Below are 115,343 nucleotides of genomic sequence, written 5' to 3'. Positions count from 1 at the left end.
GTGTGCGCGGACGTGGTCGGCGGCGGTGCCGGTGTCCTTCCAGTCGAGGATCGCGACCCGCCCCGCGGCGGCGAGGGCGGCGAACGTCGCCGTGTCCCAGGCGGGATCGGCGTCGACCTTGAGCTCGACGTCGCCCTCGCGGCGTGCGGCGGCGGCGGGATCGGGCGTGCGTGCGAAGGAGACGACGTAGCGCACCGAGGCGGCGTCGCACCCGGCCAGGGCGCGCAGGCTCGTGGCGTTCTGGTGGAGGGCGAGATCGATGGCCGCCGCTTCGAGCGCGGCGCGGTCGTACGGGTCGGCGACCCGCTCGCGCAGGACGCGGGCCCACGCCCCGACCGCCCAGCGGCCGTGCGGCGCCGCCCGCACGCCGTCCTCGGCGAAGGCGGCGTGTGCGGCGGTCGTCCAGCCGACGTGCTCCCCGCGGCCGGCGGCGCCGTCGCCGGCGAGCGTGACGATCGTGCTCGGCCGCGCGTCGCCGTACGACGGCACCGCGACGGCCGCGAACGCCGCCGTCGCGGAGTCGACCGTGAGCGGCAGCGCGAGCAGCGCCGCGCGCAGGCGTTCAGGCGTCGACGGCACAGCGGAACCCCGCGAAGATCTGCCGGCGCTGCGGCAGGTCCCAGTTGCGGAAGGTGTTGCGCGCCACGATCGGCTGCGTGGCCCACGAGCCGCCGCGCAGGACGCGGTAGCCGCGGCTGAAGTGCGCCTCGGTGTACTCGCGGTAGGGGAAGGGGCGGAAGCCGGGGTAGGGCAGCAACTCGCTCGCCGTCCACTCCCACACGTCGCCGAGCATCTGATGGCAGCCGAAGAAGCTGACGCCGCGCGGGTGGGCGCCGATCGCCGCGGGACCGAAGGTGCGCTGATCGAGGTTGGCCAGCTCGGGGCTCGGGGGAGCGTCACCCCACGGGTGGCGGCGGGCGGTGCCGCGCTCGAGGTCCCAGGCGGCGGCCTTCTCCCATTCGGCCTCCGTGGGCAGCCGCTTTCTGGCCCAGCGCGCGAATGCGGAGGCCTCGTACCACGAGACGTGGACGACGGGCTGGTCGAGCGCGAGCGGGACGCGGCGCCCGAACGCCAGCTCGCACCAGCCGCCGTCGTCCTGCCGGCGCCATTGCGCCGGGTGGGCGACGCCGGCGTCGCGCAGCCAGCGCCAGCCGGCGTCGCACCAGAGCTCGCGCCGCGCGTAGCCGCCGTCGTCGATGAAGGCGAGGAAGCGCGCGTTCGTCACCGGGCAGACGTCCATGCGGAACGCATCGACCCGGACCTCGTGCGCGGGCCGCTCGTTGTCGTACGCATGGACGCGGTCGTCGGTCCCCATGATGAAGGGGCCCGCGGGGATCAGCACCTGGCGCTCGGCGCCGACGACCGCGAGCGCGCCGCCGGCCTGCTCGCGGCGCGGCGGCTCGTAGACGAGGTCGGGGATCAGCTGGATCGTCTGCAGGATCGTCTCGCCGTGCTGCGCCTCGTGCTGCGCGAGCATGACGGCGACGAAGCCCCCGGCGCGCAGTGGGTCGGCGGCGGGGAAGTCGGCGGCGCGGACGGCGTCCAGCGTGCGCGTGCGAACCTCGTCGAGGTAGGCCAGCGACTCGCCCCGGCGCAAGAGCGGCAGGGTGCCGCGCGCGGCGCGCGGATGGGCGACGGCGTCGTAGAGATGGTCGCGCCGGCGCGCGCTGTCGTCGCGCCGGCCCTGGGCATCGAACGCGCGGCGGATCCACTGCTCCTCGAAGTTGGCGATGTGGCCGAGGTCCCAGACGATCGGGCTCATGATCGCGGTGTGCTGGGTCGTGAGCGTGCGCTCGTCGAGCGGCGCGACCAGCTCGAGCGTGCGCGCCCGGGCGCCGAGCATGAGCCGTTCGGCGACCAGGTGCGGCGGCGCCGCCGGGGCCCGCCGGCGCCGGCGGAGCAGCACGAGCGCGAACAGGCCCGCGTCGTCGGTGACGGTCTCGACCGCCTCGAAGCCGTGGCGGGCGGCCGTCGCCTGCAACTCGGGCAGGCGGAACTTGCGGCTGACCTCGACGAGGACCATCTCGCCGGCCGCGAGCCGGAAGCTGCGGCCATGCTCGGGTAGCGCCAACGTCTGGGCGCGCGTGAAGCGGGCGAAGATGTCGATGCGCTCGCGCGTCTCGTTCCAGTACGCGACGTGCTCGATGGCATCGACGTCGAGCGTCGTGCCGAGGTCGCGATTCATGCGCGCGAAGAGGTTCTTCGTGAAGCCGGCGCTGACGCCGGCGGCGTCGTTGTAGGCCGCCTCGAGCGCGGCCGTGTCCTTCACCAGGTCGACGCCGAGGAGCAGGTGGTCGCCCGGCGCGAGCGCGTCGGACAGCCGGTCGAGGAAGGCGGCGGTCTCGACGCGGTTGAAGTTGCCGAGGCTGCTGCCGAGGAAGAGCAGCACGAGCGGCGAGAACGCGGCGAGGCGCGGGAAGGCCTGCTCGTAGGTGCCGGCGAGCGGCTCGACGGCGAGGCCGGGGAACTCGGCGCGCAGCGCGATGCAGGACGCGTCGAGCATGGTCGGGCTGATGTCGATCGGGACGTAGCGTGCGCCGGGCGCGGCGGCGGTCCAGGCCTGGAGCACGTGGCGCGTCTTCGTGGAGCTGCCGGAGCCGAGCTCGGCGAGCGTCGTCGGGCCGGCGACGGCGCGGAGGTGCGCCGCGTGCGCACGCAGCAGCGCGTCCTCGGTGCGCGTCAGGTAGTACTCGGGCTGGGCGGTGATCCGTTCGAAGAGGTCGCTACCGTCGGCGTCGTAGAGGTAGCGGCAGGAGAGCCAGCGGGGCGTGTCGTCGAGGCCGCGGATGACGGACTGGGCGAAGGCGGCGCGCAGGAGCGCCGCGCCGTCCGGCCGGGGCGGCGTCACCCGTTCGCCGCCTTGCGCACGGCCGTCGCGATCTCGGCGATCGGACGGCGTGGGCCGTGACGGAAGATCGTGTGGATGCTGCCGCCGCCGTCGCCCTCCCAGCGGGGCACGATGTGGACGTGGACGTGCGGCACGGTCTGACCGGTGGCGGCACCGTCGTTGATGCCGATGATCGTGCCGGCGGCGCCGACGGCGGTGCGCACCGGACCCGCGAGGCGATGCACCATCGCGAACACGCCGGCGGCGTCGTCGGGCGTCAGGCCTTCGATCGTCGCGACGTGCGTGCGCGGCACCACGAGGACGTGACCGTCGGCGAGCGGCTGCACGTCGAGGAACGCGACGCTGCGCGCGTCGGATGCGACGACCTCACCTGGAATCTCCCCGGCCACGATGCGACAGAAGATGCAGCTCATCGACGATTCACCTCCCGCGCCTCCTCGCTATCCCGCTCGGCCTCGCGTGCCAATCGCGGCATGCTGCCATGCTGCTCGGCTGGAGGAAGCCCCCTCGGGGGGTCTTTCGCCGCTCGGGACGGGCATGGTAGCCGCGACCCATGGCCACACCACCTCCCGACGCGCTCTTCCAGCTCGCCCAGGGCTTCATGGCGTCGAAGACGTTTCTCGCCGCCGTCGATCTCGAGCTCTTCACGGTGCTCGCGCGCGAGCCGCTCGACGCCGAGGGCGTGCGCGCCGCGCTCGGGCTGCATCCGCGCGCGGTACGCGACTTCCTCGACACGCTGGTGGCGCTCGGCGTCCTCGAGCGCGACGGCGACCGGTATCGCAACGGGCCGCTCGCGGCCGCGTATCTCGACCGCACCCAGCCCGGCTACGTCGGCGGCTTCTTCACCATGCTGAACCGCCGCTTGTGGACCTTCTGGGGACGGCTCGAGGAGGCGCTGCGCACCGGCGCGCCGCAGAACGAGGCGCGTGACGCCGGCGGCACGTCGTTCTTCGAGACGCTCTATGCCGATCCCGCGCGGCTGCAGCTGTTCCTCGAGTCGATGACGGGCGTCAGCCTGCCGTCGGCGCAGGCGCTGGCGGAGCGGCTGCCGTGGGCGCGCTGGAGCACGGTCGCCGACGTCGGCTGCGCGCAGGGCGGGGTGCCGGTGACGCTGGCGCTGCGCCATCCGCACCTGCGCGCGATCGGCTTCGACCTGCCGCAGGTCGAGCCCGTCTTTCGCGCCTACGCCGCGGCCAACGAGGTCGAGGATCGCGTCGACTTCGTTGCCGGCAGCTTCTTCACCGATCCGCTGCCGCGCGCCGAGGTGATCGTGATGGGGCACATCCTCCACGACTGGGACCTCGACGAGAAGCGCCGGCTCGTACGCAAGGCGTACGACGCGCTCCCCGAGGGCGGCGCCCTCGTGGTCTACGACGCCATGATCGACGACGAGCGGCGCGCCAACGTCGGCGGTCTGCTGATCAGCCTCACCATGCTGATCGAAACCCCCGGGGGCTTCGACTACACGCACGCCGACGGCATCGGCTGGCTGCGCGAGGCGGGCTTCCGCGACGTGCACGCGGAGCCGTTGGCGGGCATCGACTCGATGGTCGTCGGGCTGAAATAGCGGGACGGATCGCTTGGTAGGTCCCGTGCTGGTCGCGCGGCTTTCCCCGGGGACGTCGCGTCGGGCATAAGGCGACGCTGCGGGCGCGTCGCCGCGTCCGCGTCCATGCCGGGAACCGCCGTCGTTCTGGGAGCCGGGCCTGCCGGGCTCACCGCCGCGTGGGAGCTGCTCCAGCGCTCCGACGTGCAGCCCGTCGTCTTCGAAGCCGACGCCCAGGTCGGCGGCATCTCGAAGACGATCGTCCACCGCGGCAACCGCATGGACCTAGGCGGCCACCGGTTCTTCTCCAAGTCCGACTGGGTGATGCGCTGGTGGCAGACGATGCTGCCGCTCGCCGGCGGCGCGACGGCGGTCGAGCTCGCCTACCACGGCCGTCGCACCCGCGTCGCACCGGCGGTCGCGGCGCCGCCGGACGCGGACCGCGTCCTTCTCGTCCGCCGGCGCCTCTCGCGCATCTACTACCGCCGCCGCTTCTTCGACTACCCGCTCAGCCTGTCGCCGGCGACGCTCGCCAACCTCGGCGTCGCCTACAGCGCCGCCGTCGGTGCGAGCTACCTGCGCGCGCGGCTCGCGCCGCGCCGGCCGGAGATCACGCTCGAGGACTTCTTCGTGAACCGGTTCGGCGCGCGCCTGTACCGCACCTTCTTCAAGTCGTACACGGAGAAGGTCTGGGGCGTGCCGTGCGCGGCGATCTCGGCGGAGTGGGGCGCGCAGCGCATCAAGGGGCTGTCGATCTCGCGGGCGCTGCGCCACGCGCTCACGGCCCCGCTGCGCCCGCGCGATGGCACGCGCCAGACCGGCACCGAGACGAGCCTCATCGAGCGATTCCTCTATCCGAAGCTCGGCCCCGGGCAGATGTGGGAGGAGGTGGCGCGGCGAGTGGGCGCGGCCGGGGGCACGCTGCACCTGCGTCACCGCGTGGTCGGCCTGCACGGCCGCCGGCGGCGTGTCGAGGCGGTCGACGTCCGCGACGAGACGACCGGCACGGTACGCCGCGTGGCGGCCGACTGGGTCGTCTCGACGCTGCCCGTGTCCGAGCTGACGGCGATGCTGCGTCCCGCCGACGCCGAGGTGGCGCGCATCGCCGCGGCGCTGCCGTACCGTGACTTCATGACCGCCGGGCTGCTCGTGCGGCGCATGCGCGGCGGCGTCGCACCGGGCGCGCGCCTGGCGCCGGACAACTGGATCTACGTCCAGGAGCCGGACGTGCACCTCGGACGCCTGCAGATCTTCAACAACTGGAGCCCGTACCTCGTCGCCGACCCCGACACGGTGTGGCTCGGGCTCGAGTACTTCTGCGACGAAGGCGACCGGCTGTGGGCGATGCCCGACCCCGCGTTCCTCGACTTCGCGGCGGGCGAGCTCGCGCACATCGGGCTCATCGCGAAGGACGACGTGCTCGACGGCACCGTCGTGCGCGTGCCCAAGGCCTATCCCGCCTACTTCGGCGAGTACGAGGGCATCGGCCGCGTGCGCGCCTTCCTCGACGAGTGGACGAACCTCTTCCCCGTCGGCCGCAACGGCATGCACCGCTACAACAACCAGGACCACTCGATGCTGGCCGCCAGGGCGGCGGTCGACTGCATCGTCGGCGCCGCGGCGGACAAGGCGGCGCTGTGGGCGGTGAACGCCGACGACGCGTACCACGAGGCGCACGCCTGAGGGCGCCGCCGTCCAGTGTCCCGAGTCCCATACCTCGTCGTCGCGCCTCGCCGGGCGGCGCGATCCCACTCGGACTCGGGACGCTACCGCGGCGGCGGGGCGCAGGCGGCGTGCAGCGCCCGCGTGGCCGCCGCAGGATCGTCGGCGGCCAGGATGCCGCGAATGACCGCAACACCGCGGGCGCCGGCGGCGCGGGCGGTGGCCGCGGTGGCGACCTCCACGCCGCCGATCGCGAGCACGGGGACGCAGGCCGCCGCGACCGCGGCGCGCAGGCGCGCGACGCCCTGCGGGGGGCCGAAGGCGCGCTTCGACGGCGTTTCCCACACCGGCCCGAAGACGGCGTAGTCGGCGTCGGTCGCCGCGAGCTCTTCCGGCGCGTGCGTCGAGACGCCGACCAGCGCGCCGGCGGGCAGCAGGGTGCGGGCGTCGGGCACCGCCAGGGCGCCGGCGCCGAGGTGGACGCCGTCGGCGCCGACCGCGACCGCGACGTCGATCCGCTCGTTCACGAGGAGCAACGCCCGCCGGCGCGCGGTCACCGCCCGCAGGCGCTCGGCGAGCACGTACAAGGCCCGCCCGCAGAGGTCCTTCTCGCGCAGCTGCACGGCCGGGAGCCCGGCGTCGCACGCCGCGGCGACCACGTCGGCGAGGTCGCGCCCGCCGCAGGCGCGGCGGTCGGTGACGAGGAGCAGGGACGGAACGGCCGGCACGGGGCGAGGATAGCCCGAACGGGGCGCGGGGACAGCGCACGGCACCTGCGGAGATCGGGGCCACCGGATCGTGGGGGCGGTCGCGCCCGGACGGGGGCGATCTCCGTCGGAGGGTTCATTTCGCGATACAGATGGGAAGCTGCCTCGTGATATAGCGCACCGACATTTCGACATGGGTCCTACGCCTGCCGTGCGCGCTCGGCCGCGAAGGTCCCCGTCCACGCTGTGAAGAAGGAGTGGAGATGTACGCCAGAATCACCAGGGTCCTCGCGATGCTGATGCTCGCCGCCGCGGCCGACGCCGGCGCGAGCACGCTCACCGCCACCCCGCTGACCCCGTCGCAGCGTGTGAGCGGCGCCGGGGCCGCGACCAGCCGGATCGTGCAGACCGCCCCCGCCCTGCTGGACCGCGACGATGCGACGCGCATCCCCGTGGTCGTGAAGCTCGATTACGACCCGATCGCCAGCTACGCGGGCCAGCTCCCGTCCCTGCCGGCGACCAGCCCCGCCGTGACGCGCCGCCGGCTCGATCGCCGCGCCGTCGAGAGCGGCCCCTACGCGCGGCACGTGCGTGCCCGCGAGGCGACGATCATCGCCGCGATCCGCGCGCGTCTGCCCGACGCGCGGATCGGCACGCGGCTCGACGTGGTCTACGGCGGCGTGGCGCTGACGCTGCCCGCGAACGAGGTGAAGGATCTGCTCGCCGTCGACGGCGTGATCGCCGTCCAGGCCGACGAGCTCCGCCAGCCCACGACGGACTCGAGCCCGGAGTTCCTGGCGGCCCCGCCGGTGTGGACGGCGCTGGGAGGACAGGCGACGGCTGGGGCGGGCACGCTGTTCGCGAGCCTCGACACCGGGGTGTGGCCGGAGCACCCGTCGTTCGCGGCCAATCCGGCGCTGCCGGCGCCGCCGAAGGACACCCTCGGCGATCCCCTCGTGTGCGACTTCGGGGACAACCCGCTCACGCCCGCGAACGATCCCTTCGTGTGCAACCAGAAGCTCGTGGGTGGGCGCGCGTTCCTCGCCGCGTACCACGCCAGCCACCCGCCCGAGGTCTACGCGACCGCGCGTGACAGCAACGGGCACGGCACGCACACGGCCTCGACGGCGGCGGGCAACCCGGTGGATGCGACCGTGCTGGGCATCGCCCGCGGTCCGATCTCGGGCCTCGCGCCGGGCGCGGCGGTCATCGCCTACAAGGTGTGCGGTACCGCCGGGTGCTTCAGCAGCGATACGGCCGCCGCGGTCCAGCGCGCCATCCTCGACGGCGTCGACGTGATCAACTTCTCGATCAGCGGCGGCCGCGAGCCGTTCGCCGACGTGACCGAGCTGGCGTTCCTCGACGCCTACGCCGCCGGGGTCGTCGTCGTCGCCTCCGCGGGCAACAGCGGGCCTGCGGCGGGCACGGTCGAACATCACGGCCCCTGGCTGACGACGGTGGCGGCGTCGACGCAGCGCCGCACCTTCGCGTCCACGCTGACGCTCAGCGCCGGCGGCGACACGCTCGCGCTCGCGGGCGCTTCGCTCACCCCCGGGCTCGCGTCGAATCTCCCGGTCGTGCTCGCGAGCGCCCCGCCGTACTCGGACCCGTCGTGCAGCGCGGCGGCGCCGCCGGGCGTCTTCACGGGCAGGATCGTGGCCTGCCAGCTGGGTGGGAGCCGCGTCTTGAAGGGCTTCAGCGTTCTGCAGGGCGGCGCGGCCGGGTTGATCCTCTACGATCCGAATCCGGCACCCGCGACCAACGCAGCCACCGATCCGCACTGGCTCCCGGCGATCCACGTCGCCGACGGTCCGGCCCTGCTGACGTTCCTGGCCTCGCATCCGGACGCCACCGGGACCTTCACGCAGGGCACTCCCGTCGACGGCACGGCCGACGTCGTCGCGACGTTCTCGTCACGCGGCCCGGGCGGCCTGGTCCTCAAGCCGGACGTCTCCGCGCCCGGGTTCGACATCGTGGCGGGGCAGACGCCCACGCCGGACAGCGCGAGCTGGGGGCCGCCTGGCGCCTACTTCCGTCCGAATCGGGGCACCTCGATGTCGGCCCCGCACGTGGCCGGGGCCGCGCTGCTCCTGCGCGCGTCGCATCCGACCTGGACGCCGGGGCAGGTGCACTCGGCGCTGCGGCTCAGCGCGACGCCGACCATGCTCGAGACCGACCTGTCCGGTCCGGCCGGGCCGTTCGCCCGCGGCGCGGGCCGGATCGACGTCGCGCGCGCGACCGACACGCGGCTCACGTTCGACGAGACCGCCGCGCGCTTCGCCGACGTCGGCGCCGGCGTCCTGCACGCGATCGACCTGAACCTGCCGTCGATCAACGTGCCCGCGATGCCGGGCTCGGTGACGACGATGCGCACGGCGACCAACCCGACCGGCAAGAAGGTGAGCTACAAGGTCACCACGACGGCGCCGGCCGGCAGCTCGATCACGGTGACGCCGAAGAAGCTCTCGCTCGCGCCGAACGGGACGAAAGCGTTCCGCGTCACGATCACGTCGCGCAACGCCGGTACGGAAGAGTTCGGCGAGATCGTGCTCACCCCGAACAAGAACGGCGGGCCCGTGCTGCGCCTGCCGGTGGCGTTCGCGACCCAGCAGGGCGGAGTGACGCTCGCGAGCGACTGCACGCCCGCGGCCACCACGGTCGGGGGGACGCCGGTCACGTGCACGCTGGTCGCGACCAACGCCACCACCATCGATACGACCGCGACCCTCGTGACCCAGGTCTCGAGCCAGCTGAAGATCACGGCCGTTGCCGGCGGTCTGCCGTTCACGCCGAAGAAGGTGAGCGCGGTCCTGGCGCTCACCGGCTTGCGCCCCGGGGTGCCGTCGATCGCGCCCGGGGCCTTGTTCGGCTACATCCCGCTCTCCGCGTTCGGCGTCGTGCCGATCCCGATCGGCGACGAGGAGATCGTGAACTTCAACACCCCGCCGTTCTGGTACGGCGGGCTCACCTACTCGTCCGTCGGGGTGTCGTCGAACGGCTACCTCGTGGTGGGCGGCGGCACCGCGGCGGACAACGATTGCTGCAATCCGGTGATCCCGAGCCCGCTGCGGCCCAACAACGTGCTCGCGCCGCTGTGGACGGACCTCGACGGCGCGAGCGCGCCCGGCGTGCTCGTTTCGACCCTCACCGACGGCGTCAGCACCTGGCTCGTGGTCGAGTGGCGCCTCAACGCCTTCGGCACGTCGTCGCTGAAGACGTTCCAGGTCTGGATCGGCGTCAACGGCGTGGAGGACATCACCTATGCCTATGATCCCGGGAACCTGCCGTCGGCCGTCGGGCTGGGCCCGTGGGTGGTGGGGGCCGAGAACTTCGACGGCTCGAACGGCGCCGCGTTGCCCCCCTTCGTGCTGCCTACCCAGGACCTGCGTGTGACCAGCACCCCCGTGGTGCCCGGGGGCAGCGCGACCCTCGAGATCACCGCGCAGCCGAAGAAGAAGGGCGCGGGCCTCGTCGCGACGCAGCTGACGACGCCCGTCGTGCGCGGCACGACGGTGGTGACGTCGACCGTGACGGTGACGAAACCCTGATCGGTGCGAGCGTGCCGCGGGCCCCGTCGAGGCCCGCGGCACGCGGCGCGCCTGCGCGCCGGTTGCCGTCGGCGGGCAGGGCCGCCGAACCACCGTCCGACCCGGCGGCCGAAGGGAGAGGGCCGTGCGGCCGGCGTCCCGCGGTGCGTCGTTCGCCACGCGCCCGGCGGCGGGCGCGCTCCGGCTAACGCCCCTCGAACGCCGGCGCCCGCTTCTCGAGGAACGCGCGCGGACCTTCCTTCGCGTCCTCCGACGCCATCACCGTCATGCCGTGCGTCTGCTCGATCGCGAACGCCTCCGCCTCGGGCATGGTCTCCGTCTCGCGCAGGGTGGCGAGGATGGCCTTCACCGCGAGCGGCCCGTTGCGAGCGATGCGCGCGGCGATCTCCTTCGCCTTCGCGAGCGCCTGGCCGTCGGGGACGAGGTGGTTCACCAGCCCGAGCTCGTAGGCGCGCTTCGCCGGCAGATCCTCGCCGCACAGGAGCATCTCGGCGGCGACGGCGTAGCCGATCTGGCGGCGCAGCCGCACCGCGGAGCCGGCCATCGGGAAGAGGCCGCGCTGGACCTCGGTGACGCCGAACACGGCGCTCTCGCCCGCGACGCGGATGTCCGTTCCCTGGAGGATCTCCGTGCCCCCGGCACGCGCGAAGCCCTCGGCGGCGAGGATGACGGGCTTGGTGGGCCGGTAGGTCTTCAGCCAGGCGCCGTAGATGATCGGCATGTCCTGGAAGACGCGCTCCATCCACGGGCTGTCCGCCTTGCCGGACATGAGCTTGCCGATCTCCGACAGGTCCATGCCCGAGCAGAACGTGTCGCCGCGGCCGGTGAGGATCGCGACCCGCAGATCGTCGTCGCGGTCGAGCTCGTGCCAGGCGTCCCAGAGCCGGCACATCGACTCGCAGTTGATGGCGTTGCGCTTCTCGGGGCGGTTCAGGGTGACGGTGAGGACGTGTCCGTTCTTCTCGACGACGACGGCGGGTTCGGCCATCCGGGCTTCCTGGCAGAAGCGGCGCGTCGGGATCAACCGGAGGGGGCTGGCGGGGCGCGGTGGGGACCGGGCCGGCGACGGGCAGGAGGGCGAGCGCAGCGGTGGCTCGCACGTCCTCCAGCGGGCGGCGCATCCCGCCTGGCTGGAAGCAACGTGCGGCTCGCCGTGCGGCGCTACCGCACGAGCCCCTCGAGCGGGCTCGACGCCGTCGCGTACAGCTTCTCCGGGATGCGCCCCGCGCGGAACGCCTTGCGCCCCGCGATCACCGCGTCGCGCATCGCCTCGGCCATCATGATGGGGTCCTTCGCCCCCGCGATCGCGGTGTTCATGAGGATCGCGTCGCAGCCGAGCTCCATCGCCTGCGCGGCGTGTGACGCCGTGCCGACGCCGGCGTCGACGATCACCGGCACGCGGCTCTGCTCGACGATGATGCGCAGGTTGTACGGGTTGCGGATGCCGAGCCCGGAGCCGATCGGCGCCGCGAGCGGCATCACCGCGACGCAGCCGGCGTCCTCGAGGCGCCGGCAGGCGACGGGGTCGTCGGTGACGTACGGCAGCACCTGGAAGCCGTCCTTCACGAGGACGCGCGCGGCCTCGATGGTCGCGGGGACGTCGGGGAAGAGCGTCTTCTCGTCGCCGATCACCTCGAGCTTGAGGAGCGTGCCCACACCCGCCTCGCGCGCGAGGCGCGCGGTGCGGATGGCGTCGTCCGCCGTGTAGCAGCCGGCGGTGTTGGGCAGGATCGTGAAGCGGTCGGGGGGCAGGTGGTCGAGCAGGTTGTCCTTGCCGGGGTCGGTGATGTTCACGCGGCGCACGGCGACGGTGACGATCTCGGCGCCGGCGGCGTCGGTCGCGCGCCGGGTCTCCTCGAACGACGTGTACTTCCCCGAGCCGGTGATGAGACGCGAGCGGTAGGTCTTTCCCGCGAGGACGAGGTCATCGGGCATGATCAGCCGCCTCCGACGAAGTGGATCACCTCGACGGCGTCGCCGTCGTGGAGAGTGGTGGTGGCGTAGTCGGCGCGCCGGACGATCGTCCGGTTCACCTCGACGGCGATGCGTCGCGGACCGAGGCCGAGAGCCGCCACGAGGTCGGCGACGGTGGCGCCGTCGGCGAGCGCGCGCGGCTCGTCGTTCACGAGCACCTGCACGATCCGCGGACGATAGACGCTGCGATGGAGGGTGACAACAGACCGGGCGCTTGGTATGTGCCGCGACTTCCCGAGGAGCGAACCGACGTGCAGGACGGCGAGGGCAGGCCCACGGTGGCGGAGGTGAGCCGCGCGGCGCTCCGCCACAACCTGCGCGAGGTGCGGCGCGTGGTCGGGGCCGGCGTCGGTGTGCTCGCCGTCGTGAAGGCCGACGGCTACGGCCACGGCGCGGTCGGCGCGGCGCGGGCGTTCCTCGAGGCCGGCGCGGTCGGGCTCGGCGTCTCGCTGGTGTCCGAGGGCCGTGCGCTGCGCGCGGCCGGGATCACGGCGCCCGTCGTCGTGCTCGGCGGCGCGTTCCCGGGCGAGGAGGCGAACGTCGTCGCACACGACCTCGCCGTCTCGGTGTGGTCGTCCGAGGGCGGCGTGCGCCTGGCCGCGGCCGCGCGGGCGGCGGGACGCACCGTCGACGTGCACGTGAAGGTGAACACCGGCATGACCCGGCTGGGCGTCGAGCTGGACGGCGTGCGCGCGCTCGGCGCCGCGCTGGCGGCGATGCCGGGCCTGCGCGTCACCGGCATCTTCTCGCACTTCGCCTCCGCCGACGCCGTCGACACGCAGAGCGCCATCGCCCAGCGCGAGCGCTTCGAGGCGGCGGTGCGCGAGCTGCGCGCCGCGGGCGTCGAGCCGACGCACGTGCACCTCGCGAACAGCGCCGCGGTGCTGAGCACGCCGGCGGCGCACGGCACGCTCGTGCGCCCGGGGCTCATGCTCTACGGCTATGCGCCCGCGCCGCATCTCGCCGCGCACGTCGACCTGCGGCCGGCGATGCGGCTCGCGACGCGCATGGCGCAGGTGCGCAGCGTCCCCTACGCGACGCCCGTCGGCTACGGCGGCACGTGGACGGCGGCGCGCCCGTCGCGCATCGCGACGCTGCCCCTCGGCTACGCCGACGGCTATCACCGGCGTGCGTCCAACAGGGGACAGATGCTGGTCCGCGGGCGCCGGGTGGACGTCGCCGGACGGGTGTGCATGGATCACGTCATGCTCGACGTCACCGAGGAGCCGGAGGTCACGGCGGGTGAGCCGGTGGTGGTGTTCGGGCGGCAGGGCGAGGCGACGATCGGCGCCGACGAGGTGGCCGCGTGGTGCGACACCATCGCCTACGAGGTGCTGACGTCGATCGGCAAGCGCGTTCCGCGCATCACGGTGGAGGACTTCGATGGCTAAGATCACGCGCGCGCTGCTCAGCGTGAGCGACAAGCGGGGCGTCGTGGAGCTGGCGCGGGCGCTGCACGGCTACGGTGTGCAGCTGCTCTCGACGGGCGGCACGGCCAGGGCGCTCGCCGACGCCGGCCTGCCGGTGACGCAGGTGAGCGACTTCACCGGCTTCCCCGAGATGCTCGATGGGCGCGTGAAGACGCTGCATCCGAAGATCCACGGCGGCCTCCTCGGCCGCCGCGATCTGCCCGAGCACACGACGGCGATGCAGAAGCACGGCATCGAGCCGATCGACCTCGTGTGCGTGAACCTCTACCCGTTCCGCGAGACGGTGGCGAAGCCGGGCGTCACGTTCGAGGAGGCGATCGAGCAGATCGACATCGGCGGGCCGTCGATGCTGCGCTCGGCGGCGAAGAACCACGCGTCGGTGACCGTGCTCGTCGATCCGGCGGACTACGCGCCGGTGCTGGCCGAGCTGGCGGAGAGCGGCGGCGAGGTGTCGGCGGCGACCAACCGCCGCCTGGCGCAGAAGGTCTTCCACGTGACGGCAGCCTACGACGGCGCCATCGCCGACTGGCTCGGGCAGGGCGCCGAGACGCGCTTCGGCCAGACGTTCCACCTCGGCGGCGCGAAGGCCATCGACATGCGCTACGGCGAGAATCCGCACCAGCAGGCGGCGCTCTACGGCGACTTCCTGCGGATCGCCGAGCCGCTGCACGGCAAGGAGCTGTCGTACAACAACGTCGTCGACTGCGACGCCGCCCTCGCCTTGGCCGAGGAGTTCCTCGGCGACGCCGACGCGGCGGTGGCGATCCTGAAGCACAACACGCCGTGCGGCGTCGGTACCGGCCCCGACGCGCTCGCCGCCTGGAAGGCGGCGTACGCGACCGACCCCGAGTCGCCGTTCGGCGGCATCGTCGTCTGCACGAAGCCCTGGACGCTGGCGCTGGCCGAGGCGGTCGACGAGCTCTTCACCGAGGTGCTGATCGCGCCCGACTTCGAGCCCGAGGCCCTCGAGCGGCTCAAGAAGAAGAAGAACCGCCGTCTCGTGCGCTGGCATCCCGAGGCGAGCGCGGCACCCGTCGTGCGCGGCGTCCGCGGCGGCTTCCTCGTGCAGGAGGCCGACGCGCCGGGCGACGAGCTCGCGACGGGCACGGTAGTGACGAAGCGCCAGCCCACGTCGCAGGAGCTGGCGGCGCTGCGCTTCGGCTGGAAGGTCGTGAAGCACGTCAAGTCGAACGCCATCGTCTTCGCCGCCGCCGACCGCACGCTCGCCATCGGCGGCGGGCAGACGTCGCGCGTCGAGGCGATCCGCAACGCGGTGGCGCGCGCCGGCCGCCTCGGCGTCGGGCTCCGGGGCTCGGCGCTGGCGAGCGACGCGTTCTTCCCGTTCCCCGACGGGCTCGCGGAGGCGGCCGCGGCGGGCGCGACGGCGTTCGTGCAGCCGGGCGGCAGCACGCGCGACGCGGAGGTGATCGCCGCGGCCGACGCGCGCGGCGCGGCGATGATCCTGACCGGCGTCCGGCACTTCCGGCACTGATGCGATGAAGGTCCTCGTCGTCGGTGGGGGCGGGCGCGAGCACGCGCTGGTCTGGAAGATCGCGCGCAGCCCGCGCGTGACGAAGGTCTACTGCGCGCCCGGCAACGCCGGCATCGCCGCCGAGGCCGCCTGCGTCCCGATCCCGGCCGACGACGTGAAGGCGCTCGTGCGCTTCGCGCAGGACGAGGGCATCGGGCTCACCGTCGTCGGGCCCGAGCTGCCGCTGACGCTCGGCCTCGTCGACCGCTTCGCCGAAGCCGGCCTGCGCGCCTTCGGTCCCACCGCCGCCGGGGCGCAGCTCGAGGGCTCGAAGGTCTTCACCAAGGAGCTGCTGCGCAAGCTCGACGTGCCGACGGCCTTCTTCGGCGCCTTCACCGACGCCGACGAGGCCGAGCGCTGGGTCACCGAGGTCGGCGCGCCCGTGGTCGTGAAGGCCGACGGGCTCGCGAGCGGCAAGGGCGTCTTCATCTGCCCGACGCTCGCCGAGGCGCGCGACGCCATCGACCAGGTGATGCGCACGCGCCTGTTCGGCGACGCGGGCACGCGCGTGGTGATCGAGGAGTTCCTCGAGGGCGAGGAGCTCTCGTTCATGGCCATCACCGACGGCACGACGGTGCTGCCGCTCGAAGGCTCACAGGACCACAAGCGTGCGCTCGACGGCGACCGCGGGCCGAACACCGGCGGCATGGGCGCCTACTCGCCGGCGCCGATCGCGACGGCGGCGCTGACGGCGCACGTCATGCGCGACGTCATGGCGCCCGTGGTCGCGGGCCTGGCGCGCCAGGGCATCGTCTACAAGGGCGTGCTGTACGCCGGCCTCATGGTGCACGAGGGCCGGGCCAAGGTGCTCGAGTTCAACGTCCGCTTCGGCGATCCCGAGGCGCAGGTGCTGCTGATGCGCCTGGGGAGCGATCTCGTCGAGCTGATGGAGCGCACGCTCGACGGCACGTTGGCCGGCACCACGGTCGCGTGGGATCCGCGCGCCGCCGTGTGCGTCGTCATGGCCGCCGAAGGCTATCCCGGCGCGGTCGAGAAGGGCCGGCCGATCGAGGGGCTCGACGACCTGCGCGGCTGGCGCAACGGCATGGTCTTCCATGCCGGTACGGCGCGCCGCGACGGGCAGATCGTCACCGACGGCGGGCGCGTGCTCGGCGTCACGGCGCTCGGCGAGACCATCGAGCACGCCGTCGGCGAGGCCTATGCCGGCGTCGATCGCATCCGTTGCCGCGGCATGCACCACCGGCGCGACATCGGCCACCGCGCGCTGGTGCGCGTCGAGCGGGGACGCCGGCCCTGAGCACCGAGGTCGCGACCGCCGCCGGGGCGCTCGCCGCCGGCGGGCTCGCCGTGTTCCCGACCGAGTCGTTCTACGGCCTCGGCGCGGACGCCCGCTCGGCCGCGGCGGTCGAGCGGCTCGTCGCCGTGCGCGGGCGCGATCCCGGCAAGCCGATCCTGGTCCTGGTGCGCGACGCGGCGATGGTCGGTGCGGTCGCGGCAGCCTGGCCCGAGACGGCGGCGCGGCTCGCGGCCGCGTTCTGGCCCGGCCCGCTGACACTCGTCGTGCCCGCGCGCGACGACCTGCCGGCGCCGCTCACGGCCGGCAGCGGCACGATCGGCGTGCGCGCACCGGGCCATCCGACGGCGATGGCGCTCGTCACCGCGATACGGCGGTCCGTGACGGCGCCCGCGCGATCCGCCCGGCGCCGAGCCGCGGACGCTCGCCGCCGCGCGCCTACTTCGCGGGCGGCGTCGCGGCCTGGGTCGACGGCGGCACGCTGCCCGGCGGCGCGTCGACCGTCGCGGTCGCCGACGGCGGCGGCGTGCGCGTGCTGCGCGCCGGCCCGATCCCCGAGTCCGACCTGCACCGGGCACTCGCCCGCTCATGAGGAGCTACGACAGATGGCAGTGGTGAACCCGTTCCCCGGCGTGCGCTACGCGCGCGTGCGCATCGGCGCGATGCGCGACGTCCTCTCGCCGCCCTACGACGTCATCTCGACCGCGCAGCAGGAGGCGCTCTACGCCCGCAGCCCCTGGAACGTCGTGCGGCTGATCCTGCCGCGCGAGAGCGACCGCGGCGCCGCGGCGGCCACGGCGCTGCGGCACTGGCTCGACGCCGGCGTGCTGGTTCGGGACGCCGAGCCGGCGCTCTACTTCTACTCGCAGGAGTACGGGCTCGCCGACGGCAGCACGCACGTGCGTGACGGCGTCCTCTGCCGCCTCGGGCTCGAGGAGTTCTCGAGCGGCGTCGTGCGTCCGCACGAGCGCACGTTCCCGGGCCCGAAAGCCGATCGTCTGGCGCTCCTGCGCGCCACCGGCGCGTATCTCAGCCCCATCTTCGGGCTCTTCTCACGCCCGGGCGAGCGCCTGCGCGACGTCGCCGGCGTCGCCGGTCCGCCCGACGTCGAGGCGACGATGGACGACGGCGTCGTGAACCGCCTGTGGCGCGTCACCGACCCCGTCGCGATCGCGCGCGTGCAGCAGGCGCTCGCGAACGAGACCATCTACATCGCCGACGGCCACCACCGCTACGAGACCGCGCTCAACTGGCGGCGCGAGGGCGGCGGCCACGGCGCGGTGCTCGCTTTCCTCTCCAACATGGACGAGGCGGGGCTCGTCGTCCTGCCGACGCACCGGCTGATCCAGGTGCCGCTGCCGATGGACGCCGCCGCGCTGGTCGCGGAGCTCGGCGAGACGTTCACGCTCGAGTCGCTCGGTGCGACGTCGCCGGCGCGGCCGTCGGGCGCGATCGACCTCGTCCTCCCCGACCGGCGCGTGCGCCTGCGTCCGACGCCCGCGGCGACGGCGCTGCTCGCGGAGCTCCCCGAGGCCGTGCGCGGGCTCGACGTCGCCGTGCTGCACGGCGCGATCCTCGGTCCCGTGCTCGGCGTCACGCCCGGGGACCTCGCCTTCACGCACGACGACGCGGAGGCGATCGACGCGGTGACGAGCGGCGCCGCGCACGCGGCGTTCCTCCTGAACCCGCCGTCGGTGGCCGAGGTGCGCGCCGTGTGTCTCGCGGGCGAGCTGATGCCGGAGAAGTCCACCTACTTCTACCCGAAGCTCGCCGACGGCCTGGTCTTCGACCTCGTGGCTCCGATCTGCTAGCGGCGGGAGCGTGGAGACGCGCCGTCCGACCAACCCCGCGGCCGAGGAGATCCTGGGTCTCTACTTCCCCGTCCTCGACCACGGCTTCGTCGCGCTGGTCGACTACATGGGATCGGACGAGGACGTCGAGCGTGCGGCGCGCGTCTCGTACGGCTACGGCACGCGGCGCACGAGCCAGACCCGCGGGCTGATCCGCTACCTCCGCCGGCACGCGCACACGACGCCGAGCGAGATGGTGGAGCTCAAGTTCCACTGCGCGATGCCCGTCTTCGTCGCGCGGCAATGGATCCGTCACCGCACCGCCTCGGTGAACGAGTACAGCGGCCGCTACAGCCTCCTGCCGCTCCTCTTCTACACGCCGCGGCCCGAGCATCTGGCGGTCCAGAGCGCGAGCAACCGACAGGGGCGGGCGGAGGCGCCGGTCGACGCTGCGCTCCACGCCGCCGCGGTCGCCCGCTGGGATCGGCTGCGCGCCGAGGCGTCGGCGCAGTACGCGTGGTTGGTCGGCGAGGACGTCGCGCGCGAGCTGGCGCGCATCGATCTGCCGCTGTCCCTCTATACGCAGTGGTACTGGAAGATCGACCTGCACAATCTGCTGCACTTCCTCACCCTGCGCGTCGACCCGCACGCGCAGTACGAGATCCGCGCCTTCGCGCGCGTGATGGCCGGCATGCTCCAGCGCGTCGCGCCGCTCTCGTTCGAGGCCTGGCTCGACTACGAGTACCACGGCGCCCATCTGTCGCGCGGCGAGCTGGCGGCGTTGCGGCGCCTCGTACGCCCCGGCGACGGCGGCCTCGACGCCATCCCCGGGCGCGTCGCCGACGCCGAGCTGGCGAGCCTCGGCCTGTCGGCCCGCGAGGTCGAGGAGCTGCGTGCCAAGCTGGCCGGCCACGCCGCGCCCGAGGACTTCGCGCTCGACCCGGGCACGGCCGTGCCGGCGGAGGAGCTCCAGCGCCGGCTCGAGGCCGCGGTGCCGGCGGTCGACCGGTCGCGGTGACGGCCGTGGGCGAGGCGTCGCTCGACCTGGACGTCGTCGTGCGCCGCGGCGTGCGCCTCTTCAATCGCGGGCGATATCTCTCGGCGCAGCAGCTCTGGGAAGCGGCGTGGCACGAGGCGCCGGGCGCGGAGCGCGCCTTCCTCGAGTCGCTCGTCCAGCTCGCCGGCGGCCTCCATCTGCGCACCCGGCGCGGGGGCGAGAAGGGCGCGGAGCACCTCCTCCAGCGCGCCCTCGCGACCCTGGAGGACTTCCGCCCCGTGCGCGGCGGCATCGACGTCGACGCCCTGATCGCGGAGTTCGGCGCGTACCTCGAGTGGATCAAGGAGATCCGCCGCCCGCACCGTATCCTCGATACGCTGCGCATCCCGCGGCTGCGCTGAGTGCCATGGAGATCACCCGCGAAGCGGTCGCCGAGGGCCTGCGCGCCGCGCGCTACGTCACCACGCCGCGGGTCGAGACGGCGCTGTTCCTGGCGCTGTCGCTGGAGAAGCCGCTCCTCGCCGAAGGCCCGGCGGGCGCCGGCAAGACCGAGCTGGGCAAGGTCCTCGCGGCGTTGCTGCACACCGATCTCCTCCGCCTCCAGTGCTACGAGGGCCTCGACGAGGCGCGCGCGCTCTTCGAGTGGAACTACCAGAAGCAGCTCCTGCGCATCCAGGCCGATCAGGGCGCCGGACGAAGCTGGGACGAGGTCGCGCACGACGTCTTCGGACGCGACTTCCTGCTCGAGCGCCCGCTGCTGCGGGCGATCACCGCGCCGAAGAAGGTCGTTCTCCTGATCGACGAGATCGACAAGGCCGATCCGGAGTTCGAGGCGTTCCTCCTGGAGGTGCTGAGCGACTTCCAGGTGAGCGTGCCGGAGCTGGGCACGCTGACGGCGCGCCACCGTCCCGTCGTCGTGCTGACCTCGAACCGCACGCGCGACCTCTCCGAGGCGCTGCTGCGCCGCTGCCTGCACCTGTTCGTCGACTTCCCCGGTCCCGAGAAGGAAGCCGAGATCATCGCGCTGAAGGTGCCCGACGCCGACGCGCGCCTGCGCGAGCAGGTGGCGCGCTTCGTCGCCGGGTTGCGCAAGCTCGAGCTGCGCAAGGCGCCCAGCATCGCGGAGACGCTCGACTGGGCCCGCGGGCTCTGTGCGCTGGGCGTGCACGAGCTCGACGCCCAGGCGGTGCGGCAGACGCTGGCGCTGCTGCTGAAGCACGAGGACGACCTGCGCAAGGCGGACGGCAAGGTGGGCACCTTGCTCGGCGGCGGCGCGGGGCGCTGACGTCACGATCGTGGGCGCCCGCGGCACCGCGCGCCGCGGCGGCCCGGCGAAATCGGCATTGTCGCGCGGCACGCGTCGTGCTCCGATGCGCGTCATGCAGACGGCCGGATGGGCGCGTGATCGCCTCTGGCAGCTCCTGCTGCTGAACGTGACGCTCCAGGTCTTCGACGGCGTCGCCACCTGGCAGGGCGTCGGCATCTGGGGCGAGGGCAACCCGATCATGCTCCACGCCATGTCCCAGATGGGAACCGGCGCGGCGCTCTTCATGTTCAAGCTGAAGTCGTGTCTGCTGCTGCTCTTCCTCTGGGCCTGCGCGTCGCGCGTTCCGTTCGTGCACGACTCGTTCGTCGTCCTCGCCACCACCTATACGCTGCTGTCGTTCATCCCGTGGACGGCGCGGCTGGTGAGCCTGCTCGCCTAGCGCTAGGCTCCGGCGGTGCGCCGCCGTCTCCTCGCCTTCGTGGGCTCGCTGCGCGCCCACGGGCTCGCGGTGTCCGTCGCCGAGACGATGGATGCGCTCGCGGCCGTCGGTCACGCCGGCGTCGAGCGCGACGTGCTGCGCGACGCACTCGCAGCGACCCTGGTGAAGGACGAGCGCGACCGGCCGCTGTTCGATCCGCTGTTCGAGGCGGCGTTCCCGCTGCGCCGTGCCCGCCCCGCGGCGGCGCCCGCGCGCCCCGGGCGTGGCGGCCGCGGCGGCGGCGACGGCGGCGCGGGCGGGCGTGCCGGCGGCGCCGGGGGGGGACGAACGGGGCCGGCGGCGCGAGCGGCGGCGCGACGACCGCGGCTTCGGCCCGCGACGTGCGCGGCGGCGAGACGGCGGCGGCGCCGCCGGGCAGCCCGGCGGCGCACCAGGCGACGGCGTCCGGGCGGCGGCCGCTGCCGCCTGCCGGGCCGCCCCGGCAGCGGCGCCGCCGCCGCGACGCGTGCGCACGGTGCGGCGGTGCCGGGGTCGCCCGGCACGCGTCTGGAGCCGACCACGACGCGACCGTGGGCGCCGGCGACGGCGCGCGGCGGCGCAGGCCCGCAGGCACGGCGAGCGCAGGCTCCCGGCGCCGCGGACCGTGCGGCCCAGCGCGCCCGCTGCTGGCGCAGCCGTTCGCCGGCTGGACCGCCAGACGACCTGGTCGCCGCGCGGGACGTCGTCGCCGAGCTGGCGCGCGATCTGCGTCCCCCGCCTCGCGCGGCGCGGGCGGGCGGCCCGCCGCGGGCGGCAGACCTGCGCCGCACGCTGCGCGCCGCCGCCGCGACCGGCGGCGTCCCGCTCGTGGTCCGTCGCCGTACGCGCCGCCCCGAGCGGCCGGACCTCCTCGTCCTGGGCGACGTCTCCGGCTCGGTCGCGACGGCGAGCACGCTCTGCCTCGGGCTGCTCGCGCCCGCGACCTCGCACTTCCGCCGCGTCCACCTCTTCGCGTTCGTCGATCGCCTGTGCCCGGTGAGCGTCGAGGACGGCCACGTCGTGCCCGCCGGGCCACTCGACCTATGGGCCCGCTCCGACTTCGGCCGGGTGCTCGGGGACCTGTGGCGCGACGCGGCGCCGCTGCTCGGCCGCACCACCGTGGTGCTCGTCGTCGGCGACGCGCGCAACAACCGCCGGCCGCCGCGTGCCGATCTGCTGCGCGCGCTCCACGCGCGCGTGCAGCGTCTCGTCTGGCTCGTGCCCGAGCCGCGCGCGCGCTGGAACACCGGCGACAGCGTCCTCGGCCGCTACGCCGAGCACTGCGACGCCGTGCTCGAGTGCACCGAGCTGGCCGGGCTGGCGGCCGCCGTGCGCCGGGTGCTGTGATCGGCTAGGGTCGGCGCATGGCCGAGCTCGCGATCGCGCGCCCCGACGAGCTGCCCGCGGGCACGACCAAGAAGTTCGTGCTCCGCTGCGGCGGGCGCGAGGTCGAGTGCTTCGTCCTCAACGCCGGCGGGACGTTCCACGCCTACGTGAACCAGTGCCAGCACGTGCCGATGGGCCTCGACTGGGTGGAGAACCAGTTCTTCACCGCCGACGGCCAGTACGTCCAGTGCGCCACGCACGGCGCGTACTACGTGCCCGACACCGGCGAGTGCATCGCCGGGCCGCCGTGCGGCCGCTCGCTCGTGCGCGTGCCGCTCGCCCTGCGCGACGCGGTGCTCTGGGCACGCTGTCCGGACGCGATCCCGGACTGAGGGCGGGCTACTCCGGCTCGTCGCCGAAGTGGGCGCGGGTGATGCGCTCCTTCAGGTACTCGAGCGTGCCGAGATCCTCGATGATGTCGCCGCCGGTATCGTAGAAGAAGATCTCGCCGTTCTTGTTGCGGCCCACGGCCACCAGCCACTCGAGGTCGTCGCGGTCCTCGAGCAGGTAGTTGATGGTCTGGGAGACGCCGCGCCCGGGGATGATGGTGACCTTGGGGCGGGCGGGGCGTTCGGGTTGCTTGGGCATCCGGCGGGGGTCCTCCGCGGGCACGTGGCGCGCTTCGGCGCGACGCGCGGCGGCGGCGACGATAAGCGCGGGTCGGCATCAAGTCAAACGGAATTCCGCCGCGGTTTCCACATGATACGTGTGTGGGAAGAGGTCCACCGGCTGCGCACGCAGGAGTCGATAGCCGCCGGCGACGAGGGCCCGCGCGTCGCGCGCGAGCGTCGCCGGATCGCACGAGACGTAGACGATCCGCGGCGGGCGTCGGGCGAGGAGCTGCGGGATCGCGTCGGTCGCTCCGGCGCGCGGCGGATCGAGCACCACGGCGTCGAACGCGGCGCCGGGGAGCGCGGCGAGGCCGGCGGCGACGTCGTGCTCGAGCGTGGTGACGTCGAGGCCGAGGCGGGCGGCGTTGTCGCGCGCGGCGGCGACCGCGACCCCGCTGCGCTCGATCGCGGTGACGGCGGCGCCGCGGCGGGCGATCGGCAGGCCGAAGTTTCCGGCGCCCGCGTAGAGGTCGAGGACGCGCTCGCCGGAGGCGAACGCCCCCAGCTCGAGTACCGTCGCCACGAGGAGGAGGTTGGCGTCGGGGTGCACCTGCGTGAAGGCGTCGGCGGGGATCTCGAGCGCGAGGTCGGGCTCGACGGCGACGCGCAGGCGCGGATCGCCGACGACCAGCCGGGCGCCGCCGCCGAGCAGCACGGCGCCGCGCACCGTCGGCTCCGCCGCGAGCAGCGTCTCGGTGGCGCGCACGTCGGCGGGGCCGGGGCGCACGCGCCCGCACCCGTCAGCACGACGCCGCCGGCCGTCGCCGCGATGCCGACGCGCTCCGGCACGGCGCGCAGGCCCTCGAGCCACCGTCGCGCCGCCGGGATGTGGACGTCGACCGCGGGCGCGGCGATCGGACAGCCGGCTACTTCGACGAGCGCGTGCGAGCGTGCGCGACGGTAGCCGAGCCGCCGCCCCTCGACCGCGAGGGTGATGCGGGCGCGGTGGCCGAAGCTCGCGGGCGCGGCGCGGATCGGCAGGACCGGGGCGTCGCGCAGGCCGCCCAGGCGGGCCAGCTGCTCGGCGACCAGCGCGGTCTTGGCGGCGCGCTGCGCGGCGACGTCGACGTGCTGCCACTGACAGCCGCCGCAGATCGCGAACGCCACGCAGCGCGGCGCGACGCGGTCGGGTCCCGGCTGCCGGACCGCTCGCAGCCGCGCGCGCAGGTAGCCGCGCCTGCGCTCCACCACCTCGACCTCGGCCTGGTCGCCGGGCGCGGCCCACGGCACGAACACGACCTGGCCGGCGTGGTGCGCGAGCGCATCGAAGCCGAAGGTGAGGCGCTCGATGGTGAGCACGAGGGGGGCGTCGGGCACGCCGCATGGTGGGGGGACGGCGTCGCCGCCGCAAGCCGTGGCGCGGTGCGGCGCGAGGCCGGGAGAATTGTGCTACGACCCGCGACACCGATGCCCTCCGGACGGCTTCCCGGCACCGACGTGCGCGTGCGCCGTGCGCGGCGACAGGATCTGCCGCGCCTGGCGCCGCTCCTCGCGGGCGACGCGGCGGGGCGCGATCGTCGCTTCTTCCGCCGTCTCCTCGCCGATCTCGGGGCCGACGTCTACGTCGCCGAGGATGCCGCGGGGGCGCTCGTGGGCGTCGTCGCGGTCGCCTACGTGCGCTCGCTCGCGGCGGGGCGCACGGCCGCGCTGCTCGACGCCGCGTGCCTGCGGCCCGGCGTGGACGAGGCCGTGCTCGACGGGCTCCTCGCCGTGGCCGCGACGCGAGCCCGCCGGCGCGGCTGCCCGCGCTGCGCGCGCTCGACCTCGGCGGCCAGCCGGCTCTGCACGCCGCGCTGCGCGCGGCTGGGCAGACGTGCCGGGGGCGGCGCAGGCGATCGGGCCGGGCTGATGGGCGCCGAGGTCCGCACGCAGGAAGGGCGCCCGGGCGGCAGCGCCGAGCGCCTCCAGCCGTTGCTCGCCCGGCGGGCGGCAGGGCCCGAGGCGGTGCAGCTCGCGACCTTCGCACGGCTCCTGCTCGCGCGCGCCGGCGGGGCGCTCGACGCGCTGCCCGCCGAGGCGGTCGCCGGCATGGTGACGTCGGCCTTCCGTTTCTTCGCCGGACCGGGGCCGGGGGGGCGCGTGCGCGCGCTCTCGCCGACGCTGGCCGACGACGGCTGGGACGCGCCGTGGAGCGTGCTCGAGAGCGCGCAGCCCGACCGGCCGTTCCTCGTCGACACCGTGGTCGCGGCGCTGCGGGCCGAGGGCCACACGGTGCTCGCGCTGCTGCACCCGATCGTCGGCGCGCGGCGCGACGCGGTCGGACGTCTCGAGGCGCTCGGGCCGCCGGTGCGCGACGAGCACCGCGAGTCGTTCCTGCACCTGGCGATCCCGCGCGTCGCCGACCCGGCGCGGCTCGCACACCTCGCCGACGTCGTCCGTGCCCGGCTCGCCGACGTGCGCCGCGTGACCGACGACTTCGAGGCGATGCAGCAGCGCGCCCGCGACGTCGCCGAGGCGCTCGAGCGCCTCGGCGCCGAGCGCGCGCACCGGCGCGCCACCGAGGCGTCGGAGGCGGCCGACTTCCTGCGCTGGCTGGTCGCGGGCGCGTTCGTCTTCCTCGGCTACCGCGAGTACGTCGTCACCGACGCGCACGTCGCGGTCGCGCCCGGCAGCGGCCTCGGCCTCCTGCGGGACGAGCGCCGCTCGCGCTTCGCCGCGCCGCAGCCGCGCGCGATGCTGGAGGCACGGCTCGCCGGCGTGGAGCTCGTGCGGGTCGACGCGACGGCCACGCCGGCGCCGGTGCACCGGCGGGCGCCGATGGAGGACGTCTCGATCCTCGTCGTCGATCCGTCGGGCCGCGTCTCCGGGCTGCATCGTTTCCTCGGCCTCTTCACCTCGAAGGCGCAGGTCGAGGAGGCGGCGCACGTGCCGCTGCTGCGCCGCTCGCTGCGCCTGATCCTCGCGGCCGAGCAGGTCGTCGCGGGCGGGCACGACTGGAAGGCGATCGTCGGCGTCTTCAACGCCATCCCGAAGGGCGAGCTGTTCGCCGCGACCGCGGCCGAGATCCGCGCCGACGTGCGCGCCGTGCTCGACGCCGCCGCGCGGCGGGGACTCGTGGTCACGGTGTCCGCGCGCGCGGGCGGACGGCGTCTCAGCGTGCTCGCGAGCCTGCCGGCCGACGATCTCGAAGGTCGCACCCCGGATCGCATCGCGGCTCTGGTGCACGCGTGCTACGGCGGCGCGCCGCTCCTCGAGCACGTGCGCGTGGGCGACGACGGTATGGCGCACGTCCACCTCGCGTTCGCGCCCGCGCGTCCGCCCGACGAGGCCGAGCGCGCCGCGCTCCGCGACGCCATCGAGGCGCTCTTCGGCAGCTGGGAGGAGGCGTTGCGCGAGGCGCTCGTCGCCCGGGTCGGAGCCGGCGAGGGCGTCCGCCTCGCCGCCGCCTGGGCGGGTGCGTTCACGGTCGACTATCGCGCCGGCACCGGCATCGCGCGCGCGGTCGACGACACGCTCGTGCTCGAGCGCGTGCGCGCCGGCGCCGGCCCGGAGATCGCGCTCGACACGGAGCCGGACGGCGGCGTCGCGCTGCGCCTGTACGTCGCCGGCACACCGCTCGTGCTCTCCGACATGCTGCCGATGCTCGAGCATCACGGCCTGCGCGTGCTCAACGAGGACCGCGTGACCGTGGCCCGGCCCGACGGGCCGCCGTGCTACGTCCATCGCCTGCTGGTCACCGCGCGGGACGGGGGAGCGCTCGACGTCGCGGCCGTCGCCGAGCGGCTGCGCGCGGCGGTGCTGGCGGTGCTGGCCGGTCGGACGCGGTCGGGCGTTCTCTCGCGGCTGGTGGTCGAGGGCGGGCTCGACTGGCGCGCGGTCGACGTCCTGCGCGGCTATGCAGGGTACGTGGCGCAGCTGGGCGTCGGCACCCGGCCCGAGGTGGCCGAGGCGCTGGCGGAGCGCGCGCCGGTGAGCGCGGCGCTGTGGGCGCTGGTCGTCGCGCGCCTGCGCGACGGCGGCGATCCGGCGCCGGCACGGGCGGCCGTGCTCGCGGCGATCGACGCGGTGCCCGTGCTGCGCCAGGACCGCCTGCTGCGCACGGTGCTCGCCGCCGTCGAGGCGACGGTGCGCACGAACGTCTTCGCCCGCGGCGGCGACGACGACCGCGTGGTGCTGAAGCTCTGCACGGCCGAGCTGACCTTCCTGCCCCCGCCGCAGCCGCGCGTCGAGATCTACGTCCGCGACCGTACGGTCGAGGGCCTCCACCTGCGCGCCGGCCTGGTCGCGCGCGGCGGTCTGCGGCTCAGCGATCGTCCGGAGGACTTCCGGCAGGAGGCGCTCGGGCTCATGCGCACGCAGACGGTGAAGAACGCCGTCATCGTTCCGACGGGGGCGAAGGGCGCCTTCGTGCCGCGCGACGGCGCTCCCGCGGCCGACGCCCATCGCGATTTCGTGGCCGGGCTCCTCGACGTCACCGACGACGTCGCCGACGGGCAGGTCGTGCGTCCACGCGGCGTGCGCGTGCTCGACGGCGACGATCCGTATCTCGTCGTGGCCGCGGACAAGGGTACGGCGACGTTCTCGGACGCGGCCAACGCGCTCGCGACGGCGCGCGGATTCTGGCTCGGCGACGCCTTCGCCTCCGGCGGCTCGCACGGCTACGACCACAAGGCCCTCGGGATCACGGCGCGCGGCGCCTGGGAGTGCGTGCGCACGCACTTTCGCGGGCTCGGCATCGACGCCGACACCGCGCCGCTCGCGGTCGTCGGCATCGGCGACATGGGGGGCGACGTCTTCGGCAACGGCTTGCTGCGCTCCCCGCACCTGCGCCTCTTGGCCGCGTTCAATCATCGCCACGTCTTTCTCGATCCCGACCCCGATCCCGCCCGCAGCTTTGCGGAGCGGCAGCGGCTCTTCCGGGCCGGGCGAGGCTGGGACGCCTACGATCCCGCGGTGCTGTCGGCCGGCGGGATGGTCGTCGAGCGGGCGGCGAAGCGCGTGCGGCTCTCGCCCGAGGCGCGGGCGATGCTCGAGCTCGCCGAGACGCCGAGCGGTGAGGCGCTCGTACGCGCGGTGCTGCGCATGCCGGCCGACCTCTTGTGGAACGGCGGCATCGGCACCTATGTCCGCGCCGCCGACGAGAGCGACGCGGCGGTCGGCGATCCGACGAACGACGCCGTACGGATCACGGCCGAGGCGCTGCGCGTGCGCGTCGTCGCGGAGGGCGGCAACCTCGGGCTGACGCAGCGGGCGCGGGTGGCGTTCGCGCTCGCGGGCGGCGCGGTGAACACCGACGCGATCGACAACTCTGCCGGTGTCGACACCTCCGACCACGAGGTGAACCTCAAGATCTGCCTCCAGCCCGTGGTCGCGTCGGGGGCGATGCCCGAGGGCGAGCGCCACGCGCTCCTCAAAGCGGTGCAGGACGACGTCGCCCGCCACGTCCTGGCGCACAATCGCCGCCAGAGCTGGCTCCTCACCGTCGAGCAGGCGCGGAGCCGCGAGCGGCTCGGCGACTTCCGCGACCACGCCGCCGCGCTGGCGCGCGAGGCGGACGTCGCCGGCGTCCTCGAGGTGCTGCCCGACGCCGCGATCCTGCGCGCCCGCCGGGCGGCGCATCCGGGGCTGCTGCGGCCGGAGCTGGCGCTGCTGATGGCGCACACGAAGATCGCGCTCCAGCACGCGTTGCGCGACGCGGCCCTGCTGGACGATCCGATCGGCGTCGCGTGGCTCGCGGACTACTTCCCCGCCGCGCTGCGCGAGCGCGCGCCCGAGGCGGTCGCCGGGCACCGGCTGCGGCGCGAGCTGGTCGCCGTCGAGCTGGTGAACGCGCTCGTCGACTACACGGGCATGACGTTCGTCCATCGCCTGCGGCGCGACACGGGCGCGGACGCGGTCGCCGCCGTGCGGGCGTGGGCGATCGCCTGGGTGCTCGCCGACGCGGCGACGCTGGTCGCCGATCTCGAGGCCGCACCGCTCGCCGTCGACGAGGCGGTGCGCGGGGCGGTGGAGCTCGAGGCGGCGCTCGAAGGCGCCGCCGGCTGGGTGCTCACCTACGCCGATCCGCGTGCGTCCGCCGCCGCCGTCGCCGCGGGGCTCGCCGCCGACGTCGCGCCGGTGCTCGACGCGCTGTCGCAGCAGCTCGCCGGCGGCGAGGCCGAGGCGTTCCATCGCCGCCGCTCGGGCCTCGAGCTGGCCGGTGCCGGTCCGCAGGCGGCACGCCGGCTCGCGGGGCTCGCGTGGCTGCCGGCGGCGCTCGACGTCGCCGGCGCTGCGCGGGACACGGGACTTCCCGTCGACGAGGCGGCGGCGCGCTACTGGGCGCTCGGCGCCCACGTCGACTTCGCCTGGCTGCTCGGCCAGGTGGCGGCGACCGCGGAGGGCGATCGCTGGGCCGCGCGCGCCGCGCGCGAGCTGGCGCTCGACCTGCTCGGGGCGCGGCGGCGGCTCGTCTACGCCGCTCCCGCGGCGCTCGCGGGGCCGCGCCTCGATGCGCTACGTTCGCTCGTGCGCGATCTGCGCACGACGCCTCGTCCGACGCTGGCGGCTCTCCTCGTGGTGGCGCGCGAGATCCGCCGGCTGGCCGAGTCGCTTCCCTTCACCCACGCGCGCCCCGGGACCTCCGCATGGTGATCATTCGTTTCCTCTTCGCGCTCCTCGTCGGCTACCTCGCCGGCGCCGGCACGACCCTCTGGCTCGTGCAGTCGGGCACCGGCGACTTCATGATCCGTCGCACCGAGGTGGTGCAGGATCTCGAGCGCCGCGTGCGCGAGGTGGAGCAGCAGCGCGACGCCGTCGGCCGCCAGCTCGAGGACGCGCTGGTGCGGTTCAACCGCATGGAGACCGCGTTCACCACCCTGGAGGGACGCTTCCGCGACCTCCTCACCGCACACGAAGCGGCGCGGCTGCGCGACGGCGAGCCGCGGGCGGCCGCGCCGCGGGCACCGGCCGAGGGGACGGGCACGCCCACGGAGGCGCCCGATCCCGCACCGACGCCCGGACCGTAGCGGGCGCGGGAGGCGGATGCCGGCCTGCGCTGCCGGCATCCGACGCCATCCGGGCCGCGTCGCCTACCGGCGCGGCCCCGCGGCGCCGAGGTTGACGAGCTTCAGGAAGCCGCAGATCGCGAGCGCGCCGGCGAAGGCCGCCGCGAGCGGATGTCCCGCAACCGTCGGGCCGCCGTTCCATCCCGTCATGTCGAGGAGGTAGGGGCCGAGGTAGAGGCCGAAGAGGCCGGTGAGGAGGGGCAGCCCGCGGCTGTGCACCCCGGTGTCGAGCAGCCGCTCCGCCGTCCAGCCGGCCGCTGCCGCCACGGCCGTGATCTGGAGCAGCGTCCAGGCCTCGCTCATGAGATCCGGGTCATAGCTCAGTTGCATCGTCCACCTCTGGCAAGGGACTGCCACCTCGCGTAAGGAGCAAGCGACATGCCGCCGTCGGTGCCGCCATGCCGCTGCGACCGCGATGCGCGGTGCGCCATGTGCATGACGGCCCGGTGCAGTCGTGTGCAGGCGTCGGGGAGGACGGCGTGGTGCGCGTGACCGTGCTGGGCTCCGGGGACGCCTTCGGCTCCGGCGGGCGCTTCCACAGCGCGTATCTCGTCGAGACCCCGGGCGCGACCTTCCTGCTCGACTGCGGTCCGTCGATATTGCAGGCGCTCAAGCGCGCGCGGGTCGCGCCGGACCGTCTCGACTTCGTTCTCCTGACGCACTTCCACGGCGACCACTTCGCCGGGGTGCCCTTCCTGTTCATGGATTACCGCTACGAGAGCCGCCGCACGCGGCCCTTCACCGTGTTCGGTCCGCCCCAGGTCGAGCGGCGCGTGCGCGCGCTCTTCTCCGCGCTGTACGAGAAGACCGCCGACGAGCCGTCACCGTTCCCGGTCGCGTATCGCGAGCTGGCCACCGAGGTCGCCGTCGAGGTCGCGGGCGTGCGCGTGACGCCGCTGCCGGTGCCGCACGTCTGCGAGCTGGTTTCGTTCGCCTACCGCATCGAGGCCGCGGGGCGGACCCTCGTCTACAGCGGCGACACGGCATGGACGGACGATCTCGTCAGGTACACGCATGGCGCCGACCTCTTCGTCTGCGAGTGCTCCACCTGGGAGACCAAGCTCGACATCCACGTCTCGTATCCGGAGGTGGCGACGCACGCGCCGAAGCTCGGCTGCAAGCGGCTGCTGCTCACCCATCTCGGCAGCGAGCCGCTCGCCCGTCTCGACGAGATCACCCTCGAGGTGGCCCGGGACGGGATGACGATCGAGCTCTGAGCTCCTGCGGCGTCAGCACGAGCGCGTCGCGTCGCTCGTCCTGCGCCTGCGTCTGCGCCATGGCGAGCATGGCGCCGATGCTCTGGTGCACCAAGGCGGCGAGGAGCGGTACGTCGTCGGGCGCGTCGGGCTGGGCGCGCAGCGCCTGCGCGCAGGCGAGCGTCTGTCGGGCGGCCGGAACCCGGCCGGTCTCGGCCAGGACGTAGGCGGTCGCCTCGAGCCGGCGCGCGGTCGGTGCGGCCGGGAAGAGGGCGCGCGCGGCGTCGGCGAGGACGCTGCGCAGGCGCTCCTCCTGCTGCACGGGGGCGAGCACGATGGGGCTGTCGCGTTGGCCTGCGATCGCGGCGAGGAACGGCGCCGCGGCCTCGGGCGTCGGCCACCAGGTGCGGAGCTCGGGCAGCGCGAGCAGCGCGGGCGCCTCGCGCAGCAGGGCGGGGCGCTCGTCGTCGCTCGGCGGCGACGCCAGCGACGAGCGCAGCTCCGCGGCCTCGGCCGGCGGCTCGCTCGTGAGCCGGGCGCGGATGCGGGTGTAGTCGCGCCCGCGTTCCGTCGTGCCCGCGCGCGCCTGGGCCTCGACCAAAAGCGCGTCGAGGGCGCGCGCGTCGGCCGGCACGAGGCGGACGTCGGCCTCCTTCTGGATGCGCTCGCGCAGCGCGCGCAGCTGCTTGCGCGCGATCGGTGCGAGGTGGACCTCGCGCAGCCCGTCGGGCTCGTTGATGGCGGCATCGACGAGGAGCGTCGTGCCGTCGGGGAGCGTGCGCACCAGCCAGACGAGGCGGTCGCCGCGGCCGTCGACCGCCGACACCCAGCCTTCGAGGTCGCTGCGCGCCGGCGGCGCGGCGGCGACGGGGGCGGGCGCAGGCTCCGGCACGGCGACGCCCCGCTGCGCGCGAGGCAGGGCGCGCGCCGGATCGCCTTTGCGGGCCGGCTTCGCGGCCGACGCCTCGCATGCGATAGCGCCGCCGCCGCGTCGGCGGCGCGCCGAGCTCGCCCAGGGCTGCGGCGGCAGCTTCGCCGTCGGCACCGGCGAGCTACGCCGCGACCGCCACGGCGGTGTCCGAGACGGCTCGTGTCGAGCCCGAGGCGTGCGGGCGTGGCGGCGGCGCTCCGCGGCATCCTGAGGGCCCCTCCGTCTCGGCCGCCGGCGCGCCGGGGCCGGCGTGTCGGCCGCGGCCGCCCCGGCGAGGGCGGCAGGTGTCTGCGGGGCGCGCGGATGTGCGGCGAGGCGTGCGCCGACGTGGTCGTGGATCCAGTGACCGTCCCACCATTCCACCGGATCGACGTGCGTGCCGTGGATCATGTTGCTGTAGTGGAGGTGGTCGCCGCCGGCGAGGCCGGTGACGCCGGTGCGTCCGATGGCGTCGCCTTTCGCGACCGTGACGCCTTCCCGCACGCCGATCTCGCTCAGGTGGCCGTAGAGCGAGAACAGGCCGAGCCCGTGGTCGAGGATGACGGTATCGCCGTAGATGCCGAGCGGTCCCGCGAACACGACGCGTCCGCCGTTCGCCGCCGGCACGACCGCGCGCTTGAGGGACGCGAGGTCGTAGCCGAGATGCGTCTGGCGATCGATCTCGGTGCCGTCGAACGAATAGATGCGTTGGTCGGCGAAGCCGGACAGCGGCGCGCCGTTCGGCAGGCGCATGAACGCACCCTCCCAGAGCGGCGTGTCCGCGCTCTCGCGGGTGATCTCCTGGACGCGTACCTCGGTCGCCTTGCGCAGATCGCGGTTGATGCGCAGATAGCCGTCGACGAGCGTGCCGCTCTGATCGAGTCCGTTGGCAGCGAGCAGCTCGGGCACCTTCGCCGCGAGGAAATCCTGGCTCAGCGCGAACGGCTTGGTCGCGAAGGTGCGCGGCTGGACGGTGACGTCGAACCCGACCTCGCCCCAGTTGCCGGCCGCGTCCTTCGCCACGACCTGCGGCTTGGCGCCGGGCTGGTTCCAGGGGACGGCGAACAGCGCCGCGCGCAGCGTCGGATCGGCGAAGAGACCCGACGTCGCCGGGAAGAACAGCTCGCCGACGCGCACGCCGCTCTCGACCGTGTCGTCGCTGACGCGGAAGACGACGCTCTCGCTGCCGCCGAGACGCACGCGATGCTGGCTCGTCAGCACCGCCACCGTGGGCGGCGTCAGGTCGACGGTGACCGGCTGGCTGGTGCGCGGCCCGCTGCGCAGCACCGAGAGCCAGGAGTGGTCCCACGCCCAGGCCTCCAGCGTCGCAGGGCCTTCGGGGAGCGTCGCCTGGTCGAGCGTCGCCTCGAGCGTGGCCTCGTGGACGCCGCTGCCGATCCACGAGAGACGCGGGAAGTCCTGCTCGGCGAGCACGACCGGAGCCGCGCCGTTCTGCGGCACGAGCCGCAGCTCGACGCGGGCGAGGCCGCTGCCGCGATCGCTGGCCGTCATCCGCACCGGCGCGGTGCGGCCGATCGCGGTGGGGAGCGCGTCGAAGACGGCCTTGGGGCCGAGCGGCTCGGCCCGCGTGAACAGCAGCGTCGCGAGGCCGAGCGCCACGAGAGCGAGGAAGAGCGCACGCATCAGGGAAGGGTCTCCAGCACGTCGAGGAGGTTGCGGGTGATGCGGTGTGTGGCACCCCAGATCACCTGCCCCTCGAAGGGAAAGCTGCGGATCGGCACCCGCTGGCCCTCGAAGTCCCACGTCTCCTCCCGCTCGGCGTCGGGGGCGGTGAGGGCCGCGAGCGGGACCGTGAAGATCGTGTCGACCTCGTGCGGGCTGGGCTGCCAGGCATACGGATGCGGCGCGATGCCGACGTACGGTGTGATGACGAAGCGCGAGCCCATGGTCTCGATGTCGTCGAGCGCGCCGAGCAGCTCGACGTCGGCCGGCCGCAGGCCGATCTCCTCGTGCGCCTCGCGCAGCGCCGTGGTGGCGAGGTCGGGATCGTCGAGGTGACGGCGGCCGCCCGGGAAGGCGACCTGTCCCTGGTGCGTCGGCAGCGAGGTGGAGCGACGCGTGTAGAGCAGGTGCAGCGTCCCCTCGACCCGTAGCAGGGGGACGAGAACGGCCGCGGCCGTCTTGCCGGGCGGCGACAGGACGACGCGCGAGCGATCGTGGAGCGCGCGCGCGAGCGCGGGGAGCAGCACCGGCGACATCGGGGCGCGACGACAGTAGCACCGGGCCCCGGTGCGGCAAAGGCGCGTGCGTCAGCGGGCGTCGCGCGATCCGGCGAGCACGAAGAAGAGGTCGCGCACCGGCGCGCCCGTGACGGTCGCGTTCAGTCGGTCGCGCAGCTCGCGTTTCAGATACCGCAGCTCCTGCATCCACTCCGACCCGTCGACCTCGACGACGAGCAGGCCGCGCCGCAACCGCAGCGGGCGCGCGTGGCGCGCGATCTGCGGACCGACGACGCGATCCCACTCGGTCCACAGCGGATAGTGCACCAGGCCGACCGTCGCCGGCAGGCGGCCGAGCGCGGCGCGCAGCGCCTCGGAGAGCCGGACGAAGCTGTGGGGCACGCACGTCAAAGACCGCAGGGACGGGTGTTTTGCAAGCGCGCGACGCGTTCGTGACGCCGTCGTTGACAGCACAACATATAGTGCTATGACCGGCTCTTCACGTTCCTGAGGCACAATATCTCGGGACCGCGGGGAGGTGGGAACATGGCGATGGAACGACCGCAGGAGGCGGTCTGGACGATGCCCGGCGGAGGCGGGGCGGAGGCGGCGCCGATGGCAGCGCCCGTGCGCGCCGGCGTCACGATCGCGCGACGGTTCGTCCGCCCGGGCGTCGATCCGTACGACGAGATCGAGTGGGACTTCCGCTCGGCGATGATCCAGGGCGAGGGTGGGGAGACCGTCTTCGAGCAGCGCGACGTCGAGGTGCCGCGGGGCTGGTCGCAGCTCGCCACCAACGTCGTCGTGTCGAAGTACTTCCGTGGCGCGCTCGGCACGCCGCAGCGCGAGCGCAGCGTGCGCCAGCTGATCGGCCGTGTCGTCGAGACGATCAGCGAGTGGGGCGACGAGCAGGCCTACTTCGCGACGCCCGACGACCGGCGTGCCTTCCGCGACGAGCTGACGCACCTGCTGCTCCAGCAGAAGGTCGCGTTCAACAGCCCGGTCTGGTTCAACGTCGGCATCGAGCCGAAGCCGCAGTGCTCGGCGTGCTTCATCCTCTCGGTCGACGACCGCATGGAGTCGATCCTCGATTGGTACCGCAAGGAAGGCATCATCTTCAAAGGCGGGTCGGGCTCGGGCGTGAACCTCTCGCGGCTGCGCTCCTCGAAGGAGCGGCTCGCGGGCGGCGGCACGGCGTCGGGACCGGTGTCGTTCATGCGTGCGGCCGACGCGTCGGCGGGCGTCATCAAGTCGGGCGGCAAGACGCGGCGTGCGGCCAAGATGGTCGTGCTCGACGCGCAGCATCCCGACGTCATGGAGTTCATCGGCTGCAAGGCCGAGGAGGAGAAGAAGGCCTGGGCGCTGATCAACGCCGGCTACGACTCCTCGCTCGACGGGCCGGCGTACGGCTCCGTCTTCTTCCAGAACGCCAACAACTCGGTGCGTGTGACGGACGAGTTCATGCGGGCGGCGCTCGAGGGCCGCACCTGGAACACGCGCTTCGTCACCAGCGGCGAGGTCTGCGAGCAGATGTCGGCGCGCGACCTGCTGCGCCGCATCGCCGAGGCCACCCACCAGTGCGGCGATCCGGGGATGCAGTTCGATACGACGATCAACGACTGGCACACCTGTCCGAACACCGGCCGCATCAACGCGTCGAACCCGTGCTCCGAGTACATGCACCTCGACGACAGCGCCTGTAATCTCGCCAGCCTTAACCTGATGCGCTTCGTCGACGAGCAGGGCGTGTTCGACGTCGCCGGCTTCCGGCACGCGGTGGACGTCGTCATCACGGCGCAGGACATCGTCGTCGACAAGTCGAGCTACCCGACCCCCGAGATCACGCGCAACGCGCAGGACTACCGCGAGCTCGGCCTCGGCTACGCCAACCTCGGGGCGCTGCTCATGTCGCTCGGCCTGGCCTACGACTCCGACGCCGGCCGCGAATACGCCGGCGCGGTGACCGCGATCATGTGCGGCGAGGCCTACCTCCAGTCGGCGCGCATCGCGGCGGCGAAGGGCGCGTACGCGGGCTACGCGCGCAACCGCGATCCGCAGCTGCACGTGATCGAGAAGCATCGCAGCCATGCGCACCGGCTGAACCCCACGCTGGTGCCGCTCGAGCTGCTGGCGGCGGCGCGCGAGTCCTGGGACCAGGCGGCGACGGTGGCCCGCGACGCCGGCGTCCGCAACTCGCAGGTCACGGTGCTCGCGCCCACCGGGACGATCGCCTTCATGATGGATTGCGACACGACGGGCGTCGAGCCCGACATCGCGCTCGTCAAGTACAAGAAGCTCGTCGGCGGCGGGGTCCTGAAGATCGTCAACACCACCGTGCCGCGCGCGCTCAAGCGTCTCGGCTACGACTCGCGCGAGGTGCAGCAGATCGTCGAGTACATCGACGAGCAGGAGACCATCGAGGGCGCGCCGTCGCTGCGCGAGGACGACCTGCCGGTGTTCGACTGCGCCTTCAAGCCCGCACGCGGGGTGCGCAGCATCCATCCGCTGGGCCACGTGCGCATGATGGCCGCGGTACAGCCGTTCATCTCCGGCGCCATCTCGAAGACGATCAACGTTCCCGAGCAGGCCACCGTCGAGGACATCGAGCAGGCCTACATCGAGTCCTGGAAGCTGGGGCTGAAGGCGGTGGCGATCTATCGCGACGGCTGCAAGAAGACCCAGCCCCTCAACACCGCCAGGCCGGTGTCCGACAAGGCCGCGGTCGAGGTGGCGCCGCCGAAGCCGACGCGGCGGCGACTCCCCGCCGAGCGCTCGGCCGTCTGCCACAAGTTCGACATCGCCGGCCACGAGGGCTACGTGCACGTCGGCTTCCACGAGGACGGCACGCCGGGCGAGCTGTTCATCAAGATGGCCAAGGAGGGCAGCACGGTCTCCGGCCTGATGGACTCGATCGGGGTGCTCACCTCGATGGCGCTCCAGTACGGGGTGCCGCTCGAGGTGCTGGTCTCGAAGTTCAGCCACGTGCGCTTCGAGCCGTCGGGGTTCACCAAGAACCCGGACATCCCGATGGCGAAGTCGCTCATCGACTACGTCTTCCGCTACCTCGGGTCGCGCTTCCTTCCGGGCGAGGAGCGGGCGAGCATCGGTCTCGTGGAGCGTGAGGAGCCGGCGCCGGCGCCGCGGGCGCTGCCGCCGCGGGCCCAGCTGACCGAGGCTCCGGTTTCCGCCGTGGCCACTGCGAGCGTGCATGCCCCGATCGGCTTTGCGGCCGGCGGTACGGCGCAGGCCCCGATCACGTTCAGCCCGCAGGCCGATGCGCCGAGCTGCCCCGATTGCGGGTCGCTCATGGTGCGCAACGGCGCCTGCTACAAGTGCTTCAACTGCGGCGCGACGAGCGGCTGCTCGTGAGCGCCTGACGCCGGCCGTGGTGGCGGCGCCGGAGGTCGTCCCGATCGGGACGACCTCCGCGCCGCGCGCCCGGCCCGCGGCGTTCGGGTGCGCGCTGCACGCGGCCGCATCGCCCCGGACGGCCTTGACACGGCCGGGCAGGGCTCTGTATCGACGCGCGACCGGGCCATGAACCGCAACGTTTTCGAGCTTCACAATGGCTGACACGCTCAAGTTCACCGAAGATCACCTATGGGTGCGCGTCGAGGGAAATCGCGCGCAGGTCGGCATCTCGGAGTACGGGCAGAGCGAGCTGGGCGAGGTCATCGCGGTCGAAGCCCCCGACGTGGGCGACGAGATGGAGAAGGGCGAGCCCTTCGGCGAGATCGAGAGCGTGCGCACCGTCCAGGAGCTGATCTCACCCCTCAGCGGGCCGGTGACCGCGGTCAACACCGAGCTCGACGACCAGCCCCGTCTGGTCAACGAGGACCCGCTCCACGAGGGGTGGCTGGTCGAGATCGAGATGGCCGACGAGTCCGAGCTCGACGACCTCATGGACCTCGACGAGTACGAAGAGTTCGCCGCCGGCGGCGAAGAGGGCTGATCGCCCGCGGCCGGGACGCTCCGGGCGTCGGATCAGCGCGGCGGGACGCCCGCGTGGCGTCCGAAGCGATAGACCACCTCGTCCGCCCGCACGAGCCCCAGCTGGCGGCGCGCGAGCGCCTCGAGGTGGCTGGCGTCGGCGCGCAGCTTCTCGATTTCGTTACGGAGCGTGTCGTTCTCCTGCATCCGCTCCACGGTCGCGGAGCCCAACTCCTGGCGCTTGGCCTGGAGATCGAGGAGGCGGCTGATGCCGTCGGCCCCGAAGAGAACCGACCAGGCGACCGCGGCGATGGTAATCCCCAACGCTCCGCTCAGGACCCGCGCCCCCGCTCCGCCCACCGCCCGTGGAGGTAACCGAAACGTTGCTCGGAGGCAATCATCCTGCCGGCGCGCGGTGTCGGTAAAACACTCTGCTATCGGTCGCGCCGGGAATCCGGGAACGACATTCTAAGGTCCGGATGCCCGCGGATTTCCGAGGTCATGGAATAAAAAAAAATTTCCAAAACGCTGGTGCTCTCTTGACTCTTGCACCGGTGCACCCTATACGGATGTCGGTGTGGATGTTGGAGGGGTGGTGGGAGTCTCGCCCTGGGACCCTGCAACACAACGTTCCAGACCCGGCCTCCATCGAGAGGCCCATTCGGAGGTGACCATGGCTGCGAAGAAGAAGACCGTGAGCAAGGCCAAGAAGAAGGCGCCCGCCAAGAAGAAGGCGGCCAAGAAGAAGAAGTAACCCCGCGCGACCGTCAGGTCGCGCAGTTTCTTCTGTCCGAGCTAGGCACGTAAGTTCAGTTTCAGTAGTACCCGAGTAGTTTTCGTCCCGGGCGAGATTCGGGCCCCGAGGGGGCCCGAGAGAAAGGCCCTCCGGCACGCGCCGAGGGCCTTTTTCATTGGTACAGCGCGCGTGATCCGCACCATCCCCGTCGTCGCCGAGAGCCCGCGCTACACGCCTCCGCTGCTGTACCTGCCGGGCCTGTGGTGTCGAGCCGCTGCGTTCGGGGGAATCCCGGGCGCCCTGGCGCATCGCGGGTGGGAAGGGGCGATGCTCGAGTTCGCCGCGAGCGAGCGCGGCGGCGTCGAGGCCAGGGCCGAGGCCGTCGCCGCGCATGTACGCGGCCTCCCGAGCCCTCCCGTGCTGGTGGGGCACGACGCGGGCGGCATCGTGGCGTTGGCCGTTGCGCAGCGCGTACCGCTCGTGGCCCTGATCCTGCTCGCGCCGCTTGCCGCCGGTGCCTGGTCGCTGCGCCTCCTGGTGCGTCGTCTCGACGCGTTCCTGGCGCTGCTGCGCGGTCGTCCCGTACCTCCTCCCCATCTCACGTTGCTGGCGCGGGTCCTCGGCGCGCTGCCGGCGGGGGGTATCCCCGCGCTCGTCCCCGAGCCGGCGGACCTGGTCCTCGACGTGCTGCGCAGACGTCGGTCGCTGGTGCCGCCGCCGCCTCCCGTGCTCGTCGTCGCGGGCGCACGGGACGTGCAGCTTGGTCCGGAAGCCGCCGCCGCCATGGCGGCGCGCCTGGGAGCCGAACATCGCAGCGTCGCGGACGCCGGTCACTGGCTTGCGTGCGAGCCGTCGTGGTACGCGACCGCCGCGACCATCCACCGTTGGCTGATACGGCGCCTCGGGGAGGACGTGCTCGAGCTCCACGCCGAGGCGATGGCCGAGCGGGGAGACGACCCGGACTGATCCGGATCGTCCGAGCGTCACTCCTTCGGATCGAGGAAGGTGTGCAGGCCGCACTCGGTCTTGCCGAGGCCGGCCCAGCGCCCGTCGCGCTCGTCCTCACCGGGGAGGACGGGACGGGTGCACGGCGCGCAGCCGATGCTGGCGTAGCCCTGCTCGAAGAGCGGGTGCGTCGGAATCCCGTGCTGCTCCAGGTAGTAGAAGCTGTCGCGTGAGGTCCAGCCGGCGAGCGGGTTGACCTTGTAGAGCCCGCCCTGGAACGCCTCCACGACGCGGATGGCCTGGCGCCCCCCGGACTGGTCGCGGCGCCGGCCGTTGATCCAGGCCCGGACGCCGGGGAGGAACCGCTTCAGGGGCTCGACCTTGTTGATGTGGCAGCACAGGTCGGGGTCGCGGGCGTAGAGGTCGAGCCCGTGGCGCTCGGCGAACTCCTCGCGCGCCATGATCGGCTGCAGCTCGACCAGCTTGATGCCCAGGCGCGCGACGATCTCGTCGCGGTAGCGCAGCGTCTCGGGAAAGTGGAAGCCCGTGTTGACGAAGACGACGGGGACCTCCGGGGCGACGTCGCGCAGCATGTGCGCCAGGATCACGCCGTCGTGCTGGAAGGAGCAGGTGAGGATGACGTCCGGCGCGAAGCGCTTCCACGTCCAGGCCAGGATCTCCTGGGGAGCGGCCTTCTCGAGCTCGGCGTTGGTCGCCGCGAGGTCGAGTTCCTCCGCGGTCGCGATCATCGCGCGACGCTAACACACGGGCATTGGCCCGGCAACGCGCCGTCTCGCAATGGGATTTCTTCCATGCGAGCGACGCCGATGCGGCCCTGCGTCAGGCTACGTGGAGGTTGCGCTTGGGCACGTCGCGCAGGAGCACGTCGTCGGGTGCGTCGCTGCTGTCGCTCGTGAGGAGCCGCTCGAGGCCCTCGCGGACCTCCTTCCGGGTCATCTGGATGCCGTAGCTCTGGAGGATCTGCCGGATCAGGTCGTAGTGCGACTCGACCGTCTCGGTGACCGACAGATAGCCGTGCGCTCCGGCGCTCTTGCCCGCCCACAGATTGAGCGGCGCCATGCGGAAGAAGGTGAGATCGGTCTCGGCGGGCTCGACGAGGATGATGTCGCCCTGGAAGTTGGGGTCGTCCTGGTACTGGCGGATGCCGAGCTGGAGGCGCGAGTGGAGCAGGGTGCGGAACACCTGGTTCAGGACCGTGAGCATGCCCTGGTCCGCGAGCGGCCGACCTTCGAGCATGTAGGCGTTGCGCTCGGGGTGGAAGCGTCGCACGACACGATTCGAGAAGGGCCGGAACGGGTTGTAGCAGATGACCAGATCCGCCCCGTGCTCGATGGCGACGTCGATGTTCGCCGTGCGCCGCACGCCGCCGTCGACGTAGTCGACGCCCTTCAGCCGCGCCGGCTTGTAGAAGCCCGGCAGCGCCGTCGACGCCTGCACCGCCTCGGAGATCGTGAGCGACGTGTCCTCGTCGTGGCCGAACACCACGCGCTCCGCCGTATCGAGGTTCATGGCGACGATGTAGAGCTCGATCCCGCGCACCCGATAGAGGACGCGGAAGTCGTTCGTCATGCCGCGGCGCTCGATGTTCCCGCGCAGGTAGCGCTCGATCGTGTGATTGTCGAAGAGCCCCGACGGCAGGTACGCGAGCGGGAAGGGGAACTCGCGCGCGGAGCCGAGCGCGTCGATGATCGGCTTGGTGCACTCGACGAGATTGTCGAGCGTCGGCTGCTGGCGCGCGCGCGCCAGCGGCGCTTCGAGCGCGCGCATCACCGCCGGCGTCTGTACGAGCACGTCGTAGAGGACGCCGGGGACGTAGCTCACCAGGTCGAGCAGGAACTCGAGCGGCTTCTTCAGCATCTCCTCGACGTTGAAGCCGTAGAAGTCGGCGGCCCCGAACTGCGAGAAGTTCTCGGAGACGCCCTCGAGCGAGCGCAGCATCTCGACGGGCGTGACGCCGCCCGCGAGCGGCGCGGCGAGGAACGAGCCGGCGGACAGGCCGACGTAGATGTCGAAGTCGGTCGTCTTGCGGTTGACGAGGAAGTCGTCGAGCGCCTTCAGGCCGCCGAGCTTGTAGGCGCCGCCGGTGACCGCGCCTCCCGCCAGCACGAGCGCCACCCGGGGGTTGCGCTTGCGGGCGGTGAGGTCGCTCTTGTGGACGATCGTCAGTCCCATGCGCCCATCCCTGACCCCTTCGGTCCGATTTGCCTGTGGCTGAAGCGTCGCGTCATGCGCCTATACCAAGGCTGCAACCGACGTGCCAAATGCCGCACTTGGCCATGGCCCTGCGCTTGCGGCCCGATGCTGCGGGTAGTGGATGCCCAGCCTCCGAGTCAAGAAACCCGTTTCTGAAAAATGGGGCACCGAGCGACGCATTTGCGACGCTACCCATCAGAACCGGAACGGCCGGCGGGTGAGCAGGGCGTCGGCCGCGGCGAGCGCCTCCGGCGTGTCGATCGTCACCCAGCGTGCATCGGTGGCGTATCCGTGGATCGCCCTCCCGGCGGCGAGCAGGCGCGGATAGGTGACGCGCGTGATGCTGAACGCCGCCCCATCGTCCATCCAATCGAGCACCTCCGGCTCGAGGACGTGCAGCCCCGGGAACATGAACGGGCGCAGCGGCGCCGGAACGGCGGCGTCGGCGGGAAGGCCGGCGATGCGGCGCACGCGATCGCCGGCGTCGAGCTCGACGAGGCCGTAGCGGGCGGCGTCGGGATCGGGGCGGACCGCGAGCGTCGCCAGCCCGCCGCGCGTCTCGTGAAAGCTGGTCACCGCGCGGAGGTCCAGCTCGAGCAGGCTGTCGCCGTTGACCACCACGAACGGCTCGCGCCCGAGCAGCGGCGCGGCGTGCTTGATGCCGCCGCCGGTGTCGCGGATCTCCTGCTCGCGCGAGTAGCGGACGCACAGGCCGAAGCGGCTGCCGTCGCCGATGGTGGCTTCGATGCGGTCGCCGAGGTGATGGAGGTTGATCACGACCTCGTCGATGCCGCCGGCGCGCAGGAAGGTGAGGAGGTGCTCGAGCAGCGGCCGGCCGCCGACGGGCATGAGGGGCTTCGGCAGCGTGTCGGTGAGCGGCGCGAGCCGCGTGCCGCGTCCGGCCGCGAGCACCATCGCGTGGCGGATCATGACGGCGCGAGCTCGGGCACCAGCGCGGCGAGCCGTGGCCGGATCGGTGCCAGCGCCGGCGTCGCGGCGAGGAGGCGGCGGGCGAGCCCGTACACGGCGGGCAGGTACGCGAAGTAGCCGGGCTTGCCCTTCACGCGCTCGAGGTACCAGAAGCGCCCGATCACCTTGAACGCGTGCTGGAGCGCGCACAGACGATAGCGCTCCTCGAAGCCGGAGGGCACCGGCCAGCCGGCGGCGGCGCGCGCGGCGACGAAGCGCGCGATCAGCCGTTGCTCGAGGGCGACGTCGATCCGCTCCGGCGTCGTGCGATCGGTGAGCAGCTGCGCGAGGTCGAAGGCGTCGGGCGCGCACAGCGCGTCCTGGAAGTCGATGAGGCGCAGCCGCCCGTCCTGTATGTGGACGTTCCAGGCCATGTAGTCGCGGTGCGAGAGGACGGTCGCGGCGTCCTCGAAGGGGGCGACGACGGGCTCGAGGGCGCGCAGCAGCGCGCGCCGCTCCGCCGCCGGCAGCACCCGACCATGACGGGTCTCGACGCCGTGGTCGACGAAGTGCTCGAGCTCCGCGCGCGCCAACGCCGCGTCGAAGCGCCGGTGGAACGCGTAGCAGGCGGGATCGGGCGCGCGCGCGCCCGCGACCTGGAGCGCGACGAGGAGATCGACCGCGCCCGCGAAGAGCGGCTCGGTGCGCGCGGGGTCGCCGCATGTCGCCGCGAACAGCGTCGTGTCGCCGACGTCCTCGACGAGCAGCAGGCCCTCGTCGGCGGCCGCGTCGTGCCAGAGGCGCGGGATCGGGAAGTCGTGCGCCGCGAGCCAGCGTCCGACGTTGACGTAGGGCAGCTCGGTGACGGCCGGCCCGCCGCCGACGATCTCGTCGGAGCCCGGCGTGAAGCGGCCTTCGCCGAGCACCATGGCGATCGCCGTCGGTGCGGGTGCGCCGCGCAGATGGAGGCGCAGATAGCGGCGCGTGGAGGCGTCGCCGTGCAGCGCGTCCGCGCGCTCGCAGTGCGCGTCGGCGCCGAAGGCGCGCTCGACCACGCGCGCGAGCGCGTCGTGTGGGAGCGCCGCCGACATCGCGAGGCGGCTACCAAAGGGTAGGGAGGGAGTCAAAGCGCGCACGCGCGTGTTACGCGATGCGCCAGCAGTTGACTCCCGCACGACGATGCCCTACCTCCATCGCGTTTTCCCATGAAGTTCGAGTACGTTCCCGTCCTGGTGACGTTGGCGATCGCGGCTGCCGTGCCGTCGCTGTTCCTGCTCGTCAGCGCGCTGTTCGGACCGCGGCAGCCGAACCCCGTGAAAGACGAGCCGTTCGAGTGCGGCAACCCTTCGAGCGGTCCGGCATGGGGACGCTTCTCGGTCAAATTCTATCTGACCGCGATCCTCTTCATCATCTTCGACGTCGAGGTCGTGTTCCTCTATCCGTGGGCGATACTCTTCCGCGAGCTCGGTCTGTTCGGGTTCATCGAGATGCTCGTCTTCATGGCGATCCTGACGCTCGGGCTCGTGTACGTGTGGCGCAAGGGCGCCCTCGAGTGGGACTGACGGAGGCGCGCGCGATCCGATGACGCCCGACGAGGTGCTGGCCGCGACCGCGGCCCTGCTCCCCGCTGCCACGCCGGCGGCGCCCGAGCTGGTGCGCGGCGACGCGGTCGTGCTGCTGCCGCGCGAGGGAATCACCGAGGCGCTCACGCGCCTGCGCGACGACCCGGCGCTCCGCTTCGAGGTGCTGGTCGACGTCACCTGCGTCGACTACCGGGGCCGCACGCCGCGCTTCGAGGTCGTCTACCAGCTGCGCTCGCTCACCCACCGGCATCGCCTGCGGGTGAAGGTCGGCGTGCCCGAGGACGACGCGCGCATCCCGAGCGCGTTCTCCGTGTGGCGGTCGGCGTCGTGGGGCGAGCGCGAGGCGTACGACCTCTTCGGGGTCGAGTTCACCGGCCATCCCGACCTGCGCCGCCTGCTGTTGTATCCGGAGTTCGTCGGCCATCCCCTGCGCAAGGACTACAAGCTCGACCAGCGGCACCCGCTGGTGCCCGAGCGCGATCCCATCGTCGATCCGTGGGCGTCGCGCGGAGGGGAGCGCTAGCGCATGTCGGCCCGCGGCCCGGGCTCGCTGATGCCGGATCGGTTCATCGAAACCGACCACGGCGAGAGCGACGTGATGGAGATCCAGATGGGCCCGTCCCATCCGGCCTCCCACGGCACCGTCAAGTTCAACCTGAAGCTCGACGGCGAGACGATCCTCGATGTCGACGTCGAGATCGGCTACCTGCACCGCGGCTTCGAGAAGATGTGCGAGCAGGGGACGTGGAACCACTGCTTCCCCTACGCCGACCGCCTCAACTACGCGTCGCCGATCCTCAACAACGTCGGCTTCGCACTCGCGCTCGAGAAGCTGGCGGGGATCGAGACGCCGGAGCGCTGCCAGTACATCCGCGTCATCGGCGGGGAGATCTCGCGCATCACCGACCACCTCACCTGTCTCGGCATGGCCGCGAGCGAGATCGGCGCGATCTCCGCGGGCTTCTACATGCTCGAGGCGCGCGAGTTCCTCTACGACCTCGTCGAGGCGATCACCGGCGCCCGGCTGACGGTCACCTGGTGCCGCCTGGGCGGCGTCACGAAGGATCTGCCGCCCGACATGACCGAGCGCGTGCGTGCGGCGTTCGCGCACACGCACAAGGTCATGGCGGACTGCGACAAGCTGCTGTCGAAGAACCGCATCTTCGTCGACCGCATGGCCGACGTCGGCATCATCCCGCGCGAGGACGCGATCGCCTGGGGGCTCACGGGCCCGCTGCTGCGCGCGACCGGCGTGCCGTTCGACGTCCGTAAGGCGGAGCCCTACCTCGTCTACGACCGCTTCGACTTCGAGGTCCCGACCGGTACCACGGGCGACAACTACGATCGCTTCATGGTGCGCTTCGCCGAGATCTTCCAGAGCATGAAGATCGTCGAGCAGGCGATGGCGCAGCTGCCGGACGGGCCGGTCATCGCCACCGATCCGCGCTTCGTCCTGCCGCCGAAGCAGGAGGTCTACGGCACGATCGAGGGCTTGATGAACCACTTCAAGCTCGTGATCGAGGGCCAGAAGATCCCCGCCGGCGAGGCGTTCGTCTGCACCGAGGGCGGCAACGGCGAGCTCGGGTTCTACCTCGTGAGCGACGGCAGCGGCCGGCCCTATCGCGTGCGCGTGCGGCCGCCGTGCTTCTACGCCATGGCGGCGCTCGGCGACATGCTGAAGGGCGAGATGGTCGCGGACATCATCACCACCTTCGGACAGCTGAACATGATCGGGGGCGAGTGTGACCGCTGACGCCGTCCGGCCGCCGTTCTCCGCGGCGGCGCTCGCGGAGTACCAGACGATTCTCGGACGCTATCCGACCCGTCGGGCGGCGCTCATGCCGACGCTGTGGCTCGCGCAGCGCGAGTTCGGCTGGCTCTCGGTGCCGGTGCAGGAGTACGTCGCGGAGCTGATGGAGCTGCCGCTGGCGTGGGTCAGCTCGGTCGCGTCCTTCTATACCCAGTACTGGAAGCAGCCGGTCGGGCGGCACCATCTCCAGCTCTGCCGCAACCTGCCGTGCCTGTTGCGCGGGGCGGGCGAGCTGCGCGACTGCATCCGCGAACGGCTCGGCATCGGCCACGGCGAGACCACGGCCGACGGCCGCTTCTCGCTGGAAGAGGTCGAGTGCCTCGCCTCCTGCGGCACGGCGCCGGTCGTCCAGCTGAGCAACGACGCCTACTACGAGAACCTCGACGTCCCGACGCTGCTCGAGCTCATCGAGCGGCTCCAGACGGCATGAGCGCGATGGCTCTCGACGCCGCGATCGCCGCCGCCAAGGCGCTCTTCATCATCTTCATCGTGCTCCAGGTGATGGGGATGGGCGTCTTCTTCGAGCGCAAGGTGAGCGCGATCATCCAGGATCGCATCGGCGCCAACCGCGCCGCCATCTTCGGCGTCGCCGCCTTCGGCATCGTCAACACGCTGGTCGCCGATCCGATCAAGTTCCTCCTGAAGGAGGACGTTCGCCCGGCGGGCGCCGACAGGCTCTTGCATACGTTGGCGCCCATTCTGAGCGTCATCCCGGCGCTCGCGGCGTTCGCCGTGCTGCCGTTCGGCGACGTGCTGATCCTCGAGAGTGGCCACACGATCAACCTCCAGGCCGCGGCGCTGAACGTCGGCATCCTCTACGTGCTCGCGATGGCGTCGCTCGGCGTCTACGGCGTGGTGCTCGCCGGCTGGGCGTCGAACAACCGCTGGTCGCTGCTCGGCGGCATCCGCGGCTCGGCCCAGATGATCTCGTACGAGATCGCCATGGGGCTGGCGCTGATCGGCGTCGTGCTGGTGTACGACACGCTCGATCTCCAGGAGATGGCGCGCGCGCAGGGCCACATGATCTTCGGGTGGATTCCGGCGTGGGGCGTGCTCTACCAGCCCGTCGGCTTCCTCATCTTCCTCACCGCCGGCATCGCCGAGTCGAAGCGCATCCCGTTCGACCTGCCGGAGAGCGAGTCGGAGCTGGTGAGCGGCTACTTCACCGAGTACTCGGGCGCGAAGCACCTCATGTTCATGATGGCCGACTTCGTCGAGGTGGTGCTCGTCGCAGGCCTCGTGACGACGATCTTCTTCGGCGGCTGGCAGGTGCCGTGGCTGGGACGCGAGGGCTTCGATCTGCCGGGCGGGCACTTCGTCGCGCTACCGTCGCTGGTCGTGGTGCTCCTCCAGGTGACGGCGTTCATCCTCAAGATGATCTTCTTCACCTGGCTCCAGATCGTGCTGCGCTGGACGCTGCCGCGCTTCCGCTACGACCAGCTGATGACGCTCGGCTGGAAGGGGCTGCTGCCGCTGGCGCTGGCGAACGTCATGGTCACGGCGTTCATCGTGCTGCTCGTCGAGGGTCGGACGTGAGCATCCCGCTGTTCCTGTTGCTGGCGCTGCTCACGGTCGGAGCGGCGCTGCTCGTCGTCGTCCACCGCAACCCGGTGTACAGCGCGCTCGGGCTGGTCTCGACGCTGTTCCTGCTCGCCGTCCTGTTCATCGGGCTCGACGCGCATCTCGTCGCCGTGCTGCAGATCATCGTCTACGCCGGCGCCATCGTCGTGCTCTTCCTCTTCGTGATCATGCTGCTCAATCTCCAGGTCGAGCAGCGGGTCGCGGGGACGCCCGTGCTGGCGGGGCTGGCGACGTTGGGAGGGCTCGTCCTCGGCGGCTTCGTGCTCGATGCGCTGCACCGCGCGCCCGTGCTGACGCTGCCCGCGGTCGATGCGGGGTTCGGCGGCACCGAGCCGCTCGCCCGCCGGCTCTTCACCCACTATCTGCTGCCGTTCGAGCTCACCTCGGTGCTGCTGCTGGTCGCCATCGTGGGTGCGGTCGTGATCGGCAAGCGACGGGGGGCGTGAGCATGACGCCGGAGCAGCTCCTCGGGAACGCGCCGCCGTCTTGGTACCTCGTGCTCAGCGCCGTGCTCTTCGCCATCGGCGTGGTCGGCGTGCTCGTGCGCCGCAACCTGATCGTGATCTTCATGTGCGTCGAGCTCATGCTGAACGCGGTCAACCTGAGCTTCGTCGCCTTCGCGCGGGCGCAGGGCGTGATGGACGGGCAGGTCATCGTCTTCTTCGTGATGGCGGTGGCCGCCGCCGAAGCCGCCGTCGGCCTCGCGATCATGCTCCAGCTCTTCCGGGTCCGGGAGACCATCAACGCCGACGAGGTGACGACGCTCCGATGGTGACCGCCACTCCCACCGAGCTGCTGCGCTGGATCGTCGTCCTCCCGTTCCTCGGCGCGCTGTGGAACCTGTTCCTCGGCCGTCGGCTGAAAGGGTCGGTGACGCTGGTCGGACCGGGTGTTCTCCTGGGGGCGTTCCTCGTCGGCGTGAAGGCGATCCTCGACCTGCACGCCCTGGGGCACGACGCCGCGCTACGCGACGCCGTCTTCACCTGGATTCCCGCGTCCGAGTTCACCGCCGAGGCGGCGCTGTGGCTCGATCCGCTGTCGGCCATCATGGTGATGGTCATCACCGGGATCGGCTTCCTGATCCACGTCTACTCCGTCGGGTACATGCACGACGACGCCGACGTCGCGCGCTTCTTCACGTATCTGAACCTGTTCGTCACGGCGATGCTGATCCTGGTGCTCGCCGATAACCTTCTCCTGCTGTTCGTCGGCTGGGAAGGGGTGGGGCTCTGCTCCTACCTCCTCATCGGCTTCTGGTACGACAAGGAGGAGAATGCGATCGCCGGGAAGAAGGCGTTCATCGTCAACCGCGTCGGCGACGCGGGCTTCCTCCTCGGGCTGTTCCTCCTCGTGCAGACGGTCGGGACGGTCGACATCTCGTCGCTGCCGCAGCACGTCGACGCGCTCCGCACCGCGACCATCGGCGGGGTGCCGGTGGCGCTCGCGATCGGGCTCCTCATGTTCGTCGGCGCCACCGGCAAATCGGCGCAGATCCCGCTCTACGTCTGGCTGCCCGACGCCATGGCCGGCCCGACGCCCGTCTCGGCGCTGATCCACGCCGCCACCATGGTGACCGCGGGCGTCTACCTGATCGCCCGCATGCACGTGCTCTACGCGCTGGCGCCGGCGGCGCTCGAGGTGGTGGCGATCATCGGTGCGTTCACGGCGCTGCTCGCAGCGCTGATCGCGATCACCCAGACCGACATCAAGAAGGTCCTCGCGTACTCGACGGTCAGCCAGCTCGGCTACATGTTCCTCGGGCTGGGCGTCGGGCTGCCCGGCGCCGCGCTCTTCCACGTCGTCACGCACGCCTTCTTCAAGGGCCTCCTGTTCCTGGGCGCCGGCAGCGTGATCCACGGCATGGGCGGCGAGCAGGACATGCGCAAGATGGGCGGGCTGCGCCACCACATGCCGCTCACCTGCCTCACCATGCTGGCCGGGACGCTCGCGATCTCCGGCGTGCCGCCCCTCTCGGGCTTCTTCAGCAAGGACGAGATCATCTGGGGCGCGGTCGCGGGACCGCACGCGCAGCCCTGGCTCGGCGTGATCGGATACCTCGTCGCGTTCCTCACCGCCCTCTACATGGGCCGGCTCTTCTGCATGACCTTCCTCGGGACGCTGCGCGCCGACGAGCATACGAAGCACCATCTGCACGAGTCGCCGGCGGTGATGACGCTGCCCCTCGTCGTGCTGGCGCTGCTCTCCGTGGGCGGCGGCTTCATCCCGATCCCGGCGATCGTCGAGCTGGTGACGGGCCATCCGCACGGCCACGCGCACGCGCCGCTGTGGGCCCTCGTCCTCGCGAGCGGGCTCGCGTTCGGCGGGCTGGGTCTCGCGTATGCGCTCTACGTCGTCGCACCCGACGCGCCGGTGCGGCTCGCCGCGAACCTCGGGGCGCTCTACCGCCTGTCGCTGGACAAGTTCCGCATCGACGAGCTCTACGATCGCCTCATCGTGCGGCCCCTGTTCGCGGCGGCGGGCTTCCTCGCCTCGACGATCGATCAGGGGCTGATCGACGGGGCGGTCAACGGGAGCGGATCGTTGGTCTCCGAGGCGAGCCGCCTCGTGCGGCGGCTCCAGACCGGTAACGTCCAGCACTATGCGTTCTCGTTCCTGGTCGGCGTCGTGCTGCTGCTCGGGTGGATGCTCCGCTGATGGGCCTGCTCTCGTTCGTCACCTGGAGCCCGCTGATCGGTGCCGTCCTCCTCGCGCTCCTGCCGCGCGAGCCGGTGCGGGGCGTGCGGCGCGCCGCGCTGGTGTTCTCGTTGATCCCGTTCGTCGCGTCGCTGGTCATGCTGGCGCGCTTCCAGACGGGCGTCGCCGACTTCCAGATGGTGGAGCGCCTGGCGTGGATCCCGTCGTGGGGGATCGGCTACGAGCTGGGCATCGACGGCATCAGCCTGTTCCTCGTGGTGCTGACCACGTTCCTCGTCCCCATCGTGATGCTCAACGCGTGGGGCGACGTGCACAAGCACGTGAAGGAGTACTTCGCGTTCATGCTGGTCCTCGAGACCGGCATGATCGGCGCGCTCCTCGCACTCGACCTCTTCCTCTTCTACGTCTTCTGGGAGGTCATGCTCGTCCCGATGTACTTCCTCATCGGGCTCTGGGGCGGCGAGCAGCGCGTCTACGCGACGATGAAGTTCGTGCTCTTCACGATGGCGGGCAGCCTCCTCATGCTGGTCGCGATCCTCTACGGCGCCTGGCAGGTGAAGGTCGCAACGGGCGCGTTCGGCTTCTCCTACGAGGCCTTCGCGGCGCTCCAGCTGCCGCTGCGCGAGCAGCTGCTCCTGTTCGCGGCGTTCGGGCTCGCGTTCGCCATCAAGGTGCCGCTCTTCCCGCTGCACACCTGGCTGCCCGACGCGCATACGCAGGCGCCGACCGGCGGCTCGGTGATCCTCGCCGGCGTCATGCTGAAGATGGGGACCTACGGCTTCCTGCGCTTCGCGATGCCGCTGTTCCCCGCGGCGGTTGCCGAGGCGACGCCGTGGATCGTCTGGCTCTCCGCCATCGGCATCGTCTACGGCGCGCTCGTCGCCACCGTGCAGCCCGACATGAAGCGCCTGGTCGCCTACTCGTCGGTGTCGCATCTCGGCTTCGTCATGCTGGGCATGTTCGCGCTGACGCCGACGGCGGTCGCCGGCAGCGTCTACCAGATGCTGAACCACGGCCTTTCGACGGGCGGCCTCTTCCTCATGGTCGGCATGGTGTACGAGCGCCGGCACACCCGGAAGATCGCCGACTACGGCGGGCTCTGGGCCGTCGTGCCGCGCTACGCGGCGGTGTTCCTCGTCGTCATGTTCGCGTCGGCCGGGCTGCCGGGGCTGAACGGCTTCATCGGCGAGTTCCTCGTCCTCGTCGGCACGTTCCCGGTGCACCCGTGGGCGACGGCGGTGGCGACGAGCGGCGTCATCCTCGGCGCGCTCTATCTCCTGTGGATGTATCAGCGCGTGATCTTCGGGCCCGTCACCCACGAGGAGAATCGCAAGCTGACGGACCTGTCGCCGCGCGAGGTCGTGGTGATCGCGCCGGTGATCGCGATGTGCGTCTTCATGGGCGTCTATCCGAGGCCGTTCCTCGAGCGCATGCAGCCGTCCATCGACCGGGTGATCGCGCGCGTGCAGGCGGCCTCGGCGGCGCAGGCGCCGCCGACCGTGGTGGCGGACGCCGCCGGAGAGACGCGATGACGGCCGAGCTCTCCAGCTTCGTCAGCGGCTGGCAGGCCGGCTGGCCCGCCTTCCTCGTCGGCCTGACGGCGTTCGCGGTGATGTTCGCGGACCTGGTCAGCGACGGCAAGGATCGCGACGGGCTGGTGATCGTCGGGCTGATCGGGCTCGGCATCACGGCCGCGTTCAGCGTGAGCGCCTGGTTCGGCACGGGGGACCCCGGCGGGTTCCAGAACACGCTGCGGGCCGACCGCTTCGGCCTGTTCTTCACGGTCGTCATCTGCGCCGCGGCGGCGCTGACGCTGCTCATGTCGGTCGAGTACCTGCGCGAGCACGACCTGCCGGCCGGCGACTACCATGCGCTGGTGCTGCTCTCGACCTGCGGCATGGTCTTCATGGCGCTGGCGAACGACCTCATCGTCGTCTTCATCTCGCTCGAGGTCATGTCCGTGGGCGTCTACGTGCTCTCGGGCATGCTGCGCGGCGACAAGCGGTCGATCGAAGCCGCCATGAAGTACTTCCTGCTCGGGGCGTTCGCGAGCGGGTTCCTGCTCTACGGCATCGCGTTCTTCTACGGCGCGACCGGCACGACCCAGCTCGACGGCATCGCGCAGGTGCTCGCCCGCGACGGCGTCGGCCCGATGGCGCTGCTCGGGATCGTTCTCGTCACCGTGGGCTTCGGGTTCAAGGTGGCGCTGGTGCCGTTCCAGGGCTGGACGCCGGACGTCTACGAGGGCGCACCCACCCCGGTGACGGCCTTCATGGCGGTCGGCGTGAAGGCCGCGGCCTTCGCGGCGCTCGTGCGCGTGTTCGCCACCAGCCTCGAGGCGGCGGCGGTCGACTGGACCGGCATCCTCCAGGTGCTCGCGGTCCTCACCATGAGCGTCGGCAACGTCGCCGCGATCGCCCAGCGCAGCGTGAAGCGCATGCTCGCCTACTCGAGCATCGCGCACGCGGGCTACGCGCTGGTCGGTCTGGTCGCCAACTCGGCCGAGGGCGGCTCCGCGGTGCTGTACTACCTGGCCGCGTACACCGCGATGAACGTCGGCGCGTTCGCGGTGCTGATCGCGCTGGGTCGCCGCGGTGAGCCCAACGACGACCTCGACGCGATGGCCGGGGTCGGCCTGCGCCAGCCGATTCTCGGGCTGTCGATGACGGTGTTCATGCTCGCGCTCGCGGGCTTCCCACCGACGGCCGGCTTCGCGGGCAAGTTCTACCTCTTCAGCGCCGCCATCGACGCCGGCCACGTGACGCTGGCCATCATCGGCGTCCTGAACAGCCTGGTGTCGGTGTACTACTACCTCGGCGTCATCGTGCAGATGTACATGGTCGAGGGGACGCTGGTGCCGGTCTCGCCGCGCTCGCGACCGTGGCTCCTCTGGGTCATCTTCGCCTCGGTCGTGGCGACGTTCTGGCTCGGCGTGCTGCCGTCCGGGCCGATGGACGCAGCACGCGCCGCGTTCGCGTCGCTGGGGTAGGGCCGGCGCCGCGCCGGGCGGCGCGATCCCACCCCGATCTTCGGCAACGCGCTTCGGCCTCGGGACACTAGCCGACGGACAGCCCGGCGAGGAGGCCGAGGAGCAGGCGGTTGACCGGCACCGCCACGCCGGCGCGCTCCCCGGCCCGGACGACGGCCCCGTTGAGCGCGTCGTGCTCGAGGCGCGTGCCGCGACGGCGGTCCTGGAGCATCGAGGTCGGGAAGTCTGGCATCTCGCTCGCGCTCTCGGCGAGCACGGCGTCGAGACGGCGGCGGCGGACGGCGATGCCGAGCGCGGCGGCGACGGCGTCGGTCTCCTCCATGGCACGACGCACGAGGGCGCAGGTCTCGGCGCGGGCGACGACCGGGCCGACCGGCTGATCGACGAGGGTCGTCACCGCGTTGAAGCCGGCGTTCCACGCCAGCTTCTCCCAGGCGACGACGAGGACGTCGCGCCGCAGCTGGTGGGGGATGCCGGCGCCGGCGAGCGTCTCGCCGAGACGGCGGGCGCGCGGCGAGAGGCGGCCGCCGGGCTCGCCGAACAGGATCTCGCCGCGGCCCGTGTAGCGCACGACGCCCGGTCCGGTCCGCTCGACGCCGATGCGGGTGAGGCCGACGAGGAGCGGCGGCAGGCCGAGGCGGGCGGCGAGCGACTCCTCGTTCTCGATCCCGTTCTGCAGCGAGAGGACGATCGTCTCGGGCGCGACGACCGGGGCCAGCGCCGCCGCGGCCGCCGCCGTGTCGTACGACTTCACGCAGACCAGCACCAGATCGGGCGCCGCCTCGGGGAAGGCGTCGCGCGGCGTGGCCACGGCCCGCAGGGTCGGGGCGGCGAGCGGGCCGTCGGGCCGCTCGACGCGCAGGCCGCGGCGCTGGAGCGCCTCCAGGTGCTCGCCGCGCGCCACCAGCACGGTGTCGTTGCCGGCGCGCGCGAGCAGCGCGCCGAAGTAGCTGCCGACCGCGCCGGCCCCATGGACGAGGATGCGCACGGGGCGGGCTCAGGTGCTCGGCGCCGCGGCGTCCGCCTCGCCGGATTCGGCCGAGGTGGCGGTGTGGAGATAGGGCGCCGCTTCGAAGCCGAGGAGCTTGGCGTAGAGGCGCGTCGGGAAGCCGTCGAGCGCGCCGTTGTAGTCGCGGACGGCGGCGTTGAAGCGCTGCTCTTCGGCGGCGAGCCGGCGGTTCGTGTCCGCGACGTCGCGCGCCAGGCTCTGGAAGCGGGGGTCGTCGCGCAGCGCCGGGTGGTGGGCGGCGAGGGCGACGAGACGGATCGCCGTCTCGCCGAGGCCGCTGGCCGCCTCCATGCGCTCGCTGCGGGCGCTCGCGGCGAGCATGCGTGCGCGAGCATCGGCCGCCGCCGAGAGCAGCGCCGTCTCCTTGGCCGCGTTCGCGCGCACCACGGGCAGCAGATCGCCCAGCAGCGCGCCACGTCGGTCGAGCTCGCGCTCGACGCCGGACCAGGCCCGGCTGATGCGCTCCTGCTGCGCGGCGAGGTCGTCGTACGCACAGCCCGGGGCCGTCGCGATCAGCAGCGCCACCGTCGCGCGGCGCATCAGTGCGCGCGCGCGTCCACCTGCCCGGGATATCCCGCTGTGCCCGTCGCCGGGCACGATCGTGCTCGCCATGCCGGTGTCCTCCTGGGCCGTGAACGCCGGCCCGACGCCGTCAGCGTAGCGGACGGGCGCGGGAATGGAGAGCAGGGAGGGCGCTAGGCCCCGAGGGCGTCGAGCGCGTCGATGACCCGCTCCATCTCGCCCAGGAGCGCATGGAACGATGCATGGAGATTGGGCGGGACGAGGCGTCCTCCTGCCTGGCGGTGCTCGAGCAGCATGGCCAGCACGGGCAGGGGACCGAGCCGCTCGGCGGCGGCCTCGAGCGCGTCAGCATAGCGCTGGCCGGGCGTGGCGCCCGCGAGGCGCAAGGTATGGCGGAGGACGATGAGGACGCCCTTCAGGGACTCGACCATGAGGCGCTCGAGGGCGGTGGGGGCGCCGCCGGTGGAGAGGAAGAGCGCCCGCAGCCGCAGGAGCTTGCCGCGCGCCTCCTGCTCGCACTGCCGCCGCAGGGCCTCGGGGTCGAGGGTGACGTCGGCGAGGAGGTCGGAGCCGGCCAGGACGCGGTGCTGACGCCGGATGTCGTCCAGCTCCATCGGGAAGGTGTCGCGTGCCCGGTCGAGGAATCCGGCGTCGATCACCATCGGGATGGCGAAGCGGCGACGCTGCCATCGCCCGACGACGGGGGCCATGGCCTCGAGTGCCGGGCCATCGACGCTGTCGAGCACGACGACGCTGTTCAGGTCGGATCGGCCCTCCAGCCAGTCCTCGCCCGCCGCGCTGCCGTGCAGGGCGAGGCACCCGAGCTGCGCACCCAGGGCGGCGACCAGGTCGCTCGTGAAGTCGCGGATGCTGCGCTCGACGTGCTCGTCGGGTCTGCCCATGGGAGCGGGCTGCATAGCGGGCACATTGACGCGCCGCAACCATGCGCAGGCCCCCGAAACGACGACGGGGGAGCGATGCCGGCGCACCGCTCCCCCGTCCGGATGCCGGCGGCCCGCACGAGGGCCGCGGACGGCGATCAGTAGGTCATGTTGATCGACCAGGTGCCGACGACCCAGGGGTCGTCGTTGTCGTTGTAGAACTTGTTCACGTTGCCGAAGGTGTAGACGTAGGCGCCGGCGCTGGCCGACCACGAGCCGTAGTCCTCGCCCATGAAGGCGAGCGGGACGCTGAAGATCGCGCCCGCCCGGAAGAAGCCGAAGGTCTCGTTCGAGTTGCTGAACGGGCCCTCGTAGTAGTTGTCGATGCCGATGCCGAGCTGGAGCGGCACCGCCAGCGACACCGGATAGTCCTCGCTCTCGAGGATGGTGAACGACGGGCCGGCGTTGAACTCCATGTAGTCGCCGCGCTTGTCGCCGAGGGCGGTGCCCTCGAGCTCGTGCGCCCAGAGGAAGCTCGGCGACATCGCCCACATGCCCAGCCACTCGCTGTCGTCGAGGCTGAAGGACATGTCGAACTCCTGCACCGTGGAATAGGCGCCGTTCGGATAGGTGTAGGCGATGTAGAAGGGCTTCACCTCGAGCTTGTTGAAGAAGGTGAACTTGGCGCCGAGGTAGACGTCGGACTCGTACCAGTTGGTCGGGCCGCTGACGGCGCCGGTGGCCTTCGAGTGGACCGAGTTCCAGGTGCCGATGAAGGGCGTGAAGCCCGTGAAGATCGCGTTCTCGTCTTCGTCCGCGAAGAGGTTGATGTTCACCTCACCGTAGGGCTGCCAGATGAAGCCGTTGCGCTCCTGGAGGATGCCGCGGAAGAAGTAGGCCGTGGTGAAGTCCATGCCCACGCTGAACTCGATCTTCCCGCTGTTCGGGCCCGCCGCCGCCGGCGTCGCGAACAGCGCACCCGCCAGCCCGAGCATGGCGAGTCGCCCCATCCATCGATTCGTTGTCCTCTGCATTCACTTCCCCCTTCCGTTGATCGTGCGTCTGGTTTGAACTTCGCGATGCGTCGAACGACGCCCGCGACGACACGATCGGTGCACGATTCCGATCGTCGCTCGCGGGCTCGAAACCCGCTTCGCGGAACTCGTCAGCTGGTGGCGAACGTCACGAGCTGAAACTCCTCCTCCACCTTCCCAACCCCACAGCTCAGGACGGCCGTCGGGGCACCAGCACGCGCCGTCGGAGCGACAGCACGCGCTCGCCGCGCTGGTTCAGGGCGCGCGTCTCGACGTAGACGACGCCCCGGTCCGATCGGGTGCTCGACGGCGTGACCTCGAGGACCTCCGACTCGGCGTAGATCGTGTCCCCGTGGTACGTCGGCGCCAGGTGCAGCACCTTCTCGTACTCGAGATTGGCGATCGCGTTCTCGCTGACGTCCCGCACGCTCATGCCGACCGTGAGGGAGAACACCAGGGTCCCGTTCACCAGACACCGCCCGTGCTGACTCTGACTCGCGAAGTGCTCGTCGAAGTGCAGCGGGTTGGTGTTCATCGTCATCAGGGTGAACCAGGTATCGTCGAAGTCGCGGATCGTCCGGCCGGGCCAATGCTTGATGAGCTCCCCGGGACGGAAGTCCTCCAAGTATCGACCCATGTCCGACGGGCCTTGAACCGGAAGAAGGGCAGGCGGTCAAGTGCGAGGTCCCTCGGCCAAACCCTTGACTCGCTCCCGACGGGCGGCTAGCGGCGCCCGCTCGCGACGCATCGCGCTTGACGCCGGCGCGAGGGGCCGGTACGTGCCCCCGACCTCGACGCGCGAGGGAAGGGGGTGCGAAGCCCCCGCTGCCCCGCAGCTGTGTGGGGGGACGATCCCGGTCACGACCACTGCCCGAGGGCGGGAAGGAACCGGGGGAGGACGATCCCCGAGCCAGAAGACCTGCGCGCCGAGGCCAGCGGACGCCTTCCGCGGGGAAGGAGCTGGGGATCGCGATTCGGGCGTGCATCAGGGCCGGGCTTCTCGCGCTGGCGGCCGCGACGTCGGTCGTCGCCGAGGAGCGTGCGGCGCCCGCCGGGCCTGCGGAGAGCGGAGCGGAGGCCGTCGCGGTGGAGCCGGACGGGCAGGATATGCCGGCCCAGCGCCTGCCCGAGGTCGTGGTGACGGCGCCGCCGGTGCTCCCGGATCTGCGCGAGATCGACGCCACCGGCTTCGCGACGCTGATCGACACGCGCTCGGCCCCGACCAGGGTCGAGACGCTGGCGGACGCGCTCTCCGATTCGGTCGGCGTCCAGGTGCGCCGCTTCGGCGGCCTCGGCGACTTCGCCACCGTCTCGGTGCGCGGCTTCTCGCCGCGGCAGGTGCAGGTCTACCTCGACGGCGTGCCGCTCTCGCGGGCGGAGAACGAGACCGTCGACCTGAGCGAGCTGCCGCTCGACGCCGTCGAGCGCGTCGAGGTCTACCGCGGCACGACGCCGCTGCGCTTCGCGCAGGCCGGTCCCGGGGGCGTCGTCAACGTCGTCAGCCGCCGCCCCGGCGCGTCCCCGGTGACGGCGGCCAGCGCGTCGTACGGCTCGTTCGAGACCCGCAAGGTCGACGTCACCCGCAGCGCCACGGTCGGCGACTGGGACTACCTCCTGTTCGGCCACTACATGGGCACGCTGGGCGACTTCCAGTACCGCGACGACGTCGGCACGCCCGAGAACCCCGACGACGACCGCGAGCTCACCCGCATCAACAACGACTTCAACCTCGGCAGCCTCACCGGGCGGGTCGGCTGGCGGCCGCAGGACGGGCTCCAGCTCGCGCTCACGACCGACACCTTCGGGCGCAACCGCGGCTATCCCGGCCGCGGCTTCCCGCAGGACGCCAACGCCCGGCGCCAGACCGTGCGGCACCTCTCACGCCTCGACGCCATCGTCGAGCCGAGCCCGGGCCTGCCGGTGCGCGTCGACGGCAGCGCGTTCCTCCTCTACCAGTGGCAGAAGTTCGAGGACCCGCTCGGTCCGGTGATCCAGCTGACGAGCGACGTCGAGGACACGAGCCTCGTCGGCGGCGGCCAGGTGGTGCTCGAGAGCGCGCTCGGCCGCCACCAGCTGCCGTCGCTGCTGCTCGCCGTGAGCCACGAGACCTTCGGGCAGACCGACCAGATCGGCTCGCGCGGCGCCGAGCCCGGACGCCAGCCCGACCGCACCCGGCTGCGCGGCACCGTCGGCGCCGAGGACCGCATCGTGCTCCTCGGCGAGCGCCTGTGGATCGTGCCGGGGCTGCGTTGGGAGGGCTTTCGCGACGACGCGCCGCCCGATCCCCGGCTCGCCCCCGTCCTCGACGCGAGCGGCGTCGTCACCCGCAGCGTCTGGTCGCCGCGGCTCGGCATACGCGGGGTGCCCTGGCCGGGCGTGGAGCTGCTCGGCAACGCCGGCCACTACGAGCGCGTGCCGAGCCTCCAGGAGCTGTTCGGGCTTTCCGGCACGGTGATCGGCAACCCCGATCTGGTGCCCGAGAAGACGCTCAACTGGGACCTCGGCTTCCGCCTCGCCCGCGAGACGCTCGGGCCCGGTCTGACGGCGGCGTCGTTCGAGTACGCCTACTTCGACAACCGCATCGACGACGTCATCGTCGTCGTGCCGACCAGCGTCAGCGTGTTCACGAGCCGCAACGTCGCCGCCGCGCGTGTGCGCGGCCACGAGGTGTCCGCGGCCGTCCGCCTTTGGGATCGCGTCGGCCTCACGGCGAACTACACGCACCAGGACGCGGTCGACGAGAGCGGCACCTTCAACGACGGCAACAAGCTGCCGGGACGGCCGGCGCACGAGGCCTACGCGCGCGCGGAGCTGGCCTGGTCGCCGGCGCGTCCGCTGCCGCTCGGTGCCTGGGCGGCGCGGGTCTGGCCGGGCCGGCTCTGGCTCGACGCCAACCTGATTGCCGACAACTGGCTCGACACCGCCAACACCCAGCTCGTGGCCCAGCGCGACATCTACGGCGTCGGGTTCGAGCTCGAGCCGTTCGCGCCGCTGCGCATCGGCTTCGAGGTCCTGAACTTCACCAACGACCAGACCCGCGATGCGCTCGACTTCCCGCTGCCGGGGCGGTCGTTCTACGGCACGGTTTCCTGGGGATTCTAGCGTCGGGACGCCCCGGCGCGGGGGCCATGTCGTGTGAAAAGCTCGTGAGCCGTCGGCGGGGCGACAACGCAGCCATTGCGACGGCGCGGCGCGCTCGGGTATCCCCGCTCGCGATGTCGACCCTCGATGCCGTCTCCCGCCTCGCCCTCACGCGTCCCGTCTCGCGTCGCGGCTTCCTGCGCGCCTCCGCCGCCGCCTCGGCGCTCGCGGGCCTCGGCTGGCTGCCCGGCCCGCGCGCCTTCGCCGGCACCGGCTCGTTGTTCGCGCTCGGGGTCGCGTCCGGCGACCCGGCGATGCGCTCCGTCGTCCTGTGGACGCGGCTCGGGCGCGACCCGCTCGCCGAGAACGGCGGCATGACCGCCGCCCGCGTCCCGGTGCGCTGGGAGGTCGCGCTCGACGAGAGCTTCACGCGCGTCGTGCGCAAGGGGAAGGTGCTCGCGACCGCGGCCGGCGGCTACGCGGTACACGCCATCCCGGCCGGCCTGCGGCCCGACACGTGGTATTTCTACCGCTTCATCGCCGAGGGCGAGACGAGCCGCGTGGGCCGCACCCGCACCATGCCGGCGCGCAACGCCGCCCCGGGGCAGCTGCGCTTCGCGCTCGTGTCCTGCCAGGACTACCAGAACGGCTACTTCGCCGCGTATCGCGACATCGCCGAGCAGGACCTCGACCTGGTCGTCCACGTCGGCGACTACATCTACGAGTACGGCGCGAATGCGACCGCGGTGCGCCAGCACGTCGGCGGCGAGACGCAGACCCTGGCCGACTATCGGCAGCGCCACGCGCTCTACAAGCTCGATCCCCAGCTCCAGGAGGCGCACGCGCGCTTTCCCTTCCTGGTCACGTGGGACGACCACGAGGTGCAGAACAACTACGCCGGCCCGTTCTCCGAGACGGGGATCGAGGCGAAGGCGTGGGCCGCGCGGCGCGCGGCGGCGTACCGCGCCTACTGGGAGCACATGCCGCTGCGGCCGTCGGCGCGCCCGAAGAAGAACGGCATGACGCTGTACCGCCAGCTCGACTTCGGTCCGCTGGCGCGCATCTTCATGCTCGACGGCCGCCAGTACCGCACCGATCAGCCCTGCGACGCGCCGTCGCTCGACATCGCGCCGACCTGCCCGGGCGACTCCTCGCCGGACGGCACCTTCCTCGGGGCCCGTCAGGAGAAGTTCCTCCTGCGCGGCCTCGAGCGGTCGCGCGCCACGTGGAACGTCCTCGCGCAGCAGGTGATGATGATGCGCGGCGATCTCGCCGACGCCTTCGGGTCGTCGGTGCCGGTCTTCAACATGGACGCCTGGGACGGCTACCAGGCCCAGCGCCAGCGCCTCCTCGACTTCCTGGCGCGGGGCAAGGCCGCGAACCCGATCGTCCTCACCGGCGACATCCACTCCGCCTGGGCGGCCGATCTGAAGCAGGACTTCCTCGACCCCGCGTCGCCGGCGGTGGCAGCGGAGTTCGTCACCTCCTCGATCACCTCCGACTTCCCCGCGGTGTTCGTCGATCTCATCGAGGCGAACCTCGGCCCGAACAGCAAGAACCCCCACATCTACTACTTCGACGGCCGCAAGCACGGGTACGTCCGCTGCACCGTGACGCCGGGCCTGTGGCGCTCGGACTACCGCACCGTCGAGTCGATCCTCGATCCGAACGCGGCCGCGCAGACCGCCGCGTCGTGGGTCGTCGAGGCGGGGGTGCCGGGGACGAAGCCGGCCTGAGCGGGGCCGAGCCGAGGAGACGCCGGCCGGCGGCCGGCGTCGATCACGGATACGAGGTCCGCTGCCCCGTCACCGTGTCGTAGAGCGTCTGCATGATCTTGCCGTCGCCGCAGATGTGGCACTGGTAGCCGACGGGCGAGACGGCCTCGGGCGGGCACTGCGCCGGCCGGGTCGGACCGCACTGCGCCGGCGTGGGCGGGAAGTCGATGCCGTCGTTGCTGGTGCAGCCGGCGCTGCCGGCGAGGACCGGCGGCACGGTGGCGCCCGAGCACGCCGCGCTGCCGCTGCCGAGCGTGCAGCACTGCCCCTTCGCCAGGTTGCAGCAGGCGAAGCCCGCGCAATCGAGGCTGCTGCTGCACGGCGCGCCGTCGGCGATGGTCGTCGTCGTGCTGCCGCTCGTGGTGGTCGTGGTGGTGACGCCGCCGCCGATCGTCGTCGTCGGCGTGCCGCCGAACGTGCCCGCCCCGCAGCAGGTCTCGAGCGGGTTCTTGCGGCAGCACTTCTTGATCTGCCGCGTGCAGGCGCGGCCCGCGATCCTGCGGCAGCGCTTCTCTTTCCCCGGCCTGCACTCGAGGACACGCGTGCTGGTGGCGATGCAGCGCTCCTTCGCCTCGGGGCAGGTCTCCCGCTTCACCTTGCATTGCGGCTTCGCGAGCGCGACGGCCGGGACGGCGAAGGCGAGGAGCAGCAGGGCGGGGACGAGACGGTGCATGGGGCGCGAAGCTATCATGCCTCGCGTTCGTGCCTAGACGATCCAGCTCGTCGCCCGCCCCGCGGGAGCCGGACAGTCAGCCGGGGCATCCGCCGTGCCCTCCGCGCCGCCGTCACCTCGGCTTCTTCGTCACCACCTGCCGGAAGCAGCGATCACCGATCGTGATCCGCACCTCCGACGCGGCCGCCGGCTGGTCCGCCGCCGCGGCGGTGAACCAGCGCTTGGCCTTGGCGACCAGCTTGAAGCGGCCGGGGGTCTTCTTGCCGCCGGCGACGAGCGTCACCTGCTGGAGCCCGGGCGTCTTCACCTTGTAGGACCATTGCGTGCCCTTGCGACCCTTGGGCGGCAGGGCGCCGACGGCGGCGACGGCGATCGGATCGGTGTCGGCGTCGAGGAAGCGGACGCCGACCGGCGCGTCGGTGTAGGCGTCGAGCGGGAGCGACACCTTGAGGCTCAGGAGGCCGGCCTCTTTCGCCGTCGAGACCTTCACCACCGCCTTGGGGTCGCCCGCCGCCGGGCAGCAGGTGCAGTCGGGCGTGCAGGCGCCCGGGCACGCCGCGTCGTCGGCACCGTCGCAGGCCTCGGCGCTCTCGCGCGTGCCGTTGCCGCAGAACCTGACGTCGCAGAGATCGCCGACGCCGTCGCCGTCGGAGTCGGTCTGATCGGCCGGGCCGGTGTCGGGACAGTTGTCGAGGTGGTCGGGGACGCCGTCGCCGTCGCTGTCCGGGCTCGCGGGGACGATGCCGCTCTGCAGGCAGTGGCTGTCCGGTGGGCAGTCGGCGTCGCTGGCGCAGACGCCCGTCTCGCGCATGCAGGCGCTGCCGGCGTGGCAGAACGTCGTCGGCGGGCAGTCGGCGTCGTCGGAGCAGACGCCGGCGACGGGCTCGGCGCAGCGGCCGGACGACACGTAGACGGTCGCGCTGCTCGTGCCGCCGGTGGCGCCGCCGGCGAACGGATCGACGCCGTCGTGCACCGTGCCGATGACCGTGGTGCGCCCGCTGTCGAGGTCGAAGACCTGGATCACCAGGTCGAGCGTGTCGCCGTCGCCGTTGAGGTCGCTCGGCCCCTGGTCGGCCTCGAGCGTGAGGAACTTCACGGAGCGCGGCAGCACGCGATAGGGCTGGCGCGGGTCGCACTCGGCGAGCGTGCACGGCACCACGGCCTGACCGGTCTCGTGCAGCGTGCCCGCCTGCATGTCCCACACGACGAGGACGTCGTCGGCGGTGTCGCCGTCGCCGTTGCGGTCGGTGCCGCCGGCGGATTCGGGCGAGCGGAACGCGAGCAGCGTCTCACCGCACACGAACTCCGCAGCACCGAGCTGCGTGTCGAGGAGGGTACCCGCTCCGGCGGTGTCCCAGATCTGGAGGATGCGGTCCTCCTGGTCGCCGTCGCCGTTGCGGTCGGCGCCCTGCGCCCACTCGGGGGTGATGAACGGGACGAGCGTGCCGCAGACGGCGAGGTCGTCGGCCGCCTCGCCGACGTTGGTCCAGGCGCCCGCGCCGAGTGCACGGACGTGGACGACCGTGTCGTTCGCGTCGCCGTCGCCGTTCAGCACCGTACCGCCCTGGCCGGCTTCGTCGGCGAGCGCGGCCAGGTGCGACGCCGAGAGCGCGACCCGCGTGGCCGCGAGGCCGAGGTTCACGACCGGCCCGGCGCCCGGCCAGAGCTGCACCACCGCGTCGTCGGTGTCGGCGTCGGCGGCCGGGTTCAGCGAGCCGCCGGGGCAATCGGGGGTGCCGGCGGCCGATTCGGGGCGGAGGAACGCGGCTCGGCCGTCGGCGACGGCCACCTGGTCGGCGGGGCAGAGCGTCGTCGACGTCTGCGCCGCGGCGTCGAAGACCGCGAGGACCGTGTCGTCGAGCGCGCCGTCGGCGAAGAGCTCGAGCCCGAGGTCGGACGTGGTGCTGCGCACGAAGGCGTCGACGTGCCCCAGCGTATCGCCGGCGACGAGGTCGCCGGCGCCGCTGCGGAAGGCCACCGTGCCGCCGTCGTACGAGAGGCGCGGCGCGAACGCGTGGCCGCCGGTGCCGGAGACGCCGCCCGGGGCGGCGCTGACGCGCTCGGTGGTGCCGGTGAGGCGGTCGTAGACGAACGCGTCCTGGAAGCCGTTGGCGTCGCCGGGGACCGCGGCCGCGGCGTCGGGGGCGTCGAAGCCGACGAAGCGTCCGTCGCCCGAGATCGACGCCGTCGCGCCGAAGCCGCCGTACGCCGGCACGCCCGAGGGCAGCAGGCGACGGCCGGTCGCGGCGCTGACGAGCTCGGTGACGCCCCTCGCCCGGTCGCGGGCGTAGAGGTCGATCGCAAAGTTCGAGTCGCTCGGTACGAGCGCGGCCTCGCTGCCGAAGACGACGATGCGCCCGTCGGCCGAGATTGCGAGCGAGCCTAGGAACCCGGAGAACCCGAAGCCCTCCTCACCGCGGGTGGTGACGCTGACGCGCTCCGTGCGCTGCGCGACGCGGTCGCGCACGAAGACGTCCCGCCACCAGCCGCTGTCGCCGGGGACGATGGCCGCATCGTCGGAGGCGAAGACCACGTAGCGGCCGTCGGCCGACATCGCGCCGAAGAACGTGCCCTCGGTCTCGCTGCCGTCGTCGCGCACGTTCACGCGCTCGGTGGTGCCGGCGAGCCGGTCGCGCACGAACAGGTCGTAGGCGTCGTTGGTGTCGTTCGGGACGAGATCGGGATAGTCCGCGTAGAAGAGCACGAAGCGGCCGTCGTCGGAGATGTCGATCACGTCGCAGCTGACGAGGAACGGGTCGCCGCCGGTGCCTTCGGTGCCGGCGGAGCTCAGGCTGACGCGCTCGGTGGTGCCGAGCAGGCGATCGCGCACGAAGACGTCGCCGTCGCCGTTGCCGTCGCCGGGGACGACCGAGAAGTCCATGGTGCCGAAGGCCACGTAGCGGCCGTCGCCGGAGATGGCCGCTCCCAGCACGCTCGAGAAGAGCAGCTGCGTGCCGGCGGCCGTCAGGCTCACCCGCTCGGTGACGCCCGTCACGCGGTCGTGCACGAAGGCGTCGGCGATGCCGTTGGTGTCGTCCGGGACGAGGTTCGAGGCGGCGCTCTGGAACAGCACGAAGCGTCCGTCCGTGGACAGGTCGAGGTACGGCCCGGTGTCGTAGGGGAAGACGTCCTGGTTCGCCTCGACGCCGCCCGGACCGACGCTCGCGCGCGTGGTGACGTTGGGGGCGGGGCCGCGCTCCGGGCGACGGTAGAACACGCGCCCGTTCGAGATCGCGAGTGCGCGGCCGTTCACACGCAGCCCGGCGTCGGCGACGTGCGGCGGCACCAGCGTCGCCGTGCGCTCGCCGCCGCCGAGCGCGAAGACGCGCAGGATGGCATCGCGGCGGTCGTCGTCGCCGCTCTGGTCGCAGTAGCCGCCGGCCGCCTCCGACTCGAGGAACGCCACCAGATCGCCCTCGGTCTCGACGGCGGGATAGGTGAACGGCGGATCGCTGATGCGCACGACCGCACGGCCCTCGGCGTCGGCGGCGACGCCGGTGCAGCCGGCGGGCGCGCCCATCGCCTGGGTGCGACCGGTGGTGCGGTCGCGCAGCGTCACCACCGAGTCGACGCTGTCGCCGTCGCCGGACTCGTCGCTCAGCCGCGTCGACTCTTCGATCGTGAAGGCGAACACCGCCGCGCTGCCGGCGCTCAGGCTCTCGAGCGGGATCGCCGTGGTCGCCTCGAGGGCGTAGCTGACGCAGGGGTTGCCCGGCCCCGGGCAGTCCGGCCCGGCGGCGCACGGGCCGTGCGGCGCCAGCTGGCAGATGCCGGCCCCGATGCAGCGGTCGCCCGGCGTCGGGCAGTCTCCCGGTCCGGCACAGCCGGCGTGCGGCGGCAGCAGGCACGAGCCCGACGCCTGGCGGCGGATGGGCAGCGGGCCGCCGTACGCGGCGGCCGGACGGAAGTCCTCGAACAGGGCTCCGCAGCGGCCGCCCGCGCATTCGGCGTCGACCGCGCAGGGTGCGTCCGGGGTCGCACCGCCGACGCAGGTGGTGGGGCAGGTGCCGCCGGGGCAGTCGCGATCGATGCTGCACGCGGCGCCGGCGCTGGGGCCGCCGGCGCAGCGTCCGGCGCGCCGGGCGAAGCGCAGGATGGTGTACGACGCGTCGGCCGATCCGAAGAGGGTCACGACGTCGGGGTCGGCGATCGACGGATCGGACTGCGGCTCGAAGATGGGCGGCAGACGCGCGCCCTCGGGCGTGTACGAGGCGAGGAAGGCGGCGTCCGGGACCGGGAAGGGCAGCGGCGACTTGATCGTGGCGCGGACGAGGCGCGGGACCGGCACGTCGTTCTGGCGGATGAGGACGCCGGACCAGTGGACGGGCAGCAGGAGGTTGCCCGCGGCGTCGACGGCGAGCTGCGCCTCGGTGGCGAGCGCGGTGCAGGGCGGGGCGTCGACGAAGCACGTCGCCTGGAAGTCGTTCGGCCGCGGCAACGCCGTGAAGCCGGGGAAGACGGCGGCGGGCGTCGACCCGCACGAGCCGTCGACGGCGAAGAAGGCGTCGATGCAGGCGAGGAGCCCGGGCCGATTCGCGCAGGTGGTGGTGGCGAGCTCGCACGGTAGCGGGCTCGACGTCGGCGTGACGGCGATCGTCGCCGGGCCGGTGGCGGTGCGGTCGTCGAAGGCGGGGGCGAAGAGCGCGTCGGTGTCGGGGAAGCGGAAGCTCAGGCGGCGCTCGCCGTTGCGCTCGACGACGGCGAGGTTCGTCCGTGGCGCCAGACCGCCGGCCTGCACGCACGCGACGCGACCCGCCCCGACCGTGGCCTCGCACGCCGTCCGCTTCGCCTGGATGCCGGGGGCGGCGCAGTCGAGCGTGGTCACGAAGGCGACGTGGCGTGCGCCGCCCGCGGGCGGCTCGAACACGACGGTGACGATGTGCGCGGACGGGTCGGCGTCGAAGCCGGGGGACGCGCCGCCGCAGCGGGCCGGGCTGACGCCGATCTCGACGAAGTCGCCCGGCGCGGCGAACGGACGGTTGAGGTCGCCGAGCGTGCCGCGGAACGTCTTGCTCGCGCTCGGGATGAGATTGCAGGCGGCGTGTGCCCCGTGGGCCGCGGCGAGCAGCACGACGAGGAGCACGAGGCGAGGCGAGCGTGGCATCAGCGACCGGCCGCGCCGAGCTGCGGCGACGCGGGCAGCACCATAGGGACGCGTCTTGCCTGGGGTCAATCAAAATTCACTCCGGGCTCGGGCGGGGGTCGGGACGGCGCCGTTCGGGGTGCGCCGGTGGGCAACGTCGGGGCGTCGCCGCCGGCGATTTGAAGTGGGGATCGTGACGGGCGTAGACCTCGCCGGCGACGCCGAGCGCCATGCTGAGAGAAACCGAGTTCCTCGAGCAGCTCCGCCGGCTCCTCGGCACCCGGGTCCGCGGCCTGTCCGAGGAGGCGAAGCGGGAGGTCGTGGCGCGCCTCGCGCTCGAGCTGGCCGACGGCGGGGCACAGGCGCCGGCCTGCCACGTCGTTCCGTTCGTGACCGGCCGCCGGCCGCGCGACGAGGCGACGCACCCCGGGCTGGGCTCGAGCGCCAACGCCGGCCTCCTCACGTCCGACGGCGGGGCCGACAACGTCGTCCACGTCCTCTGGCGTCTCGACGAGCAGGTGACCCGGGCGCCGGACGGCGTCGGGATCGACCTGACGCTCGCCTTCACCGGCCCCGGCACGAGCGGGATGCCGCTGCCGGGCTGGGAGCATCGTCCGCTCGATCCCCTCGTCTTCGCCGCGGACGGCCACTCCCTGCGCCCGCTGCCGCTGGCGGAGGCCGCCGGCGCGACGCTCGTGGTCGCGATCCCGCCGGCCGAGGCGCTCCTGCCGGGCACGGGCTGGGCGTGGGACGACGTCGACCCCGTCGTCCGCGCCACCGCGACCGACGGCGCCGATCCGTTCACCTTCGGCCATCGCTTCCTCCAGGAGCTGCGCGTGACGATCCGGCTGACGCGCGCCGGCGTGCCGTTCGCGGCCTGCGAGGCCGTCGTCGACGTGTGCGACGCCCGCCGGCTCGGATCCCTCTATCGCCGCGTGCTCGAGCGCGTCGTCGGGCCGGACGTGGAGGCGCAGCGACGTGCCGCGCAGCGCGCGACGCTCGAGGTCGCGCACCATCCCTGGTTTCCCGTCCTCGCCATCGCCTCGGACCGGGCCGACCTCCATACGCGCGCGCTGGTCGGCGACCTCGTGCACGGCCGGCGCAACCTGACGGATCCGCGCTGGCTGCTGCGCGTCGGTCTATACCTCGAGATCCTCACCGTGCTCGGCATCGTCGAGGCCGTGCGCGACGACGTCGGCGATCTGCTGACGCCCGCCGAGCGGCGTGCGTGGGAGACGAGCCCGGTGCTCGCGCCGCTGCGCGCGGCGGTCGACGCGCAGGCCTGGCGCGCGGTGTGGGCGCGCCGCAAGATCGCGCTGGCGGCGGCCGCGGATACGCGCGGCGGCGTCTCGCTGCGCAATCTCATGGTGAAGCGGGCGACCACGCTCGCCTTCCTGCACGCCCACCACGAGGACCTGAAGCGCGCGATCGAGCTCGCGGGACCGAACGAGCACAACGCACAGGAAACCTGGCACCGCGTCTACCGCGACGCCGAGCGCGCCGTCCTGCGCAAGACCGAGACCGCCTTTCCCGAGCTGCGCCTGCTGAACGGCAAGGTGCGCGACTTCCTCCTCTGGCACCGCCAGGGCCGGCTCGACGCGCTCGGCCTGCGCAGCGTGCCTGGCGAGGGCGGCGGGGCGCTCGGCGACCAGGACGGGCTCTACGCCTCGGCCTGCACCCAGTATCGCGCCTCGATGAACGCCGTGGCTGCGTGGGCGAAGCGGCGCGGGCTCATGGACTACACCGGCGCCGAATGCGTGCCCGCCGACGTGAGCCTGCTCCTCGCCTTGATGGACGCCGCGCCCGCGCGCCAGCGCCGTCTCCAGCGCCGCGACGGCTACGGCGAGGCGCTCGACGTCGGCGCGGATGCGCCGCCCGAGTTCCAGGTGTCGCACCGCCAGATCGCCGCGCTGCTCGCCACCTCGCCCATCTTCGCGCCGCTCACCGACGCGGAGCGGGACGCGCTCGCGACGCGCGTGCGTCCCATCGCCCTCGGGCCGGTGGAGCGGATCATCGTGCAGGGGCGGCCGGGCTCGTCGCTCTTCGTGCTCGCCGACGGCAGCCTCGAGGTCCTGCGCCGCCAGCCCGACGGCGTCGACCTGCCGGTGGGCACGCTCGCGCGCGGTGCGGTCTTCGGTGAGATGTCCCTGCTGACGGGCGAGCCGCGCGGCAGCACGGTACGCTCCGTCGACGAGGCGATCGTCTACGAGATCGGCACGGACGCGTTCCGCGCCGTCGTCGCGGCGCGGCCCGGCATCGTCGACGACCTCGCCGCGCTCATGGCGGCGCGCGAGCGCGCCAGCGAACGGCAGGCGGAGCGGCGCGCGGCCGGGCGCAAAGTCGCGCACCTCTCGCGGCGCATCCGCGGCTTCCTCCTCGGGCGCCGCGCCGGCGCGGCCCCCGAGGGCTGAGGCGGCCGGCGCAGCCGCGCCCCCGCCCCCCCCCCAGCGCGTCGCGGCTGGTCCGTCAGTCGAGCTCGAGCCCGCCGAGGTCGCCGCGCTCGCGCCAGTCCCGCAGGACGCGGAAGAACGCCGGCGACCCGCCGCCGTAGAAGCCGTTGCGCGCGCCGCGCTCGGCCGGCCGGCCTTCGTTGTTGTAGTAGCCGGGCGTGCAGCTCTCGAGGAACTGGAGGTTCATCTGCGCCAGCGCGACGATGGTCTGCACCCAGTCGTCCTCGGCCTGCTGGCTCGCCTCGATGCGCGTCGCGCCGCGGTCGCGGGCGGCCGCCAGGATATGGGCGAGGTGTTTCGCCTGCTCGTCCAGCACGTGGGGGATGTTCACGGAGAACCCGGACTGCACGAGGCTCACGATGAAGCAGTTCGGGAAGCCGCGGGTGTGGAAGCCGTGGAAGGTCGCCGCCCCGTCGCGCCATTTCTCGGTGAGCGGGAGGCCGTCGCGTCCATGCACCTCGTAGCCGGCGCGGCGCGCGTAGTCGGTCCCCACCTCGAAGCCGGTGGCGTAGACGAGGCCGTCGAGCGCGTACTCCCGTCCCGCCACGACGACGCCGGCCGGCGTGATGCGCTCGACGCCCTTGCCGGCGGTGTCGACGAGCGTGACGTTCGGGCGGTTGAACGTCTGCAGGTACTCGTCGTGGAAGCAGGGCCGTTTGCAGAACTGGCGGTACCAGGGCTTCAGCGCCGCGGCCGTCGCGGGGTCTGCGACGAGCGCGTCCACGCGGGCGCGGATCTGCTCCATCTTCTCGAAGTCGGCGAGCTCCAGGTTCTCGGCGATGCTGCGCGTACCGGCGCCCGCGTCGCTGCGGAGCTGCGCCAGCAGGTTGCCGATGATGTCGGTCCAGCCGTCGTTGACGAGGTCCTCGGCTTCGGGGATGCCCGACACCAGGTTGTTGAAGTTCTCCATGCGCCGGCGTTGCCACCCCGGCCCGAGGCCCGCCGCCCAGGCCGGATCGGTGGGGCGGTTGCCGCGCACGTCGATCGACGACGGCGTGCGCTGGAAGACGTAGAGATGCTTCGCCGCCGCGCCGAGGTGTGGGACGCACTGCACCGCGGTGGCGCCGGTGCCGATCACGCCGACGACCTGGTCGCGCAGGCGGTCGAGCCCGCCGTCGCTCGTGCCGCCGGTATAGGCGTAGTCCCAGCGGCTGGTGTGGAAGGCGTGCCCGGCGAACGTCTCGATGCCGGGGATGCCGGGCAGCTTCGGGCGGTGCAGCGGCCCGTTCGCCATGACCACGAAGCGTGCCCGCAGGCGGTCGCCGCGGCTGGTCTCGACGTGCCAGCGCCGCGCCGCCTCGTCCCAGCGCAGCGCGGTCACCTCGGTCTGGAGCAGGGCCCGCTCGTAGAGGCCGTAGTGCCGCGCGATCGAGCGGCCGTGCTCCAGGATCTCCGGCGCGCGCGCGTACTTCTCCCTCGGGACGTAGCCGACCTCCTCGAGCAGCGGCAGGTAGACGTACGACTCGACGTCGCAGGCGGCGCCCGGGTAGCGGTTCCAGTACCAGGTGCCGCCGACGTCGCCGCCCTTCTCGACGAGCCGGAGGTCGTCGAGGCCCGCCTCGCGCAGCCGCGCGGCGACGAGGAGCCCGCCGAAGCCGCCGCCGACCACGAGGACGTGGACGTCGTCGTGGAGCGGCGCGCGCGCGATGGGGGCGCAGTACGGGTCGTCGAGGTAGTGGGCGAAGGCGTTCGCCATCTCGACGTACTGGTCGTTGCCGTCGGGGCGCAGGCGCTTGTCGCGCTCGGCGCGGTAGCGGGTACGGAGGCCGTCGGCGTCGAAGGTCGGCATGGGGACGGGGGGACCCTAGGGCGCGGGCGCGCGCGAGTCGAGCCGGCGGCATGAAGACCCGGCCGGCACGCGAGGTCGCGGCGGCGTTCGCGCTCGCGCTGGTCGCGTACCTGGCGTGCTGGCTCGTCGTCCGACCCGTGCCGACGGGCGACGAGGTGCACTATCTCGTCGTCGCCTGGAGCCTGGCGCACGACGGCGACCTCGACCTCGCCGACGACTACGGCGTCTCCGACATCGGCACCCTCGACGCGTCGCTCGCGGGCGTCGAGCCCGGGACCCACGCGCATCGCTTCCGCCCCGGCGGGCCGCTGCTGTCGACCCACGGCCACGGCCTGCCGCTGCTGCTGGCGCCGGTGCTGTGGGCCGGCGGCGGGCTCGCGGGCGTGCGCCTGCTGCTCGTGGTGCTCGCCGCCTGGCTGGCGGCCGAGATCGCGGCGATCCTGCGTCTCGTCCTGGCGGCGCACGCGAGGCTGCGCGCGATCGCCTGGGCCGCGACCTTCCTGACGCTGCCCATGATCGTCTACGCGAACCAGGTCTATCCGGAGCTGCCCGGCGCCCTGGCGATGGCGATCGCCCTGCGGCGCCTGCTCGCGCCGGCGCCGCGCCCCGGTGCGCTCGCCGTCGCGGCGGTCGCGGTGGCGGTGCTGCCCTGGCTGCACGTGCGCTACACCGGCCCGGCGGCGGTCCTCGGGCTCGCGCTCCTCGTGTGCGCGTGGCGGTCGCAGGGCGCCCGTACGGCGGCGGCGGTCGGCGCGATCCCCGGCGCGTCGATGCTGGCGCTGCTCGCGACGTTCCGGATGCTCTACGGCAGCGCGTCGCCCGCCGCGCCGTTCGCGGCGGTGTACGGGGCGTCGTTCGCGCCCGCGCTGGAGCACTTCCGGCAGAACGTCACCGCGTCCGTGCTCGGGCCCGGCACCGGCTGGCTTCCCGTGTCGCCCGCGCTGTGGATCGGGCTCCTCGGCTTCGTGATGCTGCTGCGCCGGGGCGAGGTCGCCGCGTGGTGGGCGTGCGCGGCGCTCGCGCTCTATGCGCTCCCGCTGAGCGCCAGCGAGCACATCGCGCCGGGGTGGAGCTATCCGGGCCGGCTCCTGCTCGTGGCGGTGCCCTTCCTCGCGATGCCGCTGGGCGCCGCGCTGCGCCTCCGCCCCGGGCTGCGCTTTGTCCTGGCGCCGCTCGCGCTCCTGTCGGCGGCGATGGTCGTCGCCGCCCTGCGCGAGCCGGAGGCGCTCTATCCGGCGAGCCCGACGCGCTCCGCGCTGCCCGTGGCGCGCGCGCTCGGCGACCTCTGGCCGGGCTTCGTGCGGGCGCCGCGCGGCTTCGCCGTCGCCGCCGCCGATCTGCCCCGCACGACCGGGCGCCTCGCGCCGCAGGCCGACGGCACCGCGGTGGCGCGCGCCGCGGCCGGCGAGGACGCCGCCGGCTGGCTCGCGTTCGGTCCCTACCTCCCGCTGCACGAGGGGCGCTATCGTGCGAGGTTCGATCTCGCCGGCGGCGCGGGTCTGCCGGACGACGCCGTCGTGGCGACGGTCGACGTCGCCAGCGACCAGGGGCACGTCGTGCATGCGGCGGCCGAGGTGCGGGCCGGCGCGCTCGGGGCGGGGCGGCCGATCGCGGTCGAGTTCACGCTGCCGGACGTCGCGCTGGTCGAGACCCGGGTGTTCTTCGCCGGGGCGGGTGAAGTGCGGCTGTCGGCGGTGCACGTCGACGCGCTGGAGCAGCACGCGAGCGGCGACGGGTCGGGGCTCGAGCTCGCGTGGATCGGCGGCACCCTCGGGCTCGGCGTCGTGCTCGGACGGCGGCGCGATCGGCGGGGGTCGCGCCGCCGTCCACGCCGGCGCGGACCCCTCATGCCGGGGCGGGGCGGCGCTACGGCTTCGCCAGCTTCACCGCGACCTTCTGCTTCTTCGTCCGCAGGCCCGGGCCCGACACCTCGAGCGTCAGCTTCGTCGACTTCGCCAGCAGCAGCGGCAACGCCGCGGTTCCGTCCGTCGCGGTGATGGTGCTGGCGTCGAAGCCCTTGCCGGTCGCGCGCACGCGGGCGCCCTGGACCGGCAGGCCGAAGACGTCCTGCACGGCGAGCGTCAGCGCGTCGCCGCGGCGCAGCTTCACGCGCTTCTTCGTGCCGGTGATCTCGATCGGCACGCCGTCCTTCGCCTTCAGCTTGCGCCGGGCGAAGGTGCCCGTCGGCTTCGCCAGGCCGTCGTCGAAGGTGAGCGTGCCGGTCCTGCCCGGCTTGGCGCGCAGCGTGATCGTCTTCGCGCCGACGGCGCCGCCGCTCGTCGAGGTCATGACGATCGTCGCCGGGCCTGCGCCCGTGCCGGTGACGTCGGTGGTGTAGCTGCCCGGCGACAGCAGCCACTGCGACGGCTCGCCGGCGGAGTACGCGGCGCCCTCGGCGTCGTTCACGTAGACGCCGGCCGCGTCGAAGCCGACGCCGGCGCCCTGCGCGTCCCGCACGAGCAGGGTGATCGGGGAGTGCACGTCGACGCCGACGCCGTGCATGGCGGGCAGGCAGCTGCCGGAGTAGGGGCCCGTCGGCGACACCGTCGGGTACGGGTAGCCGAAGAACGCGCTCGCGTCGCTGGTGACGAGGCTCGTCGCCGCGACCGGACGGCCGCGCACCGGCAGCGTGGGGTTCTCGTTGCGCGTGACGGCGAGCGGACGCGTCGTCTCCCACTGTGCGAGCGGCACGAGGTTCGATCCCCAGTACACCTCGTGGCTGCCGGTGCCGAGCGGTGCGACCTCGATGGGCAGCACGGCGCCGGCGGGCGCGTCGGGCGTCGTGCCCGCGAGGTAGTCGCCCATGCGCCGGCCGTCGCCGCGGGCGAAGAACACGACCGCGGCCTGGCTGCCGTCCTGCGTGGTGATCGGCGCCCAGTCGACGTTCTGGAGGTCGGCCAGGCCCTGCTCGCGCTTGCTCTCGAGCCAGCGCACGAGCGACTGGACGACCTTCGCCGGTGTGCCGCGGCCGGTGACGCCCTGGGTGGACGTGCGCTGCGACGCGGGCAGCTCCTCGGTCTGGCGCTGGTCGAGCGCGAGGCCCAGCGTCGGTCCGGGCGGCGAGCCGATCGCAGGGCTGCCGAGCGTCACGAACGCGCTGCCGTCGCCGAGGAGCGCGTCGGCGTCGTCGATGGCCTCGGCCAGGACGAGCAGCTGCGTCGAGGCCGGCTGCGTGCGGTCGGTACCGAGCCAGAGGCCGTAGACGATCTCGCCGCTGCCGTCGGTCGGAGCGACGCGCACGACGTCGAGCACGGCGCTGTCGCCGGGCGGGAAGACGCGCCCGCCGGCGGCGTCGCAGACGAGCAGCCTCGGCGTCTGGTCGCGCTGCGGCCCGACGTAGCGCGGCACCTTGAAGCGCACGCGCTGGCCGACGATCGCGGCACCCTTCGAGTCGGTCACCTTGATGCGCAGCACCGCGAACGAGGCGCGCGTGCTGTCGTTCGGCAGCGGGTTCGGCGTCACCGTCACCTCGACGCCGAGGTCGACGATGCGGACCTCGCTCGTGGTGATCGCGCCCTCGTCGTTGGTGACCGCCCCGGACGCGTTCGCGAAGCCCGGGAACTGGAAGGTCACCGTGCCGGCCTTCGTCGGCTTGAAGCGCCAGGTGAGGGTGCCGCTCTGGTCGGGCCCGAGGTCGAGCGCGGGCGGGACGGGTCCGTCGATCGGATCGACGGCGCCGGTGCCCGAGACGGTCGGAGCGCCGGCGGGGCCGACGCCGGCGAGCGCCTGCGCGGTGGAGTTCGCGAGCGTCACCGTCACCGTGATCACGGCGTTGACGTCGTCCGGCGCGACCTTCGCACGCGACGGCGTCGCCTCGGCCCGCGCCGTCAGCGCGGGCGCGCGGAGGAGGAAGCCGGCCTGCCGCTCGTCGTGTCCGCCGATGCCGACGACGTCGCCGGTGTCGGAGATCGCCGTCGCCACGTAGAGCGTCCAGCCCGAGCCCGCGGGCAGGAGCGTGTTCAGGTCGGTCACCGTCTTCGTGGTCGGATCCCACATCCCGGCCCGCACCGGATCGAGCGCGTTGCCGGTGGCGATGGTGCCGACGACGACGTGCTTGGCGTTGATGGCGTTGTGGGCGGTGAGCCCGACGATCGGCGTCTGCGTGCCGTCCTTCGTGCGCAGGAACCAGGTCCGGCTCTGGCCGCTGCCCTTGTAGCCGAAGACGGCGCCGTCGCGTGCGAGCGTGTTCTGGACCAGCAGCGGGCTGTAGACCGAGCCGCCGAAGAGCGCGAACGGGCTGCGGTCGGGCGTCAAGTCGAGCTTGACGCCCGCGGCGGCGGGGGCGGCGGTCGACCAGAGATAGTAGCCGTCGGCGGCGCCCGCGCCGGTGATCTCGCCGAGCATGGTCGTGCCGTCGCCGCTGATCGCGCCGACGCGCGCGCTGCCCGCGCCGGGCGGCAGGTTGCCGGCGCCCACGAGGACGAGCGGACCGCCGCCCGCGGGCCGGTAGAAGCCGAGGTAGTGGGGCGGACCGTCGTCGAGCGACGTGCCGCCGACGACGTTGCCGGCGGCGTCGACGTCGGTCGCCTGGCTGAAGTCGAAGCCGGTGCTGGGCGGGCCGATCTGCACCGGCGTCGTGGCGCCGTCCCAGTACACGGCGTGCACGTTGTTGCCGTCGACGTACTCGAGGCCGACGATGCGGCCGCCGTCGCCGATCGCGAGCGCGTCGCTCAGCTGCGTGCCGGGACGCTCGGGCAGCGGCGTGAGGGTGCCGTTCGCCCACATGGCGGCGTGTCCCGGCGCGTCGTCGTCGTCGCGGCCGACGACGTCGCCGACGACGCCGCCGTGGGCGTTGATGCCGATGGGGATGAAGGCCCCGAGGTCGACGACGGTGGCGGCGGTCGCAGGGCGGACGAGCGCGGCGAGCACGAGCAGCGAGGCGATCGCGGCACGCGGGCGCCGGGCCCGGGACGGACACGGGTTCGCGGGGTGCACGGCGGGGGAGGATTCGTCGACGCGCGCGGCGCGGTCAATCGAATTTCCGTACGTCGAGTGACGGATGGCGGGTCGTGCCCCGCAGATGCGCTGCAGGCGCGGGGTGCGACCGTTTGGCGCGGTGCACGCGCGCACCACGTGACGTAGGAGGGACGGGTGGAGCCCCGGACCTGCACGCTCGCGCTGGGCGCCGCGCTGCTGTGGGTCCTCACGGGCGCCGCGCCGGCACGCGCCGCCGTCGACCCGGCCGGCGCCTGGGACGGCACGTTCTCGCCGCGCCGTGCGGCGGCGAGCGCGGCGGCCGGCGTGGCGGTAGAGGTCCGGTACGGTTGCCGCGACGAGATCGGCTGCCGCCGCCTGCGCGCTGGCGCCCGCGCGGCGTGGCGTGTGCGGCCTGTCATCGCAGCGCGCGGACGGCGTTCGGCTGGTGTGGACGGGACGGGGCCGCGGGGATGGGCTCGTGGGCCGCCTGCGCCTCGCGCAGGGACGGCGGCGCGTGCGCGGCCGTCTCGCCCTCGTCCGCCGCCCGGCGGTGGGGCCGCCCGGCGCACCGTGCGACGATCCCTACTTCGCGGAGCAGGTCATGGCGCGCGTGCTCGTGCCGGTGTGCGCCGCCTGTCACGTCGCAGGCGGGCAGGCGGGCGGGACGGCGCTCCTCGTCGACCCGGGAGACGTCGCCGCGACGCAGGGCCGCGTCGCGACCCAGGTGGACGCCGCGGAGCCGGCGCAGTCGCGGCTGGTGCTGAAGCCGCTCGCTGCGCTGCCGCACGGCGGCGGCCGTGCGCTGGCCGCGGGCGGGGACGAGGCGGCGATCCTGCTCGCCTGGGCGACCCGCGTGGCCGCGGGCGGATGCGGTGCGCCGCCGGCGGATGCCTACACGGCCCGCTGCGCGTCGTGTCACGGCGCCGACGGCCGCGGCACGACGCTCGGCCCGAACGTGCGTTGCGCGGTGCACGTGGAAGCGCCCGTGCGCGCCGGCCGCGGCGACATGCCGGCGTTCTCCGCCGCCGTGCTCCCGGCCGCCGACCTGGCGGCCGTCGAGGCACGGCTCGCGACCTGGTGCGACGAGAGCGGCGCCGCCCGCGGCGCGGATCTCTTCCTGGCGAACTGCGCCGGCTGCCACGGGACGACGGGTGCGGGAGGCGGCGATGCGCGCGGCGTCGCAGGTCCCCCGATCCGCTGCATCGGTCTCGCCACCTTCCTGGAGCAGGTGCCGGAGGGCGCCGGCGACATGCCGGCCTTCCCCGAGCTGTCCGCGCCCGACGTCCGCCTCCTGCACGGCCACGTGCGCACCTTCTGCCCCGGCGGGTGAGCGCGGGCGGCGCCCCCCTCAGCGTCGGGCCGCGAGGAAGGCGAGGGTTCCGAACAGCGTCGTCACCATGCCGCGCTCCTCGACGGCGGTGAAGCCGGCGCGTCCCACCAGCTCCGGCAGGCGCCCCGCGAAGTTCGCCCCGACCCGGTCCGCGCCGTCGACCCACTGGAGCAGGTGCGAGACGACCTGCATGGCGAGGGTGTGCGGCCGCCCGAAGTCGGCGACGTGCAGCTCGCCGCGCTCCCCGAGCGCGCGATGGAGCGCCGCCAGGGCACTCAGCTTCTCGTCTTCCGTGAGATGATGGAGGACCAGGCTCGTCAGCACGCGGTCGACGCTGCCGGGTGCGAGCCCCGCGTCCTCGATGCGCCCGCAGCGCAGCTCGACGTCGACGCCGGCCGCCTCGAGCTTGGTGCGCGCGATGGCGAGGACGCGGGGGTCGACGTCGATGCCCACCACGTGCGCGTCCGGATGCGTCTGCTTCACGAGCAGGGCGAGGGTGCCGGTCCCGCACCCGAAGTCGAGGACCGTCATGCCGGCGGCGATGCGCGCCTGCGCGAGGAGGCGCCGCTTGATCTCGTCCTCCCGCAGCGTCAGCCGCAGGAGCGGGTCGTAGAGCGGCGTCAGGAGATCGAACCCGAGCGCGGGGACGAACCCCGAGATGGAACGCGACGGCGTGGGCTCCATGCGCCTCGTGTGTGCCGAACGGGCGCCCGGCGCAACGGGTGGCGTGGCGGCGCGCCCGGTGCGATGGAGCGCGCCGTAGCGGCAGGGACCTCACGGGCGAGTGCAGGGCCACGGGTCGCGTCAGGCGCGATCCCGCCGTGCGGGCGCGCGCTTCAGCCCGGCGCGCACGCGTTCGGTCACGATCCGGCTGCGTACGCGGCGAGCCGCCTCCACCATGCGCGCGAGCGCCGCCTCGACCTCCGGCCAGGCCCTGGTCTTCAGCCCGCAGTCGGGGTTCACCCAAAGGCGCTCCGAGGGTACGACGCGGAGCGCGCGATCGAGCAGCACCTCGACGTCGTGGGTCGTCGGAACACGCGGCGAGTGGATGTCGTACACGCCGGGCCCGACCGCGTTCGGGTAGCGGAAGCGCGCGAAGTCGTCGAGCAGCGCCATCGCCGAGCGCGACGTTTCGATGGAGATCACGTCGGCGTCCATGGCGGCGATCGCCTCGAGCACGTCGCCGAACTCCGCGTAGCACATGTGGGTGTGGATCTGCGTGTCGGGATGAGCGCCCGCGGTCGCGAGCCGGAACGCGTCGACGGCCCAGCGAAGATATGCCGGCCAGTCCGCGCGGCGCAGCGGCAGGCCTTCGCGGAGTGCCGGCTCGTCGATCTGGATCATGGCGAGGCCGGCCGCTTCCAGGTCCGCGACCTCGTCGCGCAGCGCCAGCGCGATCTGCCGGCAGGTCGTGCTCCGCGCCTGGTCGTCACGCACGAACGACCATTGCAGGATGGTGACCGGGCCGGTGAGCATGCCCTTCAGGGGAAGCGCCGTGAGGCGCTGGGCGTAGGTGGACCATTCGACGGTCATCGGTGCGGGGCGCGACACGTCGCCCCAGAGGATCGGGGGTTTCACGCAGCGGGAGCCGTAGCTCTGGACCCAGCCGTGGCGCGTATGCGCGAAGCCGGCGAGGCGCTCGCCGAAGTACTCGACCATGTCGGGACGCTCGAACTCGCCATGGACGAGGACGTCGAGTCCCAGCGACTCCTGGCGCTCCACGCAGCGCCGCGTCTCGGTGCGCAGGTGCTCGCGGTAGCCGTCGTCGTCCAGGCGGCCGGCGCGCCAGTCGGCACGCGCCGCACGCACGGCGCTCGTCTGCGGAAACGAGCCGATCGTGGTCGTGGGCAGCAGCGGCAGGCGGAAGCGGGTCTCGTGTCGCTTCGCGCGCGCCAAAAACGGCTCCGCCCGCGCGAGCATCGTCTCGTCGACGCTTGCGAGGCGCCTGCGCACGGCGGGGTCGTGGGTCCGGTCCGAGGCGCGACGTGCGGCGAGGGCCGCGCGCGCCGCCTCGAACGCCGCGGAGACCGGTGCGGGCGTGGTCGCGGCGTCGGCGAGGGCCCGGACCTCGTCCAGCTTCTGCACGGCGAACGCGAGCCAGGTCGAGAGCTGGGCGTCGAGTCCGGGCTCGAGGTCGAGGTCCATGGGAACGTGCAGGAGCGAGCACGACGGAGCCACCTCGACGCGGGCGGCACCCAGCCGTCGTACCACCCGGTGCACGACGGCATGCGCACGGTCGAGATCCGTGCGCCAGACGTTGCGGCCGTCGACCACGCCGAGCGAGAGCGCCGTCGCGGGCGGCAGCACGTCGAGCGCGGCGTCGAGCTGCTCGGGTGCCGTCACCAGGTCCAGGTGGACGGCGTCGAACCCCGCCGCGAGCGCGATCGGCAGCTGCTCGCCGAGGTCGCCGAAGTAGGTCGCGAGCACGACGCGCGGGCGCACGCCCGCAGCGAGCCGGGCGAGGGCCTGGCCGGCCTTTCGCCGCCAGGTCGCGTCCAGGTCGAGGACGAGCGCCGGCTCGTCGAGCTGGACCCACGCCACGCCACGTGACGCCAGCAGCGCGAGCAGCTCCGCGTAGACCGGCACGAGCGCGGGCAGGAGGTGGAGCGTGCCCTCGCCCGGGTGGCCGCCGGCAGCCTTCGCCAGGCGCAGGAAGGTCACCGGGCCGAGGACGACGGGGGAGGCGTCGATCCCGAGGGCCTGGGCCTCGTCGATCTCGGCGAGGATCTTCGTCGCATCGAGGCGGAAGGTCTGGCCGGCGTCCAACTCGGGGACGAGGTAGTGGTAGTTGGTGTCGAACCACTTCGTCATCTCCAGCGCGGGCAGGTCGGGGCCGCCGTCGGACTGGTGGCCGCGGGCCATCGCGAAGTAGGGTGCGAGCGGCTCGGTGCCGGCTCGGTAACGGGTCGGGACGGCACCGAGCAGCAGCGCCGTGTCGAGGACGTGGTCGTAGAACGAGAAGTCGTTGCACGGGACGCGATCGAGGCCGGCCGCGTGCATCGTCCTCCAGGCGTCGCGGCGCAGCGCCGCTGCCGTCTGCGCGAGCGCGCCGGCCGGTGACCGTCCCGCCCAGTGCGCCTCGAGCGCGCGCTTCAGCTCGCGGTTCCGACCGATGCGTGGGAATCCCAGACAGACGGCGCGTGTCCCCATGCCCTTCTCTTCGCCTCGATTGACAGCGGGGTCAATCGCCGGACAGACTATAAGTGCTGAGATTTGCGAATGTTTTGTTCCGATATGCGAATGTTGCAAAGGGGATTTGGGGCGATGGCGAAGAGCTTCATGGGGGTGCGGCTGCGTCGGGTCCGCGAGGAGCGCGGAATGAGCCAGGTGACCCTGGCGCGCGCGCTCGGCGTGTCGCCGAGCTACTACAATCAGATCGAGAAGAATCGCCGGCCGTTGACGGTGGGGCTCCTCGTGCGCGCGAGCGAGGTGCTCGGGCTCGACGCGCAGTACTTCTCCGAGGAGGGCGAGTCGCGTCTGCTCGTCGAGATGCGTGAGGCCCTCACCGCCTCGGTGCCCGAGGAGTCGATCTCGCGCGTGGAGCTCGTCGAGGTGGCGAGCAGCGTGCCGGCGGTGGGACGTGCGTTGGTTGCGCTCCATCGACGGTACCGCAACGCCGTCGAGCGGGCGGAGGCGCTCGCGAGTCGGCTCGGCGCTTCCGAGCACGCCGTCGTCGAGCCGCCGGCGCTCATGCCCTACGAGGAAGTGCGCGACTTCTTCTACGCGCAGCACAACTACCTCGACGAGCTCGACGTCGCTGCGGAGCACCTGGCGGACGAGATCGACCTCCTCGGCGGTGATGCCGAGGCGCGGCTGGCGGAGCGGCTCGGCGCGGCGCACGGCGTGCGCGTGGTGGTCGACCGCCGCGTGGGGGACGCGCCGCTGCCGCAGCGGCGCTACGAGCCGCGGGACCGGGTGCTGACCCTGTCGCCCCACCTGCTGCCGGGACAGCGCGCGTTCCAGATGGCCACCCAGCTCGCGTTCCTCGCGCAGGCGCCGCGGCTCGACGCGCTCGCCGCCGCCGGCGCGTTCGCAAGCGACGAGGCGCGACGTCTCGCGCGCATCGGGCTTGCGAGCTACTTCGCCGGCGCGCTGCTCATGCCGTACACGGCGTTCGTGCGCGCCGCAGAGGAGGTGCGCTACGACATCGAGCGGCTCGAGCGGCGGTTCGGGCTCGGCTTCGAGTCGATCTGCCATCGCCTGAGCACGCTCCAGCGCCCGTCGGTGCGCGGCGTGCCGTTCTTCTTCGTCCGCGTCGACCGGGCCGGCAACATCTCCAAGCGGCAGTCGGCGACGGCGTTCCACTTCTCACGCGTCGGCGGGACGTGTCCGCTCTGGGTCGTCCACGAGGCCTTCGAGAAGCCCGGCCGCATCGTGCGCCAGCTGGCGCAGCTTCCCGACGGGCGGGTCTATCTCTGGCTCGCGCGAACCGTCGAGCGCGGGCAGGGCGGATGGGGTGCGCTGCGCAAGACGTTCGCGATCGGTCTCGGCTGCGACGTGCGGCACGCCGGCCGCCTGGTGTACTCGCGGGGGCTCGATCTGGACGATCCGCAGGCGCCGACACCCATCGGCGTGGGCTGCAAGGTGTGCGAGCGGCCGGCGTGCCCGCAGCGCGCCTTTCCGTCGCTCGGCCGCCCGCTCGCGGTGGACGAGAACGCGAGCCGCTTCGATCCCTATCCGGTGGCGTGACACGGTGGCATGACACGATGGCATGACCACCTCGACCCCACAGGCTCCGCGTGGCCGAGATCCTCGCATCCGCGTCGTGTCGCTCACCTGCTCCAACACGGAGATCGTGTGTGCCCTCGACTGCGCGGACTTGCTCGTGGGCGTCGACGACCACTCGGACCATCCGCCCGCGATCGTCGCACGCCTGCCGCGCGTCGGCCCCGATCTCCAGATCGACGTGGCGCGCGTGGCGGCGCTGCGTCCCGATCTCGTGCTGGCGTCGCTCACCGTGCCCGGACATGAGCGCGTCGTCGAGGCGCTGGAGGCCGCCCGGTTGCCGTGGATGGCGACGGAGCCCGTGAGCCTCGACGACGTCTACGCGGATGTCGCGACGATCGCGCGTGTGCTCGGCGTCGGCGGGCGTGCCGAGGGCGTCGTGCGGGCGATGCGGACCGCGCTGGGCGCGCCGTCCGCCGCGCCGGGCCGGCGCCCGAGCGTGCTCGTCGAGTGGTGGCCGAAGCCGGTGATCGTCCCGGGGGGCCGCTCGTGGGTGGCGCAGATGCTGGCGGCGGCGGGGGCCTGCGGCCCGCTCGACGACGAGGCGGTGAAGAGCCGGCCCATCACCGACGACGAGGTGCGCACCTTCGATCCCGACGCGGTGGTGATCGCCTGGTGCGGCGTTCCCTTCGCGAAGTATCGCCCGGACGTGGTCCGGCGCCGCCCGGCCTGGCGCGACCTGCGCGCGATCGCGCGCGGGCACGTCTACTGCATCGCCGAGGCTCATCTCGGGCGCCCCGGGCCGCGCCTGGTCGACGGCGTGCGCGATCTCCGCCGCGTCGTCCGCGCGTGCGGCGGGGCAGGCTGAGCGGCGATGCCCGCCGCGCTGATGCTCCAGGGCTGCGGCTCCGACGTCGGCAAGTCGGTGCTCGTCGCCGGTCTCTGCCGCCTCTTCGCCGATCGCGGTCTGGTCGTGCGGCCGTTCAAGCCGCAGAACATGTCGAACAACGCGGCCGTCACGCCGGACGGCGGCGAGATCGGTCGCGCCCAGGCGTTGCAGGCGCTCGCATGTCGGATCGCGCCGCACGTCGACATGAATCCCGTCCTGCTGAAGCCGCAGAGCGACGTCGGCGCCCAGGTCGTCGTGCTCGGCCGGATGGCGGGCACGTGGATGGCGCGCGGCTGGCAGCAGGCGCGGAGCGATCTCCTGCCGGTCGTGGTCGCCGCCTTCCGCCGTCTCCAGGCGGCGAGCGACCTCGTCGTGGTCGAAGGCGCCGGCAGCCCGGCCGAGACGAACCTGCGCGCGGGCGACATCGCGAACATGGGATTCGCTGCCGCCGCCGGGGTGCCCGTGGTCCTCGTCGGCGACATCGACCGCGGCCACGTGATCGCCGCGCTGGTCGGCGCGCACGCGGTCCTCGATGCGGACGACCGCGCCCGCATCGCGGGATTCGTCGTCAACAAGTTCCGCGGCGACCCCGCGCTCTTCGACGCGGGACGCGCCGACGTCGTCCGCCGCACCGGATGGCGCGATCTCGGTATGCTGCCGTGGCTGTCGAGCGCGCGCCGCTTGCCGGCCGAGGACGCCGTCGTGCTCGACGCGCCGGTGCCGGCAGGCACGGGCCGCGCGCGCATCGTCGTCCCGCTGCTCTCGCGGATCGCCAACTTCGACGAGTTCGATGCGCTGCGCGGCGAGCCCGACGTCGACTTCGCGTTCGTCCCGCCCGGTCGCGCGCTGCCCGGAGACGCCGCTCTCGTGATCCTCCCGGGCACGAAGGCGACCCGCGCCGACCTCGCGATGCTGCGTGCCGAAGGATGGGACGTCGACGTGCACGCGCACGTGCGCCGGGGCGGCCGCGTGCTGGGCGTCTGCGGCGGCTTCCAGATGCTGGGGCGGCGGGTGGCGGATCCGCACGGCGTCGAGGGGCCGCCGGGCGAGGACGCGGGGCTCGGCCTGCTCGACGTCGATACCGTGCTGACGGGCGACAAGGTCCTGCGGCCCGTCACCGGATCCCTGGTCCACGGGGACGCGCGCTTCACCGGCTACGAGATGCACGTCGGGCGCACGACCGGCGCGTCGTGCGGACGGCCGCTGCTCGCGATCGACGGCCGTGCCGGCGACGGGGCGCTCTCGGCCGACGGTCGCGTCGCGGGCACCTACGTGCACGGCCTCTTCGGCGACCGCACGGCACGCGCCGCGCTGCTCGCGCCGCTCGGCGCGACGGCGCGCGCGCCGGACCAGGGCGCCGCCGTGGACGCCCTGCTCGACGAGGTCGCGGCCGCGTGTGCGCGGCATCTCGACGTGGACGCGCTGCTCGCCGTTGCCCGCGGCGCGGCCTGAAAGTCCGCCGGCGCCCCCGCCCGCAGCGGACGGCGCCGGGGAGGGTTGGCGCCGCGACCTACCCCGTGGAGCCCGGAGACCACGGCGTTCGCAGAACTTCGCTCGCTGATCATGTACCTTCGCAAATGTGGACATCTTTTGGCTTTTTTCGTCGATCGCCGCTGCGTAGAAAGCGAATGATGCCGGCCATCGCACCACAGGCTCCGCGACTCGTGCCACCGCCGCATCGCATCCGGGCGGCCGACGGCGTTCCCGCTCGCGATCCTGCGTGGATCATCCGCACCTACGCGGGGCACTCGAGCGCCACCGCCTCGAACCGCCTGTACCGTGCGAACCTCGCCAGCGGGCAGACGGGCCTCTCGATCGCCTTCGATCTACCGACCCAGTGCGGCTACGACTCGGACGATCCCATCGCGCTGCCGGAGGTCGGCAAGGTCGGCGTGCCGATCAACTCGCTCGACGACTTCCACGTTCTCTTCGACGCCATCCCCATCGAGAAGATGAACACCTCGATGACGATCAACGGGACGGCGATGTGGCTGCTGGCGCTCTACGTCGCGCTGGCGCGCGAGCGCCACGTCGACACACGGCTGCTGAACGGCACCACCCAGAACGACCTCATCAAGGAATACCTCGCGCGCGGAACATACATCTTCCCGCCCGAGCAGAGCCTGCGCATCGTCGCCGAGATGTACGAGTTCTGCCTCGACGCCGTGCCGAAGTGGAATCCGTCGAACATCTGCTCGTACCACCTGCAGGAGGCCGGGGCGACGCCCGTGCAGGAGATCGCCTTCGCGCTCGTCAACGCGATCGGGCTGCTCGATCTTCTGCGCACGCGCGGGCGCTTCGATCCGAAGCGCTTGGACGACCTCGTCGGCCGCATCAGCTTCTTCGTGAACGCGGGCATCCGCTTCGTGGAGGAGATGTGCAAGATGCGGGCGTTCGGCGAGATGTGGGACGAGATCCTGCGCGAGCGCTACGGCGTCGCCGACGCGCGCGCGCGCCGCTTTCGCTACGGCGTGCAGGTGAACTCGCTCGGGCTCACCGAGAAGCAGCCCGAGAACAACGCCTGGCGCATCCTGATCGAGGCGCTCGGCGTGACCCTGAGCCGCAATGCGCGGTGTCGGGCCCTGCAGCTGCCCGCCTGGAACGAGGCCCTGTCGCTGCCGCGCCCGTGGGACCAGCAGTGGTCGCTGCGCCTCCAGCAGATCCTCGCGTACGAGACCGATCTGCTCGAGTACCCGGATCTCTTCGACGGCAGCCCCGTGGTGCGCTCGAAGGTGACGGAGCTGAAGGGCGAGGCGCAGGCACTCATCGACACCATCCTCGGCATGGGCGGCGTCATCGCGTCGATCGAGTCCGGGTTCATGAAGTCGGCGCTGGTGCGCTCGATGTCGCAGCGCATGAGCGCCATCAACACCGGCGACCAGATCGTCGTGGGGCTCAACAAGTGGGCCGAGGGGCTGACGTCGCCGCTCGTCGGCGGGGAGGACGGCGGGCTCTTCCAGATCGATCCGGCGGCGACGGCGCAGACCTTCGCGAGCCTCGAGGCGACGCGTGCACGGCGCGACGCCGGCCGCGTCACCGAATGTCTCGCGCGGCTGCGCGACGCGGCGCGGTCGGGCGACTCGATGATGGAGCCGTCGATCGCGTGCGCGCTCGCGCGCGTGACCACCGGCGAATGGGCCGGTGCCCTGCGCGAGGTGTTCGGCGAGTACCGGCCGCCGACCGGGGTCGATGGCCAGCGGCTCGGACTCGGCGGCGACCGCGTCGACCTGCTGCGCCGGCGGCTGGCGCGCCTCACCGAGACGCTCGGCCATCGCCCGCGCATCGTGGTCGGCAAACCCGGACTCGACGGCCACTCGAACGGCGCCGAGGTGATCGCGGTGTCGGCCCGTCACGTCGGCTTCGACGTGATCTACTCCGGCATCCGGCTGAGCGCCGAGGCGATCGTGCACTCCGCCGTCGAGGAGGACGCGGACGTGATCGGCGCCTCGGTGCTGAGCGGCTCGCACCTCGAGCTGGCGGCGCAGATCATGGAGACGCTGCGCACGTACGGTGCGGCGGATCGGGTGCGGGTGGTGTTCGGCGGGATCATCCCGCAGGGCGACTTCGCCAAGCTCCGGGCGCTGGGCGTCACGCGCGTCTTCACGCCGTCCGACTACCAGCTCATCGACATCATGGAGGCGATCGCCGACGTCATCGAGGAGGGCCGGCGATGACGCCCGACCTCGCCGGCCTCGTGGCGCGCGCGCGGACGCTCGACAAGGCGGCGGTCGCGACGCTGGTCTCGCTGTACGAGGACCAGCGGCCGTCGGCCCGCGCAGGACGCGCCGTCGTGCAGGACCTGCTCGACGCCGGCGCGTCCGACGCCTGCGTCGTGCTCGGCGTCACCGGCAGCCCCGGCTCGGGCAAGTCGTCGCTCATCGGGCGCCTCGCGGCCGAGCTGGTGGCGCGCGATCCGGCGCTCTCGGTCGCCGTGCTCGCGGTGGATCCGTCGAGCCCGATCTCGGGCGGCGCGCTCCTCGGCGACCGCACGCGGATGCGGCCGTCGACCGAACGCCGGCTGTTCTTCCGCAGCCAGGCCTCGGCGCGCGAGCTGGGCGGCCTCGGCCCGGCGACGTTCCAGGTCTGCCGGCTGCTGTCGCGGCTTTTCGACAGCGTGATCCTGGAGACCGTCGGCGTCGGTCAGAGCGAGGCCGACGTCCGCCTGCTGGCCGACGAGGTCTACCTCGTCCTGACGCCGCTCGGCGGCGACGAGGTGCAGCTCCTGAAGGCCGGTATCATCGAGATCCCGGACGTCTTCGTCGTGAACAAGTGCGACGAGCCCTCGGCCGACCGGGCCTACCATCAGCTGCGCGCGAGCCTCTGGCTGGCGCGCCCGTTCGACGCCGAGACGCTGCCGATCCACCGCACGAGCGCCCGCACGGGCGCGGGCATGGACGCGCTGGTCGACGCCGTGCTCGCGCGCATCCGCCGCGGCCCGGCGCGCGCCGTCGCCGAGCGCGCACCGCTCTTCTTCACCCGCTGGGTACAGGAGGAGTGGGGCCGCGCGGGCGTCGCCTTCCTCGAGGAGACGCTCGGGGGCTCCGAGGCGCACCTCGCGGCGGCCGACGGCTTCGACCGCGCGCAGCTCGGGTTCTCGACGCTGCTGCTCGCCGCCGTCCGCCAGGGCGAGGCCCCCGGCACGACGAAGGGGCGACGCCATGTCGCGTGACGCCGGCGACGCGCTCGTCCTCGCGGGCGAGTTCCCGCCGGTCGACCGCGCCCGCTGGCGGGCCGCGGTCGACCGTTCGCTCTCGCGCGACGCCACGACGATGTCGCCGGAGGCGCGCGACGCCCTGTTCACGAAGAAGCTCGTCACGACGACGTACGACGGCCTCGCCATCCAGCCGCTCTACACGCGCGCCGACGCGCCAGATCTCCCGCTCGGCGTCCCCGGGGCGCCGCCGTTCGTGCGCGGCGCGACGGTGGCGGGGGCCACGACCGGCGGCTGGGACGCCCGCGCCCGCGTCCCCCTCCTGGGCGACGGTGCGCCCACCGCCGTGCGTGCGCTCGCGGAGCTGGAGGGCGGCGCGACCTCGCTCCTGCTCGAGACCGCGTCGCACGCGGCGAGCCCCGAGCTGCTCGATCGCGCGCTCGCGGGGGTCTACCTGGAGCTGGCGCCCATCGCCTTCGACGCCGGAGCGGCGGCGGGGGAGTGGGGGCAGGCGCTGCTCACGCTTTGGAGCCGCCGCGGCATCCATCCGTCCGCGGCACGCGGCTCCTTCGGCATCGATCCGCTCGGCGACGCCGCCCGCACCGGCGCATGGCGGGGCGTCGAGCCCGCGCTCCAGGCGGGCGTCACGATGGCGATGCGCTGCACCGGGCGCTTTCCGGGCGTACGCCCCCTGCGCATCGACGCCACGCCGTACCATGAGGCCGGCGCCTCCGACGTCGAGGAGCTCGCCTGCGCGCTCGCGACCGGTGTCGCCTACCTGCGCCGGCTCGTCGACGCCGGCATCGCGGTCGACGCCGCCCTCGACCTCGTCGAGCTGCGCGTCGCCGCCACCGCCGACCAGTTTCTCACCATCGCCAAGCTGCGCGCGCTCCGGCGCTGCTGGGACCGGATCGCCGCGGTCGCTGGCGCCGGCGCGGCGCGGCGCGGGCCGGCGCTGCACGCGCAGGCGTCGCGCGCGATGCTGACGCGCTACGACCCGTGGGTGAACATGCTGCGGGCGAGCGTCGCCTGCTTCGCCGCCGCCGTCGGCGGGGCGACCGCGATCAGCCTCGATCCGTTCGACACCCGCATGCGCGCGGAGCCGAGCCCCCTCGGCGTGCGCATGGCGCGCAACACCCAGGCGATCCTCGCCGAGGAGTCGTACGTCGGCCGCGTGCTGGATCCGGCGGGCGGCTCCTGGTACGTCGAGTCGCTCACGGCCGCGGTCGCCGCCCACGCCTGGGACTGGTTGCGAGAGATCGAGGCCGCCGGCGGCATGGCGGCGGCGCTTGCAGCCGGGCTCGTCCAGGCACGCATCGCCGCGACGCGCGGGAGGCGCGAGCAGAACCTCGCGCGCCGGCGCGAGGCCGTGACCGGCGTCAGCGAGTTTCCGAACGTGCTCGAGGACGTCCCGCCGCCGTTCGCGCCGGCGGTCGCCGAGGCCCCCGGGGCGCTGCCGGTCTTCCATCGTGCCGACGCCTACGAGCGCCTGCGCGAGGCGGCCGATGCAGCCGCGCGAGCGGGCACGCGGCCGCAGGTGTTCCTCGCGACCCTCGGCCCGCTCGCGGAGCATACGCCGCGGCTCAACTTCGCGAAGAACCTGTTCGAGGCCGGCGGGATCGCCGCCGTCGGTGCCGGCACCGTCGATGCGGACGGCGTGGCGGCGCGGTTCGTGGAAAGCGGGGCCGCACTCGCGTGCGTGTGCGGCAACGACGAACGCTACGCCGCCGAGGCCGAGGCCGTCGTGGGGGCGCTGCGGGCGGCCGGGCCGCGGCGCCTCTACGTCGCCGGCTCGGTCGATCGGCTGCGCGAGACGCTCACCGCCGCCGGCGTGGACGAGTATGTGGTGCTCGGCTGCGACGCGGTCGACCTCCTCACCCGCGCCCTGGGCGCCGCGCTGCCGCCGCAGGAGTGATCCATGCCGACCGACACGAGAATTCCGAGCTTCGCCGACGTCGACCTCGATGGCGACACCCCTTCCGGCGCCGACGTGGATGCCTGGCGGGATGCCTACGCGCGCGAGGCGGCGCGCGACGGCGAGGAGACGGCCTGGCTGACGCCCGAGGGCATCGAGGTGGCGCCGCTCTACGGCGCCGCCGATCTCGAGGGCCTCGATTTCCTCGACGGCTACCCGGGCGTCGTGCCGTTCCTGCGCGGGCCGTATCCGACCATGTACGTGCAGAAGCCGTGGACGATTCGCCAGTACGCCGGCTTCTCGACGGCCGAGGAGTCGAACGCGTTCTACCGCCGCAACCTGGCCGCCGGGCAGAAGGGGCTGTCGATCGCCTTCGATCTCGCGACCCACCGCGGCTACGACAGCGACCACCCGCGCGTGCTCGGCGACGTCGGCATGGCCGGCGTGGCGATCGACTCGATCCTCGACATGCGCCAGCTCTTCGACGGCATCCCGCTCGATCAGATGAGCGTGTCGATGACCATGAACGGTGCGGTGCTGCCGGTCCTGGCGCTCTTCGTCGTCGCCGGCGAGGAGCAGGGCGTCGCGCACGCGAAGCTCACCGGGACCATCCAGAACGACGTCCTCAAGGAGTTCATGGTCCGCAACACCTACATCTACCCGCCCACCGCCTCGATGCGGATCATCTCCGACATCTTCGCGTGGACGTCGCAGGAGATGCCGCGCTTCAACTCGATCTCGATCTCCGGCTACCACATGCAGGAGGCGGGAGCGACGGCGGATCTCGAGCTCGGCTACACGCTCGCCGACGGCCTCGAGTATCTCCGCGCCGGGCTCGGTGCCGGCCTCACCGTCGACGCGTTCGCGCCGCGGCTGTCGTTCTTCTGGGCCATCGGCATGAACTTCTTCATGGAAGTGGCAAAGATGCGTGCGGCGCGCATGCTGTGGGCGAAGCTCGTGCGGCCCTTTGCGCCGAAGGACGAGCGCTCACTGTCGCTGCGCACGCATTCGCAGACGTCCGGGTGGTCGCTCACGGCGCAGGACGTGTACAACAATGTGGTGCGGACGTGCGTCGAGGCGATGGCGGCGACGCAGGGCCACACCCAGTCGTTGCACACGAACGCGCTCGACGAGGCGCTGGCGCTGCCCACCGACTTCAGCGCGCGCATCGCGCGCAACACCCAGCTCTTTCTCCAGCAGGAGTCGGGGACCTGCCGCGTGATCGATCCGTGGGGCGGCAGCTTCTACGTCGAGCGGCTCACCGCCGAGCTGGCGAAGCGCGCCTGGGCGCATATCCACGAGGTCGCGGAAGCAGGGGGGATGACGGCGGCGATCGAGCAGGGCCTGCCGAAGCTGCGCATCGAGGAGGCGGCGACGCGCACGCAGGCGCGCATCGACTCCGGGCGCCAGCCGGTCATCGGCGTCAACAAGTACCTGCCGGAGCGCGACGAGCCGATCGAGGTGCTGAAGGTCGACAATGCGGCCGTGCGCGCCCAGCAGATCGCGAAGCTGGAGCGCTTGCGCGCCGAGCGCGATCCGGCGGTGCTGCGGGCAGCTCTCGAGCGACTGACGAACGCGGCGGGCCGGGCGCTCGCCGGCACGCGCGAGCCCGGACTCGGCGAGAATCTCCTCCAGCTCGCCGTCGAGGCGGCGCGTGCCCGGGCCACGGTGGGCGAGATCAGCGACGCCCTGGGGCAGGTGTACGGCCGGCACACCGCGGAGATCCGCGCCGTGTCGGGTGTCTACCGGCGCGAATTCGGCGAGAGCGGCGACGTCGTGGCGGCGCGCAGGCGGGCCGAGGCGTTCGAGGCGCAGTTCGGCCGGCGGCCGCGCATCCTGGTCGCGAAGATGGGGCAGGACGGCCACGACCGCGGCCAGAAGGTGATCGCCACCGCCTTCGCCGACCTCGGCTTCGACGTCGATATCGGCCCGCTCTTCCAGACGCCGGACGAGGTGGCACGGCAGGCCGTCGACGCCGATGTGCACGTCGTCGGCGCGTCGTCGCTCGCGGCGGGGCACCTGACGCTCGTCCCCGAGCTGCGCGGTGCGCTCGCGAAGCTCGGGCGCGAGGACATCATGATCGTCGTCGGTGGCGTCATCCCGCCCGGCGATTTCGACGCGCTCCACGCCGCCGGCGCCGCGGCCATCTTCCCGCCCGGCACGGTGATCGCGCAGGCGGCGCTCGGTCTCCTCGATCGGCTGACGCTCCGGCTCGCGCCGGCCGAGCGGTCCGCGAGCCGCGCGTGAGCGAGCCGCAGGGGGCCGCCGTCGACGTCGGACGCTTCGCCGACGGCGTCGTCGCCGGCGATCGCGCCGCGGTGGCGCGGGCGATCACGCTCGTCGAGTCGACGCGTGCCGACCACCAGCAGGCCGCCGATGAGCTCGTATCGCGCCTCCTGCCGCGTACCGGGCATGCGCACCGCATCGGCATCACGGGCGTCCCCGGCGCAGGCAAGTCGACGTTCGTCGAGGCCCTGGGGACGCGGCTGACGGCGCAGGGACGCCGCGTGGCGGTGCTGGCGGTCGACCCGTCGTCGGTGCGCAGCGGCGGCAGCATCCTCGGCGACAAGACGCGCATGGCGCGTCTCTCGACCGATCCCGCGGCGTACGTGCGACCGTCGCCGTCGGCAGGCTCGCTCGGCGGGGTGACGCGCTCCACCCGCCAGGCGATCGTGATCGTCGAGGCTGCGGGCTACGACGTCGTCGTCGTCGAGACCGTCGGGGTGGGGCAGTCGGAGGTGGCGGTCGCCGAGATGGTGGACACGTTCCTCCTCCTCATGCTGACGCGTACCGGCGACAGCCTCCAGGGCATCAAGCGCGGCGTGCTCGAGCTGGCCGACGTCATCGCCGTCAACAAGGCCGACGGCAAGCACGTTGCCGACGCGCAGCGCGCCGCGCAGGAGCTGGCGAGCGCGATCCATCTCCTGGCGCCGAAGAGCCTGCACTGGCGTGTGCCCGTGCTGACGTGCAGCGCACGCGACGGCATGGGCATCGACGAGGTGTGGGCGCGGGTGCAGGGCCACCGCGCCTGCATCGAGGCAAAGGGCGAGCTCGAGGCGATGCGGCTGCGACAGGAGACGCAGTGGATGTGGTCCCTGGTCCACGACCGCGTACTGCGCCGGCTGCGCGAGTCACCGGCGGTGCGCGAGCACGCGCGGCGGCTCGAAGGCGAGCTGCGGGCGCGTGGGATGACCGCGTCGCGGGCGGCGGCTGAGCTGCTGGCGCGGCTCGGGTGGTGGGACGGGGAGGGGTGAGGCAGGCGTCGGGGCGGACCCACGAGTGGTCCGCGGAGAGCCCCCGGCGGCGATCGCGTCCAAGAACGCCGTGCGGCAACTGCCCGCTGCCGCCCCGGTATCCAATTGGGCCCCGAAGTCGGGTAGCTTGCCCGAACGCGGTCATGGAACGCTCCGATCTGCGGCGCTGGAACGCCTACGCGGCCGAGGCCCAGCGGCTGAGCCACACCGGCACCTTCGGGTGGAAGGTCGCGACCGGCGAGCTGGTCTGGTCGGAGGAGACCTTCCGCATCTTCGCGTACGACACGACCGTGACGCCCACGTTGGAGCTGGTGCTCCAGCGCTGTCACCCCGACGACGCCGAGCGCGTGCGCGGCGCCCTCGTGTGCGGCTCGGCCGACGGCGACACCTTCGACCTCCGCCATCGCCTCCTCCTGCCGGACGGCAGCGTGCGCCACCTCCGCATCGTCGCCAGCCCCTTTCGGGACGACGCCGGCGAGGTCGAGTACGTCGGCGCCGTCACCGACGTCAGCGAGCAGCACCGCGACAACGCCGCGCTCCAGGCCGCGAACGAGGACCTGTCGCGCTCGGAGGACCGCCTGCGGCTGGTCGTCGACACGATCCCGAGCATGGTCTGGAGCGCCGGGCCGGACGGCATGATGGATTTCCAGAGTGCCTCCTGGCAGGCCTACCACGGGCACACCCTCGACGAGCTCGAGCGCGGCGGATGGCTCGCGATCCTGCACCCCGACGAGCTCGGCAACGGTGAGACGTGGGCGAGCGCCGTGGCCACCGGCGGGCCCTACGAGATCGAGCTGCGGGTGAAGGGCACGAACGGCGAGTATCGCTGGTTCCTGAGCCGCGCCGTGCCGTTGCGTGACGCACAGGGCAGGGTGGTCAAGTGGTACGGCACGGTGACGGACATCGAAGACCGCAAGCGGGCGGAGGTGCTCCTCGCCGGCGAGAAGCGCGTGCTCGAGATGATGGCGCGCGGCGACGCGCTCCGCGCGGTGCTCGAGGCGCTGTGCCGCCTCGTCGAGGAGCTCACCGCCGATGCGTTGTCGTCGATCCTTTTGTACGACGCGAGCGCCGGCACGCTCCATCGCGGCGCGGCCCCGAGCCTCCCGGCCGCCTATTCGGAGGCGATCGACGGCGCGGCGATCGGGCCGAGCGCGGGGTCGTGCGGCACCGCGGCGTACCGGGCGGAGGCGGTCGTCGTCGTCGACATCGCGGCGGATCCCCTCTGGGCCGACTATCGCGACCTGGCCCTGCGGTACGACCTGCGTGCGTGCTGGTCGACGCCGATCCTCTCGACGGCGGGCTCGGTGTTGGGCACGTTCGCCATCTACCATCGCACCCCGCGCGGGCCGACGCCGTTCTCGGAGACGGTCGTCGCCCGGCTGACCCACGTCGCCAGCATCGCCGTCGAGCGCGAGCGCGCCGAGGCGGCGCGGCGCGAGCAGGCGAGCCTGCTCGACCTCACGCACGACAGCATCTTCGTGCGGGATCGCCACGACGTCATCACGTACTGGAACCGGGGCGCCGAGGAGCTGTACGGCTGGGGGCGCGATCAGGCCGTCGGCCGCGTCTCGCACGACCTCATGCGGACGGTGTTCCCCACGCCGATCGACGACATCCGTGCCATGCTGCTGCGCGCGGGGCGCTGGGAAGGCGAGCTCGTGCACACCAAGGCGGACGGGAGCCGGGTCGTGGTGGCGAGCCGGTGGTCGCTGCAACGCGACGCGCACGGCGAGCCCGTCGCGACGCTCGAGATCGACAACGACGTCACCGAGCACAAGCGCGCCGAAGCCGCGCTCCGCAACGTCGAGGCGGAGCTCGCCCGCGTCGCCCGCGTGACCACGCTCGGCGAGGTGACCGCGTCGATCGCACACGAGGTGAACCAGCCGCTCGCCGCGATCGTCAACAATGCCAGCGCCTGCCTCGCCCTGCTGCCCGACGGGCAGCCCGACCTGGACGAGATGCGCGACGCGCTCGGCGAGATCGTCAGCGAGGGCGAGCGCGCTGCGACCGTGATCCAGCGCGTGCGCGCCCTGGCCACGAAGACGCCGTCGGCGAAGGCGTCCCTGTGCCTCCGGGACGTCGTGGATGAGGTCGTGGGCCTCGCCCGCACGGAGTCCTCGTCTCGCGGCGTGACCATCCGCAACGAGGTCGCCGCCGACCTGCCGCCGGTCGTGGGCGATCGCGTGCAGCTCCAGCAGGTATTGTTGAACCTCGTCGTCAACGGCATGGACGCGATGCGCGCCGCCCCGGAGGCGGCGCGCATCCTCGTGATCGGCGGACGGCACGACGTCCATCACGACCGGCCCGCCGCGACCGTCACCGTTCGCGACTACGGCGCGGGCCTCGAGACGGCACAGGTCGAGCGCCTCTTCGACGCCTTCTACACCACCAAGCCGAACGGCATGGGTATGGGCCTCGCGATCAGCCGCTCGATCGTCGAGAGTCACGGCGGGCGGCTCTGGTGCGAGCCGCACCCGGGAGCCGGCACCACGTTCGCGTTCAGCGTGCCGGCAGCATCGATCGACGACGAGCCTCGCTGATCACCGGCGCGGGGCGTCTCCGCCGGCGGCCCGGGCTACACCCGCGTCAGCACCGCCGCATGCGCCTGCGCGAAGTCGTCGAACGCCTCGGGGTGGACGCACGCCGCCATGATCTCGAGCGACTCGACGAGCCGCGGCCCCGGCCGGTTGAAGAAGGCGTTGCCGTCGGTCACCCAGACCTGCGCGTGCCGAGGCAGCGGGCGCACCACCGTGCGTTCGATGAGGTCGCGCTCGGCGAGCGCGCGCGCCAGGGAGAAGCCGCACGGCTTCACCACGACGACGTCGGGCCGCAGCGCCGCGAGCACGGACGCATCGATCGTCGGAGCGGCGGCGCCCGCCGCGACGCCCACCGCCTCGCCGCCCGCCAGGGCGATCAGCTCCGGCATCCATGTCCCGCCGAGCATCAGCGGGTCGATCCACTCGAGCGACACCACCCGCGGGCGGCGGCCGGCGCGGGCGGCGCGGGCCGCGATGGCGTCGATCCGCGCCGTCATCGACGCGCGCAGCCGCGTCCCTGCGGGGACGCGGCCGATGGCGGCGGCCACGCGCAGGGCGTCGTCGAGGACGTGCGCGAGCCGCGTCGGCGTGAGGCTCACGATGCGCACGTCGTCACGATGGGCCAGGCGGGCGACCGCGGCACGGACGTCGCCCAGCGACACCGCGCAGACCTCGCAGAGATCCTGCGTGACGATCACGTCGGGCGCGAGGGCGGCGAGGCCGTCCTCGTCGACCTCGTAGACGCTGAGGGCGTCGCGCACGACGGCGCGCACCGCGGCGTCGATGGCGCGGCTCGAGCCGGAGGCATCGAGCCGCGCGCGCGTGAGCACGCGCCGGTCGCGGATCTCGGGCGGGTGATCGCACTCGTGGGAGATGCCGACGACCTCGGCCGCGGCGCCGAGCGCGCACACGATCTCGGTTGCCGACGGCAGGAGGGAGACGATGCGGAGGGGACGGGGCATCGAAGCGAAGGCTATGAGCCCCGGTGAGCCAGGGTCAATGCCGGACGTTCGTGCTACGGTGTGCGACCGCATGTCCGACCCGATCCCGCGTCCCGACGCGTTGGCCCATGGGGCTGCGGCCTCGCGGCAGCGTACCCTCACCAAGCCCGCGGATGCGCTCGGTCGCCTCGAGGAGCTGGCCTGCTGGTTCGCTGCGCGGCAGGGCCGTGGCATACCCGTGGCGCTCGTGCCCGCGATCACGGTGTTCGCGGCCGACCACGGCGTCGCCGCGCGCGGGGTGTCCGCCTACCCTGCCGAGGTGACGGCGCAGATGGTCGCGAACTTTGCGCGTGGCGGCGCCGCCATCAATGTGCTGGCCAGGCATCTCGGCGCGCGGCTCACCGTGGTCGACGCCGGCGTGGCGGCACCGCTGAGTGGGCTCGAGGGCGTCGTGCACGCGAAGATCCGCGCGGGGTCGCGCGACCTCGCGACGGAGCCGGCGCTGACGGCGGACGAGGTGGCGGCGGCGCAGGCGCTCGGCGCCGCGCGTGCCGCCGCCGACGTCGCGGCGGGAGCCAACCTGCTGATTGCAGGCGACATGGGTATCGGCAACACCACCGCCGCCGCGTGTCTCGTCTGCGCTCTCACGGGCGAGAGCGCCGACGACATCGTCGGCGCCGGCACCGGGATCGACGCGACGGCGCGGTCTCGCAAGGTGGCGATCGTCGCTTCCGCCGTCTCCCGTGCGCGGAGCCACGCCGGGGCCGACGGCTGGCGTTGGCTGGCGTACGTGGGCGGGCTCGAGATCGCGGCGATCGCCGGCTATCAGCACGCGGCGGCGGCGCGCGGCGTCCCGATGCTGCTCGACGGTTTCGTCGCCACCGCGGCAGCGCTCGCCGTGCGTGCGATCGCCCCGCGCGCCGTCGATTGGATGCTGGCGTCGCACCGCTCGGCCGAGCGAGGCCACGGCCGCGCCCTCCGTCACCTCGGCCTCGAGCCGCTCGTCGATCTGGGCATGCGGCTTGGCGAAGGCTCGGGCGCGGCCGTGGTGGTGCCGCTGCTCCAGGCGGCGCTGGCGCTGCACGCGGGGATGGCGACTTTCACCGACGCGCGTGTGACGGGGCCGGCGCGATGAGCGGCGCGCCCCTCCTCGTTACGCTCGTCCGCCACGGCGCCGCCGAGGGGCCGGCGCACGTCTTCCGCGGCACGGACGATCCGCCGCTGGCGCCAGCGGGCTGGGCGGCCCTGCGCGCACGGCGGCCGCTCCTCATGAGCCCCCCGATCTCGGCGGTGGCGACGTCGCCGCTCCGCCGTTGCCGCGACTTCGCCGACGAGCTGGCTCGCGACGCCGGCGCCCCGCTCGCCGTCGTCGACGATCTGCGCGAGATGGCGTTCGGCGCCTGGGAGGGGCGCAGCGGCGCGGAGGCGGCAGCCGCCCACCCCGCGCGCTTCGCGGCGTTCCGGGCCGATCCCGCGGCGGCCACGCCGCCGGGCGGCGAGCCGTGGGACGTGCTGGTCGCCCGCGTGCGTCGCGGGTTCGCCGCGGCGATCGACGGGCGCGCTGGGCACGTCGTCGTCGTCGGGCACGCGGGGCCGCTCCGCGTGCTGCTCGCCGAGTGGCTCGGGATGCCGCCGACGCATCTCTTCCGCGTCGCGCTGGCGCCCGCGGCGGTGCTCCGTGTCTCGCTGCTCGCTGGATCGCCGGCGGTGCTCCTCTGGCTCGACGGCGCGGTCGAGGTTCCATGCGCGGGTTGATTCTCGCCGTGCAGTTCCTCACCCGGCTGCCGACGCCGCAGGTGGCAGAGTTCCGGCCCGACGATCTGGCGCGCTCGGCGGTCTGGTTCCCGCTCGTCGGCGGCGTGGTCGGCACATGCGTCGCGCTGGCGCTCGCCGCGGGCGCGCGGGTCGACCCATGGTTCGGCGGGCTCGCAGGGCTGGTCGTATGGGTCTGGGTCACCGGTGCGTTGCACCTGGACGGGCTGTCCGACCTGGCCGACGGGCTGGGCGCGGCTCACCGCGATCCGGAGCGGCTCCTCGCCGTCCTGCGGGATCCGCACGTCGGCTCGTTCGGGGTGATCGCGCTCGTGCTCCAGCTCGCGACGAAGCTCGTGCTCCTCGCGCTCATCGCACGCGGATCGGTGGCGCTGGTCGCGCTGCCGCTCGTCGCCGCCTGGGCGCGCTACGGCGCCGTCGCATGGTCGCAGCTCCTGCCGCCGCTCGCGGCCGGGAGCGGCGAGCGCTTCGGATGGTCGCCGCGTGCCGGGACGCTCGCAACCTGGCTCGGCGTGCTCCTGGCGGCGTCCGCGGCGCTGGCGCCGTGGCTCGCGCTCGCGGCGCCGGTCGCGCTGGGGGGATGGGGACTCTATCTCGGGCGACGGCTCGGCGGCATGACGGGCGATGCGCTCGGCGCCGGAACAGAGCTGTGCGAGTCGGCCCTGCTCGCCGTGCTCGTCGTCGCCGCGCATGCGTGCGTGTGATGGTCAGGGGTGCGCCGTGGCCTCGGGTGGACGCCCTCGAACACGGTCTCGGCCGCGTCGAGCATGGCGAGGCCCGGATCGCCGAGGAGGGCGCCGTCCACCTCGACCATGCGTCCCCCGGGTCCGCAGGCGCGGAGCCGATCGAGGCCTGGAAACGCGCAGATGGTCGCCGTCATGCCGGTCTGGGTGACGATCAGCTCGGGGTCGAGCCCGAGCAACGCCTCCGGGGTGTACCGTGGCCAGTCCGTCCAGCGGCCGGCGGCCGCGTCACGCACGCCGGCCGCGGCCAGCACGTCGTGGAAGCTGGTTCCGGTCGTGCCGCCGAGCAGGGAGTCGCCGTAGACGGCGAGGTAGATGCCGGCCGGGCGCTCATCGCTCGGCACCGCGCCGGCGAGCGCGTGCATACGGGCGACGAAGCGTCGTGCGAGACGCGTGCCGTCCTCGGGACGGGCGAGCAGCAGAGACACCGCCTCGATGTTCGCCAGCAGCGAGGAGATGCCCCGCATCTCGCCGAGATCGAAGACCGTGAGACCCGCCTCGCGGAGCCGGGCGAGCCGCTCCGGCGCCCCAAAGCCGTTGGTGAGGACGAGGTCGGGCTCGAACGCGACCGCGGCCTCGACGTCGGCGATGCCGGCGAAGGTCGGCTTGCCGGCGTAGCGCCAGGCGTTCGGTGACCGTGTGGCGCCGTACTCGGTGAACGCGACGACGCGGCTCGGCTCGGCGAGCGCCAGGAGGAGCCCGTCCCCTACCGTGCTCGCCGAGAGGATGCGGCGGTAGTCGGCCAGCGGAACGAAGAAGCCGCCGGCGTCGCGCAGGCCGACGCGGCCGTCCTCCTCGACGAGGCGTGAAGCCGGTGCGGCGGCGGCCGAAGCGCTCGGCGCGAGCACGCGCCGGCTCGACGGCGGGACCCCTACGAGCATGGCGAGGCCGACGCACGTTGCCGCCGCGAGGAGATTGAGGGCTCCCAGGCGCGTCATGGATCCTCCGGCAGAGCGAAGCCGAGGGATGCCCCCGGGCGCATCGTGACGCCGTACACGGCGCGGATCACGTCCGGCACGATCACCGCGGGCGCAACGTCGCTACGCACGGCCACCCCGGCGGCGAGGAGCAGGGCCTGGTCGGCGAAGCGGAGCGCGTCGTCGAGCTGGTGCAGAGCGACGACGACGGCGTGCCCTTGCGCCGCCAGCTCACGCAGCAGCACGTACAGCTCCAGCGCGTGCCGGACGTCGAGGCCCGCGGTCGGCTCGTCGAGACACAGCACACGCGCGCCGGTGGCGAGGCCGCGGGCGATGAGCACGCGACGCTGCTCGCCGAAGGACAGGGTCGTGAAGGCGCGCTGCGCGAGGTGAGCCGTGTCGGTGCGGGCGAGCGCGCCGGCGATCGCGTCGCGATCGGCGGCGCCGAGACCCGCGAGCGCGGTGCCGTGGGCGTAGCGGCCCTGCGCGACGACCGCGCGTGCCGGCAGCGCAACACGCAGCCCCGTCTGCTGCGGGACCAGCGTGAGGCGGGTGGCGCGCTCGCGGACGGACAGGCGCGCAGCGTCGTGCCCGCTTAGCAGCACGCGACCGGTGTGCGGTAGGAGGCCGGCAACGGCACGGAGAAGCGTGCTCTTGCCGGCGCCGTTCGGCCCGAGAACGGCCAGCACCTCGCCATGGTGGGCGCGCAGGTCGACGTTCTGCACGATCGACGCGCGTTCGCGCACGACGCAGATGCCCTCGGCGGCAAGCGCCGCCTCAGACATGCACCAGCTCCCGCCGCGAGCGTGCGAGCAGCACGAGGAAGAGCGGGGCGCCGATGAGCCCCGTGACGACGCCGAGCGGGATTTCGGATCGCGTCGGTAGGACGCGGGTGAGCACGTCGCAGGCGACCAGGAAGGTGCCGCCGCCGAGCGCGCTCGCAGGGACGAGGGCGCGGTGCCCGGCGCCGACGAACCGCCGCAGGGCGTGGGGGACGATGAGGCCGACGAAGCCGACCGTGCCGCCCACGGACACGGCGGCGGCGGTGAGGACCGCCGTCCAGAGGATGCAGGCGCGCCGCACCTCCCGCACGTCGACCCCGAGCGCGCGCGCCTCGTCCTCGCCGGAGAGCATGAGGTCGAGGGGGCGCGCCCAGAGCATCGCCGCGGCGATGCCCGCGATCGCGAGCGGCATCGCCAATGCGACGCGCCGCAGGCCGGCGCCGCCGACGCCGCCGAGCGAGAAGTCGAGCATCGCACGCGCCAGCTCGAAGCGGTCCTGCGCGAGGGTCGCCGCGAAGGCGCCGAGGCTCACGAAGAGCGACGACAGCAGGAAGCCCGTCAGGAGGAGAACGACGAGATCGTCGCCCGCGCGCTGCACCGCGAGCAGCAGGAAGAGCGCGAGCAGCGCGCCCGCGAGCGATCCGAGCGGGAGCAGCATCTCAGGCGCGACCAGCGCGGCCGCGGCGCCGCCTGCGAGCAGGTGGAGGGAGAGCAGCGCGAGCCGTCCGCCGAGGCTGGCGCCCGCCGTGGTTCCGAGGATCGACGGATCCGCGAGCGGATTGCGGAAGAGCCCCTGGACGACGGTCCCTCCGACCGCCAGCGTCGCGCCGGCGAGGAACGCGGCGCCGAAGCGCGCGCCGCGGAGCTCGAGGTATGTGGGCCCGAGCCGCGGGTCGGAGAGGTCGCCGGTGCCGACGAGGAGCGACCCGGCTCCCGCCGCCGCGGCGAGCACGACGAGGACGCCGAGCGTGCGGCGCGCGGTCGCGCGCCCGATGGACGGGAGCGCGACCGCGCCGGAGCGGAGGGATTCAGAAGGCGGCATCCAGCTCCACGTCGCCGTCGACGCCTACCTGGTAGGCCGACACCCGGCGCTCGAAGAAGTTCGTCACCTCCTGCACGTCCTGGAGGTCCATGAAGCCGAACGGGTTGCGGGTCCCGTAGAGCTTCGGCAGCCCGAGGGTCACGAGGCGCTGGTCGGCGCAGTGCTCGAGGTACTGGCGCACGTCGGCCACGGACAGCCCGGCGACGCCCTGGCCGAGGAGGTCCTCGGCGAACTGCGTCTCGCAGGCGACCGCCTCGTCGATCATCTCCTCGATGGCCGACACGAGGCCCGCGTCGAACAGCGAAGGCTCCTCGCGGCGCACCGTGCGGACGACCTCGAACGCGAACGCCATGTGCGCGCTCTCGTCGCGGAAGACCCAGCTCGTGCCGGCGGCGAGGCCGTGCAGCAGCCCGCGCGAGCGCAGGAAGTAGACGTAGGCGAAGGCGCCGAAGAAGAAGAGCCCTTCGATGCAGGCCGCGAAGCAGACGAGGTTCAGGAGGAAGCGGCGGCGCATCTCCGGGGTGTCGAGCCGCTGGAGCTCGCGGATCGAGTCCATCCAGCGCATGCAGAACGCCGCCTTCTGGCGGATCGACGGGATCGTCTCGACGGCGGCGAAGGCGCGATGCCGCTCCTCGGGCTCGGGCACGTAGGTGTCGAGGAGCGTCAGGTAGAACTGGACGTGCAGCGCCTCCTCGTAGAGCTGGCGCGAGAGGTACATGCGCGCCTCGGGGGCGTTCACGTGCTGGTAGAGGTTTAGGACGAGGTTGTTCGCGACGATGGAGTCGCCGGTGGCGAAGAAGGCGACCAGCCGGCGGACGAGATGCCGCTCGGCGTCGGTGAAGCGCGAGCGCAGGTCGTTGACGTCGGTGGCGAAGTCGACCTCCTCCACCGTCCAGGTGTTCTTGATCGCCGCGCGGTACATCTCGAAGAAGCGCGGGTAGGCCATCGGCCGCAGCGTCAGGCAGAGGCCGGGATCGAGGAGGCGGGCGGGGCGCTGGACGGCGTTCACTGGCAGGCCTCGCAGGTCTCGGGGTTCTCGAGCGAGCAGGCGACGGCGGCGGCGCCGGTGGCCGCGGGATCGGCGACGGTCGCCTTCGCGATGCGGGTCGCAGGGCGCGAGCGCAGGTAGTAGGTGGTCTTGAGGCCGCGCTTCCAGGCGTAGAAGTACATGGACGACAGCGCGCCGATGGTCGGGCTCTCGCTGAAGAGGTTCAGCGACTGGCTCTGGTCGATGAAGGCGCCGCGGTCGGCCGCCATGTCGATGAGCGCGCGCATCGGAATCTCCCACGCCGTGCGGTAGATCGCCCGCAGGTCCTCGGGGACCTCGTCGATGCGCTGCACGGATCCCTCCTCGAGCTTGAGCCGGGCCCGCATCGCGTCGGTCCACAGGCCGCGCTCCTTCAGCGCGGTGACGAGCCAGCGGTTCACCTGCACGAAGTCGCCGGAGAGGGTCTCGCGCTTGAAGAGATTCGACACCTGCGGCTCGATGCACTCGCCGCAGCCGGCGATCGCCGCGATGGTTGCGGTGGGCGCAATCGCGAGGAGGAGGGAGTTGCGCAACCCGGTGGCGCGGATACGCGCGCGCAGCGCCTCCCAGCGGGCGGTGTCGGCGGGCACGACGCCCCAGGCGTCGAACTGGAGCTGGCCGCGCGCGGCCCGGGTCTCGTCGAACGCCGGGTGCCGGCCCCTGTCCTCGGCGAGGTCGGTCGACGCGGTGAGCGCGTGGAAGTACACCTCCTCCGCGATCTGCCGCGACAGTGCGCGCGCCTCCGGGGCGTCGAACGGAAGACCGAGCTGGAAGAAGACGTCCTGGAGGCCCATCACGCCGAGGCCGACGGGGCGCCAGCGCAGGTTCGAGTCGCGTGCGGGCGGGATCGGGTAGAACGTCAGGTCGATCACGCGATCGAGCTGCGTTACGGCGAGCCGCACGGTGTGCGCGAGCTTCGCGAAGTCGAAGACCACGTCGCCGGCCGCGTCGCGCGTCGTGTGGCGGCCGAGGTTGATGGAGCCGAGGTTGCAGACCGCCGTCTCCGCCCCCGACGTCACCTCCAGGATCTCGGTGCAGAGGTTCGAGAGATGGACGGTGCGGCCGGGCAGGGCCGTCTGGTTGCAGGCGCGGTTCGACGCGTCCTTGAACGTCATCCAGCCGTTGCCGGTCTGCGCCAGCGTCCGCATCATGCGGGCGTAGAGATCGCGCGCGCGCACGCTCTTCACCGCGAGCCCGGCGCGCTCGGCCTCGACGTAGGCGCGCTCGAAGTCGTCGCCGTAGAGGTCGGGTAGGGCAGGGACGCGCTTCGGGTCGAAGAGGCTCCACTCGGCGTCGGCCTCGACGCGCTTCATGAAGAGGTCGCTCACCCAGTTGGCGAGGTTGAGATTGTGCGTGCGGCTCGCCGCGTCGCCGGTGTTGTCGCGCAGCTCGAGGAACTCCTCGACGTCGGCGTGCCAGCACTCGAGGTAAACGCAGCAGGCGCCCTTGCGCTTGCCGCCCTGGTTCACCGCGGCGACCGACGCGTCGAGCGTCCGCAGCCAGGGCACGATGCCGCTCGAATGGCCGTTCGTGCTCTCGATGAGCGAGCCGCGCGAGCGCACGCGGTGGTAGGCGAGGCCGATGCCGCCCGAGAACTTCGAGAGCAGCGCGACGTCGGTGTAGCGCTGGTAGATGTCCTCGAGGTGGTCCGACGGCGAGTCGAGCAGGAAGCAGCTCGACAGCTGCTCGTGGCGGGTGCCGGCGTTGAACAGCGTCGGCGAGCTCGGGAGGTACTCGAGCGACGACAGGAGGTCGTAGAGCGCCAGCGCCTCCCCGATCGTCTCGCCGAGCGCGCAGGCGATGCGTAGGAAGAAGTGCTGTGGCGACTCGATCACGAGCCGCGTCGTCGGATGGCGCAGCAGATAGCGGTCGTAGACGGTGCGCAGGCCGAAGTACTCGAACTCGCGGTCGCGCTCCGGCCGGATCGCGTCGTTCAGCTTGCGCGCGTTGCTGCCGACGAAGGCCGCCAGGCGCGCATTGACGAGCCCCACGCTCTCGGCCGTCGCGATCGACTGCGAGAAGGCGTGGATGCCCTGGTTGCGCACCTCCTTCTCGACGAACGTCGAGAGCAGCCGCGCCGCGAGCTTCGCGTATTGCGGCTCCTCGGCGACTAGGCCCGCGGCCGTCTGGATCGAGAGCTGGTCGAGCTCCTGCGTCGTGGCGCCGTCGTAGAGGCCGCTGATGGTCTTCAGCGCGACGCGCATGGCGTCGACCTCGAGCAGCCCGTCGCAGCAGCGACTCACGGCGCGCACGATCTTGTTGACGTCGATCGGCTCCGTGGACCCGTTGCGCTTGCGCACGCGCATCGTCGTCTGCGGACCGTCGTCCTCCGCGCGGCGTCGCTCGATCGCCGCCCGCCCGCGCACTTCCGGCGCGGACTCCCCTACCTCGTGAAGCAGCACGTCACCCTCCGTCCTGCGCGCCGTCCGGGCGCGCCGTCCCGACCTCCGAGCGGACGACATCCCTGTCGTCGTGTGCGCTCGATCGTCGCCTGCGAGACCACCCTGCGTCCTTCCTCCAGCCGGAGGAGACGGATCGGTCGAGACGACGCACGCCACCGGGGCGTGATCGGATCGCCGCCCGTTCCCCTCGTGGCTTGCTGATCGACCGCCGCGGGATTTTTCCCCGCGACGGGTGCTGGCAGGTCTTCGGACTCGCGAGCTCGTCCGGCTATCGCCGGATGGTCCTACCGTCCACCGCTTCCCGGTCGTGCGACCAGTGCCTGTGGTGGATGTCGTTCTCGCTCACCGCTGCGGGGCAGTCCCGGACTTCCACCGGGTTCCCTCTTTCGGCCCTGGAGTGATCCAGCGGCACCAGCACGGGGCGCGATATATTGTGGTGGTCCATCCGCTGTCAACTAGATGTTGGGTGTCGGCGTGTCAGCGCACGAGATAGCGCACGAGGAGGTCGATCACCTCGGCGGCGAAGTCGTCGCGTGCGAGCCGATCGGGGTCGCGCAACGCGACGCCGTGGACGATGCCCTCGGCGACGTCGAGCGCGACGGCGGCGGCGAGGGCACGGTCCGGACGGCGCACCTCGTCGCGGTGCGCCTCGAGCCATCCCGCCGCCACCTGGTGCAGCAGCCGGCGCTCGGTCTCGGCGAGACCGCCGGCGGACACCGCGTTGTGCAACCCCGGGTCCTCGGCATGGAGCGCGATCAACGTGCGCACGCCCCGCGCGATGGTCGCGGCGAGGGGCAGCGTCACGGCCTCGCCGACGAGCGCCAGCATCCGCTCACGGAAGGCGTCGTCGTAGCGCCGGCGCACCTCGGCGACGAGCGCCTCCTTGTCCGGGAAGTACTGGTAGAGGGAGCCGATCGATACGCCGGCCTTCTCGGCCACCCGGTTGGTGGTGAGCCCCCCGAGGCCGTCGCGGCTCAGAATGTGAGCAGTTGCTCGGAGAATGACCTCGACGGTCTCCCGGGCGCGGCGCTGGTGTGGCCGTCTTTGCTGGCCGGATGTGGGCTTCGTGGGCACGGGTGAGGGCGCCTCCAACGCGAGTAGAAGGACGTGAGCAAATGCTCATATACGAGCCGGCATGTCGACGCAGACGCGACGCCCGAGGGCGCACGACTGGATCTCGGCGGCGGGGACGCTCGGCGTCGTCGTGGCCGTGGCGGCGGCGCTCGCCGGCCGCGCCGGGACGGCCGTGCTCGCCGCCGCGGTCGCGATCGGCTGCGCGGCGGCCGCGCGCATCGCGAGCCGCCGGCAGCCGTCGCCGATGCCGTTCGCGCTGCGCTTCGTGCTCTACCTGCCGCGCTGGCCGCTGTCGGTGGCACGCCTGCGTCGCATCCTCGCGCCGCGCTCCGGCGAGCGGCTGCTCGAGCTGGGGCCCGGGGTCGGCATCTACGCCGTCCCCGTCGCCGCCGCGCTCGCCGGCGGCAGGCTCGACGCCCTCGACGTGCAGCCCGAGATGCTGGCGGTGCTCGGGCGCCGCGCGCGCGCCGCCGGCGTCGGCAACGTCGTCGCGCGGCAGGGCGACGCGCAACGCCTGCCGTATGCGGACGCCTCGTTCGACGGCGCATATCTGATCGGCGTCCTCGGCGAGGTTCCCGATCCGGATGCGGCGCTGCGCGAGCTGCGCCGTGTGCTGAAGCCGGACGCACGGCTGGTCGTCGGCGAGGTGCTCGTCCTCGATCCCGACGCCGTGCGCCTGGCGACGTTGTGCGAGGCGGCGGCGCGTGCCGGCTTCGTGCTCGACGCTCGGCTCGGTTTGGCGTGCGCGTATTTCGCGCGCTTCCGCATCGCCGATGCGCCCGCGCGAGCCGTTCTACCTTGACAGAACGCGCGCGCGCAGCGTAAGACGCACGCCGACCCCAGACAGGTCAGGGAAGAGGGTGCAAATCCCTCGCTGCCCCGCAGCTGTGAGGGGGGACGATCCCGGTCACGACCACTGCCGAAAGGTGGGAAGGGACCGGGGGAGAGCGATCCCCGAGCCAGAAGACCTATCTGCCTGGAGCCAGCAGCAACACACCTTCCGCGGGGAAGGAGCTGGGTGTCAGGCAGAGCGGGCGACCATGTAGCGAGTCGCAGCGCAGCGTGCACTCGGGCCGTCTCCGCGTTCGCGGAGACGACGACGACACCGACCCGACAGGCCCTGGCCCTCCTCCTGCTCGCGCTCGCGAGCCCGCCCGACGCATGGGCGGCGCGCGCGGAGTGCCTCGGCGGCTGGCGTCTCGCCGCCGCCGCTCCGACGCCGGGCAACGCGCGGCTCGTCTGCACCGACGGCGATCCCGCCTGCGACGCCGACGGCGTCGCCGACGGTACCTGTCGCCTCGCCGTGTCGTACTGCCTCAATCTCGCGCCGTGCGCGCCGGGGCAGCTCGAGGCGCCGACGTTCCGCGGGCCCGGCGCCGAGGCGCTCGCCGCCGCCGCCGGCGCGCTGGTGGCGCCGATCGCGAGCCCCGGGGTCTGTCCCGAGGCGGCCGAGATCACGCTCGCGCTCGGCGGGCACCGGCAGCGCAAGGCGACGATCCGCGCGCAGGTGCGCGACGCCGCCAGCGGGCGTCGCGACGTCGACCGGCTGAAGGTCGTCTGCAGGGGATCGCTCGCCGGCGGCCGCGCGATCGTGGTCACCACCGACTTCGAGACCGGCGTGCTCGCCACGGTCGGTGCGAACGCCGCGCACCGCGTACGCAAGCCCGCGACCCGGATCCACTCCGACGCCGTCGTGCGGGTCGCGGACGGCGTCGTCTTCGTCCTGAACCGCTTCCTCGGCGACAACCTGCAGCGGCTCGAGCCCGGCAGCCTGCGCACGCGCTTCCAGTGCTCGACCGGCACCGCCTCGAACCCGCACGACATCGCCGTGGTCGCGCCCGACAAGGCGTACGTGACGCGCTACGACCGCGCCGAGCTGTGGATCGTCGATCCCTCGGTGGGGGCGGACTGCCGCGGCTTCCGCCGCGGCACGATCGACCTGCGCCCGTTCGCGGACGGCGACGGGCTGCCCGAGATGAGCCAGATGGCGGTCGTCGACGGCCGCCTCTTCGTCGCCATCCAGCGGCTCGACCGTCGGATCGGCTTCCGCGCCACCGGGCCGGGACGGATGATCGTCATCGACGTCGCCAGCGACGCGGTGGTCGGCGAGATCCCGCTCTTCGGCGCCAACCCGTTCGGCGACGCCACCGGCATCCCGCGCGATCCCGCCACCGGCTGGCTCGTGGTCAGCTCGGTCGGCGACATCTACGGCGTCGGCGACGGGGGCCTCGAGCGCGTCGATCCGCACGCGCTGCGGGCCGAGGGCCGCTTCTACGTCGACGAGAAGACCGTCGGCGGCAACATCCTCGACTTCGTCCTGCTCTCGCCGACGCAGGGCTACGCCGTCGTCCAGGACGGCAATCTCAAGAACCACCTGGTGCGCTTCGATCCGTCGGGCGCCGCGCCCGCCGTCGACGTCTACAACCGCCAGGCCTACCTGCCCGACATCGTCGTCGGTCCCGACGGGCTCCTGTGGCTCGCCGATCAGGGCCTGCCCGATCCGGGTATCCGCTTCTTCGATCCCGCCACCGACGAGCCGTTGCGCCGCCGCCCGCTGCGCCTCGGCCTGCCGCCGTTCTCGATTGGATTCGCGCCATGAAGGCACTCCGCTTCGTCGCCGCCGCGGTCGTCCTGGCCGCGCGGGTCGCGGCCGCCGATCCGTTCCTCGACGCCGTCGTCTCCTTCACGCCCGGGACCGCCGGCGGCTGGAACGCCGGCGCGCTGCCCGGCGTCGTGCTGGGCCCGCCGCGCGGCGGTGGGGCGTTCGCGGGCGGGCTCGACGTCGTGTCGCTCGGGCTCGGTGGGCAGATCGTCGTCCGCTTCGACGACAACGTCGTCGTCGACGGGCCGGGCGTCGACTTCACCGTGTTCGAGAACCCGTTCCTCGTGATCGGCGCGACCACGAACCCGCCGTTCGCCGAGCCGGCCACGGTGTCGGTCAGCGCCGACGGCACGACCTGGCGAACGTTCCCGTGCGCTCGCGACGCGGCGCCGTACCACGCGGGCTGCGCCGGCGTGTACCCCGTGTTCGCCAACGCCGACGACCCCGGCGCGCCGTCGCCGCTGGTGCCGTCGACGACGCCGCTGGCGGCGCTGGTCGGCATCCCGATCGACGACTTCGTCCCGCCGGCCGGCTCGGGCGGCGACGGCTTCGATCTCGCCGACGTCGGCCTCGCCGCCATCCGCTTCGTGCGCATCGACGCGGGCAACGCGGCCTTCGGCCTCGAGGGCAAGGCCGGCTTCGACCTCGACGCCGTGGCCGGCGTCCACTCGGTGGAGGTCGGCGGGCTGCCGGACGGCGACGGCGACGGCATCGCCGACGCCGCCGACGCGTGTCCGCAGATCCCGGACGGCCAGGAGGACGCCGACGGCGACGGCGTGGGCGACGCGTGCGATCTGTGTCCGGGCCTCGCGAGCGCGGATCGGCGCGACCGCGACGGCGACGGCGTCGGCGACCCCTGCGACAACTGTCCCGCGACCCCGAATCCCGATCAGGCCGACGCCGACGGGGACGGCGTCGGGGACGCGTGCGAGGCGGGACCGAATGGTCCGCCCGACACCGACGGCGACGGCGTGGCGGATGCCGACGACGTCTGTCCCCTCGTGCCCGATCCCGCGCAGGACGACCGCGACGGGGACGGCGTCGGCGACGCCTGCGACGTGTGTCCCGCCGACGCCGATCCGCTCCAGGCGGACACCGACGGCGACGGCTTCGGCGACGCCTGCGACCCGTGCCCGGCCGACGCCGAGTGCGGCCCGCTCGTCGCGGGCACGTTCCGCGGCCGCGGCGGCAAGCGCGCGACCGACGATCTCCTCACCTACGTATCCCCCGCCGCGGCGCTCATGATCGTCGCGGCCGACGCCACGCAGGCCGAGCTGGTGGTGGTGGTGTCCCCGGACGTGGTCCCCGGATCCGTGACCGTGCGTCTCGGTAAGCGTGATCTCACCGCGCAGCTGCCGTCGTTGATCCCCGGATCGACACGGACGCTGCGCATTCCCATCTCCCGTCGACGCAGCGTCGTCGTCCTCCGTGCCGAGGGACCCGGAACGAAGGGTCGCCGGCGCGCCGTCGATCGAGACCGCTTCACGGTGAAGAAGCGCCGCTGAAGCGACCGGAGGCAATACTTCCATGTCGAAACCATCCGTCTCGCTCGCCGGAGCCCTCGCGCTCGCGGCCGTCCTCGCGGCGCCCGCGGGCGCCCAGATCACGACCGCGCCCGGCTGGCACTACTACGCGATCCCCACGCCGGGCGCCGTGCAGGGCGGCGTCGTGCGCGCCGGCGACGCGGTCCTGGTCGGGCAGGGCGCCTTCGGCGCCGGGCTCCAGCAGATCATCCGCCTCGAGAACGGCGTGGCGACCACGATCGCCACGGGCTTCAACTCGCTCGGCGGCTTCGCGTTGGCCCCGAACGGCACGCTCTTCGTCGTCGACAACGGCGGCAACGTGCCGGGGGCGCTCACGGGCGACACCGCCTTCGCCATTCCCGACGCGCTGACCCGCGCCACTGCGGTGGCCGCCCTCGGGGCCGAGGTGGCGCCGGCCGGGAGCATCCCGTTCGCGCAGGACGTCGTCGTCGACGGCGCCGACCTGCTCGTCAGCGACGCGGCCGGACCGGGCGCGGGGCGCGTCGTGCGCGTGTCGGGCGGCGTCGTCACGCCGATCATCACCGGGCTCGGCTACGCCGCGGGCCTCACGGTCGACGGGACGCGGCTCCTCGTCGGGGACGTCGACGGCTTCTTCGTCGGCTCGCTCGCCGAGTACACCCTCGGCGGCACGTTCGTGACCGCGATCGCGTCCGGGCTGTCCGGCGAGTACGCGCAGGAGCTGGACAACGACGGCAACGTCCTCGTCACCGGCGGCTTCCTGCCCGACTTCTCGAGCTCGAACGTGCTCGCGATCGCGCCGGGCGGCGCCCAGTCGCAGCGCGCCTGGGGCTTCGTCTTCACGACGGAGCTGTTCCACGACGCGGCCCGTGACGAGACCCTGGTGCTCGACTACGCCGCCACCAGCGTCGCGGCGATCTGCCGCGACGTCGACGGCGACGACGTCTGCGACGCCGACGCGCTCTGCAACGGCGGGGCGATCATCACCAAGGCGAAGGCGACGATCACGAAGCTCGCGACGCCGCCGGGCGACGACGGCCTCAAGTTCGGCGGCGAGATGGTGATCCCGACGATTCCGGCGATCGATCCGGTGGCGAACGGCGTGCACATCGTCCTCGGCGACGCCCTCGGCACCGTGGCGGACGTCGCGATCCCGGGCGGCGCCTTCGACCCGGCCGCGAAGGCCGGCTGGAAGGCGAACGGCACCGGCACGTCGTTCACGTTCACCAGCAAGACGGGCGTCGCGGGCGTCACCAAGGTGTCGGTGAAGGCCGTGCCGAAGACCCCCGGGCTCCTGAAGCTCAAGGTCACGGGCAAGAAGGGCTCCTTCCCGGTGACGCCGGCGGGGCTGCCGCTCGTCGTGACCTTCGTGCTCGCGCCCGACGGGCAGTGCGGCACCGCGGACTTCAGCGGTCCGGCGCCGATCTGCGCCTTCAACGGCAGCGGTACCACGCTCAAGTGCAAGTGAGCTGATCGCCCCGGAGTCGGGCGGGCGGGGCGCTGCGGCGTTCCGCCCGCCCGCGGGCGGAGGAGGACGTCATGGGACGCATCACGTGGGCGGCGATCGCCGCACTGGGGCTGGCGACGCTTGCCGGCGCCGATCCCTTCGTCGATCGGGTGGTCGACTACACTGCCGGCGTCGGCGGCGGGGGACGCGCGGCCGATCTACCCGGCATCGTGCTCGGCCCGCCGCGCGGCGGTGGCGCCTTCCAGGGATCGCTCGACGTCGTGTCGCTCGGGCTCGGCGGCACGATCACGGTCGCGTTCGACGACAACGTCATCGTCAACGGCCCCGGTCCCGATCTCCTCGTGTTCGAGAACCCGTTCCTCGTCATCGGCGCCATCACCAACCCGCCCTTCGCGGAGCCGGCCCTGATCGAGATCAGCGGCGACGGCAACGACTGGCATGCGATCCCCTGCGCGATCGGCGCGGGCCCCTACTACGTCGGCTGCGCCGGCGTGTATCCCGTGTTCGCGAACGCGGACGATCCGAACGCCCCGTCGCCGCTCGTGCCCTCGACCACGCCGATCGCGGATCTGGTCGGCATCCCGGTCGACATGTTCGTGCCCCCCGCCGGGGCCGGCGGCGACGCGTTCGATCTCGCCGACGTCGGTCTGGCAGCGGCGCGCTACGTCCGCGTCACCGCGTCGCCGGCGCTGGTGGTGGGTCTGTTCGGCCTGTCGGGCTTCGATCTCGATGCGATGGCGGCGGTGCACTCGGTCGAGCGCAACGGGGCGCCCGACGCCGACGGTGACGGCTATCCCGACGTCGCCGACGGCTGTCCGGACGTCTACGATCCGCAGCAGCGCGACAGCGACGGCGACGGCGTGGGGGACGCCTGCGAGGGCGGCGGCGGATGCACCGGCACGATCGTCGCGTCGAAGCTGACGCTGACGAAGCTCCACATGCCGGCCGGCGACGCCGTGGTCACCTGGTCGGGCACGTTCCTGCCGTTTCCCGGCGCGGCGCCGGATCCGGTCGCGACCGGAGTGCGGGTCGTCCTCGCCGACGCGGCGACGACGCTGCTCGACGTGACGATCCCGGGCGGCGCCTGGGACAAGGCGACGAAGAGCGGCTGGAAGGTGAAGGGCGGCACCTCGTCCTGGAAGGGCGCGGCGGGCGGGCTCGGGGTCGTGAAGCTGGTCGCGAAGACGCCCGGGCAGCTGAAGCTCACCGTCACCGGCAAACGCGTCGCGCTGGCGTCGCCCGCGTTGCCGCTGCGGGCGCAGCTGCGCGTGGACGCGCGCTGCGGCGAGGTCGCCTTCGCGCCGGGCGCCTGCATGGCGCAGCCGAGCAAAGGCAAGGTGGTCTGCAAGTGACGTCCGTGCGGGTAGTGACTCAGCTTGGAACTGAGTCACTACCCCGGTGCGAAGAGAAGGCCGCCATGACGACCGCCGTCCACGCGCGGAGGTGACGCGCGTCTTCGTGACGCGACGGCCTGGCGGCTTGACCCGTCTCCGCCGGCCGGCTTATGTCCCCGCTCGACCCAGGCGGGTTGGGGAAGAGGGTGCGAATCCCTCGCTGCCCCGCAGCTGTGAGGGGGGACGAACCCGGTCGCGACCACTGCCGTCAGGCGGGAAGGGACCGGGGGAGGACGATCCCCGAGCCAGAAGACCTGCCCGACTGGAGCCAGCAGAGTACGCCTTCCGCGGGGAAGGAGCTGGGTGTCGGGCACGGCCGTCCATGGCGCATGGCGGCGGGGTGCGCGCACCGGTCTCCGCGGCGGCGAGGAGATCACGACGACGCGACCCATCCGCATGACCCTCGGGGTTCTTCTGTGCGCCGGCCTGCTGCCGTCGGCCGCCGCGGTCCACGCCGCCGCGGCCGCGGAGTGCCTCGGCGCGTGGCGGCTCGACGCCGCGCCCGCGGCGCTCGGCAACCTCGCCGTCGTCTGCCGCGACGGTGACCCCGCCTGCGACCGTGACGGGACGGCCGACGGCACCTGCCGGATCGCCGTCGCGTACTGCCTGAACGTGGGTGCGTGCGGAGCGGCGGCGATCGAGCCGCCGGTGATCGGCGGCGCCGCCGCCGGCGCGCCCGTCGCGACCAGCACCGGCGCGCTCGCCTATCCGGTGACAGGCCGACGATGTGCAGCGCGCCGGCCGAGGTCGTCCGTCGGGCGCGTGCCGGCGCCGTGCGACGCTGCGTGCGACGGTGCGCGACGCCGGCGGTCGCCGCGACACCGATCGGCTGCGCGTCACCTGCCGGCGCAGCGGCGGCGGGGCGGGGCGCGCGCTCGTCGTCACCACGGACTTCGAGACCGGGGGGCTCGCGACGGTGGGGCTCGCGAGCCCCCGCCGCGTCGGCCACCCGCCCGCGCGGGTGCACTCCGACGCCGTGGTGCGGACGTCGGGCGGCATGGTCTTCGTCCTGAACCGCTTCCTCGGCGACAACGTGCAGCGTCTCGAGCCCGACAAAGGCCTGCGCACCCGCTTCCAGTGCTCGACCGGGCCCGGCTCGAACCCGCACGACATCGTCGTCGTGGCGCCCGACAAGGCCTACGTCACGCGCTACGACCGCGCCGAGCTGTGGATCGTCGATCCGTCGGTGCGCGGCTGCGAGCGTTTCCGGCGCGGCACCATCGATCTCCGCGGCTTCGCCGACGGCGACGGGCTGCCGGAGATGAGCCAGATGGCGCTGGTCGACGGGCGGCTCTTCGTCAGCGTGCAGCGGCTCGACCGCCGGCGCGGGTTCGCGCCCACCGGGCCGAGCCGTCTCGTCGTGATCGACGTCGCCACCGACGCCATCGTCGGCGACATCCCCCTCTTCGGCGCCAACGCCTTCGGCGACGCGAGCGGCATCGTGCGCGAGCCGGGGACCGGCATGCTGGTGCTCGGCACGCCCGGCGACATCTATCGGGTCGGCGACGGCGGCCTCGAGCGCGTCGACCCGGTGGCGCTGCGTGCGGAGGGCCGGTTCTTCGCCGACGAGGTCGCGCTCGGCGGCAAC

The 115,343-nt window shown here is 73.1% G+C and carries 87 protein-coding genes, 1 pseudogene and 4 riboswitches (2 of these 92 cut by a window edge); of the genes and pseudogenes, 51 read left to right on the top strand and 37 right to left on the bottom strand.

All coding sequences use genetic code 11. The features are described from left to right. The 3 genes in view from KIT14_23710 to KIT14_23700 are tightly spaced (each overlapping or abutting the next) and all read right to left on the bottom strand, a layout consistent with a single transcriptional unit that may run on beyond the window. Positions 1-579, bottom strand: the 5' portion of a protein-coding gene (locus tag KIT14_23710; GenBank protein MCW5893533.1) for a hypothetical protein. It extends 399 nt beyond the left edge of the window; the window shows 579 of its 978 coding nt (coding positions 1-579); its start codon is at positions 577-579; its stop codon lies off the left edge, out of view. Further along, positions 563-2,848, bottom strand: coding sequence for an ergothioneine biosynthesis protein EgtB (gene egtB, locus KIT14_23705; protein MCW5893532.1), 2,286 nt, complete (start codon positions 2,846-2,848; stop codon positions 563-565). Before egtB ends, KIT14_23710 begins: the two co-directional genes overlap by 17 nt. Beyond that, positions 2,845-3,261, bottom strand: coding sequence for an HIT family protein (locus tag KIT14_23700; GenBank protein MCW5893531.1), 417 nt, complete (start codon positions 3,259-3,261; stop codon positions 2,845-2,847). Before KIT14_23700 ends, egtB begins: the two co-directional genes overlap by 4 nt. Before the next feature lie 140 nt (positions 3,262-3,401). On the opposite strand from KIT14_23700, the gene KIT14_23695 reads away from it, so the two are divergent. Further along, positions 3,402-4,415, top strand: coding sequence for a methyltransferase (locus tag KIT14_23695; protein MCW5893530.1), 1,014 nt, complete (start codon positions 3,402-3,404; stop codon positions 4,413-4,415). A 105-nt stretch (positions 4,416-4,520) separates the two neighbouring features. Then, positions 4,521-6,077 (top strand): NAD(P)/FAD-dependent oxidoreductase, encoded by a 1,557-nt coding sequence (locus KIT14_23690; protein MCW5893529.1) that lies wholly within the window; start codon positions 4,521-4,523, stop codon positions 6,075-6,077. 83 nt (positions 6,078-6,160) lie between these two features. On the opposite strand, the gene thiE is transcribed toward KIT14_23690, so the two are convergent. Further along, on the bottom strand, positions 6,161-6,958 hold the full coding sequence (gene thiE / locus KIT14_23685) for a thiamine phosphate synthase (protein MCW5893528.1): 798 nt from the start codon (positions 6,956-6,958) through the stop codon (positions 6,161-6,163). A 104-nt stretch (positions 6,959-7,062) separates the two neighbouring features. Here thiE and KIT14_23680 point away from each other — a divergent pair, with 104 nt between their 5' ends. Next, positions 7,063-10,311: a S8 family serine peptidase gene (locus KIT14_23680; protein MCW5893527.1), complete on the top strand. Its 3,249-nt coding sequence runs from the start codon at positions 7,063-7,065 to the stop codon at positions 10,309-10,311. 184 nt (positions 10,312-10,495) lie between these two features. Here the strand turns inward: KIT14_23680 and KIT14_23675 are convergent, their stop codons facing one another. The 3 genes from KIT14_23675 to thiS form a co-directional block, all read right to left on the bottom strand. Further along, positions 10,496-11,299 carry a crotonase/enoyl-CoA hydratase family protein gene (locus tag KIT14_23675; GenBank protein ID MCW5893526.1) on the bottom strand — a complete coding sequence of 268 codons (804 nt, stop codon included), beginning with the start codon at positions 11,297-11,299 and terminating at the stop codon, positions 10,496-10,498. 173 nt (positions 11,300-11,472) lie between these two features. Continuing rightward, complete coding sequence (locus KIT14_23670) at positions 11,473-12,246, bottom strand: thiazole synthase (GenBank protein MCW5893525.1); 774 nt, start codon at positions 12,244-12,246, stop codon at positions 11,473-11,475. A gap of 2 nt (positions 12,247-12,248) precedes the next feature. Next, positions 12,249-12,449, bottom strand: coding sequence for a sulfur carrier protein ThiS (gene thiS, locus KIT14_23665; protein ID MCW5893524.1), 201 nt, complete (start codon positions 12,447-12,449; stop codon positions 12,249-12,251). A gap of 87 nt (positions 12,450-12,536) precedes the next feature. On the opposite strand from thiS, the gene alr reads away from it, so the two are divergent. The 10 genes from alr to KIT14_23615 all read left to right on the top strand — a co-directional run bounded on the left by alr (position 12,537) and on the right by KIT14_23615 (position 22,730). Further along, positions 12,537-13,676, top strand: coding sequence for an alanine racemase (gene alr, locus KIT14_23660; protein MCW5893523.1), 1,140 nt, complete (start codon positions 12,537-12,539; stop codon positions 13,674-13,676). Continuing rightward, the gene (purH, locus tag KIT14_23655; GenBank protein ID MCW5893522.1) at positions 13,669-15,207 is read left to right on the top strand and encodes a bifunctional phosphoribosylaminoimidazolecarboxamide formyltransferase/IMP cyclohydrolase; all 1,539 of its coding nucleotides are present in this window, start codon (positions 13,669-13,671) and stop codon (positions 15,205-15,207) included. The genes alr and purH overlap by 8 nt, the downstream gene beginning before the upstream one ends. A gap of 4 nt (positions 15,208-15,211) precedes the next feature. Continuing rightward, positions 15,212-16,504, top strand: coding sequence for a phosphoribosylamine--glycine ligase (purD, locus tag KIT14_23650; GenBank protein MCW5893521.1), 1,293 nt, complete (start codon positions 15,212-15,214; stop codon positions 16,502-16,504). A gap of 50 nt (positions 16,505-16,554) precedes the next feature. Next, on the top strand, positions 16,555-18,312 hold the full coding sequence (locus tag KIT14_23645) for a DUF1015 family protein (GenBank protein ID MCW5893520.1): 1,758 nt from the start codon (positions 16,555-16,557) through the stop codon (positions 18,310-18,312). A gap of 10 nt (positions 18,313-18,322) precedes the next feature. Next, positions 18,323-19,309 carry an FAD-dependent thymidylate synthase gene (locus KIT14_23640; protein MCW5893519.1) on the top strand — a complete coding sequence of 329 codons (987 nt, stop codon included), beginning with the start codon at positions 18,323-18,325 and terminating at the stop codon, positions 19,307-19,309. After that, positions 19,306-19,689 carry a DUF309 domain-containing protein gene (locus KIT14_23635; protein MCW5893518.1) on the top strand — a complete coding sequence of 128 codons (384 nt, stop codon included), beginning with the start codon at positions 19,306-19,308 and terminating at the stop codon, positions 19,687-19,689. The genes KIT14_23640 and KIT14_23635 overlap by 4 nt, the downstream gene beginning before the upstream one ends. Before the next feature lie 5 nt (positions 19,690-19,694). Further along, the gene (locus KIT14_23630; GenBank protein ID MCW5893517.1) at positions 19,695-20,573 is read left to right on the top strand and encodes a MoxR family ATPase; all 879 of its coding nucleotides are present in this window, start codon (positions 19,695-19,697) and stop codon (positions 20,571-20,573) included. Between the two features lie 94 nt (positions 20,574-20,667). Further along, entirely contained in the window at positions 20,668-20,994 is a 327-nt protein-coding gene (locus KIT14_23625) for a hypothetical protein (GenBank protein MCW5893516.1), read from the top strand. A gap of 15 nt (positions 20,995-21,009) precedes the next feature. After that, positions 21,010-22,359, top strand: a complete 1,350-nt coding sequence (locus tag KIT14_23620; GenBank protein ID MCW5893515.1) for a VWA domain-containing protein — start codon at positions 21,010-21,012, stop codon at positions 22,357-22,359. 17 nt (positions 22,360-22,376) lie between these two features. After that, complete coding sequence (locus KIT14_23615; GenBank protein ID MCW5893514.1) at positions 22,377-22,730, top strand: Rieske 2Fe-2S domain-containing protein; 354 nt, start codon at positions 22,377-22,379, stop codon at positions 22,728-22,730. Positions 22,731-22,737: 7 nt separating this feature from the next. On the opposite strand, the gene KIT14_23610 is transcribed toward KIT14_23615, so the two are convergent. From KIT14_23610 to KIT14_23600, 3 genes and pseudogenes are all read right to left on the bottom strand, one after another. Further along, on the bottom strand, positions 22,738-22,986 hold the full coding sequence (locus tag KIT14_23610; protein MCW5893513.1) for a hypothetical protein: 249 nt from the start codon (positions 22,984-22,986) through the stop codon (positions 22,738-22,740). Positions 22,987-23,064: 78 nt separating this feature from the next. Further along, positions 23,065-23,736 (bottom strand): class I SAM-dependent RNA methyltransferase, encoded by a 672-nt coding sequence (locus KIT14_23605; GenBank protein MCW5893512.1) that lies wholly within the window; start codon positions 23,734-23,736, stop codon positions 23,065-23,067. Positions 23,737-24,161: 425 nt separating this feature from the next. Continuing rightward, positions 24,162-24,326: pseudogene (locus KIT14_23600) on the bottom strand (TRAM domain-containing protein). A gap of 90 nt (positions 24,327-24,416) precedes the next feature. Between KIT14_23600 and KIT14_23595 the strand changes: the two are divergent. Continuing rightward, the gene (locus KIT14_23595) at positions 24,417-29,582 is read left to right on the top strand and encodes an NAD-glutamate dehydrogenase (protein ID MCW5893511.1); all 5,166 of its coding nucleotides are present in this window, start codon (positions 24,417-24,419) and stop codon (positions 29,580-29,582) included. Then, positions 29,576-29,956: a hypothetical protein gene (locus KIT14_23590; GenBank protein ID MCW5893510.1), complete on the top strand. Its 381-nt coding sequence runs from the start codon at positions 29,576-29,578 to the stop codon at positions 29,954-29,956. The genes KIT14_23595 and KIT14_23590 overlap by 7 nt, the downstream gene beginning before the upstream one ends. A gap of 63 nt (positions 29,957-30,019) precedes the next feature. Here KIT14_23590 and KIT14_23585 read toward each other — a convergent pair whose 3' ends face one another. Continuing rightward, positions 30,020-30,325 (bottom strand): hypothetical protein, encoded by a 306-nt coding sequence (locus KIT14_23585; GenBank protein ID MCW5893509.1) that lies wholly within the window; start codon positions 30,323-30,325, stop codon positions 30,020-30,022. A 149-nt stretch (positions 30,326-30,474) separates the two neighbouring features. Between KIT14_23585 and KIT14_23580 the strand changes: the two genes are divergently transcribed. Continuing rightward, positions 30,475-31,212, top strand: coding sequence for an MBL fold metallo-hydrolase (locus tag KIT14_23580; protein ID MCW5893508.1), 738 nt, complete (start codon positions 30,475-30,477; stop codon positions 31,210-31,212). Here the strand turns inward: KIT14_23580 and KIT14_23575 are convergent. Genes KIT14_23575 through KIT14_23565 form a run of 3 tightly spaced genes read right to left on the bottom strand, consistent with a single transcriptional unit; the run spans position 31,169 to position 34,683 of the window. Beyond that, the gene (locus KIT14_23575) at positions 31,169-33,745 is read right to left on the bottom strand and encodes a M23 family metallopeptidase (GenBank protein ID MCW5893507.1); all 2,577 of its coding nucleotides are present in this window, start codon (positions 33,743-33,745) and stop codon (positions 31,169-31,171) included. The genes KIT14_23580 and KIT14_23575 overlap by 44 nt on opposite strands. Further along, positions 33,745-34,320: a CoA pyrophosphatase gene (locus tag KIT14_23570; protein ID MCW5893506.1), complete on the bottom strand. Its 576-nt coding sequence runs from the start codon at positions 34,318-34,320 to the stop codon at positions 33,745-33,747. Before KIT14_23570 ends, KIT14_23575 begins: the two co-directional genes overlap by 1 nt. A 51-nt stretch (positions 34,321-34,371) precedes the next feature. Next, positions 34,372-34,683 (bottom strand): DUF721 domain-containing protein, encoded by a 312-nt coding sequence (locus KIT14_23565; GenBank protein MCW5893505.1) that lies wholly within the window; start codon positions 34,681-34,683, stop codon positions 34,372-34,374. Between the two features lie 180 nt (positions 34,684-34,863). Here KIT14_23565 and KIT14_23560 point away from each other — a divergent pair, with 180 nt between their 5' ends. Both KIT14_23560 and gcvH read left to right on the top strand, forming a co-directional pair. Then, positions 34,864-37,650, top strand: a complete 2,787-nt coding sequence (locus tag KIT14_23560; GenBank protein ID MCW5893504.1) for a vitamin B12-dependent ribonucleotide reductase — start codon at positions 34,864-34,866, stop codon at positions 37,648-37,650. A gap of 196 nt (positions 37,651-37,846) precedes the next feature. After that, positions 37,847-38,233: a glycine cleavage system protein GcvH gene (gene gcvH / locus KIT14_23555; GenBank protein MCW5893503.1), complete on the top strand. Its 387-nt coding sequence runs from the start codon at positions 37,847-37,849 to the stop codon at positions 38,231-38,233. 32 nt (positions 38,234-38,265) lie between these two features. Here gcvH and KIT14_23550 read toward each other — a convergent pair whose 3' ends face one another. Then, positions 38,266-38,535, bottom strand: a complete 270-nt coding sequence (locus tag KIT14_23550) for a septum formation initiator family protein (protein ID MCW5893502.1) — start codon at positions 38,533-38,535, stop codon at positions 38,266-38,268. A gap of 601 nt (positions 38,536-39,136) precedes the next feature. Between KIT14_23550 and KIT14_23545 the strand changes: the two genes are divergently transcribed. Then, entirely contained in the window at positions 39,137-39,913 is a 777-nt protein-coding gene (locus KIT14_23545) for an alpha/beta fold hydrolase (protein ID MCW5893501.1), read from the top strand. 17 nt (positions 39,914-39,930) lie between these two features. Here the strand turns inward: KIT14_23545 and KIT14_23540 are convergent, their stop codons facing one another. The 4 genes from KIT14_23540 to KIT14_23525 form a co-directional block, all read right to left on the bottom strand. Continuing rightward, positions 39,931-40,641, bottom strand: coding sequence for a phosphoadenylyl-sulfate reductase (locus tag KIT14_23540; protein MCW5893500.1), 711 nt, complete (start codon positions 40,639-40,641; stop codon positions 39,931-39,933). Between the two features lie 91 nt (positions 40,642-40,732). Continuing rightward, the gene (locus tag KIT14_23535; GenBank protein ID MCW5893499.1) at positions 40,733-42,085 is read right to left on the bottom strand and encodes a patatin-like phospholipase family protein; all 1,353 of its coding nucleotides are present in this window, start codon (positions 42,083-42,085) and stop codon (positions 40,733-40,735) included. A 216-nt stretch (positions 42,086-42,301) separates the two neighbouring features. Then, positions 42,302-43,036, bottom strand: coding sequence for an NDP-sugar synthase (locus KIT14_23530; protein ID MCW5893498.1), 735 nt, complete (start codon positions 43,034-43,036; stop codon positions 42,302-42,304). After that, on the bottom strand, positions 43,033-44,106 hold the full coding sequence (locus tag KIT14_23525; GenBank protein ID MCW5893497.1) for a phosphotransferase: 1,074 nt from the start codon (positions 44,104-44,106) through the stop codon (positions 43,033-43,035). The genes KIT14_23530 and KIT14_23525 overlap by 4 nt, the downstream gene beginning before the upstream one ends. 114 nt (positions 44,107-44,220) lie before the next feature. Here KIT14_23525 and ndhC point away from each other — a divergent pair, with 114 nt between their 5' ends. The 10 genes from ndhC (at position 44,221) to KIT14_23475 (ending at position 53,633) form a co-directional block, all read left to right on the top strand. Continuing rightward, positions 44,221-44,577 (top strand): NADH-quinone oxidoreductase subunit A, encoded by a 357-nt coding sequence (ndhC, locus tag KIT14_23520; GenBank protein ID MCW5893496.1) that lies wholly within the window; start codon positions 44,221-44,223, stop codon positions 44,575-44,577. 19 nt (positions 44,578-44,596) lie between these two features. After that, positions 44,597-45,121 carry an NADH-quinone oxidoreductase subunit C gene (locus tag KIT14_23515; GenBank protein MCW5893495.1) on the top strand — a complete coding sequence of 175 codons (525 nt, stop codon included), beginning with the start codon at positions 44,597-44,599 and terminating at the stop codon, positions 45,119-45,121. Between the two features lie 30 nt (positions 45,122-45,151). Then, positions 45,152-46,351 carry an NADH-quinone oxidoreductase subunit D gene (locus tag KIT14_23510; GenBank protein MCW5893494.1) on the top strand — a complete coding sequence of 400 codons (1,200 nt, stop codon included), beginning with the start codon at positions 45,152-45,154 and terminating at the stop codon, positions 46,349-46,351. A gap of 85 nt (positions 46,352-46,436) precedes the next feature. After that, positions 46,437-46,838, top strand: a complete 402-nt coding sequence (locus KIT14_23505) for an NAD(P)H-dependent oxidoreductase subunit E (GenBank protein ID MCW5893493.1) — start codon at positions 46,437-46,439, stop codon at positions 46,836-46,838. Between the two features lie 5 nt (positions 46,839-46,843). Further along, positions 46,844-47,944: an NADH-quinone oxidoreductase subunit H gene (locus KIT14_23500; protein ID MCW5893492.1), complete on the top strand. Its 1,101-nt coding sequence runs from the start codon at positions 46,844-46,846 to the stop codon at positions 47,942-47,944. Continuing rightward, complete coding sequence (locus KIT14_23495) at positions 47,863-48,435, top strand: NADH-quinone oxidoreductase subunit J (protein ID MCW5893491.1); 573 nt, start codon at positions 47,863-47,865, stop codon at positions 48,433-48,435. Before KIT14_23500 ends, KIT14_23495 begins: the two co-directional genes overlap by 82 nt. A gap of 2 nt (positions 48,436-48,437) precedes the next feature. Continuing rightward, positions 48,438-48,764 (top strand): NADH-quinone oxidoreductase subunit NuoK, encoded by a 327-nt coding sequence (gene nuoK, locus KIT14_23490; GenBank protein MCW5893490.1) that lies wholly within the window; start codon positions 48,438-48,440, stop codon positions 48,762-48,764. Next, the gene (nuoL, locus tag KIT14_23485) at positions 48,758-50,644 is read left to right on the top strand and encodes an NADH-quinone oxidoreductase subunit L (protein ID MCW5893489.1); all 1,887 of its coding nucleotides are present in this window, start codon (positions 48,758-48,760) and stop codon (positions 50,642-50,644) included. Before nuoK ends, nuoL begins: the two co-directional genes overlap by 7 nt. Next, on the top strand, positions 50,644-52,176 hold the full coding sequence (locus KIT14_23480; protein MCW5893488.1) for an NADH-quinone oxidoreductase subunit M: 1,533 nt from the start codon (positions 50,644-50,646) through the stop codon (positions 52,174-52,176). The genes nuoL and KIT14_23480 overlap by 1 nt, the downstream gene beginning before the upstream one ends. Next, a complete protein-coding gene (locus KIT14_23475; GenBank protein ID MCW5893487.1) occupies positions 52,173-53,633 on the top strand; it encodes an NADH-quinone oxidoreductase subunit N in 1,461 nt (486 codons plus the stop codon). The genes KIT14_23480 and KIT14_23475 overlap by 4 nt, the downstream gene beginning before the upstream one ends. Before the next feature lie 67 nt (positions 53,634-53,700). Here the strand turns inward: KIT14_23475 and KIT14_23470 are convergent, their stop codons facing one another. The 5 genes from KIT14_23470 to KIT14_23450 form a co-directional block, all read right to left on the bottom strand. Continuing rightward, the gene (locus KIT14_23470) at positions 53,701-54,621 is read right to left on the bottom strand and encodes a ketopantoate reductase family protein (protein ID MCW5893486.1); all 921 of its coding nucleotides are present in this window, start codon (positions 54,619-54,621) and stop codon (positions 53,701-53,703) included. A gap of 9 nt (positions 54,622-54,630) precedes the next feature. Beyond that, the gene (locus KIT14_23465; protein MCW5893485.1) at positions 54,631-55,254 is read right to left on the bottom strand and encodes a LemA family protein; all 624 of its coding nucleotides are present in this window, start codon (positions 55,252-55,254) and stop codon (positions 54,631-54,633) included. 83 nt (positions 55,255-55,337) lie between these two features. Beyond that, positions 55,338-56,066 carry a hypothetical protein gene (locus tag KIT14_23460; GenBank protein ID MCW5893484.1) on the bottom strand — a complete coding sequence of 243 codons (729 nt, stop codon included), beginning with the start codon at positions 56,064-56,066 and terminating at the stop codon, positions 55,338-55,340. 137 nt (positions 56,067-56,203) lie between these two features. Further along, on the bottom strand, positions 56,204-57,055 hold the full coding sequence (locus KIT14_23455) for a hypothetical protein (protein ID MCW5893483.1): 852 nt from the start codon (positions 57,053-57,055) through the stop codon (positions 56,204-56,206). A 214-nt stretch (positions 57,056-57,269) separates the two neighbouring features. Continuing rightward, positions 57,270-57,716: a MaoC family dehydratase gene (locus tag KIT14_23450; protein MCW5893482.1), complete on the bottom strand. Its 447-nt coding sequence runs from the start codon at positions 57,714-57,716 to the stop codon at positions 57,270-57,272. Positions 57,717-57,880: 164 nt separating this feature from the next. Further along, positions 57,881-58,000: riboswitch (cobalamin riboswitch) on the top strand. Positions 58,001-58,165: 165 nt separating this feature from the next. On the opposite strand from KIT14_23450, the gene KIT14_23445 reads away from it, so the two are divergent. Both KIT14_23445 and KIT14_23440 read left to right on the top strand, forming a co-directional pair. Continuing rightward, the gene (locus KIT14_23445; protein ID MCW5893481.1) at positions 58,166-60,181 is read left to right on the top strand and encodes a TonB-dependent receptor; all 2,016 of its coding nucleotides are present in this window, start codon (positions 58,166-58,168) and stop codon (positions 60,179-60,181) included. Between the two features lie 113 nt (positions 60,182-60,294). Further along, positions 60,295-61,896 carry an alkaline phosphatase D family protein gene (locus KIT14_23440; protein MCW5893480.1) on the top strand — a complete coding sequence of 534 codons (1,602 nt, stop codon included), beginning with the start codon at positions 60,295-60,297 and terminating at the stop codon, positions 61,894-61,896. A 43-nt stretch (positions 61,897-61,939) separates the two neighbouring features. Here the strand turns inward: KIT14_23440 and KIT14_23435 are convergent, their stop codons facing one another. Further along, positions 61,940-62,608: a hypothetical protein gene (locus KIT14_23435; GenBank protein MCW5893479.1), complete on the bottom strand. Its 669-nt coding sequence runs from the start codon at positions 62,606-62,608 to the stop codon at positions 61,940-61,942. A gap of 112 nt (positions 62,609-62,720) precedes the next feature. Beyond that, positions 62,721-67,712 (bottom strand): hypothetical protein, encoded by a 4,992-nt coding sequence (locus KIT14_23430; protein ID MCW5893478.1) that lies wholly within the window; start codon positions 67,710-67,712, stop codon positions 62,721-62,723. A gap of 209 nt (positions 67,713-67,921) precedes the next feature. Between KIT14_23430 and KIT14_23425 the strand changes: the two genes are divergently transcribed. Next, positions 67,922-70,102, top strand: a complete 2,181-nt coding sequence (locus tag KIT14_23425) for a cyclic nucleotide-binding domain-containing protein (protein ID MCW5893477.1) — start codon at positions 67,922-67,924, stop codon at positions 70,100-70,102. Between the two features lie 55 nt (positions 70,103-70,157). Here the strand turns inward: KIT14_23425 and KIT14_23420 are convergent, their stop codons facing one another. Beyond that, positions 70,158-71,930: an NAD(P)/FAD-dependent oxidoreductase gene (locus tag KIT14_23420; GenBank protein MCW5893476.1), complete on the bottom strand. Its 1,773-nt coding sequence runs from the start codon at positions 71,928-71,930 to the stop codon at positions 70,158-70,160. A 1,866-nt stretch (positions 71,931-73,796) separates the two neighbouring features. Further along, entirely contained in the window at positions 73,797-76,865 is a 3,069-nt protein-coding gene (locus KIT14_23415) for a hypothetical protein (GenBank protein MCW5893475.1), read from the bottom strand. 460 nt (positions 76,866-77,325) lie between these two features. Between KIT14_23415 and KIT14_23410 the strand changes: the two genes are divergently transcribed. Next, positions 77,326-78,177, top strand: coding sequence for a c-type cytochrome (locus KIT14_23410; GenBank protein ID MCW5893474.1), 852 nt, complete (start codon positions 77,326-77,328; stop codon positions 78,175-78,177). A gap of 18 nt (positions 78,178-78,195) precedes the next feature. On the opposite strand, the gene KIT14_23405 is transcribed toward KIT14_23410, so the two are convergent. Then, positions 78,196-78,861 carry a class I SAM-dependent methyltransferase gene (locus KIT14_23405; protein ID MCW5893473.1) on the bottom strand — a complete coding sequence of 222 codons (666 nt, stop codon included), beginning with the start codon at positions 78,859-78,861 and terminating at the stop codon, positions 78,196-78,198. 120 nt (positions 78,862-78,981) lie between these two features. Continuing rightward, positions 78,982-81,327, bottom strand: coding sequence for a 5-methyltetrahydropteroyltriglutamate--homocysteine S-methyltransferase (gene metE / locus KIT14_23400; protein ID MCW5893472.1), 2,346 nt, complete (start codon positions 81,325-81,327; stop codon positions 78,982-78,984). Positions 81,328-81,441: 114 nt separating this feature from the next. On the opposite strand from metE, the gene KIT14_23395 reads away from it, so the two are divergent. The 9 genes from KIT14_23395 (at position 81,442) to KIT14_23355 (ending at position 96,091) form a co-directional block, all read left to right on the top strand. Further along, positions 81,442-82,866, top strand: coding sequence for a DUF2083 domain-containing protein (locus KIT14_23395; GenBank protein MCW5893471.1), 1,425 nt, complete (start codon positions 81,442-81,444; stop codon positions 82,864-82,866). A gap of 67 nt (positions 82,867-82,933) precedes the next feature. After that, entirely contained in the window at positions 82,934-83,710 is a 777-nt protein-coding gene (locus KIT14_23390) for an ABC transporter substrate-binding protein (protein MCW5893470.1), read from the top strand. A 6-nt stretch (positions 83,711-83,716) separates the two neighbouring features. Beyond that, a complete protein-coding gene (locus KIT14_23385) occupies positions 83,717-85,183 on the top strand; it encodes a cobyric acid synthase (GenBank protein MCW5893469.1) in 1,467 nt (488 codons plus the stop codon). Between the two features lie 179 nt (positions 85,184-85,362). After that, complete coding sequence (locus KIT14_23380; protein ID MCW5893468.1) at positions 85,363-87,405, top strand: protein meaA; 2,043 nt, start codon at positions 85,363-85,365, stop codon at positions 87,403-87,405. Further along, positions 87,402-88,400, top strand: coding sequence for a protein kinase (locus KIT14_23375; GenBank protein MCW5893467.1), 999 nt, complete (start codon positions 87,402-87,404; stop codon positions 88,398-88,400). Before KIT14_23380 ends, KIT14_23375 begins: the two co-directional genes overlap by 4 nt. After that, positions 88,390-90,297, top strand: a complete 1,908-nt coding sequence (locus KIT14_23370; protein ID MCW5893466.1) for a methylmalonyl-CoA mutase — start codon at positions 88,390-88,392, stop codon at positions 90,295-90,297. The genes KIT14_23375 and KIT14_23370 overlap by 11 nt, the downstream gene beginning before the upstream one ends. A 3-nt stretch (positions 90,298-90,300) precedes the next feature. Continuing rightward, entirely contained in the window at positions 90,301-92,544 is a 2,244-nt protein-coding gene (gene scpA, locus KIT14_23365) for a methylmalonyl-CoA mutase (GenBank protein MCW5893465.1), read from the top strand. Continuing rightward, on the top strand, positions 92,541-93,551 hold the full coding sequence (gene meaB / locus KIT14_23360) for a methylmalonyl Co-A mutase-associated GTPase MeaB (GenBank protein ID MCW5893464.1): 1,011 nt from the start codon (positions 92,541-92,543) through the stop codon (positions 93,549-93,551). The genes scpA and meaB overlap by 4 nt, the downstream gene beginning before the upstream one ends. 143 nt (positions 93,552-93,694) lie before the next feature. Continuing rightward, complete coding sequence (locus tag KIT14_23355) at positions 93,695-96,091, top strand: PAS domain S-box protein (GenBank protein ID MCW5893463.1); 2,397 nt, start codon at positions 93,695-93,697, stop codon at positions 96,089-96,091. Positions 96,092-96,126: 35 nt separating this feature from the next. Here KIT14_23355 and KIT14_23350 read toward each other — a convergent pair whose 3' ends face one another. Next, the gene (locus KIT14_23350; GenBank protein MCW5893462.1) at positions 96,127-97,050 is read right to left on the bottom strand and encodes an ABC transporter substrate-binding protein; all 924 of its coding nucleotides are present in this window, start codon (positions 97,048-97,050) and stop codon (positions 96,127-96,129) included. 70 nt (positions 97,051-97,120) lie between these two features. On the opposite strand from KIT14_23350, the gene cobT reads away from it, so the two are divergent. The 3 genes from cobT to cobS are packed head-to-tail and all read left to right on the top strand — an operon-like array spanning position 97,121 to position 99,506. Continuing rightward, a complete protein-coding gene (gene cobT, locus KIT14_23345) occupies positions 97,121-98,164 on the top strand; it encodes a nicotinate-nucleotide--dimethylbenzimidazole phosphoribosyltransferase (protein ID MCW5893461.1) in 1,044 nt (347 codons plus the stop codon). Further along, the gene (locus KIT14_23340) at positions 98,161-98,784 is read left to right on the top strand and encodes a histidine phosphatase family protein (protein MCW5893460.1); all 624 of its coding nucleotides are present in this window, start codon (positions 98,161-98,163) and stop codon (positions 98,782-98,784) included. Before cobT ends, KIT14_23340 begins: the two co-directional genes overlap by 4 nt. Then, entirely contained in the window at positions 98,772-99,506 is a 735-nt protein-coding gene (cobS, locus tag KIT14_23335) for an adenosylcobinamide-GDP ribazoletransferase (GenBank protein MCW5893459.1), read from the top strand. Before KIT14_23340 ends, cobS begins: the two co-directional genes overlap by 13 nt. Here cobS and KIT14_23330 read toward each other — a convergent pair. The 6 genes from KIT14_23330 to KIT14_23305 form a co-directional block, all read right to left on the bottom strand. Then, complete coding sequence (locus tag KIT14_23330; protein ID MCW5893458.1) at positions 99,392-100,483, bottom strand: ABC transporter substrate-binding protein; 1,092 nt, start codon at positions 100,481-100,483, stop codon at positions 99,392-99,394. The two genes, cobS and KIT14_23330, sit on opposite strands and share 115 nt — an antisense overlap. Next, the gene (locus KIT14_23325) at positions 100,480-101,247 is read right to left on the bottom strand and encodes an ABC transporter ATP-binding protein (GenBank protein ID MCW5893457.1); all 768 of its coding nucleotides are present in this window, start codon (positions 101,245-101,247) and stop codon (positions 100,480-100,482) included. Before KIT14_23325 ends, KIT14_23330 begins: the two co-directional genes overlap by 4 nt. After that, the gene (locus KIT14_23320; GenBank protein ID MCW5893456.1) at positions 101,240-102,286 is read right to left on the bottom strand and encodes an iron ABC transporter permease; all 1,047 of its coding nucleotides are present in this window, start codon (positions 102,284-102,286) and stop codon (positions 101,240-101,242) included. Before KIT14_23320 ends, KIT14_23325 begins: the two co-directional genes overlap by 8 nt. After that, a complete protein-coding gene (locus tag KIT14_23315; protein ID MCW5893455.1) occupies positions 102,273-103,295 on the bottom strand; it encodes a ribonucleotide-diphosphate reductase subunit beta in 1,023 nt (340 codons plus the stop codon). Before KIT14_23315 ends, KIT14_23320 begins: the two co-directional genes overlap by 14 nt. Further along, positions 103,292-105,775, bottom strand: a complete 2,484-nt coding sequence (locus KIT14_23310; GenBank protein ID MCW5893454.1) for a ribonucleoside-diphosphate reductase subunit alpha — start codon at positions 105,773-105,775, stop codon at positions 103,292-103,294. Before KIT14_23310 ends, KIT14_23315 begins: the two co-directional genes overlap by 4 nt. A gap of 159 nt (positions 105,776-105,934) precedes the next feature. Further along, a riboswitch (cobalamin riboswitch) is annotated at positions 105,935-106,146 on the bottom strand. 46 nt (positions 106,147-106,192) lie between these two features. Beyond that, on the bottom strand, positions 106,193-106,789 hold the full coding sequence (locus KIT14_23305) for a TetR/AcrR family transcriptional regulator (protein ID MCW5893453.1): 597 nt from the start codon (positions 106,787-106,789) through the stop codon (positions 106,193-106,195). Between the two features lie 61 nt (positions 106,790-106,850). On the opposite strand from KIT14_23305, the gene KIT14_23300 reads away from it, so the two are divergent. From KIT14_23300 to KIT14_23275, 6 genes are all read left to right on the top strand, one after another. Next, positions 106,851-107,591 carry a methyltransferase domain-containing protein gene (locus tag KIT14_23300; GenBank protein MCW5893452.1) on the top strand — a complete coding sequence of 247 codons (741 nt, stop codon included), beginning with the start codon at positions 106,851-106,853 and terminating at the stop codon, positions 107,589-107,591. Positions 107,592-107,639: 48 nt separating this feature from the next. Beyond that, a riboswitch (cobalamin riboswitch) is annotated at positions 107,640-107,759 on the top strand. A 48-nt stretch (positions 107,760-107,807) separates the two neighbouring features. Further along, positions 107,808-109,388: a hypothetical protein gene (locus tag KIT14_23295; GenBank protein MCW5893451.1), complete on the top strand. Its 1,581-nt coding sequence runs from the start codon at positions 107,808-107,810 to the stop codon at positions 109,386-109,388. After that, a complete protein-coding gene (locus KIT14_23290) occupies positions 109,385-110,896 on the top strand; it encodes a thrombospondin type 3 repeat-containing protein (GenBank protein MCW5893450.1) in 1,512 nt (503 codons plus the stop codon). Before KIT14_23295 ends, KIT14_23290 begins: the two co-directional genes overlap by 4 nt. A 22-nt stretch (positions 110,897-110,918) precedes the next feature. Next, positions 110,919-112,361 carry a hypothetical protein gene (locus tag KIT14_23285; protein MCW5893449.1) on the top strand — a complete coding sequence of 481 codons (1,443 nt, stop codon included), beginning with the start codon at positions 110,919-110,921 and terminating at the stop codon, positions 112,359-112,361. A 71-nt stretch (positions 112,362-112,432) separates the two neighbouring features. After that, on the top strand, positions 112,433-113,713 hold the full coding sequence (locus tag KIT14_23280) for a hypothetical protein (protein ID MCW5893448.1): 1,281 nt from the start codon (positions 112,433-112,435) through the stop codon (positions 113,711-113,713). A gap of 177 nt (positions 113,714-113,890) precedes the next feature. Beyond that, a riboswitch (cobalamin riboswitch) is annotated at positions 113,891-114,011 on the top strand. 140 nt (positions 114,012-114,151) lie between these two features. After that, on the top strand, positions 114,152-115,343 hold the start of the coding sequence (locus KIT14_23275; protein ID MCW5893447.1) for a thrombospondin type 3 repeat-containing protein. 1,805 nt of this gene lie beyond the right edge of the window; 1,192 of the gene's 2,997 nt are visible here — the first part of the coding sequence; it begins with the start codon at positions 114,152-114,154; the stop codon falls past the right edge of the window.

This window comes from bacterium, from assembly GCA_026129405.1.
GTDB lineage: Bacteria > Desulfobacterota > Binatia > DP-6 > DP-6 > JAHCID01.
Note: the sequence above shows the minus strand (reverse complement) of the source record. Positions and strands in the feature narration are given on the sequence as shown.

Excerpts from the sequence above, each read along its gene's own strand:
- KIT14_23450 (MCW5893482.1), bottom strand. The coding sequence starts at position 57,716 with ATGGGTCGATACTTGGAGGACTTCCGTCCCGGGGAGCTCATCAAGCAT.
- KIT14_23480 (MCW5893488.1), top strand. The coding sequence starts at position 50,644 with ATGGGCCTGCTCTCGTTCGTCACCTGGAGCCCGCTGATCGGTGCCGTC.
- KIT14_23525 (MCW5893497.1), bottom strand. The coding sequence starts at position 44,106 with ATGTCGGCGGCGCTCCCACACGACGCGCTCGCGCGCGTGGTCGAGCGC.
- scpA (MCW5893465.1), top strand. The coding sequence starts at position 90,301 with ATGCCGACCGACACGAGAATTCCGAGCTTCGCCGACGTCGACCTCGAT.
- KIT14_23670 (MCW5893525.1), bottom strand. The coding sequence starts at position 12,246 with ATGCCCGATGACCTCGTCCTCGCGGGAAAGACCTACCGCTCGCGTCTC.
- KIT14_23510 (MCW5893494.1), top strand. The coding sequence starts at position 45,152 with ATGCCGGATCGGTTCATCGAAACCGACCACGGCGAGAGCGACGTGATG.
- KIT14_23420 (MCW5893476.1), bottom strand. The coding sequence starts at position 71,930 with ATGCCGACCTTCGACGCCGACGGCCTCCGTACCCGCTACCGCGCCGAG.
- KIT14_23330 (MCW5893458.1), bottom strand. The coding sequence starts at position 100,483 with ATGACGCGCCTGGGAGCCCTCAATCTCCTCGCGGCGGCAACGTGCGTC.
- KIT14_23460 (MCW5893484.1), bottom strand. The coding sequence starts at position 56,066 with ATGGGCAGACCCGACGAGCACGTCGAGCGCAGCATCCGCGACTTCACG.
- KIT14_23465 (MCW5893485.1), bottom strand. The coding sequence starts at position 55,254 with ATGGCGAGCACGATCGTGCCCGGCGACGGGCACAGCGGGATATCCCGG.
- thiE (MCW5893528.1), bottom strand. The coding sequence starts at position 6,958 with ATGTCGAAATGTCGGTGCGCTATATCACGAGGCAGCTTCCCATCTGTA.
- KIT14_23535 (MCW5893499.1), bottom strand. The coding sequence starts at position 42,085 with ATGGGACTGACGATCGTCCACAAGAGCGACCTCACCGCCCGCAAGCGC.
- KIT14_23290 (MCW5893450.1), top strand. The coding sequence starts at position 109,385 with ATGAAGGCACTCCGCTTCGTCGCCGCCGCGGTCGTCCTGGCCGCGCGG.
- KIT14_23285 (MCW5893449.1), top strand. The coding sequence starts at position 110,919 with ATGTCGAAACCATCCGTCTCGCTCGCCGGAGCCCTCGCGCTCGCGGCC.
- nuoL (MCW5893489.1), top strand. The coding sequence starts at position 48,758 with ATGGTGACCGCCACTCCCACCGAGCTGCTGCGCTGGATCGTCGTCCTC.
- KIT14_23440 (MCW5893480.1), top strand. The coding sequence starts at position 60,295 with ATGTCGACCCTCGATGCCGTCTCCCGCCTCGCCCTCACGCGTCCCGTC.
- KIT14_23575 (MCW5893507.1), bottom strand. The coding sequence starts at position 33,745 with ATGCGTGCGCTCTTCCTCGCTCTCGTGGCGCTCGGCCTCGCGACGCTG.
- KIT14_23395 (MCW5893471.1), top strand. The coding sequence starts at position 81,442 with ATGGCGAAGAGCTTCATGGGGGTGCGGCTGCGTCGGGTCCGCGAGGAG.
- gcvH (MCW5893503.1), top strand. The coding sequence starts at position 37,847 with ATGGCTGACACGCTCAAGTTCACCGAAGATCACCTATGGGTGCGCGTC.
- KIT14_23505 (MCW5893493.1), top strand. The coding sequence starts at position 46,437 with ATGCCGACGCTGTGGCTCGCGCAGCGCGAGTTCGGCTGGCTCTCGGTG.
- KIT14_23310 (MCW5893454.1), bottom strand. The coding sequence starts at position 105,775 with ATGTCGTCCGCTCGGAGGTCGGGACGGCGCGCCCGGACGGCGCGCAGG.
- KIT14_23340 (MCW5893460.1), top strand. The coding sequence starts at position 98,161 with ATGAGCGGCGCGCCCCTCCTCGTTACGCTCGTCCGCCACGGCGCCGCC.
- KIT14_23590 (MCW5893510.1), top strand. The coding sequence starts at position 29,576 with ATGGTGATCATTCGTTTCCTCTTCGCGCTCCTCGTCGGCTACCTCGCC.
- KIT14_23370 (MCW5893466.1), top strand. The coding sequence starts at position 88,390 with ATGTCGCGTGACGCCGGCGACGCGCTCGTCCTCGCGGGCGAGTTCCCG.
- KIT14_23560 (MCW5893504.1), top strand. The coding sequence starts at position 34,864 with ATGCCCGGCGGAGGCGGGGCGGAGGCGGCGCCGATGGCAGCGCCCGTG.
- KIT14_23300 (MCW5893452.1), top strand. The coding sequence starts at position 106,851 with ATGTCGACGCAGACGCGACGCCCGAGGGCGCACGACTGGATCTCGGCG.
- KIT14_23385 (MCW5893469.1), top strand. The coding sequence starts at position 83,717 with ATGCCCGCCGCGCTGATGCTCCAGGGCTGCGGCTCCGACGTCGGCAAG.
- KIT14_23380 (MCW5893468.1), top strand. The coding sequence starts at position 85,363 with ATGCCGGCCATCGCACCACAGGCTCCGCGACTCGTGCCACCGCCGCAT.
- KIT14_23375 (MCW5893467.1), top strand. The coding sequence starts at position 87,402 with ATGACGCCCGACCTCGCCGGCCTCGTGGCGCGCGCGCGGACGCTCGAC.
- KIT14_23475 (MCW5893487.1), top strand. The coding sequence starts at position 52,173 with ATGACGGCCGAGCTCTCCAGCTTCGTCAGCGGCTGGCAGGCCGGCTGG.
- KIT14_23515 (MCW5893495.1), top strand. The coding sequence starts at position 44,597 with ATGACGCCCGACGAGGTGCTGGCCGCGACCGCGGCCCTGCTCCCCGCT.
- KIT14_23700 (MCW5893531.1), bottom strand. The coding sequence starts at position 3,261 with ATGAGCTGCATCTTCTGTCGCATCGTGGCCGGGGAGATTCCAGGTGAG.
- KIT14_23405 (MCW5893473.1), bottom strand. The coding sequence starts at position 78,861 with ATGGAGCCCACGCCGTCGCGTTCCATCTCGGGGTTCGTCCCCGCGCTC.
- purH (MCW5893522.1), top strand. The coding sequence starts at position 13,669 with ATGGCTAAGATCACGCGCGCGCTGCTCAGCGTGAGCGACAAGCGGGGC.
- ndhC (MCW5893496.1), top strand. The coding sequence starts at position 44,221 with ATGAAGTTCGAGTACGTTCCCGTCCTGGTGACGTTGGCGATCGCGGCT.
- KIT14_23690 (MCW5893529.1), top strand. The coding sequence starts at position 4,521 with ATGCCGGGAACCGCCGTCGTTCTGGGAGCCGGGCCTGCCGGGCTCACC.
- KIT14_23320 (MCW5893456.1), bottom strand. The coding sequence starts at position 102,286 with ATGCCGCCTTCTGAATCCCTCCGCTCCGGCGCGGTCGCGCTCCCGTCC.
- cobS (MCW5893459.1), top strand. The coding sequence starts at position 98,772 with ATGCGCGGGTTGATTCTCGCCGTGCAGTTCCTCACCCGGCTGCCGACG.
- KIT14_23680 (MCW5893527.1), top strand. The coding sequence starts at position 7,063 with ATGCTCGCCGCCGCGGCCGACGCCGGCGCGAGCACGCTCACCGCCACC.
- purD (MCW5893521.1), top strand. The coding sequence starts at position 15,212 with ATGAAGGTCCTCGTCGTCGGTGGGGGCGGGCGCGAGCACGCGCTGGTC.
- KIT14_23570 (MCW5893506.1), bottom strand. The coding sequence starts at position 34,320 with ATGTCGCCGGTGCTGCTCCCCGCGCTCGCGCGCGCGCTCCACGATCGC.
- KIT14_23430 (MCW5893478.1), bottom strand. The coding sequence starts at position 67,712 with ATGCCACGCTCGCCTCGCCTCGTGCTCCTCGTCGTGCTGCTCGCCGCG.
- KIT14_23425 (MCW5893477.1), top strand. The coding sequence starts at position 67,922 with ATGCTGAGAGAAACCGAGTTCCTCGAGCAGCTCCGCCGGCTCCTCGGC.
- nuoK (MCW5893490.1), top strand. The coding sequence starts at position 48,438 with ATGACGCCGGAGCAGCTCCTCGGGAACGCGCCGCCGTCTTGGTACCTC.
- KIT14_23355 (MCW5893463.1), top strand. The coding sequence starts at position 93,695 with ATGGAACGCTCCGATCTGCGGCGCTGGAACGCCTACGCGGCCGAGGCC.
- KIT14_23585 (MCW5893509.1), bottom strand. The coding sequence starts at position 30,325 with ATGCAACTGAGCTATGACCCGGATCTCATGAGCGAGGCCTGGACGCTG.
- KIT14_23280 (MCW5893448.1), top strand. The coding sequence starts at position 112,433 with ATGGGACGCATCACGTGGGCGGCGATCGCCGCACTGGGGCTGGCGACG.
- KIT14_23540 (MCW5893500.1), bottom strand. The coding sequence starts at position 40,641 with ATGATCGCGACCGCGGAGGAACTCGACCTCGCGGCGACCAACGCCGAG.
- KIT14_23530 (MCW5893498.1), bottom strand. The coding sequence starts at position 43,036 with ATGATCCGCCACGCGATGGTGCTCGCGGCCGGACGCGGCACGCGGCTC.
- metE (MCW5893472.1), bottom strand. The coding sequence starts at position 81,327 with ATGGGGACACGCGCCGTCTGTCTGGGATTCCCACGCATCGGTCGGAAC.
- cobT (MCW5893461.1), top strand. The coding sequence starts at position 97,121 with ATGTCCGACCCGATCCCGCGTCCCGACGCGTTGGCCCATGGGGCTGCG.
- KIT14_23675 (MCW5893526.1), bottom strand. The coding sequence starts at position 11,299 with ATGGCCGAACCCGCCGTCGTCGTCGAGAAGAACGGACACGTCCTCACC.
- KIT14_23455 (MCW5893483.1), bottom strand. The coding sequence starts at position 57,055 with ATGGGGCGACTCGCCATGCTCGGGCTGGCGGGTGCGCTGTTCGCGACG.
- KIT14_23630 (MCW5893517.1), top strand. The coding sequence starts at position 19,695 with ATGGAGATCACCCGCGAAGCGGTCGCCGAGGGCCTGCGCGCCGCGCGC.
- KIT14_23695 (MCW5893530.1), top strand. The coding sequence starts at position 3,402 with ATGGCCACACCACCTCCCGACGCGCTCTTCCAGCTCGCCCAGGGCTTC.
- KIT14_23625 (MCW5893516.1), top strand. The coding sequence starts at position 20,668 with ATGCAGACGGCCGGATGGGCGCGTGATCGCCTCTGGCAGCTCCTGCTG.
- KIT14_23435 (MCW5893479.1), bottom strand. The coding sequence starts at position 62,608 with ATGCACCGTCTCGTCCCCGCCCTGCTGCTCCTCGCCTTCGCCGTCCCG.
- KIT14_23595 (MCW5893511.1), top strand. The coding sequence starts at position 24,417 with ATGCCCTCCGGACGGCTTCCCGGCACCGACGTGCGCGTGCGCCGTGCG.
- KIT14_23610 (MCW5893513.1), bottom strand. The coding sequence starts at position 22,986 with ATGCCCAAGCAACCCGAACGCCCCGCCCGCCCCAAGGTCACCATCATC.
- KIT14_23500 (MCW5893492.1), top strand. The coding sequence starts at position 46,844 with ATGGCTCTCGACGCCGCGATCGCCGCCGCCAAGGCGCTCTTCATCATC.
- KIT14_23350 (MCW5893462.1), bottom strand. The coding sequence starts at position 97,050 with ATGCCCCGTCCCCTCCGCATCGTCTCCCTCCTGCCGTCGGCAACCGAG.
- KIT14_23325 (MCW5893457.1), bottom strand. The coding sequence starts at position 101,247 with ATGTCTGAGGCGGCGCTTGCCGCCGAGGGCATCTGCGTCGTGCGCGAA.
- KIT14_23615 (MCW5893514.1), top strand. The coding sequence starts at position 22,377 with ATGGCCGAGCTCGCGATCGCGCGCCCCGACGAGCTGCCCGCGGGCACG.